This is a genomic window from Savagea serpentis (genome assembly GCF_015351395.1).
Lineage (GTDB): Bacteria > Bacillota > Bacilli > Bacillales_A > Planococcaceae > Savagea > Savagea serpentis.
The window spans coordinates 1-81,501 of sequence record NZ_JADKPV010000008.1 but is presented as its reverse complement, the minus strand read 5'-3'; the positions used below and the strand labels follow the sequence as shown (position 1 = coordinate 81,501).

The following is an 81,501-nucleotide window of genomic DNA, read 5'->3' as shown; positions in this document are numbered from 1 at the left end:
AAAAAATAAAAAGAGCATCTTGAAATTTCAAGACGCTCTTAAGCTCTTCCTTCATCTATAGGACTTTCACAATATCATATTTTCTTTCTTTTAAATCAATGACATTGCCATCCATTTTCACAATAGGACGATACATATTATCGTAATTTACATGCACAACTACCCCAATAGCTTTATTACTTAATACTGCTTGCGTTCCTACTGTAATAAGCCCAACAAGTTTTTGTAGCTGTTCAATAACTTGTAAATCATATTTTCCATACTGCTCATAACGCATGTACTCAATTGCTTCAACTTCACTTAAGTTAGAACGATATGGTCTTTTCTCCGTCAAAGCGCAAAACACATCCGCTACAGCTAAAATTTGAGCAATTTGATGAATTTCTTGATATTTTGACTGCAGAGGATATCCAGATCCATCCATCCGTTCATGATGTTGAACAATCGCTGTCTTGATTTCTGGTTTCAAAATAGGTGAATTTTGAATACTCGTATAACTGTGAATAACATGTTTGCGAATTTCAGCACGTTCTAATTCTGTTAAATCTCTTGTTTTATTTAATACAGTGAATGATATCTTCGCCATTCCTGCATCCATTAGTAGTGCAGCTAAACCAATTTGATTTTGTTCTGCTTTAGAATATTTTAGCTTTTTCGCTAATAATGTAGCAACAATACTTGTGCGTAAATGATGATGATACATATAATCTTCCACAATCATTTTTCTTCTCAAATCATAAATCGTATTGTCTGATTCTAAAAACATTTCAATGAGCGGTATGATAATTTGTCTCATATGAGGAACATTCACTTTACTCCCGGAACGTAAGCGATCATACTCTACTTTATATTTTTGATACGTATCTCGGTAAATAACTTGAAAGTCATCTTCATGCTCTTCATCTTCTTGAATTACCTCTTCTATGAAACGCTTCACTTCCATCTCTTGCGTTGGGCTTTTTTGTTTCCGTGTTGCTGGACGCACTTCTACAATCTCGTCTTCTTCAACTATACGAACGAGCACTTGTACAATATCAAATTGCTTTAATATATTAATTTGAACATCTGTTACAAGGGTACCCTTTTTGATGATTGGAAAATGAGTATTTGCAAAGACATCTTCTTCAATAATATCTCCAACTTCAAGCTCACTTACTACTTTTACTTCAGCCTCCATGATTCCACCTCAACTCTCATCACTCGGACTGATCATCCTCTTCATCTAACAAATCGTCTTCTTTCACTACTTTCGCTACAGTTGCAACAAATTCACCTTCATCGATTCGAATTAAGCGAACACCTTGTGTATTTCTTCCGAAAACTGAGATATCATTAATGTCCATCCGAATGATGATTCCATGCCCTGTAATAATCATAATATCTTCTGTGCCTTCTACAGATTTCATAGCGACTAGTTTACCGTTCCGTTCAGTAATTTGAGCGGTTTTAAGCCCTAAACCTCCACGAGTTTGGATTCGATACTCTTCAGCTGGAGTTCTCTTTCCATATCCTTTTTCAGTAACGATTAACACCTCATGTTTTTCGTTCAACAAATCCATCCCAATTACATAATCTTCTTCACGTAAACGAATCCCGATAACACCACCAGCAGTACGCCCCATCACCCGAATATCCGACTCTTTGAAACGGATGAGCATACCATCTCTCGTCCCGATGATGATGTCTTCATCATTCGATGTTAATTTCACACCGATTAATTCATCGTCACCTCTTAAAGTCAATGCGATAATACCATTCGTACGAATATTTCTATACTCTTGAATAGATGTACGTTTTACGATTCCTTGTTTTGTGGCGAAGAATAAATATTGCTCTTCATCAAATTCTGGAACCGGAATCATTGCCGTTACTTTCTCATCTTTTTCTACCTCGAGTAAATTGACAATTGGCAAACCTTTCGCTGTTCGGCTATATTCTGGAATTTCATATCCTTTTTTACGGAAAACGCGACCTTTAGACGTAAAGAATAGAATCGTATCATGTGTCGATGTATTCAATAAATGTTCAACAAAGTCATCTTCATTCGTTCCCATACCTTGAATACCACGCCCTCCACGACGTTGGCTACGATATGTGTTTGATGGTAAACGTTTAATATAACCATTGTGCGTTAAGGTAAGTACTAAATTTTCCTCAGGGATGAGATCTTCATCTTCGATCATCTCTAATCCACTCGTTGTAATTTCAGTACGGCGTTCATCTGCAAAGCGCTCTTTAATTTCTAAAAGCTCTTCTTTGATTAAGTTCAATAATGTTTCATCGTTAGCTAAAATAGCTTTTAGCTCTTCTATTAATCGGAGAAGCTCTTTATACTCTTCTTCAATTTTATCACGCTCTAGTCCAGTTAAACGTTGCAAACGCATATCTAAAATGGCTTGTGCTTGACGCTCAGACAATTCGAATGTTTCGATTAAGCCTGACTTTGCTTCCGCTGTTGTTTTTGAACCGCGAATTAAAGCGATAATTTCATCGATATGATCTAAAGCGATACGAAGTCCTTCTAATATGTGCGCGCGTGCTTCAGCGCGTTCTAATTCGTATTGTGTACGACGGCGAATGATAACTCGTTGATGATCTAAGTAATGTTGCAATATTTCACGCAACGATAATACTTTCGGTTCTTTATCGACTAAAGCAAGCATATTAATACCGAAACTCGATTGTAGAGCTGTTTGTTTATATAAATTGTTTAAAATGACATTCGCATTCGAATCTCGACGTACTTCAATGACAATACGCATACCTGTACGGTCAGATTCATCCGCTAAATGTGTAATGCCTTCAATTTTCTTTTCACGCACTAATTCTGCTATTTTCTCAATGAGACGCGCTTTATTCACTTGATACGGTAATTCTGTAACGATAATTGTCTCTTTTCCAGATTTCGCTTGTTCGATTTCTACTTTACCGCGAATCATAATCGAGCCACGACCTGTTTCGTAAGCACGACGAATACCGCTGCGACCTAAAATGATCCCGCCTGTTGGAAAGTCTGGTCCTGGCATAATTTCCATCAATTCTTCTGTCGTCAATTGTGGATTGTCCGCAACAGCGAGCACCGCATCAATCGCTTCTCCTAAGTGGTGAGGTGGAATATTCGTTGCCATCCCTACTGCGATACCGCTCGTTCCGTTAACGATTAAGTTCGGATAACGGCTCGGTAAAACAGTCGGTTCTTTTTCGTTACCGTCATAGTTTTCTTGGAAGTCAACCGTATTTTTATTAATATCTCTCAACAATTCCATCGAAATTTTAGACATTTTCGCTTCGGTATACCGCATAGCTGCTGCCGAGTCACCATCGACCGATCCGAAGTTCCCTTGTCCATTTACTAACATGTAGCGATAGTTAAAATCTTGCGCCATACGTACCATCGTTTCGTACACAGCAATATCTCCATGCGGGTGATACTTACCGATAACATCCCCGACGATACGGGCAGATTTTTTATGTGATTTATCCGCTGTAATCCCTAATTCATGCATCGCATATAAAATACGACGATGCACTGGCTTCAATCCGTCACGTACGTCTGGTAAAGCACGTGATACGATTACGCTCATCGCATAATCTAAAAATGAAGTCCTCATTTTCTTACTAATGTTAATTCTTTTTACACCACGGTTTGGCGTGTCAGCCATATACGTATACTCCTTTCGAAATCTTCACTTTATGCATCTAAGTTCATAACTTGTGAAGCATTCTCTTCAATGAATCGTCTGCGCGGTTCTACTTCATCACCCATCAACTGTTCAAACACTTCATTCGCTTCGACAACGTCATCGAGTTGAACTTGTAATAACACGCGATGTTCTGGATTCATCGTCGTATCCCAAAGTGTGTCAGCATTCATCTCACCGAGACCTTTAAAGCGTGACACTTCTGGTTTTGGCGTTGCAGAGAGTGACGCCAACGTCTCTTCTAATTCTTCTTCGTCTAAACAGTAATATTCTTTACGACCTTGTTTTACGCCGTATAACGGTGGCTGAGCAACATACACATATCCCGCTTCGATTAACGGACGCATGAAACGGAAGAAAAATGTTAATAAAAGCGTACTAATGTGAGCGCCATCGACATCAGCATCTGTCATAATGATAATTTTATGGTAACGAGCTTTCGATAAATCAAAGTCTTCACCGATTCCTGTGCCGAGTGCTGTGATCATCGCTCGAATTTCTAAGTTACCTAAAATACGATCAATTCGCGCTTTTTCTACGTTTAAAATTTTACCTCGCAATGGCAAAATTGCTTGGAAGTGACGATCTCGTCCACTTTTCGCTGAACCTCCTGCCGAGTCACCCTCAACGATGTAAAGCTCACTAATCGCTGGATCTCGTGAAGAACAGTCTGCTAGTTTCCCTGGCAAACTAGACACATCTAATGGGGATTTACGACGCGTCATTTCGCGTGCATTTTTAGCGGCGACACGTGCACGTGCTGCCATTAAGCTTTTATCAATGATTGTGCGTGCAACTGTCGGATTTTCTAATAAGAATCTTTGGAACCCTTCTGAGAACAATTGATTTGTAATCGTGCTCACTTCCGAGTTTCCAAGTTTCGTTTTCGTCTGTCCTTCAAATTGAGGGTCGGGATGTTTAACAGAAATGATCGCTGTTAATCCTTCACGAACGTCATCTCCTGTTAAATTAGCATCTGCTTCTTTTAATATATTGTTTTTCCGTGCATAGTCGTTAATCACTCGAGTTAACGCTGTTTTATAACCTGATTCATGCGTGCCCCCTTCATACGTATTAATATTGTTGGCAAAAGAGTATAAATTCTCAGCAAAACCGCTATTGTATTGCATCGCAATTTCAAGGGTTATGCCATCTTTTTCTCCTTCCACATAAATCGGCTCTTCATGTAATGGTTCTTTATTTTTATTTAAATGTTCAACATAAGAACGTATTCCACCTTCGTAGTGGAATGTTTCTGTCTTTTCTTGACCTTCACGTTCATCAGAAATCGTTATACGGAGACCACGATTTAAATACGCAAGTTCTTTTAACCGAAGCGCTAATACATCGTATTCATATTCTGTCGTTTCTTTAAAAATTTCTGGATCTGCCTTAAATCGAATAGAAGTACCTGTTTTTGTCGTTTCTCCTACCACTTCTAATTCTTTCGTGACGAGTCCACGTTCGAAACGAATTTCATGAACTTTCCCATCTCGACGAACTGTCGCAATCGTTTCTTCAGACAATGCGTTGACGACAGACGCACCGACTCCATGTAATCCACCCGATACTTTATAACCGCCACCGCCGAACTTTCCCCCAGCATGTAAAACAGTCATAATGACTTCAACGGCTGGACGACCCGTCGATTCTTGTGTACCTACTGGAATTCCTCGACCATTGTCGTCTACGCGAATCCAATTATCTTTTTCAATAAATACTTCGATATGATCACAATGTCCCGCTAACGCCTCATCTATACTATTGTCAACGATTTCCCATACAAGATGGTGTAATCCTCTTGAGCTTGTTGTTCCGATATACATTCCTGGACGCTTCCGTACAGCTTCTAATCCTTCGAGTACTTGGATTTGATTGGCATCATATGCTGTTTCTACACTTTTTTCTTCCATAGCCAACTCTTTCACCAGTCCTTCCTTAGTCTTTCAATTGAGTGACAGTTCCTTCTTTTACTTCAAACATCGTCGCATTGCGAATCGTATCATGCGATATGCCATCGACATTTGTGGTTGTAACGAATGTTTGAACTTGTCCTTGCGTAATATTTAATAAATGGGTTTGACGATCATCATCGAGTTCAGATAACACATCATCCAATAACAAAATTGGTGGCTCTCCCACTTCTTGTTTCACCAATTCTATCTCGGCCAACTTCAAGGAGAGCGCTGTTGTACGTTGCTGTCCTTGAGAACCAAACGTTTGAACGTCATAATCATTGACATAAAAACGCAAATCATCGCGATGAGGACCGATCAATGTCAAACCTCGCTCCAATTCTTTTTGTTTTAATTGTTCAATTTCACTTTGATAAATCGATGCAATTTCTTGCTCTGACATTGTCCGTTCAAACTGCTTTAATGTTCTATATTCAATTGTGAGTTGTTCTTTACCTTGAGAAATTCCTTCGTGAATTGGTCTCGCCCATTTTTGTAATAGTTCCATAAAATAAAAGCGACGCACGATAATTTTAGAAGCTGCTTGAATAAACTGATCCGTATAAACATTCAACATGACTTCATTTTCAGTTGTTAAATGTCTTTTTTTCAAAATGGCATTACGCTGCTTTAATAGCTTTTGATAAATAACAAGATCATGTAAATACGTTGGGGAAATTTGTCCAATTTCCATATCTAAAAAACGTCGTCTTACTTGCGGACTCCCTTTGACGATATTTAAATCTTCAGGTGCAAACATAACGACATTCAACTGTCCAATATAAGAACTTAATTTACGTTGCTCTAAATGATTTGCACGGGCTTTCTTGCCTTTTTTTGTGATTTCTAATTGGAGAGGGATAGCGCCATATTTTTTTATAACTTCTCCCTTTATTTTACCATATTCAGTTTCCCAACGAATTAAATCACGATCATTCGATGTGCGATGTGACTTTGTCATTGCTAAAACATAAATAGACTCCATCACATTGGTCTTACCTTGCGCATTTTCACCGATAAAAACATTCACCTGAGGAGAAAATTGCAAATCTAATGTTTTGTAATTTCGGTAATTTTCAAGCTGCAAACTTTTCATATACATGTATGATTAACCTAACTTTCGAGTAATCTGAAATTTACCTTCATTCGGAACGAGAATAATATCTTGATCATACAATTTTTTACCTCGTCTTTGCTCTTCTTCACCATTCACGTAAATAACATACTCTGATAAATACCATTTAGCCATTCCACCTGAACTGATAACATTCACCATCTTCAAAAATTGTCCTAATGTGACATATTCTGTGTTAATTTCTATTTTTTCCATTATTTTCAACTCTATTCTTATTGTTTATCTTTTACTATTTTACCGAAAAACGTAGATGAAGTAAAACAGTTGTTCGTATTTTCACAGTTTCGTGCATCTGATTAATTATACCCTTTTTAATTCCATTGTCGCAAAGTATTCCTTTTACAACTAAGAAAAGAAGCCGACGAAATTTTTCTTCTTAAAATTTCGAGAGCTTCTTTTTAACACTTAGACATTTCCTCAATTGTCGTCGCAACTTCTATTTATTATACCACGAAATGATAATTTTCGCTTTTGAACTTCATCAGACATATATAAAAAGTGTTGCCATTTTATTTAAATGACAACACTTTTTAAACGTTCTGAATTAGTATGTCCGAACAGGGAGAATTAATTGTAATACAGCTTCGCTATCCACCGCTTTTAAAATGAATGGACGCATGACGCCCGTGAAATGAATAACAATTTCTTCGCTTTCGATAGCACGTAAAGCATCCATCATATATTTTGCACTGAAAGAAATTTGAAGTGCCTCCCCTTTAATAGATGTAGCAGCTACAATTTCTTCTACTTTCCCTACTTCAGGTGAATTTGATGTTAATTCAACTGTCGATTGATCCGTCGTTACGAGACGTACAATATTGTTACGTTCATCTCGTGCTAACAAACTTGCTCGATCAATCGCTTGTAAAAATTCCTTACTCTTTAAAACGATTGATGTTTGATATTCTGTAGGGATAAGTCTCGTTGTATCTGGATATGTCCCTTCTAACAAACGCGAATAAAATAAAATACGTTCTGTTTTAAATAATACTTGTTGTTCTGTGAACAAAATATCCACAGACTCTTCTTTATCGATAATTTTATTCAACTCTTGTAAACTTTTACCAGGTATTACAGCTTGGAATTCTCCTTCTGGTAAATCGTCCAATGCTGTAATACGACGAGCAAGACGATGGCTATCCGTCGCGATACAATAAAGAGCATCTTCTTTTTTCACCCAGTTCACGCCAGTTAAAACGGGACGTGTTTCTTGAGTAGAAACGGCAAATCCTGTTTCTCGGATAATGGATTTTAATAATGGAGTAGCAATTGTAAATTGAATATCTTTTTCCATATTAGGTAAAATCGGATATTCATCTGCTTTAGAACCAATTAATTTAAATTCAGATCGTCCTGAACGAATAATGACATCTTGTTCATTGATGACTTCAAGTAATACAGTTTCAGTTGGTAATTTGCGTACAATATCGCTAAAGTAACGAGCTTGTACAACGATAGAACCTTTTTCAAATGTTTCAATGATTAATTCTCCATCTTCTTCTGTAGGGATAAATGAACAAATTGTAATATCTGAATCACTACCTGTCATTGTTACTCCTTGCTCGTCTAATTCAATTTTTATCCCCGTTAAAATAGGTAATGTCACTTTATGACTAATTGCTTTCATAACGTCACTTAACCCGTTTAATAAATGTGTACGATTAATTTCAAATTTCATAATGTCCTCCCGTTAATATATATTATTTGTTTAAAAGATAAGTAATAGTAGTAATAGGGGCTGTGGATAAGTGGATAAGTCCTTTGAACCCTTCTGTATCAACAGGTTGAGTATGTGGACAATATGTTGATAGTTTGTTTCTAATATCCACACTTATCAACAACTATACACCAAGCAAAGATCGGATTTGTTGCACGTCTCTTTGCAAATTTTGATCCTTTTCTAACATGGTTGAAATTTTTTCATGAGCGTGAATGACCGTTGAGTGATCACGTCCTCCAAATTCGGTACCGATTTTAGGAAGAGAGGAATCAGTTAATTCTCTCGATAAGAACATAGCGATTTGTCTCGGAAACGCGATGGAGCGTGTGCGTTTTTTAGAAGAAAAATCTTCAAGTCTAATATTGAAATGTTCTCCGACAATTTTTTTGATTTCTAAGATAGTAATAGCACGCGGTGTGGCATTCGGGATAATATCTTTTAAAGCTTCTTGTGCGACTTCAGGTGTAATTGATTTATCAACTAATGAAGCATAGGCCACAACACGTGTTAAAGCTCCTTCTAATTCACGAATATTGGAGTCAATTTGATTCGCAATGTAAAGCATCACATCATCTGAAACATTCGTCAAATTATCCGCATTTGCCTTCTTCTTTAAAATAGCAATCCGTGTTTCGAGATCAGGTGGAGCAATGTCGGTAATGAGTCCCCATTCGAATCTAGAGCGCAATCGGTCTTCCAATGTAGAAATTTCTTTAGGCGGACGATCGCTTGAAATGATGATTTGTTTCGCTTCTTCATGCAATGCATTAAATGTATGGAAAAACTCCTCTTGTGTCTGTTCTTTCCCTTCTAAAAATTGAATATCATCAATGAGTAAAACATCCACATTGCGATATTGGTTTCTAAAGTCATCCGCTCGATTGTCGCGAATGGAATTAATAAATTCATTTGTAAATTTTTCAGAAGAAACATAGGCTACTTTCAGTTCTGGATTTTGCTCGATGACATAGTGTCCGATTGCGTGCATTAAGTGAGTTTTGCCTAATCCTACTCCTCCATATATAAACAGAGGGTTATATGCCTTTGCCGGTGCTTCTGCAACGGCTAGTGACGCAGCGTGAGCGAATCGATTCCCTGAACCGATGACAAATGTATCGAATGTGTATTTCGGGTTGAGCATTTGAGCGTAATTAGGATTTACTTCTGAAACTTCTTGTTGCGACCGTGATGACCTTTTTAAATCTTCTGTAGGTAAAGAGTCTGGAACGACAAAATGTACGATTCGATCTGCTCCGGTCTTACTCGCTAAAATACCTGATATTAAGTGGATATAATTTTTTTCGAGCCATTCTTGAGCGAATGTACTCGGTACTTCTATAACGGCTGTTTCCTCATCAAAAACAATTAATTCCGTTTGTTTTAACCAAGTTTCGAAACTAGGTTTTGCAATCCGAGATTTAATCTCTTCGAGCACATCGTTCCATAATGAATCTAAATTATTCATAAGAGTGACATTCCTCCTTTTTTATCTTTTTTAAGTCAAAAAAACAGTTATCCACAAAATGAACACCTGTGGATAACTAAAATCAACAGATGTGAATTGAATAATCCACGAAAGAAAAACATTTGTGGATATTGTATTTCCCGAAACGTGGTTTTCAACAAACACGTAGATAAATCATAGCAAATAAACATTGTAATAACAAGGTATTATTCAAATTATCCAGAGAAAAGAAGGAGTTGTTGATAAAAGTTATCCACAGGTGTAGATTTGTTGGTAAGTTGTTGATAAGGGTGAAACGGAAAAGGGGTATGTATAAATATGCAAACAGCTTTTTTAGAAGTTGTGAATAAAAATGTGGATAAAGTGGAATGTCTATTTTAACATGAAAAATGGTTGAGTTGGCAACTGTTTTTTTAGGAATTTACCGAGGATTTAGATCCGTTAGAAGAATGTTTATGTAAGAGGTATTGTGGAAGTGGATTCTACTTAAGCCCTTGACATTAAAAGACATGCCCGTTATAATATTCAAGACTATTCATTCTAAGTTCAAACGAGATAGGATTATTGACACTGAAGAGGAGGTGTCTCGATATGAAACGTACATTCCAACCAAATAAACGTAAACGTAGCAAAGTTCACGGCTTCCGTGCACGTATGAGCACGAAAAACGGACGTAAGATTTTAGCAGCTCGTCGTCGCAAAGGAAGAAAAGTGCTTTCAGCATAAGGCCACTGTCATTCAGTGGTCTTTTTTTCTCGTTTATAATGAAGTAGATGCTGTGGAGAAGAAGGTGAAGTGCTTTGAGAAAGCAACAAAGGATTAAAAAGAATGAGGATTTTCAACAAGTGTTTAAACACGGAACGTCCTTCGCCAATCGACAATTCGTCGTTTACATTTATCCAAAAAAGAATCAAACAGAGTTACGCTTAGGACTATCAGTTAGTAAAAAGCTAGGAAATGCTGTAAAGCGTAATGAAATTAAACGATACGTGCGCCAGGCAATTTTTGAATTACAAAGCGAGTTAAAGGCCAATGTCGACTATGTTATTATCGCTCGAGCAGGAGCGACCGATTTAAATTTTCATGAGACGAAGAAGAGTTTGCAACATATTTTGCGTATCGCAAAATGTTTGCCGAAAGTCCGAAATGAAGTAAAATAAATGAATGGTCTTTATAGAAGGAATAGTTATCGAAATAGAAAGATGTTTGGAGGAAAGTTGATGAAGAAGAAGAAAATAGCTCTCATCCTCATGTTATCTGCACTTACAATCTTTTTAGCAGGTTGTGGTGATTTTAGAGAACCAATCTATTCAGATACAGAAGGATTTTGGAGCAAATTTATCGTTTGGCCTATCGTAGCTTTTATTACGATGTTAAAAGATGTGCTCGGTACATATGGATGGAGTATCGTTGCAGTTACGATTATCGTCCGTGTTATTTTATTACCATTAATTATTCAACAAGCGAATAGTTCAAAGGCGATGCGGGACATCCAACCGAAAATGAAAGCTTTACAAGAGAAGTACAAATCGAAAGATGCGGTAACGCAAGAGAAGTATCGTGAAGCGATCCAACAATTGTTTACAGAAAATCAAGTGAACCCAGTTGCAGGATGTTTGCCAGCGCTCGTTCAAATGCCAATTATCATTGGTTTGTACCACGCGATCAGTCGAATGAATGCGACACCTGAAATTGAACTCGGAACGTTTCTAGGTTTCCAATTGGCCGAGCAAAGCATAGTGCTAGCGATTTTAGCTGGGGTTGCACAGTTCGTTGTCTTAAAAACAGGACCTGCTATGGATAATCCACAAATGAAAACAATGCTCTATATTATGCCATTTATGATTGTTGGATTCGGTCTCTTTTTACCGGCTGCAATCTCACTTTATTGGATTATTGGTAATGTCATTATGTTAATTACAAATATTTTCTTATATAAACCGTTTGCGAAAGAGCCAGTTATTGTAGAAGAACAAAAAAAGAACAATCGAAAAAAAGGAGGCAAGCGTAAAAAATGAAACAAATTGCACAGACAGGAACGACCGTAGATTTGGCAATTCAAGAAGCATTAAAACAGTTAAAGACAACTCGTGAACATGTTGAGATTGAAGTGATTGAGCAAGGTCGCAAAGGTTTTCTTGGATTTGGTGCAAAAGAAGCGAAAGTTCTTGTGACGAAAAAAGAAACATCTCCCATCGTACAAGAGGAAGTGAAATCACCTGTCGAGCTAGAACAGGTAACGGTGTTTGAAAAAGATTTAGAAGAAGAGAAAGAAGAATATGAAGAATTAACAGTTCCAGAAGTTGAGGAGGAGGAAAAGAAAGAAAATCCACGAGTTGATGAATTCACTCCTTCTTCACTAGAAAAAGTTATCCCCAATAGAGAGCAGGAAGATGTTTTAATTGAAAATTCTGCTAAAGACTACATTGTGAACATTGCAAATGAATTAAATTGCTCAAATGTGGATATTACTGTGGATGGTGTGGGTAAGTATGTGGATATACAAATCGACACACCAGATGCAGCGAAGTTAATTGGAAAACGAGGTCAAAATTTAAATGCCTTGCAACAATTAACACAGCTGATCGTCAATCAGCAATCTACGCGTTTTAAAGTCGTACGTATGAACGTTGGAGATTATCGAGAACGTCGGGAACAATCACTCATTTATTTAGCGAATCGAATGGCTGATCAAGCCGTTTCGAAACAACGTAAAGTGAAATTGGAGCCGATGCCATCATATGAGCGCAAGATTGTTCATCATACATTAGCTGCTCGCATCGATGTTGATACGTATTCAGAAGGTAGCGATCCTTATCGTTATTTAGTGATTGAGCCGCTCCAATAAGCCAATTGAAAAGTTTGAGATTTCGTTTACAATTTGAAGAAGAGCGTTCGTCCGCTCTTCTTTTTTGTCCGATTAGGAAGAAGAATTGAACCGTGCAACGAAATTCTCGTTGCGTTATGATAATAGAAAGATTGAAGAAGGTAGAAGGTGATGACATGTCGTACGAAACAATCGCAGCAATTTCAACACCGATGGGAGAAGGTGCCATCGGAATCGTACGTTTAAGTGGAGAAGAAGCGGTCGATATCGCTTCACGCATTTTTCGCTCTCCGCACAATAAAAAATTAATGGAAGTGCCGAGTCATACGATTCATTACGGTCACTTGGTTGAACCATCGACGGATCAAATCGTAGAAGAAGTGATGGTGTCCGTCATGCGAGCTCCGAAAACATTTACGAAAGAAGACGTCGTCGAGATCAACTGTCATGGTGGTATCGTATCAGTTAATCGTGTATTGGAGCTTGTACTTTCGAATGGTGCACAACTTGCAGAACCAGGAGAGTTTACGAAGCGTGCCTTTTTAAACGGCCGAATCGATTTATCACAAGCGGAAGCGGTCATGGACGTCATTCGTGCTAAAACGGACGAAGCGATGGATATCGCGCTCGGTCAAATGGACGGTCGCCTCTCACGTTTAATTGGCGCTTTACGTCAAGGAATTTTAGATACGCTCGCTCAAGTGGAAGTAAATATCGATTATCCCGAATATGATGATGTCGAAGAAGTAACGATTCCCCTTTTACGTGAAAAAGCGACGTGGATCATGGAAGAAATTGAACAATTACTCGAAACATCAAAACAAGGGAAAATTATTCGTGAAGGACTTCAAACTGTTATTATCGGTCGTCCAAACGTTGGGAAGTCGTCGCTTTTAAACAGTCTCGTTCAAGAAAATAAGGCGATTGTGACAGACATCGCAGGGACGACTCGTGATATTATAGAAGAGTACGTGAACATTAAAGGTGTTCCGTTAAAATTAGTCGATACAGCAGGAATTCGTGAAACGAAAGATATCGTTGAGCGAATCGGTGTAGAACGTAGCCGCCAAGTATTAAAACAAGCAGATTTAATTTTGCTCGTTTTAAACGGTGCAGAGGTGTTAAGTGATGAAGACCGTCACTTATTTGAAGCGGTCGATGGATTCGAAACGATTGTCATCATTAATAAAACAGATTTACCTCAGGAGCTTGATTTACAAGAAGTTCGTACGTTAGCTAAAGATTCCCCGATTGTGACGACTTCACTCGTTCAAGATGAAGGAATTCATCAATTGGAAGATGCGATTCAAGAGCTGTTTTATAGCGGTTCATTAGAACAAGCAGATTTAACATATGTTTCGAACGTTCGTCACATCGTCTTATTGAAAGAAGCACATCGTACGATCGCTGAAGCGTTAGAGGCAGCAGAAATTGGAGTACCGATTGATATGGTACAAATCGATTTAACCCGAACGTGGGAGTTGCTTGGAGAAATTGTAGGCGATACGATGAAAGATAGTTTAATTAATGAGTTATTCTCGCAATTTTGTCTAGGGAAATAAATTTAAAATAGAGGAGATGAACGAACATGGGCCAGTTTGAAGCAGGCACTTATGATTGTATCGTCATCGGGGCAGGACATGCCGGAGCAGAAGCAGCACTAGCAGCAGCAAATAGAGGAGTGGATACACTTCTTTTAACGATGAATTTAGATATGATTGCTTTCATGCCGTGTAACCCATCACTTGGTGGACCAGCGAAAGGAATCGTCGTTCGAGAAATAGACGCATTAGGAGGCGCGATGGGGAAAATTATCGACCGCTCTCACATTCAAATGCGCATGTTAAATACAGGAAAAGGTCCAGCGGTACGAGCGTTACGTGCACAAGCGGACAAAGTGATATATCAATCTGAAATGAAAAAATTAATCGAAACGACAGATAACTTAACATTACGTCAAGCAGTCGTCGATGAGTTAATCGTTGAAGATGATGAAGTGAAAGGAATCGTTACCCATATCGGTGCCATTTATCGCGCGAAAACCGTCATCATTACGACAGGAACTTTTTTACGCGGCGAAATCGTCATCGGTGATTTGCGTTACTCCAGCGGACCGAACAACCAAATGCCTTCTGTAAAGTTAGCGGAAAGCTTAGAAAACTTAGGATTTGATGTTGTCCGCTTTAAAACAGGAACACCACCGCGTTTGAATAGTAAAACAATCGATTACAGCAAAACCGAAATTCAACCTGGTGACGATGTACCACGTGCGTTCAGTTATGAAACGACGGAGTACATCATGGATCAATTACCTTGTTGGTTGACGTATACGACTCCTTTAACGCATCAACTGATTAATGATAATTTACATTTAGCTCCTATGTATTCAGGAATGATTAAAGGGCGTGGACCGAGCTATTGTCCATCCATTGAAGATAAAATCGTCCGCTTTGCGGATAAAGGACGCCACCAAGTCTTTTTAGAGCCTGAAGGTCGCAATACGAATGAAGTATATGTACAAGGACTCTCGACGAGTTTGCCTGAACATGTTCAACGTCAATTAGTCGCAAGTGTACCTGGATTAGAAAATGCCGAAATTATGCGTGCGGGTTATGCGATTGAGTATGATGCGATTGTACCGACACAGCTGTGGCCAACATTGGAAACGAAAAAAATTAAAAACTTATATACAGCTGGCCAAATTAACGGAACGAGCGGTTACGAAGAAGCGGCGGCTCAAGGATTAATGGCGGGGATTAACGCAGCGAGTCGTGTCTTAGGGAAAGAAGAAGTCATTTTAGGGCGCGATGAAGCGTATATTGGCGTTTTAATTGATGATCTCGTTACAAAAGGAACGTTAGAACCGTATCGTCTTTTAACATCGCGTGCAGAATATCGTCTATTATTGCGCCACGATAATGCAGATATGCGTTTGACAGAGCTCGGATATGAGATCGGTTTAATTCGTCCACAACGTTATGCACAATTTACCGAGAAGAAACGTCAAATTCAAGAAGAGTTAGAACGTTTAGCGCAAGTGACGGTAAAGCCGACAGAAGAAGTGCAAGCTGTTTTAGCAGAAGCGAACAGTACACCGATTAAAGAACCGCTTAAAGCGATCGATTTATTGAAGCGGCCAGAAGTGATGTATGCGCATATTGAAAAAATTGCGCCTGCTGACACTCCAGTAGATGAACAAGTGGCCGAACAAATTGAAATCTTTACAAAATATGAAGGCTATATTAAAAAGTCCCTTCAACAGGTCGATAAAATGAAAAAGCTAGAGAATAAAATCATTCCAGAAAATATCGATTACGATGCAGTAGCGAATATTGCACATGAAGCTCGTGCTATTTTGAAAGAAGTGCGTCCGCGCTCGATTGCACAAGCATCACGTATTCCAGGAGTGAACCCAGCAGACATTTCCATTTTGCTCATTTATATTGAACAAGGAAGAATCGCAAAAGTATCGAATGAATGATGAGCGGAGCGTGAGGACTCGTTTCTCACGCTTTGCATATGTACATAAATTTGGGAGGCTATAACTTTTATGAATGAACAACAGTTTATCGAAGCGTTGCGCGCGAAAGGGATCGAATTGAGCGAGCGACAAATTGAACAGTTTCGCACTTATTTTACGGAGCTTGTCGAATGGAATGAAAAGATGAACTTAACGGCTATTACGGATGAGCCATCTGTTTATTTAAAGCATTTTTATGATTCGATTACAGCAGCGTTTTACGTTGATTTTTCGAAAGAGATGACCGTCTGTGATGTCGGAGCGGGAGCGGGGTTCCCGAGTATCCCACTCAAAATTTGTTATCCACACATTGAATTAACGATTGTGGATTCTTTAAATAAACGCATTACGTTTTTAAATCATTTAGCAAATGAACTTCAATTAGAAAACGTTCATTTCGTTCACGCGAGAGCGGAAGAGTTCGGAAAAAACAAAGCGTATCGTGAACAATTTGATTTAGTGACAGCACGCGCTGTAGCACGTCTATCTGTATTGTCTGAGCTATGTGTTCCTCTTGTGAAAAAGGGAGGACAATTCGTCGCGATGAAAGGTGCAGCAGGCCCTGAAGAGTTAATCGATGCGAAAAGTGCCTTGAACATACTCGGTGTAGAATTAGTAGAACAATTCGATTTTGAGTTACCTGAAGAAGATAGTGAGCGTACACTTTATGTTTTCGATAAAGTGAAAACGACGCCGAAAAAATATCCGAGAAAACCAGGCACGCCGAATAAATCTCCTTTATGATAAATTGATGAAAGCAGGTGTTGAGTCGCCATGAAAAATACTTTTGCCCGCTTGTTTGGCTCTTCAAGTAAAGAAGAGGAAGAGGTCAAAGAAGGTGTCGAACAAATTGCGATTGAATTAATCGATCCGAACCGTTATCAGCCGCGTACTGTTTTTTCACAAGAGAAGATTGAAGAGCTAGCTCTTACGATTCATACACACGGCGTCATCCAACCGATCGTCTTACGAAAAGTAGATGAGCGCTATGAAATTGTCGCTGGAGAGAGACGCTTTCGAGCGATGCAACATCTCGGGTGGAATGAAGTTCCGGCTCTCGTGCGGAAAATGGACGATCGTGAAGTGGCGTCAGTCGCTTTAATTGAAAATTTGCAACGGGAGCAGTTGACGGCGATTGAAGAAGCGCATGCATATGCTCAATTGTTGGAGCTTCACCAACTTACACAAGAAGCTTTAGCGCAACGTTTAGGAAAGAGTCAATCGACGATTGCGAACAAACTTCGCCTCTTGAAATTACCCGCAAGTATTCAAGAAGCTATTTTAAACAAGAAAATCACTGAGCGTCATGCCCGCGCCCTTTTGCGTGTCAAAGAGGAAGAACAACAGCTTCAATTGCTGACACAGTTGTTAGAAGAAGAGTGGAGCGTTAAACAACTTGAAGAGCATATTAAAGTATTAACAGCATTACACATGGAAGAAGAGAAACCAAAGAAAAAGAAACCACGTGTGAAAGTGATTAGTAAAGATGTAAGAATCGCTCTGAACACGATTAAACAATCGGTTCAACTCATTACAAAGAGCGGCATTAATGTTGAAACGGAAGAGATTGAAGAAGAGGATCATTATGTCGTTACGGTAAAAATACCGAAGAAAAAATAAAAGTGAAAGAAAAGAGTGGAAATTTTATTCCGCTCTTTTTTTACATTCTTTTAGAAACACGTCATAATTTGATACACTGAATAAAATAGTGGAGGAAATAAGGCGAGTTTGCACATGTGCGAGGCATCAGTAGCTGCAAATTAAAAGATGCGAAATATGACGAATGATTAGCGAAAGAAGGGATTCATTGTGGATAAAGGATTAGGAAAAGGATTAGAAGCTATCTTTGGAGAAGAGCTCGTCCGAGAAAACGAAACGGTGGAATGGATTCACGTCGAAATGATTGAAGCGAATCCGTATCAACCACGTCAACAATTCGATGATGAACAATTGCAAGAACTAGCTCAATCTATCGAACAGTCCGGTGTCATTCAACCGATCATCGTTCGAAAAAAAGGAAAAAAATACGAGTTAGTGGCGGGAGAACGACGACTTCGCGCTACTCAGTTAGCAGGTAAAGAAACGATACCAACAATTATTCGAGAAATTACAGATGAGCAATCGATGGAGTATGCTTTACTTGAAAACTTGCAACGTACGAATTTAAACCCGATTGAAGAAGCACAAGCGTATGAAAAATTATCCACAGCTTTACAATTAAAACAAAATGATTTAGCAAAAAGAGTCGGAAAAAGCCGTCCATATATTGCGAACATGTTGAGACTGTTGAAGCTCCCACAATCCGTTCAAAAAATGTTGATTGAAGGCCAACTGTCGAACGGTCATGGACGAGCATTACTCGGTTTAAAAGATGAGTCTCAAATAGAGCCACTTGCTGAAAGAGCAATTCAATATTTTTGGAATGTCCGTCAAGTGGAACAACAAGTCCAACAATTGAATGATAATGTTTCACATGAAACAAAAAAAGAGACACCACGAAATGTGTTTATCGAAAGTGAAGAGCAACAGTTAGAGCAGTATTTTGGTACGAAAGTTCAAATAAAACAGACGAAAAATAAAGGCAAAATTGAAATTGAATTTATGACAGATGATGATTTAGAACGTATACTACAATTGATGAAGCGAGAACAGTAAGGAGGATCTTATGGCTATAACAGAAGAACCTACAATTACAGAAGAATTAAAAGAAGATTACGAGCAAGTGGAACAAATTTTATTTAGTGCAGAAACATGGGAAGGATTGACGCGAATTTCCATTCGTGTATTGTTGATTGCGGTCTTATCCTATGTCGTAGTTCGCGTGGCAAAAATGATTATTCGGCGCATGTTTGCTATTAAATATAAGGGACCGATTCGACGTTCTGAAAGACGAGAGCGCACATTGCTATTGCTACTTGAAAACACAGTTTCTTATGTCGTATACTTCGCAGCCATTTTAGCGATTTTAGACGAGTTTGGTATAGGAGTAAAAGGTTTACTTGCAGGGGCTGGAGTACTCGGACTTGCTGTTGGTTTCGGAGCGCAAAACTTAGTGCGCGACGTCATCACCGGCTTCTTTATTTTGTTTGAAGATCAATTTTCTGTGGGAGACTATGTTCAGATTGGACAAGCGACAGGAACGGTAGAAGAAATTGGTCTGCGCACGACGAAAGTGGCAGCTTACGGGGGCGAAGTCCATATCATTCCAAACGGGATTATCTCCGAAGTTGTAAATTATTCTGTCCGCAATTCTTTAGCCATTTTAGATATCGGAATATCGTACGAAACAAATATTGCCGATGCAGAGCGAGTGCTCACGGATTATTTAGAGCGTATGACAGCAGAGGAATATCCAGAAATGGTTGCGCCAGCACAATTTGTCGGTGTGCAAAATTTAGCAGCTTCTGAAATCGTTTTACGCGTAACGGTCGAAACACAACCGATGATGCAGCATGGTTTAGCACGTCGTATGAGAGCGGAAATTAAAGAATTATTCGACCGTGAAGGAATTGAAATTCCGTATCAAAAAATGGTGATTTATCAGCAAAAGGAGAATGTAAATCATGAGTGAAAAGACATTTGAATTGAATGATGTAGTAGCGATGAAAAAACCGCATCCTTGTGGTACGAATGAATGGAAAATTATTCGAATGGGAGCCGATATTCGAATAAAGTGTCAAGGGTGCGATCATAGCGTCATGCTCCCACGAAATGAATTTCAGAAAAAAATGAAGAAAGTACTTCGCCAAGCGGAGTAAAGATAGACAAGAGTAGGGTTTATCCATATAATAGAAGAGTTGAAAAAGAACCGGAAAAAGAAGAAAGGTTGTGGAATAGCATGGCTTTAACAGCTGGAATCGTTGGTCTTCCAAACGTTGGAAAATCAACTTTATTTAATGCGATTACAAAAGCTGGAGCTGAAGCAGCGAACTACCCGTTCTGTACAATTGACCCGAACGTTGGAATCGTTGAAGTGCCAGACGAACGTTTAAATAAATTAACAGAGTTAGTAGATCCAAAAAAGACAGTGCCGACTGCATTTGAGTTTACAGACATTGCGGGGATTGTGGAAGGAGCGAGTAAAGGAGAAGGATTAGGTAATAAATTTCTCTCACATATTCGTGAAGTAGATGCAATTTGTCAAGTTGTTCGTTGTTTCGCAGATGAAAACATTACACATGTATCAGGTAAAGTAGATCCTTTATCAGATATTGAAGTGATTAACTTAGAACTCATTTTAGCGGACCTAGAAAGCGTATCGAAACGCCTAGAACGTGTGACGAAAATGGCAAAACAAAAAGATAAAGACGCAATGGCAGAAGAAATTCCATTAACGAAATTAAAAGAAGCATTTGAAGAAGGAAATCCAGCACGTTCGGTTGAACTTTCAAAAGAAGAATTTGAATTAATTCGTGGCATGCACTTATTAACGATCAAACCGATGCTTTACGTAGCGAACGTTTCGGAAGATGAAATTGCTGACGTTTCAAATAACGAATACGTCCAAAAAGTACGTGATTTTGCAAAAGAAGACGGCGCAGAAGTCATTGTCGTCTGTGCGAAAATTGAAGAAGAGATGGCTGAATTAGAAGATGACGAGAAAGAGATGTTTTTAGAAGAGCTCGGCATTGAAGAATCAGGATTGGATCAATTAATTCGTGCGACGTATGACCTTCTCGGGCTAGCGACTTACTTTACAGCGGGTGTACAAGAAGTGCGTGCGTGGACATTCCGTAAAGGAATGAAAGCACCACAATGTGCTGGAATTATTCATACGGACTTTGAAAAAGGGTTCATCCGTGCAGAAACGGTTGCTTACGATGATTTATTAGAAGCGGGCTCGATGACTGCAGCGAAAGAAGCAGGAAAAGTTCGCCTCGAAGGAAAAGAATATGAAGTGAAAGACGGCGACGTTATGCTGTTCCGCTTCAACGTATAATCCACATAATGTGCATAACATGTCGATAACTTTAGAAAAATACTAAAGTTATCGGCTTTTTTTCATGATTCATCCACATCGTCCACAGCAAACTGTTGATAAACATACAATTTAGGCTCTTTTGAGTCGTCTTCAATAAGGGCGTTTGGTGGATATTTTCGCAGTTTTACATACATTGCAAAATCCCCTGCTGCTCCTCCAATTAATAAAGCAGCTAATACATACAATACCCCGTTTTGCCAATAAAGCCCGAGGAGAGCGGGGATGATACCGGTCATCCAAAATGGGAGTAGCAGTGAAGCGCGCATTGCTCGGTTTGTGAGACGTTGATCCATTGTAGCGTAAGCGACTCCGAGTTCTAGATTTAAACCGAACTGCATCTTTTTCCAAGGGACACCCCCGAATAGTCGAAATCCTAGTAAATGAAAAAATTCATGTAAAACAATGAGTACAATATATCCGAGTATCGTCAGAAAAAACGCTGACCAAGAAACAGAGAAAATCCAAGTACTATACAAAAGATAATCACAGATGGTTAGTAAAATTAACGAACTGAGCGTAATCCATAAGCTTTGCTTTGCTACTTGAGATAAATTGAGTTCAATGACGGCGTCCGGTTGTCGCACATAAACTCCTCCTTAAAAATAAATAATGAAATCAATTGTCACATGAATAAAATCATGGTATAGTAAATTGATGTGAGTATACATATACTTACTCCTTGTCTACATCTATTGTAGACCAAAGTCCATGAGGAGGTGACAAATGATGAAAAAGTACGAAATTATGTACATTATTCGCCCAACAGTTGAAGATGAAGCACGTAAAGCTTTAATCGAGCGTTTTGATGCTGTTTTAACTGGTGAAGGTGCTGAAATCATCGAGTCGAAAGAATGGGGCAAACGCCGCTTAGCTTACGAAATCGATGACTTACGTGAAGGTTACTACCAGCTCGTGACAGCTAACGCTGACGGTGCTGCTATTGAAGAATTCACACGTCTTGCAAACATTAACGAAAATATCATCCGCCACATGGCAGTACGTATCGACGCTTAATTTTGCAAGTTTTCAATAAAATGAAAGGGGCTGTAATCTGATATGATCAACCGTGTTGTACTTGTCGGTCGTTTGACAAAGGATCCTGAATTGAAATATACCCAATCAGGGATTGCGGTAGTCCGTTTTACATTAGCGGTGAATCGCACATTTACAAATCAACAAGGTGAGCGTGAAGCAGACTTTATCAATTGTGTCGCATGGCGCAAACAAGCTGAAAATATCGCAAACTTTTTGAGAAAAGGCAGCTTGGCTGGAGTAGATGGGCGCATTCAAACGAGTAATTTTGACGGAAAAGATGGTCAACGCGTCTTTATGACGGAAGTTGTAGCAGATAGTGTTCAGTTTTTAGAACCACGTAGCGCGACGCAAAATCGTCCGGAATCTGGCGGTCAAGCACCGAACTATGGTGGAGGAGCTCCGAATAACTTCGGTGGTAACCAAAATTATGGTAACCAACATCAGCAAAGCAACTTTAATCAGAATCAACAGCCATCTTTCCAACAACCGAACGAACAAAATTATACGAATACAAATGATAATCCATTCGCATCGAACGATGGTCCAATCGAAGTTACTGACGACGATTTACCATTCTAGTTCAATGTTTGATATGGAGTGAAGGAAGGAGGAGTTTTGCATGGCACCACGTCGCGGAGGTCGTCGTCGTCGTAAAGTATGTTATTTCACTTCAAATAACATCACACACATCGACTATAAAGACACAGACTTACTTAAAAAGTTCATCTCAGAACGCGGTAAAATTTTACCACGTCGCGTAACTGGAACAAGCGCTAAATACCAACGTAAATTGACTACAGCAATTAAACGTGCACGTATTATGGCTTTACTTCCATTCGTTTCTGAAGAGCGTTAATAAGTATTTAAATAAAAGAGCTTTCCCTATGCGGAAAGCTCTTTTTTGTATATTGTGAGAAGCTAGCGAAACCTTTTGATTACAAAATGTGAAACGTGATACAATTGGAGAAGGTATTTTTTGAAAGTTTGGATTGAAGGAGTGTCGTTATGTCATTTACGATTCAGAAGTCAGTGTATTCCATTTTAACATTGTTGCTTGTCGGCATTGTCAGTTACGTCCCTTTATATGGAATGCTTGCACTTCTATTCATTCCTTTCCCTCTTATGCTTATACGTATGAGTAGTAAGAGAAGAGATGGAGTGATTTATTTATTCATATTATCTCTACTTACCATAGTGATCGCCCCGCTTCAATTAGGGATGACGTCTATTGCATTTATGGCAATGGGATATATGATTGGTGAAACTACTTTGTATAAAAAATCGAAGCTTGCTGTATGGAATGCAGCATCGATTACATTATTAGTTGCTCTCGTTGTGCAGTACGTATTATCTGTGCTTATTTTAAATGTAAATGCCATCGAATGGATTCAAGCTTTTTTACATACTCAGGAGCGTCGGGTCATTCAATTATTTACTCCGTTAGATGAAACTGGAGCGATGGAGCAAGCGATTCAATCAGTCTTTTTAATGTACAATTTCAGCTTGCCGACATATGCAATTGTCGGAATTGTGATTGTGGCATTTATTTCTTTAACTATTGCATATTTCTTCGGTAAAAGAGCTGTCGTCGGATTCACATTTCCGCGTTTTCAGCCATTTACATCCATGAAGTTACCGATGATTACCGTCGTATTGTATGGAATATTATTATTGACGTCTTTTTTACAATCGTCAGATCTCGGTTCTACATCTCATTTGATGATTTTAAATGCGATGAACATTTTCCGCATTTTATTTTTATTACAAGGGATTTCATTTATTGTTTATGCATTAAAAAAAGTACAATTGCCGATGATTTTAATTGTTTTATCCGGAATAGTTGCTGTATTTTTCAATTCTATTACGGTGATTATTGGAATATTAGACACAGGAATTCAATTGAGAGGTTGGGTTGATCGCAAAATCGGAAAATAAGAGGAGATGATACTATGAACTCGCAATTTCGAAAACGATTGATCCGCTATCCGCTCGCAGCACTGACTTTATTAGGGGTCATTGCAGCGATTGCGCTATTTACTTTCCATTTTTGGATTGGATTTATTTACACTGTCTTATTCGTCGTGTTGATAGGTGTAATTTGGCGAGTAGAGGAGCAAGATTATTTAGAGACGGAAGAGAAGATTCAATCGATTTCTTATCGAATGAAACGAGTCGGAGAAGAAGCTTTATTGCAAATGCCAATTGGAATTGTTTTATTAGATGAACAAAATGATGTCGAGTGGGCGAATAGTTATGCCAGCCAAATATTCGAGATGGAATCTTTAATTGGCAAATCGTTAGAACAAGAAGTGAAACCTTTATGGAATATCATTCAAAAAGAACAGGTCGAAGCGCGTCAAATATTAATTGGTGAGCGTTACTTCGATATCGAATATAGGCAAGAAGATCGTTTATTTTATATTTTTGATGTGACGCAATGTCGAGAAGTGGAATCGCGTTACGAAGCAGAGCAAACAGTTCTTGGCATTTTATTGATTGATAACTATGAAGAGCTAGCCCAACGTATGGATGATCAAACGAAAAGTCAGATGAATTCCCATGTCACATCATTGTTAAACGAATGGGCACAACAACATCATATTTTCATGAAACGCATTGCTTCAGATCGTTTCTTTTTAGTTTTAAATGAGCGAATTTTAACAGAATTAGAAGAATCGAAATTTACGATTTTAGATGATATTCGAGAGAAGACAAAAGAAGAATCTGCAGGATTGACGCTCAGTATTGGAATTGGTACGGGAGAGTCTACTTTAATAGAGTTAGGAGAATTAGCTCAATCGAGTTTAGACCTCGTCCTTGGACGCGGCGGAGACCAAGTGGCTATCAAAAATACAGATGGAAAGCTAAAGTTTTTCGGCGGGAAAACGAATCCAGTCGAAAAACGTACCCGAGTGCGTGCTAGAGTTATCTCGCATGCGTTACGCGATTTAATTCAAGGAAGTGATCAAGTATTCGTCATGGGTCATAAAATGCCGGATATGGACGCGATCGGAGCTGCAATCGGTGTTCGTAAAATGGCACGTATGAATAATATTAAAGGATACGTCGTCATCGATTTTAATCAATTAGATGCAAGTGTGCTCCGTCTTATGAAAGAGATAGAAAAGGATGAAGAGTTGTATGCTCATTTTATCGATCCTGATACGGCATTATCCATGATGACAGAGCGTTCTTTACTGACGATTGTCGATACGCACAAACCGAGTTTAGTCATTGATGAACGAGTGCTTCAAAAAGCAGATAAAATTGTACTCATTGATCATCACCGTCGCGGCGAAGATTTCATTGATGATGCGATGCTTGTCTACATGGAACCTTATGCATCGTCAACAGCTGAACTTGTGACAGAATTAATTGAATATCAACCGAAGCATGAGCGACTGACGATGTTAGAAGCGACTGCGATGCTGGCGGGTATTGTCGTCGATACGAAAAGCTTTACATTGCGGACCGGTTCGAGAACGTTTGAAGCAGCTTCTTATTTGCGAATGAACGGTGCTGACACGATTCTCGTTCAACGATTATTAAAAGAAGACATCGATACGTATGTGAAACGTGCTAAACTAATTGAGAAAGTACAAGTGACAGAAGAAGGCGTTGCGATTGTAGCAGGAGAGCCTGATGTCATTTATGGACCGGTGCTCATTGCTCAAACTGCAGACATTTTACTGTCCATGCTAGGTGTCGTAGCATCGTTTGTGATCGCAGCGCGAGAAGATGGTAAAATAGGAATTAGTGCACGATCTCTCGGAGATGTAAACGTTCAAGTCGTAATGGAGAAGCTCGGAGGAGGCGGCCATTTAACGAATGCCGCTTGCCAATTAGCAGTGGACTCTGTCGAAGAAGCAGAGCGTTTATTACGAGAAGCATTAATGGAAACTGACGAAGGAGGAAATGAATCATGAAAGTAATTTTTACACAGGATGTTAAAGGAAAAGGTAAAAAAGGTGAAGTGAAAGAGGTGTCACCAGGATATGCACAAAACTTTTTATTAAAAAATAATTTGGCAGTGGAAGCAACACCACAAAACTTAGCGCGTCTAGAAGGTCAAAAAAAGCGTGCACAAAAAGACGCGGCAGAAGAATTAAAAGAAGCGCAACAGTTGAAAGCGGTACTGGATGAGACGACTGTTGAAATGAAAGCGAAGTCTGGTGAAGGTGGCCGTTTATTCGGTTCTATCACGACGAAACAAATTGCAGAAGCATTGAAAAAACAAAAAGATATTAAAGTGGACCGTCGTAAAATGGAATTGCCTGATGCGATTCGTGCTTTAGGTTATACGAATGTGCCAATTAAATTACATCCAGAAGTAACAGCGACGATGAAAGTGCATGTTACAGAAGAATAGACAGAGGAGTGACGGTTCATGGATCCATTAGATCGTATTCCACCCCATAACAATGAAGCGGAACAATCGATACTCGGTGCGATTTTTTTGGAGCCGGAAACGTTAATTACAGCATCTGAAATCATTATGCCGGTTGACTTCTACAAAGTAGCCCATCAAAAAATATTCGAAACGATGTTAGTGTTAAACGATCGTGGAGAACCGATTGATCTCGTTACTTTAACTGAAGAATTAAAAGCGGCGAATGAGTTAGAAAACGTAGGCGGGCTCAGTTATTTAGGAGAGCTCGCCTCTACTGTTCCTACCGCGGCCAATATCGATTATTACGCGCGTATTGTGGAAGAGAAATCATTGCTTCGCAAGTTGATTCGTGTCGCGACGACGATTATCGACGATGGGTATACACGAGAAGACGAAGTAGAAGAAGTGCTCGCAGAAGCAGAACGTAAAATGATGGAAGTATCAAGTCGGAAAAATGCAGGAGATTTTAAACCGATTGCGGACGTTCTGGTTGACACGTTCGAAAATATTGAACGATTGCATAACCAAAAAGGTGATGTGACAGGAATTCCGACAGGATTTACTGATTTAGACCGTATTACAGCAGGATTTCAGCGCAATGATTTAATTATCGTAGCAGCTCGTCCTTCTGTCGGGAAAACAGCCTTTGCACTCAACGTTGCTCAAAACGTTGCGACAAAAACAGAAGAAAATGTGGCGATTTTCAGTTTGGAAATGGGAGCCGATCAACTCGTCATGCGTATGCTTTGTGCGGAAGGGAATATTGATGCACAAGCTTTACGTACAGGAGATTTAGAAGATGAAGATTGGAAAAAGCTTTCCCTCGCTATCGGGACGCTATCAAATGCTGGAATTTTCATCGACGATTCTCCTGGAGTGCGCGTCAACGAAATTCGTTCGAAATGTCGTCGGTTAAAACAAGAACATGGCCTCGGAATGATAGTCATCGACTATTTGCAACTCATTATGGGGAGCGGTCGTTCAGGTGAAAACAGACAACAAGAAGTTTCGGAGATTTCACGTTCTTTAAAGGCGTTAGCACGTGAATTAGAAGTGCCAGTCATCGCATTATCACAGTTATCACGTGGCGTCGAGCAACGGCAAGATAAGCGCCCGATGATGTCCGACCTTCGGGAGTCTGGGAGTATTGAGCAAGACGCAGACATCGTCAGCTTCTTATATCGTGAAGATTACTACGATAAAGAAACAGAGAATAAAAATTTAATTGAGATTATTATTGCAAAACAGCGTAACGGTCCTACAGGTACGGTGACGCTCGCTTTTGCGAAGGAATATAATAAGTTTTTGAATGTCGATTGGAGCCAACAACCTCCACCGAGTCAATTTTAAAAGCCTTTCGTCTATTAATAGGACGAAAGGCTTTTAATTTTATGGGAATTTAAGGGAGTAATACTACATTATCATTACAAATCGTTTACAAACGATGAAATGTTAAAAAAATATGATACTTTTATAAAGGTGTCATTTGAAGAACAATGATGGAGGGTATACAAACTATGAAAGAACAACGTCGTAATTGGAAGAAAACGATTCGCAATGGTGCATTAGTTGTTGCATTACTCGTAGCAGCACCAATTACTGCAAATTTAACAGCAGCATCAGAACAGGAAGAATTACAATCCATTCAACATATATATATTAACGATCAATACATCGGAAAAGTATCTGGTGAAAAATTTATTGAAGAAACGAAAGAGCAATTAATTAACGAAGCGAGTGAAAAAAACTCAGAATTACACTACGTCATCAAAGATGATGTGAAAATCGTTCCAGAAATGACTTTCACAGGAAAAGCGAACAATAAAGAATTAGCGGAAGACTTACGTGATGCTTTCACAGTAGAGGCACAAGCACATGTCGTGAAGCTAGATGATTACCGCGCAATGTTCGTAAAAGATGAAGCACAATTACAACGTGTTTTACATAAGATGAAATTGGATTATGTATCAGAAGAAGATTTGAAAAAGCTTGAGCAAGGTGAGGAGATTGAATTAAATGAGCAAAGCTTTACACTCGTTAATTTAAATTTTTCACATCAAATCGTGACAGAACCAGCAACGACAACTCCGACGCGTGTCGTTTCGGATGAAGAATTGTATGAGCAATTAAAAAATGGTGTCGCTCAACAAACATATGTCGTTCAAGATGAGACGACATGGGAAGCAGTCGCTGAAAAACATGATTTAACAGCGGCACATTTACAATCGATGAATCCATCGAAAGAAGTAACACAAGGAACAGAGCTTATTATCCAACGTCATTCACCGAAAGTAACAGTAGAACAAGTGTATGAAATGAAAGAAAAAGTAGACATTCCTTTTGAAAAAGTGAAAGAGAATGATGCGACAATTTTAAAAGGTGAAGAGAAAGTAGCTCAACAAGGTAAAAATGGGGTTCAAATGAATGTTAATCGTGTACGTAAATCGAATGGTGAACGTGTAGGAACGAGTATCGCTAACGAAGAAATCGTAACAGAACCTGTTCCAGAAATTACGAAAGTAGGAACGAAAGAAATTCCTTCACGTGGAACAGGAACTTTCGCTTGGCCAGCAGTAGGTGGCTACATTTCAAGCGGCATGGGTTATCGTTGGGGACGTATGCATGAAGGAATTGATATTGCACGTCCATCGAATCATTCAATTTTAGCAGCCGATAATGGAACCGTTAAAACAGCAACTGGACATCCGACATACGGTAATTATATTGTGATTACCCATAATAACGGATATGAAACATTGTATGGCCATTTATCATCGATTCAGGTTCGACTGGGACAAGTCGTTTCAAAAGGAACGAAAATTGGTGTGATGGGATCGACTGGACGCTCGACAGGTGTTCATTTACATTTTGAAGTACGAAAAAATGGAGCGCTCGTCAATCCATTATCTGTATTACGTTAAAAATTGAGAGAATGAGGTGATGATATCATCTTATTCTCTTTTTATTTCCCAGAAAATAAAAGGCGTTCTCGTGCGAAATATGTCAAAAAGTGATAAAGTGAAAAGATAGAACAGTTATCGAAGAAAGGAAATAATACAATGCAAGATAAAAAAATATTGGTCGTCGATGACGAAAAGCCAATCGCAGATATATTAGAGTTCAATTTAAAAAAAGAAGGGTTTCAAGTGTTTTGTGCATATGATGGTGAAGAGGCACTACAAAAAGTGGAAGAAGTTCAACCAGATATTATGTTGCTAGATATTATGTTACCTAAGCGAGATGGGATGGAAGTTTGTCGCGAAGTACGTAAAACGCATGATTTTCCAATCATTATGTTAACAGCGAAAGACTCTGAGATTGATAAAGTACTAGGTTTGGAACTTGGAGCGGACGATTATGTAACAAAGCCTTTTGGAACGCGCGAACTGATTGCCCGTGTAAAGGCGAATTTACGTCGTCAAATGAAAGCTGAAACAGAAGAAGTTGAGGAAGAAACGAATGAAATTGTAGTCGGTGCTTTAACAATTCAGCCAGATGCTTATACAGTAATGAAGCGTGGAGAAACAATCGAATTAACACATCGTGAATTTGAATTGCTTTATTATTTAGCGAAACAAATCGGCCAAGTATTGACGCGTGAACATTTATTGCAGACCGTGTGGGGATATGATTACTTTGGAGATGTGCGGACAGTGGACGTAACGATTCGTCGTTTGAGAGAAAAAATTGAAGATACACCAAGTCATCCGACGTGGATTGTGACACGTCGAGGAGTAGGTTATTACTTACGCGATCCAGAACAGGAGTAAAACATGCGCAAAGTGACATTTTTCCGCTCGATTCATGTGAAGTTTGTTTTAATTTACATTTTGCTCATTTTAATCGCTTTGCAAATTATCGGTTTATACTTTGCAAAAGAATTAGAACAGACGCTGAAACGTAATTTTACGACTTCAATTGAAGATCGAGTGAACTTAATTGAATTTAGTGTTCGGGAGGAAATGCTCCGAGAACGAACAGAAAACGACCCAACGTTAGAACAAAGCTTGCGGGTCGTTCTTTCGAGTTTTACGTCAGAAGATATGAATGAAATACGCGTTATTGATTCAAAATACCGGATTGTTGCAACGTCCGCTTTAGACAATCAATCCATCGTCGGTCAACGTTCGACTGATGACACATTGAAACGTTCGATTACGTCTGAAACACCTTCTAAAATTGTGCTTGATCCGACTCTTGGAAAACGTGTGCTCGTCCAAACCCGACAAATTGTTGTAGGGGATGAAGTGATCGGTTCTTTATATGTCGAGTCCAATATTGAAAAGGTATATAAACAAATCGATGAAATCAACCGGATTTTAGCAGTAGGGGCAGCTGTTTCATTATCGATTACACTCATTATTGGAATATTTATTGCGCGCACCATTACACGCCCGATTTCAGATATGCGAAAGCAAGCGCAAGCGATGGCAAAAGGTAATTTCTCCCGCAAAGTAAAAGTGTATGGAAATGATGAGATGGGACAATTAGCGATCGCTTTTAACCATTTAACTAACCAGTTACAAGAGTCTCAATCGACAACGGAAAGTGAACGGCGTAAATTAGCCTCTGTCTTATCGAATATGACCGATGGTGTCATTGCGACAGACCGTAAAGGCCGAGTCAGTTTAATTAATGATTCAGCTTTGGATATGTTGCGCACGACTCGAGAGCTCGTATTGAACCGTCCGATTACAAGTGTGCTCAGTTTAGAAAAAGAATACACATTTGAAGATTTAATCGATTTGAAAGAGTCATTATCTCTCGATTTCAGTACGGAAGAAGAACCGTACATTTTGCGTGCAGCGTTTTCAGTCACGCAAAGAGAAACGGGTTATGTTACAGGATTGATTGCGGTCATGCATGACAATACTGAACAAGAAAAAATTGATATGGAGCGTCGAGAATTCGTTTCGAATGTCTCTCATGAGTTACGTACGCCGTTGACGACAATGCGTAGCTATTTAGACGCGCTTGCAGAAGGCGCATGGCAAAATGAAGAAATCGCTCCGAAATTTTTACATGTGACGCAAACGGAGACGGAACGAATGATTCGTCTCGTCAATGATCTTTTAAAATTGTCTCGCATGGATAGTGAAGAATACGAATTGAATCGAGAGTTTGTTGATTTTAATAAGTTTTTCAGTGCGATTATCGAGCGTTTTGAATTTTCAAAGTCTCAAAGTGTTCAGTTCCAACGTCAGTTTGCAGATGAATCACTATTTGTAGAAATTGATCCAGATAAAATGACACAAGTGATTGATAATATTATTTCTAATGCTTTAAAATACTCACCAGATGGGGGTACAGTTCGTTTCGGCATTGAAAAAGCCGAGGATGATATACTCGTATCGATAGCAGATGAAGGAATGGGGATTCCGCAAGATATGGTAAAACGTATCTTTGACCGCTTTTACCGAGCAGATCGTGCACGTTCGCGCGCGATGGGTGGAACGGGTCTTGGTTTAGCGATTGCGAAAGAAATGATTCAAGCGCATGGTGGTACGATCTGGGCAGAAAGCGAAGAAGGCAAAGGGACGACAATATTTTTCACATTACCTTTGGAGCAACATGAGGACGGTGAATGGGATTGAAATATATTGAGACAATTAAATCGGTCTTACTGTTCGTTTTAGTTATGATCAGCGTAGCACTTACTTTTACAATTTGGACATATACACCGAACCATGAAACGCTTGATTCTGCGAAGACGATTGATATTTCCATTGCTGAGAAGAAAAAAGTGGAACAATTAATTACGCCGTATAAAGCCATTTATCGCAATGACGTATTGCGTGGAACTCATGAAGAAGTGCGCCTAAACGAATTGTTTGAAGAGATGAAAGATTGGTCGATTCGAGATTTAACGTTAGAGCGTGAACAGTTTACGAAAGAGCGAGTCGATGAATTAATGAATGCAGACCAATCGCTTTTATTATATTATTTTGGTGAAGTTCCTTTCCGTATTTTTGAAAATGTTATTCCTGTTCAAGATGGAAATATACCAGAAGGCACGTTTGATCGGCTTGTCGTGACGAGACTAGCCGATCAAATAGAAATGCACTTCATTAATCGGAAACATGAATATTATTACACTTCTACAGTGAGCGTGCCTCAATTAAAACGAACAGAAGACTTCTTTTTAACATGGGCAAATGAGCTAGACGTATATGAAAAAGTATTAGGAAATACGATTGCGTATTTAGCGATTCCACAAAATAAACTTACAATCAATCAAAATATGTATTATCAAGAAGAAATTACACCGACACGCTTCCGCGATGCTTTATTTTCTGATCCGAATGCGGTACGCCGAAGTCAAATTGGAACCGTTCAGGAAGAATATGCGGACAATCATGCTTTGATGACCATCGATATGCAGACGAAACAATTAAATTATGTATATCCTTCTGCGGAAAGTAATGAAATTTCGATTCCGTCCGAATTGTTGTATCAATCAATCGATTTCATTAATGAGCATGGAGGATGGACGGATGATTATCGTTACGTGTACATGAATCCCATTACGCGCTATACTCGTTTTAAATTATTCGTTGAAGGTTTACCTGTTCATAGTGAAACGAAAGTATCGACAGAAATTGTGCAACAGTATGGAGACGGCCGTGTATTCCGTTATACCCGTCCTTACTATACATTTGATGCGACATTGTTAATCGAACGGAACTTAATTACTTTGCCATCAGGAGTGGAAGTGATTGAACATATGAAACGTAATCCTTCTGTAAATTTAGAAACGATCGAGGATGTGATTGTCGGATATATTATGCAACCAGACTTTGATAATCGTCTCTTTAAGTTAATTCCTGCTTGGTTTTACAGTGTAAATGGTGTTTGGCATCACTATGATTTAGAAGAGACAGGAGTGGCACGTTATGGATTGGGGTAAAACGAAAACTATTTTTATTATCGTCTTTTCCATCGTGAATATCTTTTTGTATTCTTTGTATGTCAATCAACAAGATCAAGTGAAAAATGTCGAAGTGCTTGGCTCGGTTTCTGTCGCAGAAACATTAAAACTTGATAATATTACGTATGATGCCTTGCCTCAAGGGGAGTTTGATTCTTCCTATATATCTGCCAACATCGTGAAGTTCACGGAAGAGATTACCTCACAATTAAAAGGCCAAACGCCAACGATTCAAGAGGACACGACATTGCGTTCTTCATTGGAAAAGCCATATGCTATTTTTAATGCAGCAGGAAAACTTCACCAAGTAGAAGAGTTTTTGGAGAAGTATGTATATTGGGGAGAACAATATACCGTTTGGGAAGTAGATGAGGAGAATCATACCATTCTATTATTTCAACAAGTGTTTGATGAACCGATTTATTACAGCCCGAGTGCCCAATTAAAATTGTATTACAATCGAGATGGTGAAGTGTACCGTTATGAACAACGCATGCTCGATGCATTCGTTAGTTTTAATCGTAAAAAAGATTTAGTGACGCCTTTTGAAGCGATTAGTTCTTTATCGACGAGAGGTCAACTTCGTCCAAACTCCACAATAAAACAAGTGAAATTAGGCTATTCGACGCTTGTTCAGTTTACGGAAAATCAAGTGTTTGCGCCGACTTGGCAAGTTGAAGTAGAGCTCGAAGATGGAGTGATTGAAAATTATTTCGTCAATGCCATTGAAGGAAAAGTTGTCGACTTAAAGCAAGAAAAATTAATAGAGGAGTGACGAAATGCAGTTTAGTGTGTTAGCGAGTGGGAGTACTGGAAATTCGCTCTATGTCGAACATGAAGGCAAAGGTTATTTAATCGATGCTGGACTTAGCGCCAAACGAATGACAGAACAACTCACCGCAATCGGTCGCTCTATTGAAGATGTAGAAGCGGTCTTTGTGACGCATGAACATAGCGACCATATTAAAGGAGTCGGTGTGCTCGCACGTAAACATAAATTACCGATTTATGCGAATGAAAAGACGTGGGCTGCGATGAGTAAATCAATCGGGCAAGTCCCGTCAGATTTACAATACAATTTCAAAATGGAAAGCGTCGAATCATTCGGAGGGCTTCAAATTGAATCATTTGGCGTCTCCCATGACGCCGCAGACCCGATGTTTTATGCGATGCATGCGAATGATCGGAAACTCGCTATCATTACGGATACAGGTTATGTGAGCGACCGTATGAAAGGCATTATTCAAGCAGCGGACGCATTCGTCTTTGAATCGAATCATGATGTCGGTATGTTGCAAATGTGTCGCTACCCGTGGTCAGTGAAACATCGAATTTTAAGCGATGTCGGCCACGTATCAAATGAAGATGCAGCAGTGGCGATGAGCGATGTCATCGGAGATAAAGAAACGAAAATCTTTTTAGCGCATTTAAGTAAAGATAATAATATGAAAGAATTAGCTCGCATGACCGTATCTCAAATATTGCAGTCTTTTGATGTCCCCGTCGATCATCAAGTACAATTATTTGATACGGATCCGGATATTCCGACAAAATTAATGAATGTATAAAGAGTTATCCACAGTACATCGTTTTGTAATGAAAATTTACAAAACGATGTTTTTTTGTTGGAAAGAAAGTAAATGTGGATAACTCAAGCGAATTGTGGATAATTAATAAGATGAATTATCAGATGATTTAAAATCGTTGTACAGCTTGATATGTCTTGCTTGAATCGATAAAATGGAAAAGGAATAAAGAAAGTAATTTTCAAAAAATGAAAAAGTTATCCACAATATTAAAGACATTTACAAAACCCATACATATAGTGGCGAACATACATTCATCCACAATATGTAGATAACTTGTGGATAAGTGGAGGAAAAAACATTATGCAAATGACAATCATCTCAGTCGGAAAGTTAAAAGAAAAGTATTTGAAGTTAGGAATCGCTGAATTTGAAAAAAGACTGCAGGCATATACGAAGATGAAAATGATTGAAGTACCCGATGAAAAAGCGCCAGAACAATTGAGTGAAAGTGAAATGGAATTAGTGAAGAAAAAAGAAGGAGAGCGCATTTTAGCGAAAATCGGTGCACAAGAATACGTCATCGCGCTCGACTTGCAAGGAAAGATGTGGACGAGCGAACAACTCTCTTCTGAAATCGAATCACTCATGACGTATGGCAATAGTAAAATTACGTTTATTATCGGAGGATCCCTCGGCATACACGAAGACGTATTAAAGCGAGCAGACGCAAAGCTCAGCTTCTCCAAAATGACATTCCCTCACCAACTCATGCGCCTCATTTTAGTCGAACAAATCTACCGCGCGTTCCGCATCATGAACGGAGAACCGTATCATAAATAATAATGATCAGCACGTGGTATGTTATGATTAACTTCGTAAAAAAGGAGTGTATTAAATGAAGAATTGTCAATTTATGATTTTAGCAATCGTCATGAGTGTATTACTCGGCGCTTGTTCGTCTTCGAACGGCACGAAAGTTGGAAGTAGCGGAAAGACGGAGCAATACGTTGAATATTATGGCACGTACGAGAAAGTATCAGAAGGAGAGTTAGAAGGGAACTATTTTGAAGATTACGAAGCGGTTCCGTTAGAAGATTATACGGGATCAAAGACGATTACATTAAAGAGCAATGGTACATATGAGTCTTATAACCGTCATTACTATAGCGATACGGGAGAGTTGTATCGTGAAGTGACGCGAAAATATCAATATCAATTTAAAGACAATCAAATTTTACGTGAACGAAACCTTGACGAAACGAATTATAAAGCGTTCAAAAAATTGTATTACAATGACAATGGCGATTTTGCAAAGTCAGAACGTGATCAATATGACGAATATGATTTAGTGAAAGAAGAAGAGGATTATGCTTTGTTCGATGTCACGACTTTTGAAGTGAATGATGAAGAAAGTGTTGAGCATGATGGTCCTGATAATCATTTAGAATATGACTTTATTAACGTAGAAGGCCAATTGATTTCAGTCAATTATTATAAAGATGACGATCAAACGAAGGTTTCTATTTATAAAAAAATCGATTAACTCTTAGTATTTGTTAATGAAATGTAAAAGGTTCAATTATTATTTTAGACTTTTGAGAAATAAGAATGAAATTGTTTAAATAAGCATATCTCGCGATAAAACGATGTAAAAAAAGGTTGAGATTATTTTTACCATACTATTCTAAAACATATTGCCATAATTGATTGTGAAAAGTTGATCATTCTCGTAACTTCTTTGTATGAAATATGTTAAACTATTGGATAGGTTATACAATTCCAGAAGAACCCGTGAGCGAATAGGAATGTGCATTTTTTTCGGATTCTTTTGAGTATCGATAAAAAAGTAAGGAAGGTAAAGATGACTAATCAACAGATGAATACAGACGTTATTTTAATCGGCGCTGGTGTCATGAGTGCTACATTAGGAACTCTTTTAAAGCAACTCGCACCAGAATGGAACATCACAGTATTTGAGAAGCTAGACGCTGCAGGAGAAGAAAGTTCACATGAATTAAATAACGCTGGGACAGGGCACGCTGCATTATGTGAGTTGAACTACACGAAGGAATTAGAAGATGGTTCAATCGATATGAGCAAAGCTATTTCAGTGAACGAACAATTCCAAGTGTCTCGTCAATTTTGGTCTTACTTAGTTGAACAAGGTCTTATCAAAAATCCAGAAGATTTTATTATGCCACTTCCTCACGTTAGCTATGTTCAAGGGGAAGACAATGTCCGTTTCTTGAAAAATCGTTATGAAACGATGATTCAAAATCCACTCTTTAAAGGGATGGAATTTTCGGATGACCTTGAAAAATTAAAAGAATGGCTTCCATTGATGATGGAAAACCGTACAGCAAGTGAACCGCTCGCTGCGACAAAAATTGATATCGGAACAGATGTTAACTTTGGGTCACTGACACGTATGATGTTCGATAATCTTGAGCAGCAAGGTGTAGACGTTGAATATAATCACGTCGTTGAAGATATTACACGCCGTCCAGACGGTCGTTGGGACTTAAAGATTTTAGATACGAAAAACAATATTCGTAAATTCCAATCAGCGAAATTCCTCTTTATCGGTGGTGGCGGCGGAAGCTTACCATTACTTCAGAAGACAGGTATTCCGGAAAGTAAACAAATCGGAGGCTTCCCAATTAGCGGAATCTTCATGGTTTGTAACAATCCAGAAATCGTTGAAAAGCATAATGCAAAAGTGTACGGAAAAGCAGCGGTTGGTGCGCCTCCGATGTCCGTTCCACACTTAGACACACGCTATATCGATAAAGAAAAGTCATTATTATTCGGACCGTTCGCAGGTTTCTCACCGAAGTTCTTAAAAACAGGATCGAATATGGACTTATTCGGCTCTGTTAAACCGAACAACTTAGTAACGATGCTTGCATGTGGTGCTAAAAATATGGGCTTGACGAAATATTTAGTCGAACAATTAGCGCAATCGAAAGAACAACGTATGGAAGAATTACGTTCATTCATTCCAGATGCGAAAGAAGAAGATTGGGAATTAATCGTTGCGGGTCAACGTGTCCAAGTCATTAAAGATACACCTGAAGAAAAAGGTAAGCTCCAATTCGGTACGGAAGTTGTGACGGATGAAGCAGGAACAGTTGCGGCATTACTCGGTGCTTCACCAGGTGCTTCAACAGCCGTTCACGTCATGCTTGATGTGATGAACCGTTGCTTCCCAGAAGAAATGCAAGAGTGGGAACCGAAAATTAAAGAAATGATTCCATCCTATGGTGTCGCACTTTCTGAAAACCCAGAGTTATTTAAAGAAGTGCATGAAGCGACATCAAAATCATTAAAATTAACGAAATAAAACGAAAGGCTGTCTCCTAAAAGAGACGGTCTTTTTTTCCCTAGGAGGTTAAAGAGATGAAGTGGACATCGAGTTACCGTATGTTACCCCGGATGTTTTATCAAGATGTGTTACCGAGTGTAGCGAAGGACCCTTCTTTCGTGTTGTGGAATGAGTCGCTCGCTGAACAATTACAACTAACCGATTGGCACGATGAAACAGGCCTTTTAAAGTTGAGTGGTGCGCAGTTAGATGATTGCTGGGAACCTCTTGCACAAGCGTATATGGGCCATCAGTTCGGTCATTTAACGATGCTTGGCGATGGTCGTGCAATCTTGTTAGGAGAGCTTGAAACAGAACGCGGTGTTGTGGATCTTCAGTTAAAAGGAAGCGGTCAAACTCCTTTTTCAAGACGGGGCGATGGACGAGCAGGACTCGGTCCGATGTTGCGTGAATATGTGATGAGCGAAGCCCTTTTCTATTTAAACATTTCCACAACACGTAGTTTAGCAGTCATTGAAACGGGAGAGACAGTGTGGCGCGAACGCCCTCATCGAGGAGCACTCGTCGTCAGAGTAGCAAGTAGCCATTTGCGAGTCGGAACGTTCCAATATGCTTATCATTACGGAACGAGTGAAGACGTGAAAGCTTTAGCAGATTATGCGATTCAAAAACATTATCCACATGTGGATAACGCTGAAAACCGTTACATTTCACTATTTCGTGAAGTGATGAAACGACAAGCGGCGCTCATTGCGAAATGGCAAGCAGTCGGATTTATTCATGGTGTAATGAACACAGACAATATGACGATTAGCGGAGAGACGATCGATTACGGACCATGTGCTTTTATGAATCAATACGATCTGGATACTGTATTTAGTTCGATTGATGTGCAAGGAAGATACGCATACGGTCGCCAACCTCAAATCGGTGGATGGAATTTAGCGAGATTCGTCGAAACCTTATTGCCTTTGTTTGGAGAAGGAGAAGAAGGGCTTGAAATCGCACAACGTGAATTAAATGCGTACGGTTCTTTATTTGAACATTATTGGCTAGAAGAGATGCGAAAGAAACTCGCCTTGCACGAAGGAGAAGAAGCATTACTCGATGAATTATTTGTCTGTATGCGCCGTGAACAGCGCGATTGGACGGAAACATTCCGTGATTTAACAGTGGAAAACGAAGAATGTTTACAATTAGAGTGTTCTAAAGAGATGAAAGATTGGTACGTGAAATGGAAACAGACGACAGAGGGAAGAGAACAGGAGCTTCAAAAAATGCAAGAAGTGAATCCTGCTTTTATTCCGCGCAATCATCTCGTCGATCAAGCGATTGAACGGATGGAATTGACGAACGACCGCACGTTGTTAGAACGCTTGCTTCGATTCAGTCGAGAACCTTTCGCATATACAGAAGAGCAATTGGCATACCGATTACCAGAAGAAGAAAAAACGAGAATGCATCAAACTTTTTGTGGGACGTAAAAAAACGACTAGTTTCTAGTCGTTTTTCTTTTGGACGATAAATCCAAGATGACGGCCGCATTGACGGTTCTGCCGATAAGAAAAAGCATTTGACGTATCGAATGTGCAACGCTCGTCGAAGTGGAGATGATGTGCTGGAATGCCAGATTGGATAAGCTGTTGTTGAACGACTCCACGCGTATCGATATGCCACTTTTTCGTTTCTTCTTTAAAATGAATAAATGGTAAAGCATCATCGAGTTTTGCGAATTTCTCGTATACATCGCGGTCAACTTCGAAATTGTGTTGCTGGATGGAAGGGCCGACGAATACGTGAAAGTCTTCTATACTACGTCGTTCATTATTTTGAATCGTTGCAAATGTTGTGCCGACGATGTTTTGAAGTGTACCTTGCCAACCTGAGTGAATGGCACCAATGATATGATCTCGTTCGTTGTAAAAGAGGAGTGGAATGCAATCGGCGACAAAGGTGGAAAGAACGATATCGAATTCAGTCGTATAAAGTGCATCCGTACTTGGAATTCCTTCTTCATAACAAAAAGCGCCACGACCTGCATCTTCGTATGTCACTTTATGAACATTCGCACTGTGCGTTTGTTGGGCACAAACGAATTGTTCAAGCGGATATTGAATCGCTTCAGCTAATGTTTGCCGATTTTTTATAATATCCACATGTGGATGACCCGTATGAAGTGCCATTGAAAAATGACTCGGCTTTGTGTCATCTTTCATCGTCCATCCTGCTATAATAGAGTCTCTCTTTTTCCATTCAATCATAAGCTCACCTCGAATAGTATATTTGAAAAGTAAATATAAAATCTGTACCAATACAGAAAGTATAACAAAAAAATCGCAAACGACGAAATCGTTTGCGAACGAATATTAATGTGTGAAGTTATCGAAATATCCTTGAATGTAGACGATTGGTGTCCCTTTATCTCCACTGCCGGAAGTAAGGTCAGAGAGAGAACCGATTAAATCAGTTAAACGACGAGGTGTCGTTCCTTGAGCTTCAATCGCACCTGTTAAATCTTCGTCTTTATTTTGAATAAATTCGTGTAAAGCTTCATTTAAAGCATCGCCTTCTAAATGAGCGAAGTTGTTATCGGCTAAATATTTAAGCTTCACTTCATTCGGTTTTCCTTCAAGACCTGCTGTGAAAGCAGGAGAAACGACTGGATCAGCGAGCTCCCAAATTTTCCCCGCAGGGTCTTTAAATGCTCCATCTCCATAAACCATCACTTCGACTTGTTTGCCAGTCGCTTCTTTCAACATCTTTTGAATGTTGTCGACGACTGGTTGGCAGTCGCGTGGGAATAATTTCAAACCATCATCTGTCGATTTGTTCGATCCGAGTAAGCCGAACTGTTCGTTATAGCCACTGCCGTCAACAGACTGTGCTAAAATATCATCCAATGTGTGTACGAGTTCAGCACCATTATCTTCTAAAATGCGCTTCGTACGGAAACGTGTATGAATATCACATGTGAGCACATGCTTCGTATATTTTAAAATTGTTTTTGGTTTTTGAGAGAAAATAATTTCACATTCTGTGCCGTATTCTTCAACGAGCGAACGATAATATTCGATGTAGTCGACGCCAGTGAATGTATGTTTTTGATATCCGAATAATTCACGGAATTCTGCTTCTGTTAAAACGTCTGTCCACGGGTTTACGCCTTTTGCATCTAATTGGTCTAAACTAATCAAATGGTTACCGACTTCATCCGCGGGATAGCTAAGCATGATGACAACTTTTTTAGAACCTTTTGCCACGCCTCGTAAAATGTTCGAAAAGCGGTTACGGCTTAAAATTGGGAAAATAACTCCGATTGTTTCATCTTTAAATTTTGCGTGCACATCTTGTGCAATTTGATCAATTGTTGCGTAATTACCTTGAGCACGAGCGACGATGGATTCCGTAATTGAAACGATGTCGCGATCGCGAATTTCAAACCCTTCCACTTCTGCAGCTTTTAAAACACTGTCGACGACGATTTGTTCAATGTCGTCACCTTCATGAATAATTGGGCAACGGAGACCTCTTGAGACTGTTCCTACTACTCGTTCCATTATAAAATCGCTCCTTCAAATTGAATAAATGACAATTTTGTACACTTGTACTATACCGTACTTTCATGCTATAAGTAAAATTAATATATTCTATAAGTGGTATAAGGAGTGCTTATGATTATTAAGTTAGATCTATATCGTATTTTTTATGAAGTGGGGAAATACGCTAGTTTCTCTAAAGCAGCAGAAGCTCTTTATTTAACGCAACCTGCTGTCAGTCAATCGATTCGTCAATTAGAAGAGCAATTGGAAGTTCGTTTATTTAATCGAACGACAAAAGGAGTTCATTTAACGAAAGAAGGCGAGTTACTGTATGAATATGCGCAATCTGCCATTCACTTATTAGAAGCCGGAGAGCGCAAATTAGACGAATTAAAAGGTGTTGCCTATGGAGAGTTAGCGATTGGTGTAGGGGATGCGATTTCTCGTTATTATTTAATGCCGTATTTAGCGCAGTTTCATCGTTTGTATCCGAATATTAAATTTCGTTTAGAAAATGGTACGACAAATGAATTGAGACAATTGTTAAAGCAAGGAGATTTAGATATTGCCCTTTGCAATTTGCCGATTGAAGATGAACAGTTGGCGATTGTTCCGACGTTTGATGTGCAAGATGTATTCGTATACGGTGAAAAATATCAAAAACTTTTAGAAGGTGTCGTCACGTATGAACAACTAGCGAAACTCCCTTTAATTATGTTGGAAAGGAAATCAAATTCACGCCAATATGTCGAATCGTATTTAAAATTGAAAGGCGTCGATATTGAGCCGGAGTTTGAATTAGGTTCTCATGATTTGCTTTTGCAATTTGCAAAGACGAATTTTGGAGTGGCAGCAGTGACGAGAGAATTTGCGACGGAATATTTCCGAGAAGGAAGTTTACGAGAAGTACAATTAGAAGAACCGATTCCCCAAAGGCAAATCGGGATTTGTTATTTAAATACGGTTGCATTATCTCCAGCAGCGGAACGATTTTACAATATTGTAATACATCCAGTGAGTTAGAACGCCAAAAAAGAAGGGAAAGGAGTATACTAGAAAGAAAGGAATGTGTTTAAAATGAAAAATTTTCATACAGGAGAAGCAACATTTATTTCACATGTACATTTGAATGTAAGCGATTTAACGAAAATGGTTCAATTTTATGAAAATGTAATCGGATTACACGTTTTAGAACAATCTGCCAACACTGCCATGTTAGGGGTAGGAGAAGAAGCATTTTTAACATTACATGCTCCGGAAGCTGTGAAACCGAAACAACATAGGGAAACAGGTTTATATCACTTTGCGATATTAGTGCCGACTGCTCGTGATTTAGGAGTAGTATTGCGCCATTTCATTAACCTTAAAATTCCACTAGGAGCAGCCGATCACATCGTGAGCGAAGCGCTCTATTTATCAGATCCAGAAGGAAACGGGATTGAAATTTATGCAGATATCGATTCGGATATGTGGACGTGGGAAAGTGGCTATGTGACGATGTCGACATTGAAGTTAGACCATGCTCAACTATTGCAGTTAAGTGAAGGAGAAGCGTGGAATGGTTTACCAGAAGGTACGAAAATGGGACACCTCCATTTACATGTTTCACAATTAGAAGATGCGCGTCAATTTTATGAAACGCTCGGTTTTCAAGTCGTTGCTGAGTTACCTACCGCATTATTCATGTCGACAGAAGGTTATCATCATCATATTGCAGTGAATGTATGGAACGGTACGAATATTCCAACTCCTGCATCAGAAACAATCGGATTGCGTGGAGCTGTTATGCAATTTAAAAATAATGAAGCTTTAGAAGAGGCTGTACAGCGTCTAAGAGAAGCTGATTTTTCTGTTTCTACCGCACAGAATGGATATGAAGTGAAAGATCCTTCAGGCAATATGTATTGGTTGAAAGGATAAGAAATAAAACAAAATGGTTGGAGGAAGATATAGATGTCTAGAAAAAGGCTACCGAAGTTACCGCCAATTGAAGAAATTCGAGAAGGAACGTATTTATGGAGTGCAGACGATAAGACGAAAAAAAACGCCAACATTACGAAATATATGAATTGGTTAGGCGAAGAAAAACAACTGAATTTTAAAAGTTATGAGCAATTATGGCAATGGTCTGTCGAAGAGATGGAAGATTTTTGGCAGTCTATTTACGAGTACTTTCCATTTGACCACGAGGAAGCATATGAGTCCGTCATGTCGACGAAGCAAATGCCGAAGACGAAATGGTTTGAAGGAGCGCATGCGAACTATGCGGAACATATTTTAAAAGATGCTGATCTTTCACGAATCGCGATTTATTCGAAGTCGGAAACGAGAACAGATGTCGTCAAAACGTGGAGAGAGTTGACGAATGACGTTTTAAAATTAGCGACGTATTTACGCGAACATGGCATTCGTAAAGGAGATCGTGTCGCAGGCTATTTGCCCAATATTTATGAAGCGGTCGTTTCACTTTTAGCGACAGCGAGTGTCGGAGCCATTTGGACGAGTGTATCTCCTGACTTTGGATTAGAAAGTGCAATGGCGCGCTTCGGACAAGTGAAACCGAAGTTAATTATCGCTGTTGGAGGTTACACATATAAAGGCATTCAGTACGATCGCCGTGAAGAAGTGCGTCAAATGAAAGCTCAGCTCCCATCAGTCGAAGGAATTATTTTCGTCCCATATGTTTTTGCAGCGCCGAAAAATGATTACATTCATTTATGGCCAGAAATTATGAATACGTCTCCGATTGCGCTCGAAGATTTCCAATTTGAACAGATGAAATTTAACGATCAACTTTGGATTTTGTATTCTTCAGGTACGACAGGAAAGCCGAAAGGGATGGTACATACACACGGTGGTATTTTATTGGAAATGTACAAGGCAAATGCTTTCCATCTCGATTTAACGTATCGTGATACGATGTTTTTCTATACGACGACAGGTTGGATGATGTTCAATTTATTGACGAGCAGTTTGTTAATGAAAGGTGCAATCGTTTTATATGATGGTCATGCGGCGTATCCAGATGAGATGAAGATTTGGGATATGGTTCAACAGACGAAGACGACGGTGTTCGGTTCAAGTCCCGCTTACATTCAATTAATGCGTAAACAAAATCAAAAGCCGAATGAAACATATGATTTTGGAAAGCTAAAGACGATTGTATTAAGCGGTTCACCTGCGAGTCCAGAAGTGTACCATTGGCTTTATGACAATGTGAAGCGTGATATGTGGGTGACGTCACAAAGTGGTGGAACAGATATTTGTTCAGCATTTGTAGGAGCTATTCCGACTGAGCCTGTACGCGCAGGCGAAATTCAAGTGCGTGCACTCGGTGCTGCAGTATTTGCGTACGATGAAATGGGTAGACGTATTTATGACGAAGTAGGAGAACTCGTCGTTTTAAATCCGATGCCGTCGATGCCGCTTTATTTATGGGACGATTCAACAGGAGCTCGTTATGAAGCGAGTTATTTCTCTGTTTATCCAAAAGTATGGAGACATGGAGATTTTATTGAAATTATTAAAGAAACAGGATCTATCATTATGCATGGACGTTCAGACTCTACGTTAAATCGTGGAGGTGTTCGAATCGGTACGAGTGAGATTTATCATGCGGTAGAAGCGAATCCTCTCATCGAAGATAGTCTCGTCGTTCACGTCGATATCGGAGACGTGAAGTCATACATGCCACTTTTCATTAAATTGAAAGGTGGAGCACAATGGACAGATGCGGCTACTGACATTTTGAAAGAGCGTATTCAAGAACAGTATACGGCGCGTCATGTGCCAGATATGGTGTACGTCGTGAACGATATCCCGTATACATTAACGGATAAAAAGATGGAAGTCCCCGTGCGTCGGATTTTGTCAGGAGAAGCTATAGAAGAGGTTGCAAACCGTGAAGCGATGCGTAATCCAGATGCATTAGTGCCATATGTTGAATTTTATGAGACAGTCATTAAACCGATGAAGGGATAAAGCGATGTGTGAGAAATGTAAACGACGATTGCAGATGTTAGTAATAGTTTTTACATTAGGATCTTTATTGTTTTTTGGTACATCATTGTTGGAGTGAAAGGAAGGGAGCGGTATTACGATAAGTAATGCCGCATCATACATATGAAAAAAAGAGCATTGACAATCGCTGGTTCTGCTGCACGAGGTGGAGCGGGTATTCAAGCGGATTTAAAAACATTTCAAGAATTAGACGTATATGGGGTGGCGGCGATTACTGCATTCGTAGCGAAGCACCCTGAAACGAATCAAGGTATTTTCCCACAGTCTGTCGAAGCGATTGAAGCACAAATTTATACGATGTTGACGGATATCGGTTGTGACGCATTAAAGACAGGGATGTTATTTACAGAAGAGATTATTGAAGCGGTCGCGTGGCAAATTAATCAAAGTGGCGTCTCATCTATCGTCATTGATCCTGTTATGATTGGTAAAATGGGGTCAAAATTGTTAAAAGACAATGCGATAGAAGCTTTGAAAGCAAATTTATTCCCACAAGCGACAATTATGACACCAAATATGTATGAAGCGGCCTATTTATTAGGTGAGTCACTCGATGCTTTGCAAGAAGAAACAGATTTAATTGACGCAGCTCGTCGACTTCATGCATACGGTTCACAATACGTTTTAGTAAAAGGAGGCCGTCTAGACGGTCCAGCGGTTGATATTTTATACGATGGTCAGTCGTTGTACCGCTATGTCGCTCCTCGTATTGATACGGTTCATACGAATGGAGCAGGGTGCACGTATTCGGCAGCGATTACAGCGGAACTTGCGAAAGGAAAACCGATGAAGGAAGCAGTATTGACAGCGAAACAGTTCATTACAGCAGGTATCGTTCACGCGGTTCCTTATTTAAATGGTCCCGGACCGACCGATCATGCGGCATATCGCAAATTTGGAGAACAAACAGTATACATGGAAGAAATTTTATAAGGAAAAGCCGAATGATGTTTAGGTCATTCGGCTTTTTCGATATGCATCATCGCTTCTGCTTCCATTCCACTCACCGAATAACCTGCTCCTTTTGCGCAAAAAATAGAGCTCGATGTAAAATGGGGATCAGCATTCGCATCGTAATGACTTGCTTCTACTACTTCTTGTTCATTGTGACAATAGTCGAAGTGAGTGACATTGAACCGCAAAGAACCGAGGCCTTTCGTAAACGAATAAAATTGCTCAGGATAACGTAAAAAACAGGCGACGGGAACGACAGCTTTGATAATGAGAGAGGTACCTCTTTGTATAGGTGCTTCACACGTTCCATGCAGTTGTTGAATGTCTGTCATTAATTTTCCGATATGTTGTTCGGGGATTGTGAACTGGATTGTGTACATCGGCTCGAGTAAGCGAACTTTCGCCTTTTCAAGACCTTGACGAACGGCTCGCCACGTCGCTTGTCGAAAATCTCCAGGTGAAGAATGCTCATTGTGTCCACGCCCTGCGATACATGTGATGGAGACATCCGCTAACGGAGCGCCTGTTAAAATACTATGGATCGGCTTTTTTAAAAGTGCATTTCGAATTTCTGTTCGATTTCCACTCGTCATATCATTCGGATGGGTTTCATCACGTACCTCGATACCAGAATTCAAAGGTGCTTGTTTGATGCGTACATGCACTTCTGCATAATGACGGAGTGGCTCGAAATGTCCGTATCCGACTGTACTTCCTTCGATGGTTTCTCGATATAAGACGATGGGTTCACCGAAAGAAATAGAGATTTGAAATCGTTCACGCACGGTTTGTTGTAATGTTTCAAGTTGAATCGGTCCGAGAATATGAATGTACAGTTCGGCGCTCTCTCGTTCCCATAATACTTGTAAAGAATCATCTTCCTCATCTAATCGACGAAAGACTTTCACGAGTTCGTGTTGTGAAGTGGTTTCGGGACCGATGACGCGCGCTCTCAATGTCGGAATAAATGTCGCTTCAACTTGTTTGCGTCCTCCTTGTAAACAGTCATAAACGGATGTGTCACGAGCTCCGAGCAACGCAACGAGTTCTCCTGCTTCCGCTCGTTGAACCGGTTGAAATCCAGCACCTCGATATGACCGCAATTGAGTAATCTTAACTCGTTCATCTCCGATAATCACTTCATCGCGTACTGCTAATGAGCCGGATTGTAATTTAATAAACGTGTTTTTTTGCCCTTGTTCGTCATAACGTATTTTATAGACGAATCCTGTCGCTTCGCCTTCTTCGTCGTAGGAAGTGGGGGAATTTGTGTGAAAAAAGTCGAAGAAGGGAAGAATGCCCTCGTCATGAAGGGCAGATCCTGAACCATAAAATAGTGTACTTTGATGTTGAATGGATTGCCGAACCGCATCATGTAAAGACAGGGTATCGTTAAAAAACGCTTCGATTAACGCTTCATTCGCTTCTACCAATTGCTCCACGATGTCGTCGTTGAAAGCTTGTTCATATGAGATGAGTGGTCGTTGTAATCGGCTGCTTGCTTCAGTACAGACCGTTTCAAAGTCCGCGTGTAGTTGATCCATTTTATTAAAGAAAATAAATGTCGGAATATGGTATTGTTGTAATAGTTCCCAAATGCTTTCGGTATGGCCTTGAACACCATCAGGAGCACTAATGATTAAAATCGCATAATCGAGCATTTGAATGGAACGTTCCATTTCGGGTGAAAAATCGAGATGTCCCGGTGTGTCAATTAAATAGTACTTTGCATCTCGATAAGTGAAAGTCGTCTCATCTGAAAATACTGTAATGCCACGTTCTCTTTCGACGGAATGATAGTCGAGGAACGCCGTTTTTTCATCGACGCGACCTTTCATTTTAATCGATTCGGTCGCAACGAGCAATTGTTCAGAGAAAGTCGTTTTACCAGCATCGACGTGTGCTAAAATACCGATTGTTTTTTTCATAAAAAGTCACCTTTTTTACTTTAGTATACGTGAAACAATATAAAACGAAAATGTTTCATATGAAACATCACTGGGGAGAGAGCTTATGCAGGAAGGGTATACATTACAAGATCGAGCTTTTTGGTTTTTAGTATTTGGATTAGGATTAGCGAGTATGTTCACTTTTTCGGCAATGTACGCAACGCAACCATTAATGCCAAAATTTACAGAACAGTTTAATGTTTCGGTGTCACTTAGCAGTATGACGATGTCTATTATGACAATCGGACTTATTTGCGGGCTTGTCGTTGTAGGGGTCTTGTCCGATCGGAACGGGCGCTCACAATTTGTGAAATGGTCTTTATTATTATCAGCCATTCCGTTTTTTATCATTCCTTTTTTGCCCTCTTTTTCACTTATTTTATTGTTGCGTTTCATTCAAGGATTCACGATGGCAGGGGTACCAGCTGTCGGATTAGCTTATTTGAATGAAGAAATTCATCCGAAATATCAAGGGCTTGCGACAGCGCTGTACATATCGTGTAATGGACTCGGTGGGATGATTGGACGTATTTTTACAGGTATACTCGCTGAGCGTTACAGTTGGGAGCTCGCTTTTTTCATTATCGGAAGTACGGGAATTGTCATTTTAGTTCTGTTAATCATGACATTGCCCAAGTCGAATTATTTTACACCGAGTGTCGTCTCTCTTCGAAAAGATATCGATGGTTTTTTCTACCATTTACGTAATCCGAAATTGTTAATGGTCTTCGGTTTAGGGTTTATTTTGCAGTTGTCCTTTACTGGTGTTTGGACGTATTTACCCTTTTATTTATCAGAAGTACCATTTTCATTATCTCTCGATAAAATATCACTCATTTATGCAGCGTACAGTTTTGGTATTATCGGAGCGCCTATTGCGGGGTATTTAGCAGCGCGATTTACTGTAAAGCGTGTGCGAGCTATCGCTTTATTCGTTTTAATCGGTGGTGTACTGTTAACATTGAGTCATTCTTTACTTATTGTCATTATTGGGATGTGCATCGTCTGTGGAGGATTTTTCACTGCGCATTCCCTTACAGCTACGACAGTGAGTCAGGAGGCAACTCATCATAAAGGGAGTGCTTCAAGCTTATATTTAATTTCGTATTATATTGGAGTAGCAGGAGGGAGTACTTTGCTCAGTCCTGTATGGGAGTATGCAGGATGGTTAGGAATTGTTATGAGCGCTTCTTTTATCCCTTTACTATACTATGCGTTTCTCCGCCTTTATCAAAGAAAACAAGGGATATAAACAATCACGCATGAAATGTAAACTACTTCATGCGTGATTGTTATTTACTCGTATTTAAACTAGCTAATTGCATTCCTTAAATAATAGAATCATTATAAAAAATTAGGAAACAAAAATTGCATTTCAAACTGGTCTTGTAATAGAAAGCTTGCAAAGTAATTCCCTTGAACGATGCTATTTTTTAAAGTTTTTACAAAATTCGCTTGTTCTTCTGTTTGTATATGATCGATAATCATTGGAATTTCGAGATTTTGTGTTAATTGATTAATGGTTTGGATTGCGAATTTATGTGTAGGCGTCAATTTTTTAACGAAACTAGAATCCAACTTTAAATAGGAAATCGGTAAAGAACTAACGGCTCCAAAAGATACATGACTTGAGCCAAATCCGCCAATTGTAATATTGAATTGTGCATCTCGTAGTTGTTGAATCGTCGTATGCAGTTCATCAGAATTGATTGAAATCTCTCCGTGAATTTCTAAGTTCAAAGAGCTTGCTTCAAGTTGAATATCTTCGATTAAAGCGATCGCATTTTTAGCGAAAAAAGGTTGTTCAAAAAGGCGGGTAGAAATTTTAAGATGCATTTGAATATTGTTGTGACCTATTTCTTGCCATTGCTTTAATTGAATCGCTGCCTTACGTAAAAACCACATGCTAAATGGTAAAATTAACCCAGCATCTTCTGCAATAGGAATAAATGCGTCTGGTAGAATGGAGCCGCGTTTTGGATGGTTCCAAATCGGAATTGCTTCCACCGCCATCATCTCATTTGTTTCGGAAGAGAAAAGCGGTTGAAATAACAATGTGAATTGTTCAATTTTTAAAGAACGCCTCAAATCCATTTCTAACAATGTCTTTTCAATCATTTCGTCACGCAATTGCTCTGTGAAAAATTGATAATTATTTTTACCCGATTTTTTAGCTAAATACATCGCAGAATCAGCATTGCGCAATAACGCTTCATATTCTTTACCATCTTCAGGAAAGACACTGATCCCGATGCTCGGTGTAACAAAAATATCATAATTGTCAATGGTAAAATTACTCGAGATTTCTTGCACGATGCGGTCTCCAATAGCACAAATATTTTCTTCATTTGTCGTAGAAATGACGAGCACATATTCATCTCCACTTAGACGAGCGACAATATCGTTTTGTCTCACACATTTTTTTAAACGTTCTCCGACTGCAATTAAAAGTTGATCTCCAATTAAATGTCCCATCGAGTCGTTGACGCTTTTAAAGCGGTCTAGGTCGATGAACATAATGGCAAATCCGTTATTTAATGACGGGCGGTATTGATTAATACGCTCATTAACTAGTTTTTCTAACAATTGGCGGTTTGGTAAAGAAGTTAGACTATCATAGTAAGCCATATAAGCAATTGTCTCTTCAGCTTGTTTTCTTTCCGTAATATCAATTCCTGTTCCGACGACTTCTGTAACAATCCCGTCGACTATAATTGGCGATAAATAAATTAAAATTGTATAGTTTAAATAAGTAAGCTCGAATTGGACTTGATGGCCGAATGAAGCGCGCAATAAGTTACGCAAAATGGTAAAACGTTCTTTTTCGCTGTAAATTTTCATAAAGTGGAGAGGATTTAAATCAGTTAAAGAAAGGTCTAGTTCTTTTAATAACTGTCCTTCTAGCATTGTAAATTGCAGATTGACTCGATTTTTCACTTCATACTTAAAAATAATATTTTGCAAATGACGTACGGTACGTTGAAAGTCATTATGTGAAGAATTTTTTTGTTCTGTAATATCGGTTTGAATGAAAAGAAATTTGGAAGGAGTATCATTAATATTTAAAAATGGAATGACAGTCGTATGTACCCTAAATATTGTCCCATTAGCATCTTGATTACAAATCTCACCTGTCCACTGCTGTCCACTTTTTACAGTCTCCCACATGTCCTCGAAAAAGCTTGGAGGATGGAAGTTTGAATCTAAAAAGTATTGTTTTTGATGTAATAAAGTATGTTTTGAATATCCGGAAATTTCACAAAAATGGTTATTTACATACGTAATGTTCCCATCTTGATCGACAACTGAAATAATAGAGGATAAATGTAAAGCCTCTTCGACTTGTTTTAAATAGTGATTTTCTCGTTTGTTTTTTTCAAATAATAATTGTTCTTTTGTAATGTCCGAGCCAAGCCATAATACTTTAAAGTCACCCGTTAATTCATTTCTTAGAACAATGCGTATGGCGTACATATAAAAAATTTCTCCAGTTTTTTTCTTTCCTTGAATTAAAGTGCTTTCAGGCTCGTCCAATGGCTTTTTCCATTTTGTAAAATGATCGAACGGGACTTCATGACAATAATTATTTAGTAGTTGTTCACGCTCATATCCCGTCATTTTTAAAAATGTTTCATTGATATCTACAAGAGTACCGTCGCTACAAACGACGATGAGATAAAATTGATCAGTGATTAATTTCAATAATTGCTCAGAGTGTTTTAATTTTGGTAACAACGGATTCACATCCTTTATATTGGATTTCACATACGATATTTAGATACAATATATCACTTTTATTTAAAATTAACAACTTTAATACTAATTATATTATATGTTTTAATTAATACCAAAGAACTATATAGGGGTGATGAAATGAAGAGAGAAAAAACGGAGAAAAGTTGGATGTTATATGACTGGGCCAATTCTGCCTATTCGGTCGTCATTACAACGGCTATTTTCCCTATTTATTATAAAAGCGTCGCTACTGCTCAAGGAGTAAATACAGTGAATTCTACAGCCTATTTAGCTTATACGGTATCTATTGCAACTTTAATATTAGCTATATTAGGACCTCTTCTAGGAGCGGTTGCGAATTATGAAGGAATGAAAAAGAAATTATTTTTCACTTTTTTCGCAATCGGTTCTGTGGCAACGTTTAGCTTAGCTTTTGTCCCTTCAGATAATTGGTTGCTATTGCTTATTCTATATGTGTTTACTGCCGTAGGATTTCATGGGGCAAATATTTTTTACGATTCATTTTTAGTTGATGTTACAACATATGAGCGGATGGATTATATATCGGCTAAAGGATTTGGACTTGGATACATCGGAAGTACGATTCCTTTTTTAGCGAGTATTGTCATTATTATTTCAGCTCAAATGGAATGGATCAGTCTTGCAGTAAGCACTGCTAGCAAGCTTGCATTCATTATTACGGCAGTCTGGTGGATAACCTTCACTATCCCGATGTTACGACATGTGACCCAACAATCAGGTTTACCGAAGCCGCCTAAAGTCATTCAAGCAAGTTTGCACACGACTTGGCACACATTGAAACAAATTCCACAGTATCGTCACGTATTTATTTTTTTAATTGCCTACTTTTTCTATATAGATGGAGTAGGAACAATTATTGCAATGTCAACAGCCTACGGTACGGATTTGAATATTTCAGCGACAACACTACTCATCGTGCTTTTTGTGACACAACTTGTGGCGGCGCCGTTTTCTATTTTATATGGAAGGTTAGCGAAGAAGTATGGACCAAAACGTATGTTATATGTAGGAATTAGTGTATATATTATCGTTTGTATTTATGCTTTCTTCTTAAAGACAGCAATAGATTTTTGGATTTTAGCGATGTTAGTCGCAACGAGCCAAGGAGGAATCCAATCACTAAGTCGTTCTTACTTCGCTCAAATCATTCCGAAAGAAAAAGCGAGTGAGTTTTTCGGATTTTACAATATTTTTGGTAAGTTTGCATCCATTATGGGACCGCTCCTCGTCGCGACGACTGCTCAACTAACAGGTTCCACAGCCTATGGAGTCTTCAGTTTAATTATTTTATTCATTATCGGAGGCGTTCTTTTAAAGTTCGTTCCGAATGTGTCAAATGCGTGAAGTAAATAAAAATTCTCTTTTCCACGGAAAATGATATATAATAGGAGATAATAGTAAATCACCATTTATTTGAAGGGGAGTGGAATGACTGATGGATAAGTTGAACATTGAATCTTTACTTTCCGTCATGAGTCAATTATTTTCGGAGGAAGTGTCCATTGGATTAACCGATCACGAAAAGTATTTGTACTATCAACCGAGCAAGCGTGTCGATTTAAAAATTAAACCTGGACAGCCTTTAAAACCTGGGACTTTAGGATATAGAGCTGTCAATGAAAATCAAAAAGTATCGGATTTCATCCAAAGAGATATGTTTGGAGTACCATACTTTGGACAAGCGGTTCCATTTGAGGACGGTCATTTTAAAGGTTGTGTTATGGCAATTTATCCTTCGTACACAGAGGGGAAATCAGTCGTCACATTAAAAACATCAGATGGATGGATTCCTGTCCCATTTGAAGACGTTCAATATATTGAAGTGAAAGATCGTAAGACGTTTGTCGTTTCAGAGAAAGTATCTGGAACACATAAAAACTCATTGCAAAACTTTGAGTTTATTTTACCGAGAACAAACTTCATTCGTTGTCACCGTTCATTTATCGTCAATGTTGAACACATTGTAGAGATATTCCCAGATACTCATTCTACTTTTGTTTTAGCGATGCGTGACGGTGCAAAAATTCCTGTAAGTCAATCATATTCAAGTTATTTCCGCAAATTATTAGGCTTCTAATTATGATATAATGAGATTCAAAGAATGAACCTCTGCGAATCTCATTTCTTCTTCATCATCACATTCCACAGCAATCTCACATTTAATTCCCATTCTGTATCAATACAGCTGATTAAAAATAAGTTCTGTATAATAACAATGAAATAGGCCTTTCAATCAAAAAACCTGTCGCTCAGACTAAATTTTTTCTTCCTTTATGCTATAAAAACGTTTTCAAGTCAACAATTGTCGCGAAAAAGGTAATATATTGTATCATATTATGTACATAGTAAATATTACGAATTTGTGAAAAAAGGGAGCAGTGATCGTATGGAAAACAAAATGGAAAGAATTCGTTTGAAGTCGTTGCAGGATTTAGTCGTTACGCCACAAGAGGCTGCATCATGGATTCAAGACGGTATGACATTGGGGTTAAGTGGTTTCACGCGTGCAGGAGATGCGAAAGCGGTTCCACATGCATTAGTGGATCGTACGCGCAATATTGACGGATTTAAAGTAAACGTTTTCACAGGTGCTTCACTCGGCTTTGAAACAGATGAAAAGCTAGCGGAAGCAGGTATCGTAAACAAACGTTTACCATTCCAAGTGGACCGTACGATGCGTGGTAAAATCAATGAAGGAGACTTATTGTTCGTCGACCAGCATTTATCGCATACAGCTGAAGTTGTACGTCAAGGAGTACTTCCGAAAATTGATTTTGCGATTGTTGAAGCATTAGCAATTACAGAAGATGGTATGATCATTCCAACGACATCTGTCGGGAACTCATCGATTTTCGTGGAACATGCGAAAAATGTAATTGTGGAAATCAACACGGCACAGCCAGATTTTGAAGGGATGCATGATATTTACGATATCGGCATGTACGGGGAGCGCGTTCCTGTACAAATGACGAAACCGAGCGATCGTCTAGGAACAGTTGGAATTCCAGTGGATCCAGCGAAAATTAAAGGTATCGTCTTCAACCATCATTTAGACTCACCATCGCCAAATGAAGGACCAGATGCAGAGACTGAAACGATGGCAGCAAATTTACTCGACTTTTTACGCAATGAAGTACGTGAAGGGCGCTTAACGAATGAATTAGCACCACTTCAAGCAGGAATTGGTTCACAAGCGAATGCTGTACTTTATGGCTTATTAGATTCAGAATTCGAGAATTTAGAAGTATATTCTGAAGTATTACAAGATGCGATGTTCGATTTAATTGACGCTGGCAAAGTAAACTTCGCATCATGTGCGTCGATTACAATTTCAGAAGAAAAAATGAAAACAGTATTCGAAAATCCAGAACCATATAAAGATAAAATTGTTCTACGCCCCCAAGAAATTTCAAACTTACCAGAAGTGATTCGTCGTATGGGACTTATCGCGATCAACACAGCGTTAGAATTTGATATTTACGGTAACGTAAATTCAACGCATGTAACAGGTACGAAAATGATGAACGGTATTGGTGGTTCGGGTGACTTCGCACGAAACTCACGCATTGCGATTTTCGTAACGAAATCAGTAGCAAAGGGCGGCGACATTTCATCAGTCGTTCCATTTGTCTCACATGTTGATCACACAGAGCACGATGTAGACGTACTCGTAACAGAGCACGGATATGCAGATTTACGTGGGCTCGCACCACGTGAACGTGCACCGAAAATCATTCAAAACTGTGCGCACCCAATGTATCGCGAGCAGTTAATGGAATACTTCAATGAAGCGTGCGAACGTGGCGGCCAAACACCACATATTTTAGAAAAAGCATTTTCATGGCACACACGCTTGAACGAAACTGGTACAATGTTAGAGCCTGAACTCGTGAGATGAAAACAAGGCAACAAAAGAAATAAATAAAACAGTTCCAAATAGAAAACAGCTTTCCAACGGGAGTGGGAAAGCTGTTTTCGTATGCTTATTGATCATTAATGAGCGGGTGTGTAATTGAGTTGCTTAAACAATGTTTGCAGTTCTTGTTCTGTCAATTCACGCCAATCGCCATATTTTAAATCTCCGAGTTCAATATTGACGATTCGCGTACGTTTTAATTTTACGACATCGTAGCCAAGTGCTTCCGTCATACGACGAATTTGGCGGTTCATTCCTTGTGTCAGTGTAATATTGAATGTTTTCGCTCCGAGTCTTGTCACTTTACAAGGCTTTGTCATTGTTCCAAGAATCGGTACGCCACTTTCCATCGTATCGATAAATTGCTGATCGAAAGGGCGATCGACCGTTACGATATATTCTTTTTCATGCCCATGTTCTTCGCGTAAAATTTCATTGACGATATCCCCATCATTCGTCATAAGCAACAATCCTTCTGAATCTTTATCGAGTCGCCCGATATGGAAGATGCGCGTCGGATAGTTCATATAATCGACGACATTCCCTTCAATATGACGTTCAGTTGTGCTCGTAATGCCTACTGGTTTATTCAACATTAAGTAAACACGTTTCGGTTTTGTTGAAATTAATTCTCCGTCCGCTCGCACTTCATCATCTTCCGAAACACGACTCCCTAATTGTGCGAGTTCCCCATTGATTGTAATACGTCCTGCTTCAATCCATTTATCCGCTCCACGACGTGAAGTGATTCCTGCCTCACTTAAAAATTTATTAATTCTCATCGTTTCACCTAACCTCTTCATAATAAGAATAGTATACCATCATTGAAAAAAGATGCGCATTCCTTTAAATAAACATTTTGGTAATAAAAGTATTTAGAAGGAAGGTTTTATATGAAGAACATTGATATGTAAGGGTTTACAAAGGATAAACTTCACATTAAAAGCCAAAATATTGATGAAATGTTGTATACTAGAATAGGAAAATGAACAGATAGGGTGATCAATATGGAAATGAAACCAATGCATGATTCGAGAACAGTATCCACACGACTCGTTTTGCCATTAGATATAAATCATCAACAAACGATATTCGGAGGTCGTGTACTTGCGTATATCGATGAGATTGCGGCGATTACCGCAATGAAACATGCTCAAACTGCTGTCGTTACGGCATCGATTGATTCAGTCGACTTTATCGAACCAGCTGTCGTAGGCGATGTGCTTGAATTAGAAGCAATCGTTTGTTCAACAGGACGTACTTCAATGGAAGTATTCGTCAATGTGCACGCTGAAAATTTATTGACAGGTGAGCGGAAAGCGATGACGCAATCGTTTTTAACACTTGTGGCGATGGATGAACATAAAAAGCCGACACCAGTAGCGGGTGTTTATCCAGAAACAGAATTTGAGAAGCATTTATTTGAAACGGCGACAAAACGTCGAGAAGATCGAAAGCGAAAGCAATTAGTGGCACATTAAATAAAAAACGCAGTAGAAATGATAAGTCATTTCACTGCGTTTTTTTTATTTATGGTTAGCCATTGTACGTGCGATTCCTGCGATATTACCGAGGATGATGAATGCGAATAGTGAGAACATGATGTATAAAAACCACATAAAACGTTCACTCCTTTTTCATAATTACGTATGTTCTTCAATTATAGCATCGAACAATAGGTATCGCAATAACTCCTATACAGAAATTGCTAGTTCCTCAAACTTATGAAAAAGGTGTGAAAACCTAATTGCGAATAAAGTATTGCGAAAAGTCAAAAATTTGTTTACGCTAAGTCAGATTGTATAGGGAGATGAGTTTGTGGACTATGTCATTTATTTTTTATTAGGTTTAGCGGGGCATTTAATCGGAACGCTCGTTGGAGGCGGAGGACTCATTAGTTTGCCGACGATGTTACTCATGGGGGTTCCGATTCATTCTGCTATAGGAGCGAATAAAGTAGGCTCTGTATTTAGCAGTTTGGCAAATGTCGTACAAATTGTGAGTCAAAAAGAAATTACGACAAAATATATAAAGAAAGTATTCATCTTAGGATTAATTGGAGGAGGAATCGGAGGCGCATTAGCTGTCATATCGACCGAGGAAGTTATGACGATGATTGCGCTGATTTTAATGATTTTCGCTTTTATGATGTCCTTTATGAAAGGGAATACATTCGGAACTAAAGTTGAACCGACATTAGATGCGAAAACCTCTGCGCAAATTATGGGAATTGGTGTTTATGATGGCATGTTTGGTCCAGGCAGTAGTACGTTATCGATTTACATGTATGCACGTCAACAACTAACATACTTTGCGTCAGTCGCTTTTACACGTACGTCATTGCTCGCTTGGTGTATCGGTTCGCTCGTTTTTTATATTTCTTCGGGAAAAATGATTTGGCCGATTGCTTTTGCGGTGAGTGGAGGAGCGGTTATCGGTGGTTATTTAGGATTGAAGCTGACGAAAGTCATTAAACCAGAACTTGCTAACTTGCTGTTGCGCACAGTGACGGTTATTTTATTGTTCCAGCTCACGATGAAAGTGCTAACGTAAAATAATATCAGCTATGAAAAACCCCTTATGAAATTCGTTTCATAAGGGGTTCAATATACTGTATTATGAGTTTTGCTTTTTGAGTAAGTCGCGAATTTCACGTAATAATTCTTCTTGTGGATCGACTTCTGGTTCTGGCTCTGGAGCTACTTCTTCTTTTTTCTTCAATTTCATCATGACGCGTAAAGCCATGAAGATTGAGAATGCAATAATTAAGAAGTCGATAATCGACTGGATGAAAGCACCGTATTTAATCGCAGCATCCCCTTTACCGAACATTAACCCTGAAAAATCGACGCCACCTAGTAATATTCCGATGAGGGGTGTAATAATATTTTCGACGAGAGAAGTGACGATTGCACCAAATGCTCCCCCGATGACAACCCCGACAGCGAGGTCAATAATATTGCCTTTAAACGCAAATTCTTTAAAATCATTCCACATAATTTTGATAGCTCCTTTAAAAAGTCAATAATACAAAATTGTATACCCCTGTTCATTCAGTTGCAAACGAAATTCATAAAATCATTGAAATTTAAAAGAATTCAAGAGAAATGTAAGAGAACTAATAGAAAAGAAGTTTCTTATTTTTTCATCGTTTCAAAGAGTGAGTAGTGTGGGAGATAGTGAATCGCTTGACCTTCATAAATGATCAAAAAGTCATCCGTTTCAAAGAAATGAATCGGATTGTTAAACATATCTTGTACGATGACATGCTCGGATGAAGTGTAGGCTTCTTGGATTTGATCGATGACAGCTTGCTCATCCGACATTTGTTCGAAATTGGCATCGTATTGAGTGATGTACGCTTGCTGTAACGGAACCGAAAAATTAGCTTCTTCTACAGCGAGTTTCATCATTGGAGATGTGACATTACCTCGCTCACGTAAGGCATTCAAAATTCCTTCGTCCAAATAGCGGAACGGTTCGTACGTGTCGCTAATCGTATATACGCCTTGCACATCTCGGTCAGCCCATTGTGTATCTATAATGATTGCGTCATCTTGTTCAGTGCCATTCGTAATTTTAATTGCTTCTCCTGGTGTTTTACCGATTACTTTTAAAGCGCCTTGTTCTAAATCAGCTCCACCGCAAGCTGTTAAAAGAAAAATAAACGCTAAAATTGGGAAGAATCGTTTCATGATGATGTTCCTTTCTGTGAGAGAAAGACACCTCTCGGCTTGAGAGGTGTCCAATCTTAATTAAAATAATTTGATGTTATAAGCATCTAAAATATATTGTGGGATGATGAAGCGCGCTGTCATTAAAGGGTCGACAACTTGGCTAATTTCCGCTTGCCCCGCAGCGCTCATCAATACCGTCGCATCCGCTAATGAGAGTGATGCGCATCGTGCTAAAAAGTGGACAGCTTGCTTTGTGCTTAGCTGTACAGCTTCATCCAATGTTTCAGCAGAGACGATAAAGGCGAGGCCATTCTCATTTTCAATGATCGGATGTTCAATCGATTGTTCTTTAATAACTTCTAATGTGACCGTCGCTTTTCCTGGAACTTCAACGCCAGAGCCACCGATTTCACCGTCGCCCATCGCCGCATGGAAGTCGCCTAATGCAAAGAGAGCACCTTCTGTGAAGACAGGGAAGTAAATGGTAGCACCTTCTTTAATAAGTTTCGTATCCATATTCCCTCCGTGCTGGTGTGGCGTTCCACAAGAGATTGGTTCGCCTTCAGGAGCGACTCCGATCACGCCAATCATCGGGTTGAGTGGGATGCGTAATTGATTGTCAAAGATGACTTCATTGTTTTCAATCGGTAATACTTTGAGTGACATTTCATCGAGTTCATCTCCGAGCATCCCGAGTCCTTTCCCTGTTGCGAGCACTCCTTGTGAGCCGATTTCAAGACGATCAATCGTCACTTTTAAGACATCTCCAGGCATCGCTGAATTTACATAAATAGGACCTGTCGCTGGGTTAATGCGGTTCCAGTCGAGTGCATCCATTTGAGTGTCACTCGATTGAATTTGGTTTTCGAAGCAGTCGTACGTTTCAATTTCAACAGTAGCGCCACTATCTACAGTCAAAATCGGTTCATTGTCTTTACTAAACGCATAAATGGCATTGTTCGTACAAGCTAACTTGTGCATATTTTGTTTCCCCTTTCGAAGTGAATGATACTTCTAGTGTACCAACGAAAAGCTACAATTGCGAATGTTCATACTGTTTTTCGACGTGTTTTTGATAAAGACGATAAACAGTTGTCGCAGTGAGTAAAAGAGCACTACTTGCGAACAATCCCCCAATAATATCGCTAGGATAATGGACGCCTAAATAAATACGACTGATCGCAATCGCACTCGTCATAAACAAAGCGAAAGTGAAAAGGAGTATGCCACTTTTTATTGTGTGAAGATATTGCCACAATAAATAAGCGATTAAAAAATAAAAGCTAAGAGCCATCATCGTATGGCCACTCGGAAAGCTAAATCCGCCAATTTCAGTCAGACGATGAATGAGTGGGCGTTCTCTTACATAACTATGTTTTAGTAAAGCGTTGAGTAACGCATTTCCAATCATTGTCGTGACGAATAGGATGAGTTGTGGTGTTTGGTGATAGCGATATAGCGCGAGCGTCATCACAACAGAAAATAAGACGACTGTCCATGCGTCGCCAATCGTCGTGAACGTGAGCATCACATTCGTGAGCCAAGGTTGTTCCCATCCTTGTATGAACTGAATGATCATATGATCGAATGGCAAAATACGTTCAGATTGTACATATCCGCCGAGTTGAAGGAAAGCAAAAGTAAAAAAGAGAATAAAAATCATCGGTGTCATTAAAAAGAATGTTAGTTGTCGCATCGTATTTCCTTTCTTGTGTGAGCAAAATGGTCAATGTATGGTGAAAGCGCGTGTACAATGGAGATAAATACATATAAACAGGTGATAGATATGTCAGCAATTATGAAACAAATTAAATCAATTCCAGCGTGGCGAGAGATTTTGGAGCAATCGAAGCAGTCACCCCAAATTATTTTCAAATTTAGTGCAACTTGTGTTGTCAGCCCGCCCGCACATAAGCAAATGTCGGCGTTTATGAAAAAAAGTGATGTACCCGTCCACCTCGTCATCGTGCAAACGGATCGTGCCGTTAGCGATGCGATTGAAGCGGATTTAGGCGTGCGTCATGAATCTCCTCAAGTGCTCATTTTAAGCGGTGGTCGTGCTGTTTGGCAAGCGACACATTACAAAATTAAAGAGCGCGATATACGAAAAGCAATCAAACTATACGCGTAATAAAAAGACAAGTGTCCTGAGGGAAGGACGACTTGTCTTTTTTAAACAAATTGTTTTCTCATGCGAGAACTGGAGATGCCCAACGCTTCTCGGTATTTTTGAACGGTACGTCGTGAAATTTTAATTTCATATTGCGAAGAAAGATGCGCAACAATTTGTTGATCTGAGAGTGGCGCTTCTGGATTTTCTTGTTCGATACAACGTTGGATTAAATGTTGTACTTTGGTGCGCGATACGGTTCCGGTCGCAGTGTGAAGTTTCGGTTGGAACAATTGTTTGAATGGATAAAGGCCATGTGGTGTTTCAAGCCATTTATTCATCGTCACTCGACTGATTGTAGATTCATGAACATTTAACTGTTCAGCGACCTCACGCATTGTGAGTGGTTGCAGCTCTGTTTCTCCTTGTAAGAAAAAAGGGCGTTGTCTTTCAACGATATGGGTCATAAAGCGATGCAATGTTTCATAGCGCTTTTCTAAGCTGCGTTTCAGCCAAAAATAACGCAATTGTTGATCGCGCACAAATTGTTTCGCTTCCTGATCATATTGGTGCCAATGTTCTGGTTGGTGAAATGTAATCGTCGGCGCATAGGTCGGGTGTATGGAGAAAAATAGCGCCTCACCATCTCGTTCAATGATTACATCAGGAATGAGCGTATCAACTTTTTCATACGTGTCGATTTGACAAGGATAAGGTTGTAATGTGCGAATCGCTTGAATCGCTTCCAACACATCTTCTAGAGTAACTTCGCATTTTGTCGCGATATATTTTAATTGTTGTTTCGCAAGATCTTGTAAATGATATTGAATAATTTGAAGAACGAGTTTTTTATTAGAAAATTCTGCTTCTTTCGCTTGGAAATATAAACATTGTTCAACAGACATCGCTCCAATACCAGGAGGACCTACTTGTTGTAGTAGCGTAACTCCTTTTTCAATAAGTGGACGTTGAAGTGGAACAGCTTCTAAATCTAAGTATCCGTTCGATTGAATGTAAGGAAGTAGTGCGAGCACGAGTTGTTGCTCTTGACGGTTGTGAAATTGAAGTCTGACGAGTTGTGTTAGTTCATCGTAGCTAATGCTATGATCCCCAAATTGTTCTGATGACGGCTCTACCCACTGAGGTTCATTTAACTCAGCCGATTTTGGACGATGAGAGCGTGTTCGCTTAAATTGAATTGTAATTAAAGGAGAACGTTCATTTTCCTCTGCGAGTAAATCATCCATTTCATCAATAGAATAATGAAGCATGTCGATCGCTTGACGAAGTTGTGGTGTCATCGTTAATTGCATTTGCTGTTTCGCTTGTAAAGAAAGTTGCATAAAAAATCCCCTTTCGTCCGTAAGCGTTTACATCTCTCCGAATAAATTCCCCTCTACTTCTTAATTTATCACGAAATGAAAAAAACTCCTACCCTTTCTGAGTAGGAGTGTGAAAATATTAAGATTGACAAAGGACTGTTAATTCAGTAGGGAAGCTAGAAAGTACTTCACATTCCCCGTTTTCGTTAATGTAGACTGTATCTTCAATTCGAATGCCACCCCATTCAGGGATATAGATACCTGGTTCAATTGTAAAGACGTATCCAGATTGTGCGATTTCTTCATTGTTGCCGTGTACGGAAGGCTCTTCGTGAAGGCCGATGCCTAAACCGTGACCGACACGGTTATTAAAGTATTCATTGTATCCTGCATCCGCGATGACTTGACGCGCTGCGCTATCGAATGATTTTAAAGGTGCATTAGCGCGCACTGCTTTTATGCCTGCTTCATTGGAAGCTTTCACGATATTGTAGCGTTCACGTTGCTCTTCAGAAGCTTCGCCAATGATGAATGTACGCGTAATGTCAGAACAGTATCCGTCTTTAATAACACCGAAGTCGATCAACAAGAAGTCTCCTTTTTGCATCGTACGCTCTCCTGGTGAACCGTGTGGAAGCGCGGCTTTCTCTCCAGTTAAAACAATTGTGGAGAATGAAGGGCCATCCGCTCCAAATTTACGCATGAGCATTTCGAATTCGCTCACGAGTTCAAGTTCTGTCATACCGATATATACTTTTTTCAAGCCTTCTTCTAAAACTTGTTCGATAATGCGTAGAGCTTCGCGAAGTTTTTCGATTTCTTCTGCACTTTTACGTTTACGTTCATCGTTGATAAATGGTTGGATATTTTCAACTGCGACTCCTTTGAATGTCTCTATTAAAAGCAAGTAACGTTCATAATTGACAGCGCGTGCCTCAATACCGATTGTTCCAGAAAGTGTAGGCATATGTGTTTTGACGACTTCAAATGGCAGTTGGTCATCTGAAATCGGTACGATATTGTCGAGTTGACTAGCAAGTGCTGCTGCATCTTTATCTAGAGCAGGCACGAAAAAGTAAGCTTCATCTTTTTCGACATCGATAAAATAAGCCATAAAGCGTTCGTGTGGGTCTGATAAAAAGCCTGTGTAATAAAAAATATTTTCAGGATCGTGAATCATTGCAACACGAATGTCGTTTTGTTTTAAATATTCAATTAATTTAGCGCGACGTGTTTCATAAATCGTCATGTAGATTCCTCCTCCATTAGTATATAAAACTAGTATGCCATAGCCTAATTAAAAATGATATGGTCATTCTTCGGATTTCGAAATAATTAAAAGGTCCGCATTTTAAAAAGTATAAACTTTCGATATGATAGAGAATGAAAAGGGGGAAGGTAGATGTTTGGAATCGCAACAATGGCAATAACAGCTCCTTTATTTTTTCTGATTATTTTGAGAATAGATGCTTTACGCAGTATGTTTTACAGTTTGTTGCTCGTTTCGCTATCAGCTTATTTCATTTGGGGAATGGAAAGTCGAGCAGTCGCTGCTTCTAGTGTGCAAGGAATGTACAAGGCTACATATATTGTCGTTATTTTATTCGGAGCGACGATTTTAGTCCATTTACTACAACAGACGAAAGCGATTGAGACGATTCAGCAAAGTTTTCAATCCGTTTCACAAGACCCACGCATTTATATCGTTTTAATCGCGTTTTTATTCGGTTCATTAATTGAAGGAATCGCAGGTTTTGGAACACCGGTTATCATTATTGGCCCTTTGCTCGTTGCGCTTGGCTTCAAGCCGTTGAGCGCCGCTGCTTTAACTTTAATTGCGAATCGGACGAGTTCTCAATTTGGAGCGGTCGGAACGCCGATATTTGTCGGATATAGCAATGTGACGGAAGCGAGTACGTCTTATTTTCAGCAATTATCGTTTGAAATCATTATACTAGACGCCTTACCGACGTTACTTACACCGTTAGCATTAATTTATATGTACAATCGCTTTTTCGCATCTGAACATAAAGCGATGCGCCCTTACATCATTTGGTCGCTATTCATCGGACTTAGTTATATGTTATTTTCTCTCTTATATGTTCAATTTTTAGGGTTAGAGTTCGTTTCAATTTTGACACCTTTGACGATGATTGCGATTGCGGTATTTACGATTAAACGAGGAATTTTTTTACCGAAATCAAAATGTAAAGCGCCGCTAATTTATAGTCGTCGTCAATTAATAGGAGCGTGGTCACCATATATTGTGATCGTTTTATTGTTAGGGGTGACGAGGTTACTACCGCCTGTGCAAGAAATAATTCAGTCATTATTACGCATTGAACATCGTTCCATTCTTGGGGTGGAAGCAATCGATGGCAATCTCTCTATTTTCTATTCACCAGGCATTATTTTAATGCTTGCTAGTTTGATTGGGTTACTTATTCAAAGGCAACCGCTAAGACTATATCAGGCGGCCATTCAACAATCGTTTAGAAAAGTAGGGAAGGCTGCATTAACTTTGTACTGTACGTTAATACTCGTACAAATTTTTACTAATTCCTTTATAAATAATAATAATTTACCGAGCATGCCTCAATATGTGGCGGATGTCATGATTGGACAGTTTGGTGGAGTTTGGTTATTCGTTGCCCCTTTTCTCGGACTACTCGGGACGTTCATTACTGGAGGAGCGACCATTTCAACATTGACATTCGCTTCGATACAAGAAAGTGTAGCGATTGACCTTAGCTTGCCAACGAAGCTTATTCTCGCCCTTCAAATGACAGGGGCCACGACAGGCACGATGGTTTCCATTAATAATGTCGTGACGGCTTCCGCTGTGCTCGGATTGTTAGGGAAGGAAGGACAAGTATTATTGAAAACGATCATTCCTGCAGTGCTTTATTTAGTATTCACGACTGTTTGTGCGTATTTAATATTATTTATTTTTAAGTAATATATGACAGTTGTCATGTCGTTATGATGACAACTATGTCTAGGATGATTTCTTTCGCTTCGATAAGATAAAGGTAATCAGAAATGAAAGAAGGGAATCGACGATGAGTAAAGAACAAACGAAAGCTTTGCATAAAGCCGTTCAACCTTATGCTAAATCAGAACGTTCAAAAAGCATTGCACAATTGATTAATACACTCGTCCCATATTTTGCTTTATGGGCACTCGCTTATTATGCTTATACGGTTTCACCATGGCTCATGGTACCCGTCGCATTAGTAGTCGCAGGATTTACCGTACGTCTCTTTATTATTTTTCACGATTGTACACATGGATCATTTTTCAAAAACAAAAAAGCGAACGATATCGTAGGAACAATTACAGGGATTTTGACGACATTTCCATACGAAATGTGGAAGCGTGAGCATTCGATCCACCACGCATCGAGTTCAAATTTAGATAAGCGCGGTGTTGGAGACATTTGGGTAATGACAGTACAAGAGTATGAAGAAGCTTCAAAATGGCAACGTTTTGCTTATCGTGCGTATCGTAACCCACTCGTCATGTTCGGTTTCGGTCCTTTATATTTAATTTTAGTATCGAATCGTTTCAATCGTAAAGATAGCCGTAAAAAAGAACGAATCAATACGTATATTACAAATATCGCATTAGTAGGCATCTATGCTGGAATGAGTTTATTAATTGGATGGCAAGCATTTTTCCTCATTCAAGGAACGATTATGTTTGTAGCAGGAATGCTCGGCATTTGGTTATTCTTTATTCAGCATACATTTGAGGATTCTTATTTTGAAGAACAAGCAGAATGGGATTATGTGAAAGCAGCAGTAGACGGTAGTTCTTATTATGAACTTCCGAAAGTGTTGCAGTGGATTACAGGAAATATCGGATTCCATCACGTCCATCACTTAGCACCACGAATTCCAAACTATCATTTAGAACAAGCGCATGAAGAAGTAGAACCATTACAATATGCGACAAAAATCACATTAAAAACGAGTTTTGAATCACTGCGTTATAAATTGTATGATCCTGAGTCATATTCTTTCATTACGTTTAAAGCAGCGCATGAAAAAATTAAACGCGGTGCTGTAAAACGTAAAGTAAGCTTAAATTCGTAAGAGAAAGAAGGTCATGTTATTTTGCTGACCTTCTTTTTTTCATTCAAAACGTTGCGTGCTACAATGGAAGAAAAGGGGGAAGCCACTTTGAAAGCGACAAATCGCTGGTTTTATATCGTTCCACATAGTCCATGGATGAGTCTTTACATATGGATTATTTTTTGTATTTTACCTTTCTTTTTCATATTTCGCGCGTCAACTCGTCTCGAAATAGGTATTGGAATTGCGCTCGTTCTCTTATTCTTTCTCTTTCATTTTTTTGCCGTGCATGCAAAGCCTGGGCTTGTGTATATGTGGATTAGCTTTGAAATGGTTGTGCACCTTTTGCTCACATTAATATATGGTTACGTCTATTTAGCGATTTTTATCGCTTTCTTCATTGGGAATATTCGTCATCCCGTCGGTTTTTACATTATGTATGGTTTGCATCTCGGGTTTACAATCATTGCGGTCGTTGCAGGATTTTTTATCGATTTAGACTTATTTTTACCTCAAATTCCATATATTATTATTACGATTATAGGTGCGATTTTATTGCCATTTAATTTATATAATCGCAATAAACAAGAGAACTTAGAGGGCCAATTAGAAGATGCGAAAGAGACGATTTCAGCGCTTCATATTATTGCTGAAAGGGAACGAATTGCGAGAGATCTTCACGATACATTAGGGCAAAAATTGTCGCTCATCGGTTTGAAAAGTGATTTAGCGTATCGGTTAGTGCCGAAAGATATTGAAAAGGCGCAAAATGAAATTAAGGATATTCGTGAAACTGCGAGGATTGCTTTAAAAGAGGTACGTGAATTAGTCGCAGGAATGCGTGCCATTACATTAAATGAAGAATTGCCTCGCATCCGTCAAATTTTAACCGCAGCCGAGATGGAATGTATTATTGAGGGCGATACGGTTATTAAAAAATTGCCTGCTATCGTGGAAAATGTGTTAAGTATGTGTTTAAAAGAAGCGGTAAATAATGTAGTAAAGCATAGTGAAGCTTCTCGTTGCACAATCACTTTTATTCAAGAGCCGAATGAATTAGTCGCGATTGTAGAAGATGATGGCATCGGTTTACCTCCTTCCATCGCTCGAGGAACAGGATTGAAAGGAATGCGTGAACGGTTAAATTTCGTAAATGGGACCTTGCAAGTCGTATCGGAAGAAGGAACTCGTTTAACGATTACCGTACCGAATGTCATTACACATCAGGTAGAGGAGGAGATTGTATGATTCGAATTGTCATTGCGGAAGATCAAGGGATGATGCTTGGCGCTTTAGGGTCACTCATTAATATGGAAGATGATATGGAAGTCGTCGGAATGGCTAAAAATGGGGAAGAAGCTGTGCGCCTTGTCCGAGAACAGCAACCCGATATTTGTATTATGGACATTGAAATGCCAGTGATGACAGGTTTAGATGCAGCTGAACAGTTGAAAGAAGAAGACTGCAAAGTGATTATTTTAACGACATTTGCGCGAGCTGGGTATTTTGAACGGGCACGTAAAGCGGGGGTGCGTGGTTATTTATTAAAAGATAGTCCAATTGAAGAACTCGTTGATGCGATTCGTTCCATCATAGATGGTCGACGTATTTATGCACCAGAACTCGTCGATATCGCATATGATGAAATTGTTGAAAACCCACTCACCGATCGAGAAAGCGAGGTGCTTCGGCTCGTCGCAGAAGGCAAAACGACAAAAGAAATTGCAGGCGAATTATACCTCGCACCCGGAACGGTTCGAAACTATATTTCCACAATTTTTGAAAAGTTGGACGTCGGGAATCGGATTGAAGCAATCGCTCGTTTCAAAGAAAAAGGCTGGTTCCGTTAAAGTTAAGAAAAAATTCATAAGTTTGCTACCAAAATGATAAGACTCGCCTTTTATACTGGAATGTATAAGAGGTGATTTTTTTGAAAAAAATAGTTTTAGTCTTGATATTAGTAACATTGATTGTCTTTTATCAATGGGATACGATTAAAAATTGGAATGCGGAAGAAGCGCTCTACATAGAACAAAATGAAGGAGCGATTGCAAAAATAAATAGCTCAAAAGCTTATCCAATCGCGAGTCTAACGAAAGTAATGACGAGCTATATCGTCTTTGATTATATCGAACGAGATCGTTTAACTTGGGATACTTCCTTTACAATCGAACAACCATTGTTTAAAGATGCAAGTGGATTAGCGATGATTGGTTTACAAGTGGGACAAAGTTATACGGTTCGAGAATTGTATGAAAGTATGATGATCACTTCAGCGAATGATAGCGCGATGGCCTTAGCGCTTTTGTTAAACGGGTCGGAGCAACAATTTGTTGAAAATATGAATCATTATGCGAACCAAATGGATTTAAAGAAAACGAATTTTGTCAATGCGACTGGGCTTGATCAAGCGGGTGCAGTAAATGAATCCTCTGCGGAAGATTTAGCAAGGTTAGTCCAACTTCATTTACGTTATTATCCCGGAGTACTTGAAACGACAAAGAAAACGCATTATGTGACACGAAGCGGGGAAAAATATTGGTCAACAAATCATTTATTACCTGGAATGCCTGAAGCGAGACCGGGCGTAGATGGATTTAAAACCGGCTATACCCATCGTGCAAATGATACGTATATTGTGACCGGAATTCATAATGGGGAACGCTACGTAGCGGTAATGCTTAATGTCCCGCGCAAAGAAAAACAGACAGAGAAGTTTAGTAAAATGAATGGGTACATGAGCGAATATTTAAAATGATTGTCATATCATAGAGAAATTGTTAGAAGAAAATGAAAGCAAAATAGCGTACAATAGAAACGATTAGAATTAAAGGTGGATCACGATGAAAAATAAATTGTTTCTATTAGTAGCTTTACTACTTATCAATGGTGTTTTAATTTGGCAAATGGTGGATCGCTCTAAAGCTACTCCATCATCTGAGCCAGTGTCAATTGTTGAGGAAGAGATTGTAGAAGAAGAGCTTCCAGCGCCGACGATTCAAACTGCCATTCCTTTACAACAACCTGAACACCCGTACGAAAAATCATCAGAACTTGTGTATGATATGGAAACGAAAGAAATTTTGTATGCAAACAATATCGATACACCGTTAGGATTAGCGAGCGTAACGAAAACAATGACGCTCTATATTTTAATGGAAAAGATAGAAGCCGGAGAAATAACGCTCGATGATACCGTTGTCCTTTCTCCTCATTTTTTCCAAAAGTATCAAATTAGTGGCCTCGCAAGTGCAGGTTTAAAAAGTGGGGAAACGTATCGTATTGAAGATTTATTGAAAGCTGTCACGACAGTGTCCGCAAACGACGCGGCTGTCGCATTAGCTGAAGCACTTGGGGGAACAGAAGAAAACTTCGTTCGTATGATGAATGAGCGTGCACATCGACTCGAAATGAAAAATACGACGTACGATAATGCGACGGGGTTGACGATGCCAGATGAATACAACCGAGCGAGTGCCCGAGATTTAGCTACTTTAGCGGAGGCTCTCATTACAAATTATCCGCAAATTTTACAATACACATCGTTGACAGGGCATATGATGCCGAACGGCTACTATGCAAAAACGACGAACTTAGCACTCGAAGGACAACCGGCTTATTTACCATATATCGACGGCTTAAAAACAGGCTATACGATTGAAGCGGGCCAAAACTTTATCGGAACAGGTGAGATTGAAGGAACTCGCTTTCTCGTCGTCTTGCAAAATGCTGCACCAGGAGATCCGAATGCAAAAGTAGCGAAATTCCATCGTACTGGCGAACTCGTTGAACAATATGTTAAGCCACATATTGCGAAAAAGAATGAGGAAAAGTAATTTTTCAAAAAGATTTGACAAATAAAAAAGCGTCACCTATAATTGAGTCACATTAAATTCGAAAGAACGAGATACTTCCAAACTTTATATTTTACTTATCAAGAGCGACCGAGGGATAGGCCCGATGACGTCCAGCAACCCCTAATTTATTTAGGAAGGTGCCAACTCCTACAGAATATTTATTCTGAAAGATAAGCGAAGGCAAATTGACTATTTGACCGCTTCTTTCAGTAAATGAAAGAAGCGGTTTTTGATTTGGAAAATAATTTCGGACGATTCGAAAAAGAAAGAGGAGAACAAGATGAAGAAATTATTTCGTATGAGCTTACTACTCGTTATTTCAGCTTTATTGTTAGCAGCATGTGGCGGGGATAAGAAAGAAGAGAGTAAAGCGTTAAGTGAAGATAAAGTGTTAGTCGGTGTGACAGGTGGACCACACGAACAAATTTTTGAAGTCGTGAAAGAAGTAGCGGCGAAAGATGGTTTAGAAGTAGAGTTAAAAGTATTCTCAGATTATATTATGCCAAACAAAGCATTAGCGGAAGGTCAACTTGATGTGAATAGCTATCAACATAAACCTTTCATGGATAAATTTAACGAAGATCACGGAACAGATCTCGTTGCGGCAGTTCCTACCATTTTAAGTGCAATCGGTGTATATTCAAACGAAATTGACGATATTGCAGACGTTCCAGAAAACGCGAAAATTGGTATTCCGAACGATCCTTCAAACGGATCACGTGCACTCGTGTTATTTGAAGAGGCAGGACTCATTAAATTAGACGATGCAAAGCGTGATAACGCAACGCCGTTAGACGTCGTTGAAAATGAGAAAAATGTGTCATTCGTTGAATTGGACGCGGCACAATTACCATTGATGTTAGACGAAGTGAACTTAGCAGTCATTAACGGTAACTTCGCTGCATCACACGGATTAAATCCATCGACAGATTCGATTTATACAGAATCAATAGATTCACCATATGTGAACTACATCGTCGTACGTAAAGAGAACGAAAATGATGCCGTAATTGAAAAATTACGCAAAGCATATCATTCAGATGAAGTGAAACAATTTATTGAAGAAGAGTTTAAAGGTTCTTATTTACCAAAATGGTAGGATGTAAATGAAGAACGATTTCAATCTACTTATCCAGAGAGACTGAGGGACAGGCCCGATGACTTCCGGCAACCTACTTTCGAAAGAAAGCAAGGTGCTAATTCCTGCAAATCAAATGATTTGAAAGATAAGTTTTTTTAATAAGATCACTGGAGTAGAACGCAATCATTCTTCATTTTTCATAAATAAATGAAAATGAAGGAGAATGACAATGAGAGTATTACAATATGTTGGGTTAGTATTTTTTGCACTGTTGTTAACGGCTTGTGGAGATAAAGCGAGTGAGCCATTGAGTGAAGAAAAAGTGGTCGTCGGTGTAACCGCAGGACCACAAGAACAAATTTTCAACGTCGTGAAAGAAGTGGCAGCTGAAGACGGTTTAGAAGTGGAACTGAAAGTGTTCTCGGATTATATTATGCCGAATACAGCACTAGCAGAAGGTCAACTTGATTTAAATAACTATCAACATCAACCGTTTATGAATAAATTCAATGAAGATCACGGAACGGATTTAGTAGCTGTCATCCCGACGGTACTGAGTGTGATGGGTGTTTATTCTGAAAAAATTTCAGATATTCAAGATACTCCGTCGGGCGCTAAAATCGGAATTCCGAATGATCCAACGAACGGGGCGCGTGCGCTCATGTTACTTGAAGAAGCGGGACTCATTACGCTCGATGAAAAAAAGCGTGACACCGCTACACCTTTAGATGTCATTGACAATGAGCGCTCACTACAATTCGTTGAACTAGAAGCATCTCAACTACCGCTCATGTTGAAAGAAGTGGACGTTGCGGTGATTAATGGAAACTACGCAGCATCACATGGCTTAACGTTAACGGAAGATGCGATCTATGCAGAATCGACAAACTCACAATATGTGAACTACGTTGTCGTTCGTAAAGAAAACGAGCACGATCCAGTCATTGAAAAAATTAAACGAGCGTATCACTCTGAGCGAGTGAAGCAATTTATTGAAGAAGAATTTCAAGGTTCATATTTACCAGCTTGGTAAGAAGGGAGAAGGCGTCATGATTCAATTACGCAATGTCGTCAAAACATTCGACACGAAACAAGGTGTCGTCGAAGCAGTAAAAGATGTGAATCTCCATGTAAAAAAAGGCGAGATCCACGGAGTAATCGGTTATAGTGGTGCGGGAAAAAGTACGTTAATTCGTTGCGTAAATTTATTAGAGCGTCCGACATCTGGAGAAGTCATCATTAATGGAATCGAATTGACTTCTTTAAAACTTCCCCAATTACGCGAAGTCCGACAAAATATCGGCATGATTTTCCAAAGCTTCAACTTATTAAAAACAGCGACAGTGTTTGAAAACATTACGATTCCACTGCGATTATTAAATATTTCCAATGAAGAAGCGAATGAGCGTGCAGAACGTTATTTAGAAATTGTCGGTCTGTCTGAACGTAAAAATGCTTATCCGAGTCAGTTATCAGGAGGGCAAAAGCAACGTGTAGCGATCGCTCGTGCTTTATCGCAAGAGCCTGAAGTATTATTGAGTGACGAGTCGACGAGCGCGCTCGATCCTGAAACGACGGATTCCATTTTAGATTTATTGTTGAAAATTAATAAAGAATTAGGCATTACCATTTTGCTCATTACACATGAAATGAACGTCATCCAAAAAATTTGTGATCATGTGTACGTGATGGAGCGAGGGCAAGTGATTGAAGAGGGCACGACGATTGAGTTATTTACGAAACCGAAAAATCCGACGACCCAAAAGTTTTTAAATGCGGTTTCTCAACGTCAGCTTGCGCCAGCTTTAATCGAACAATTAACATTAGAAGGTTATATTTTGCGCTTAACATTTGTTGGAGATGCGACAGGAGATCCGTTAATCGCTTCATTAACAGAGAAGTTTCATGTAAAACCGAATATTTTATCAGCGAATATTATTGAACTGAAAAATGGCATCGTCGGCAACTTAGTCATTCATTTAGAAGGACAACGTGATGAAAAAATTGTCCAATATTTAACAGCAAACGGCGTATACGTAGAGGAGGTCTTGTAAGATGGGAGAATTTACAGCGAAATGGGGCCCACTCATGTGGCAAGCCCTCATCGAAACGTTCCAAATGACATTAATTTCACTCGTATTTTCTGTCATCATTGGGATGGCTTTAGGCGTATTGCTCGTCTTAACGAGACCGAATGCGTTATTTGCGAATAAATTTGTTTACAACGTCTTAAATATTTTAGTAAATATCGTGCGCTCTGTACCGTTTATCATTTTGCTTTTCTTCATCATTCCATTTACGAAAGCAATCGTCGGTACGATCATCGGTGTAAAAGGGGTAATCGTACCACTTGTCGTTTATACATCACCGTATATCGCACGCTTGATGGAGTCGGCTCTTCTTGAAGTCGATCCAGGAGTAATCGAAGCCTATACAGCGATGGGTGTAAAGCGTCGTAAAATCGTATGGAATGTTTTAATTCGTGAAGCACGTCCTGCGATTATTTTAGGACTGACGATTGCGACAGTCAGCTTAATCGGGGCTACAGCGATGGCTGGTTTAGTCGGAGCGGGAGGACTTGGAGACTTGGCATACCGTTACGGTCACATTCAATATGAAGTCGAAGTGATGTATGCGACGGTATTCATTTTAATCATTCTCGTTCAAGGAATTCAGTCACTCGGAAACTATTTTGCATCAAAATTAAAACGAGATTAAGGAAAGGTGAGAAACGATGGGTAAACGAGTAGAAGACGCATTTTTTAAAAAGGTGACGGCCGCAAAAACAGATTTTCCAGTAGGGGTGGAAGCTCTTTATGAAGCTGCGCAAAAGAAGTTCGAAAAAAATCCATTCGGCTACATTTATTCAGGAGCGAGTGGAGAAGAAACGTTGCGTAATAACCGTCGTGCTTTTGAGCGTTGGGCAATCGTTCCTCGTTTCTTAACCGACGTATCTGAAGTGGATACATCGGTTACGTTGTTCGATAAAACGTATGCCACACCGATTTTGTTTGCGCCTGTCGGCATGCAGAAATTGGCGCATGAAGAAGCGGAACTAGCAACGAGTCGCGCTGCAGCGAAATTTGGAATTCCGTTTATTCAAAGTACGGTATCGAGCTATTCGATTGAGTCTATACGGGAAGCGACAACCGATAGTCCGAAGTGGTTCCAATTGTATTGGTCGACAGTGGATGAAGAATTACCGAAAAGTATGGTTCAACGTGCTGAGCGAGCTGGCTATGAAGCGATTGTGTTAACGATTGATACGGTGCGCATCGGTTGGCGTGAAACGGATTTACGCAATCAGTTCTCACCATTAAAAGGCGGTCTCGGTAAAGCGAATTACGTGGAAGATCCTGTATTTCAACGCAGTTTGCGAGATGATTCAGAGGAAGCGTTAATCGATGCGCTCGTTCAACATGTTCATCACCCGACACTCGGTTGGGAACAGATTGAAAAGCTTCAAAGTTGGACAGATTTACCGATTGTTTTAAAAGGGATTTTGCATCCAGAAGATGCGAAAGAAGCAGTCGCACGTGGTATAGACGGGATCGTCGTATCCAATCATGGTGGTCGTCAATTAGACGGCGTCATTGCGAGTTTAGATGCATTGCCTGCTGTTGCAGAGGCAGTGGCCGGACGTATACCTGTTTTGTTCGATAGCGGGGTTCGTAGTGGTGTCGACGTTGTGAAAGCGTTGGCGTTAGGAGCGGATGCCGTATGTGTCGGTCGACCGTATATTTACGCATTAGGGATTGATGGAGAACGTGGCGTTACAACATGGGTTGAACATTTACTAGAAGAAGTGACGGCGTCCATTGCGCTAGCGGGGGCAAATAGTGTCAAACAAGTTCGTAAACTCACTTTAGTAGAAAATAAATAAAAGCAGTCAGGCATTTGCGTGCCTGACTGCTTTTTATGTCTCATTAATTTGTTGATTTTTTGGCGAACATTAATTGTAATTCGTTCCCTGCTCTCGTTTTTTGAAGTTGTTTTACGAGAAGTAACCCGAGTATCGCTCCACTTAAACTAGAGAAGAAAAATCCTGGGACGAAGAAGAATGCGCCGAACTCTGAACCCATTAATAATTTCGCATACGGTACGGCAAATAAAGAAGCGATGAGTCCTGTTCCGATAATCTCACCCGTTACAGCAGCCCAGCTTTTTTTGAACTTTTTATAGAGGACCCCTGCTAAAAATGCGCCAATCATACCGCCTGGAAATGCAAGCAAGGAGCCAGTGCCGATAATGACGCGGATGAGCGCTGCAAGAAAGGCGATTAATACGCCTGGTCCAGTGCCGAGCATCATTGCAGCAATTACGTTAATCGCATGTTGGACAGGAAAGGCGCGTGCTGGTCCGAGAGGAAATGAGACAAATGTCGATCCGACGACAGCAATCGCCGCAAATAAAGAAATTAAAATCATTTTACGAATTTTATCGTTTTGCATCATTGATCACTTCTTTCATAGTAGAGACGAGTTTTTCTGTCGCCTCTTTTGGATTTGGTACGCTAGCGATTGCTGAAATAATTGAAATTCCATCCGCTCCCGCTTCGATCGCTGGTGTGAAATTGTCCGCTTGTAATCCACCGATTGCAACGATAGGGAATTGTGGAAAATGTTCTCTCGTTTCTTGAATCGCTGTAGTACCCGCGACAGGATTCGTATCTAATTTTGTCGTCGTCGCGTATACAGGTCCCATTCCGATATAGTCGGCTCCCGCTTCAATCGCTGCTTTCGACTCTTGTAAAGTGTGACTTGAAACGCCGATTATTTTATCCTGACCGAGCTTTTGGCGAACGATTCCCGCATCGAGGTCGTCTTGTCCGACGTGTACACCGTCCGCTCCAATTTCAATCGCTAAATCGACATCATCATTGACGATAAATGGAACATTCGCTTGCTTGCATAAACGGAAGCAGTCACGTGCAAATTGTTTTTTTGCTTCGCCTATTAATGCGCCACTTCCTTTTTCGCGGAATTGAAACATCGTAATCCCACCATCGATCGCTTGCTTTAAGACGTCAAGTGGCTCATGGTGTCCACAATTATTACTACCCATAATAAAATAGATACGAAGCGCTTCTTTTATATTCATTCGACATGAATCTCCTTTTCCATACGGTCTTGTACGTAACGGTAGGCGCTATGGTTTGTCGGACCATGACCGCTACCCAATTGTAAGTCTTCTTCAATCGCTGCTTGAATAAACGACTTTCCAACGATTAAGGCATCTTTCAGTGACATCCCTTTCGCTAAAGATGCGGTAACTGCCGCAGAAGACGTGCATCCTGTGCCGTGCGTATTGTCCGTATCGATACGTTTTGATGTCATTGAGAATGACGTGCCGTCTTGTAAAAATACGAAGTCTTTCGCGAACTCAGGGTCTTTACTATGCCCACCTTTCATCCATACACCTTTTGCACCTAAAGCTAAAATACGCTTCGCCGCTTCTGCGATATGATCTTCCGTCACAATTTCCATATCAGCAAGTACTTCCGCTTCGGGAATATTCGGTGTAATGATTGTAGCGAGTGGAACAAGTTCATTTTTTAACGCATCAACTGCTTCTTGTTGGAGTAAAGAAGCGCCACCTTTTGCAATCATGACCGGGTCGATGACGATATTTTGAATATTGTATTGTTGGAACTTTTCTGCGACGATTCGAATGATTTCAGCCGAAAATAACATTCCTGTTTTAACAGCATCAGGTCGCAAATCAGTCATGACCGCATCGATTTGACTTTCAATCATATCGAGATCAATCGGTTGCACACCGTGTACGCCTAATGTATTTTGAGCCGTGATTGCTGTAATAGCAGAGGTACCGAACGTTCCGAGTTCTTGGAACGTTTTTAAATCTGCTTGAATTCCAGCGCCTCCACCACTATCTGAACCTGCGATTGTCATTGCGATTTTCACCATTTATAATTCCTCCATTTGTAAGTAATTTAAGCATTCTACTTGAAATTGACCGATTCCAGTAGCGGTTTGACGGGCACGCTCTGCTACTTTTTTGTAAAAATGTACCCCTTGTTGAATCGTATCGGCATCTTGTTTCACTGTTGCAAAGGCCGCAACGATTGTTGTGAGCACGCATCCTGCACCTGTAATTTGTTTCATCCATGGATCGCCACCTGTTATTTCAAATGTATGTTGATGACTGATGACGAGATCGGTTGCTCCAGTGACGACGACAATTGCATCATATTTTTCAGCTACGAATCGAGCCATCTCTCGTACATTTGCCTCTCCACTTCCAGCGTCTACTCCTCTTGCTTCCCATCGTTCTCCTGCAATCGCAGCAAGCTCTCCAGCATTGAGCCGAAAAGCGGTCGGATTGACGGCTTGTAATAAGCGTCGACACACGTTTAATCGAGAAGGAATGGCACCGATGCCTACTGGATCAATGATGATAGGAATACCTCGTCGATTCGCTTCTTGCCCCGCCCGTGTCATTGCAAGTTCGGAATGTTGTTGGAGTGTCCCAAAATTTAATACGAGTGCATCTGCAAAGCTTGTCACTTCCTTCACTTCGTCGGCTAAATCCGCCATGATAGGAGAAGCACCTAGAGCGAGTAAAGCGTTCGCTTGAAAATTTGCCGTTACATAATTCGTAATACAGTGGATGACTGGTTTGTTTTTTCGTATGTGTTGTAATGCGGTCATAAGCAATCTCCCTTTCATAAAAAAATCCTTCTCATTCTAAGTAGAAGAAGGAGAAGGATTTAACACCATGTGAAAAATACCCACTTTCCTCCGATGGTATCAACCATATCAGGTTCAAAGAGTACGTCTCAGCCCGCGGGCGCCCCTAGTGGTAAACTCGTATGCGTTTGTACACTTACTATACCATAGAGTGAAAAGAAGAAACAAAGATTTTGACAGAACAAAAAATCCTTGTTATGATATACCTTGAATTCAAGATAAAAGAATTCGAGATAATAAAAGAGAGGAGAGAAGGATATGAAAATGGAAGGGATTCATCACATTACAGCGATTGTCGGCCATCCTGAACAAACGTCTCGTTTTTATGGAGGTGTGCTAGGGTTACGACTCGTTAAAACGACGGTGAACTTTGATGATCCGACGACGTATCATTTGTACTTCGGCGATAGTGAAGGAAGTCCGGGCTCGATTATGACGTTCTTTAATTGGATGAATGACTATAAAGGAATTCGCGGCAACGGACAAGTAGGCATTACATACTTTTTAATACCGCAAGGGAGCTTCGCATTTTGGCAAGAGCGATTACAGTCAAAACAAATTCAAACGAAAGTCGTTGAAAGTTTCGATGAAAAGCAACTTCATTTTGAAGATGAACATGGATTACAACTCGCTTTAATTGAACGAGATGTGCCCTTGACGAATGATTGGGAAACGAGTGAAATACCTGCTAAGTATGCGATTCAAAAATTTGGCGGTGCACTTTTATATACGGGTTCCATCGAAGCGACGAAGCAATTGCTGGAGAAGGATTTCGGTTATGTTTCACGTGGAACATCTGAAAGAGAACGTTTCAGTTTAACGGACAATCAAGATGAAACGATTGATCTTTGTTCTTCCATTGAAGAAAGGGGAAGTTTTGGGATTGGTACTGTCCATCATATTGCTTGGCGAACAAAAGACGCTGAAGAACAGCTCCAATGGCAACAGAAGTTACAAGCAAAATATAATGTGACACCTGTTCAAGATCGCGATTACTTTGAGTCCATTTACTTCCGTGAAGGTGGTGGCATCATTTGCGAAATTGCCACAGATGAGCCAGGGTTTTTCATTGATGAGACGGATGGACAGTTGGGATTGACTTTGCAATTACCGCAACAATATGAGGCGAATCGTGCAGTGATTGAATCACATATCGTTCCATTTCAACGTCCGAGTGGTAACCGCTCTTCTCAATAAATCGCAACACTTTTTATTATTTTGAAACGAACGTAGAAAACATTCAAAGGAGAATATAAACATGACAAACGTAGCAATTATTTATTACAGTTCAACAGGAACAAACTATAAAATGGCGAAATGGGCAGTAGAAGGTGCAAAACAAGCCGGTGCATCAGATGTTCGCTTATTGAAATTACCAGAAACAGCACCAGAGGGAGCCATTGATTCAAACCCAGCATGGCGTGCTTATGTTGATGCAACGAAAGACATTCCGACAGTAACATTGGAAGATTTAGAATGGGCAGATGCAATCATTTGGAGCGTGCCGACACGTTTCGGTAACGTACCGAGCCAATTCCAAAACTTTATCGATACGACTGGCGGACTATGGTTCCAAGGAAAATTAGCAAATAAAGTAGTAAGTGCGATGGCGAGTGCAGGAAACGCAAATGGTGGTCAAGAAGTGACGGTTCATTCGATTTATACGACGATGTACCACTGGGGTGCAATCGTAACAGCACCAGGTTTTGTAGATCAATCTGCATATGCTGCAGGTGGAAACCCATACGGTACGAGCGCAACAGTATCACAAGAAGGTGAAATTGTAGAGCAAGTAGAAGAAGCAGTGAAAGCACAAGCACGACGTACGACAGAAGTGGCGAAAGCAACCGCGAGTCTCCGCGCATAATAGAAAGAGGTTGAGACAAAACCTCTGAAAATCCTTAAAACGCATGAAATCAAAAGTTAAACCCTTGATTTCATGCGTTTTCTATTTTAGTAATTTTTGTTTTTCTATTCCATTTTGACTTATGTCCCAGCCTCT

76 protein-coding genes and 3 riboswitches are annotated in these 81,501 nt (G+C 39.5%); of the genes, 53 read left to right on the top strand and 23 right to left on the bottom strand.

Annotated features, from left to right (window positions below; all coding sequences use genetic code 11):
- Window positions 1–55 precede the first annotated feature (55 nt).
- From IRY55_RS12305 to dnaA, 7 genes are all read right to left on the bottom strand, one after another.
- Window positions 56–1,177, bottom strand: a complete 1,122-nt coding sequence (locus IRY55_RS12305; RefSeq protein WP_194563628.1) for an HD-GYP domain-containing protein — start codon at window positions 1,175–1,177, stop codon at window positions 56–58.
- Window positions 1,178–1,196: 19 nt separating this feature from the next.
- On the bottom strand, window positions 1,197–3,662 hold the full coding sequence (gene gyrA / locus IRY55_RS12300; protein WP_194563627.1) for a DNA gyrase subunit A: 2,466 nt from the start codon (window positions 3,660–3,662) through the stop codon (window positions 1,197–1,199).
- Window positions 3,663–3,691: 29 nt separating this feature from the next.
- Window positions 3,692–5,614 carry a DNA topoisomerase (ATP-hydrolyzing) subunit B gene (gene gyrB / locus IRY55_RS12295; RefSeq protein ID WP_194563630.1) on the bottom strand — a complete coding sequence of 641 codons (1,923 nt, stop codon included), beginning with the start codon at window positions 5,612–5,614 and terminating at the stop codon, window positions 3,692–3,694.
- 25 nt (window positions 5,615–5,639) lie between these two features.
- Window positions 5,640–6,758: a DNA replication/repair protein RecF gene (recF, locus tag IRY55_RS12290; RefSeq protein WP_194563626.1), complete on the bottom strand. Its 1,119-nt coding sequence runs from the start codon at window positions 6,756–6,758 to the stop codon at window positions 5,640–5,642.
- A gap of 6 nt (window positions 6,759–6,764) precedes the next feature.
- Window positions 6,765–6,986, bottom strand: a complete 222-nt coding sequence (yaaA, locus tag IRY55_RS12285) for a S4 domain-containing protein YaaA (protein ID WP_194563625.1) — start codon at window positions 6,984–6,986, stop codon at window positions 6,765–6,767.
- Window positions 6,987–7,335: 349 nt separating this feature from the next.
- A complete protein-coding gene (gene dnaN, locus IRY55_RS12280) occupies window positions 7,336–8,469 on the bottom strand; it encodes a DNA polymerase III subunit beta (RefSeq protein WP_194563624.1) in 1,134 nt (377 codons plus the stop codon).
- A 163-nt stretch (window positions 8,470–8,632) separates the two neighbouring features.
- On the bottom strand, window positions 8,633–9,976 hold the full coding sequence (gene dnaA / locus IRY55_RS12275) for a chromosomal replication initiator protein DnaA (RefSeq protein ID WP_194563623.1): 1,344 nt from the start codon (window positions 9,974–9,976) through the stop codon (window positions 8,633–8,635).
- A 591-nt stretch (window positions 9,977–10,567) separates the two neighbouring features.
- Between dnaA and rpmH the strand changes: the two genes are divergently transcribed.
- The 12 genes from rpmH (at window position 10,568) to ychF (ending at window position 21,262) form a co-directional block, all read left to right on the top strand.
- Entirely contained in the window at window positions 10,568–10,702 is a 135-nt protein-coding gene (rpmH, locus tag IRY55_RS12270) for a 50S ribosomal protein L34 (protein ID WP_194563622.1), read from the top strand.
- A 74-nt stretch (window positions 10,703–10,776) separates the two neighbouring features.
- On the top strand, window positions 10,777–11,136 hold the full coding sequence (gene rnpA, locus IRY55_RS12265; RefSeq protein ID WP_194563621.1) for a ribonuclease P protein component: 360 nt from the start codon (window positions 10,777–10,779) through the stop codon (window positions 11,134–11,136).
- Window positions 11,137–11,196: 60 nt separating this feature from the next.
- On the top strand, window positions 11,197–11,994 hold the full coding sequence (gene yidC, locus IRY55_RS12260) for a membrane protein insertase YidC (protein WP_235961138.1): 798 nt from the start codon (window positions 11,197–11,199) through the stop codon (window positions 11,992–11,994).
- Complete coding sequence (jag, locus tag IRY55_RS12255) at window positions 11,991–12,824, top strand: RNA-binding cell elongation regulator Jag/EloR (protein WP_194563619.1); 834 nt, start codon at window positions 11,991–11,993, stop codon at window positions 12,822–12,824. Before yidC ends, jag begins: the two co-directional genes overlap by 4 nt.
- Before the next feature lie 155 nt (window positions 12,825–12,979).
- On the top strand, window positions 12,980–14,365 hold the full coding sequence (gene mnmE, locus IRY55_RS12250) for a tRNA uridine-5-carboxymethylaminomethyl(34) synthesis GTPase MnmE (RefSeq protein WP_194563618.1): 1,386 nt from the start codon (window positions 12,980–12,982) through the stop codon (window positions 14,363–14,365).
- 26 nt (window positions 14,366–14,391) lie between these two features.
- Entirely contained in the window at window positions 14,392–16,284 is a 1,893-nt protein-coding gene (gene mnmG / locus IRY55_RS12245; protein WP_194563617.1) for a tRNA uridine-5-carboxymethylaminomethyl(34) synthesis enzyme MnmG, read from the top strand.
- Between the two features lie 69 nt (window positions 16,285–16,353).
- The gene (gene rsmG / locus IRY55_RS12240; protein WP_194563616.1) at window positions 16,354–17,067 is read left to right on the top strand and encodes a 16S rRNA (guanine(527)-N(7))-methyltransferase RsmG; all 714 of its coding nucleotides are present in this window, start codon (window positions 16,354–16,356) and stop codon (window positions 17,065–17,067) included.
- Window positions 17,068–17,097: 30 nt separating this feature from the next.
- Entirely contained in the window at window positions 17,098–17,943 is an 846-nt protein-coding gene (gene noc, locus IRY55_RS12235; RefSeq protein WP_194563615.1) for a nucleoid occlusion protein, read from the top strand.
- A 189-nt stretch (window positions 17,944–18,132) separates the two neighbouring features.
- Window positions 18,133–18,978, top strand: a complete 846-nt coding sequence (locus tag IRY55_RS12230; RefSeq protein ID WP_194563614.1) for a ParB/RepB/Spo0J family partition protein — start codon at window positions 18,133–18,135, stop codon at window positions 18,976–18,978.
- A 10-nt stretch (window positions 18,979–18,988) separates the two neighbouring features.
- Window positions 18,989–19,894 carry a mechanosensitive ion channel family protein gene (locus IRY55_RS12225; RefSeq protein ID WP_194563613.1) on the top strand — a complete coding sequence of 302 codons (906 nt, stop codon included), beginning with the start codon at window positions 18,989–18,991 and terminating at the stop codon, window positions 19,892–19,894.
- A complete protein-coding gene (locus IRY55_RS12220) occupies window positions 19,887–20,081 on the top strand; it encodes a DUF951 domain-containing protein (protein ID WP_194563612.1) in 195 nt (64 codons plus the stop codon). Before IRY55_RS12225 ends, IRY55_RS12220 begins: the two co-directional genes overlap by 8 nt.
- 80 nt (window positions 20,082–20,161) lie before the next feature.
- Window positions 20,162–21,262, top strand: coding sequence for a redox-regulated ATPase YchF (gene ychF, locus IRY55_RS12215; protein ID WP_194563611.1), 1,101 nt, complete (start codon window positions 20,162–20,164; stop codon window positions 21,260–21,262).
- Window positions 21,263–21,324: 62 nt separating this feature from the next.
- Here ychF and IRY55_RS12210 read toward each other — a convergent pair whose 3' ends face one another.
- A complete protein-coding gene (locus IRY55_RS12210; RefSeq protein WP_194563610.1) occupies window positions 21,325–21,888 on the bottom strand; it encodes a DUF3267 domain-containing protein in 564 nt (187 codons plus the stop codon).
- Between the two features lie 142 nt (window positions 21,889–22,030).
- Here IRY55_RS12210 and rpsF point away from each other — a divergent pair, with 142 nt between their 5' ends.
- The 17 genes from rpsF to IRY55_RS12125 all read left to right on the top strand — a co-directional run bounded on the left by rpsF (window position 22,031) and on the right by IRY55_RS12125 (window position 39,995).
- Window positions 22,031–22,318, top strand: a complete 288-nt coding sequence (gene rpsF / locus IRY55_RS12205; RefSeq protein ID WP_194563629.1) for a 30S ribosomal protein S6 — start codon at window positions 22,031–22,033, stop codon at window positions 22,316–22,318.
- A gap of 42 nt (window positions 22,319–22,360) precedes the next feature.
- On the top strand, window positions 22,361–22,918 hold the full coding sequence (gene ssb / locus IRY55_RS12200) for a single-stranded DNA-binding protein (RefSeq protein ID WP_194563609.1): 558 nt from the start codon (window positions 22,361–22,363) through the stop codon (window positions 22,916–22,918).
- A 40-nt stretch (window positions 22,919–22,958) separates the two neighbouring features.
- Window positions 22,959–23,195 (top strand): 30S ribosomal protein S18, encoded by a 237-nt coding sequence (gene rpsR / locus IRY55_RS12195; protein WP_194563608.1) that lies wholly within the window; start codon window positions 22,959–22,961, stop codon window positions 23,193–23,195.
- 149 nt (window positions 23,196–23,344) lie between these two features.
- Window positions 23,345–24,274, top strand: a complete 930-nt coding sequence (locus tag IRY55_RS12190) for a DUF2232 domain-containing protein (RefSeq protein WP_194563607.1) — start codon at window positions 23,345–23,347, stop codon at window positions 24,272–24,274.
- Between the two features lie 14 nt (window positions 24,275–24,288).
- Window positions 24,289–26,265 carry a DHH family phosphoesterase gene (locus IRY55_RS12185; RefSeq protein WP_194563606.1) on the top strand — a complete coding sequence of 659 codons (1,977 nt, stop codon included), beginning with the start codon at window positions 24,289–24,291 and terminating at the stop codon, window positions 26,263–26,265.
- Window positions 26,262–26,708 (top strand): 50S ribosomal protein L9, encoded by a 447-nt coding sequence (gene rplI / locus IRY55_RS12180; RefSeq protein WP_194563605.1) that lies wholly within the window; start codon window positions 26,262–26,264, stop codon window positions 26,706–26,708. The genes IRY55_RS12185 and rplI overlap by 4 nt, the downstream gene beginning before the upstream one ends.
- 18 nt (window positions 26,709–26,726) lie before the next feature.
- A complete protein-coding gene (gene dnaB / locus IRY55_RS12175) occupies window positions 26,727–28,079 on the top strand; it encodes a replicative DNA helicase (RefSeq protein ID WP_194563604.1) in 1,353 nt (450 codons plus the stop codon).
- A 167-nt stretch (window positions 28,080–28,246) separates the two neighbouring features.
- Entirely contained in the window at window positions 28,247–29,650 is a 1,404-nt protein-coding gene (locus IRY55_RS12170; protein ID WP_194563603.1) for a M23 family metallopeptidase, read from the top strand.
- Between the two features lie 138 nt (window positions 29,651–29,788).
- Window positions 29,789–30,499, top strand: coding sequence for a response regulator YycF (gene yycF / locus IRY55_RS12165; RefSeq protein WP_194563602.1), 711 nt, complete (start codon window positions 29,789–29,791; stop codon window positions 30,497–30,499).
- Between the two features lie 3 nt (window positions 30,500–30,502).
- Window positions 30,503–32,323, top strand: a complete 1,821-nt coding sequence (gene walK / locus IRY55_RS12160; RefSeq protein WP_194563601.1) for a cell wall metabolism sensor histidine kinase WalK — start codon at window positions 30,503–30,505, stop codon at window positions 32,321–32,323.
- The gene (locus IRY55_RS12155; protein WP_194563600.1) at window positions 32,314–33,636 is read left to right on the top strand and encodes a YycH family regulatory protein; all 1,323 of its coding nucleotides are present in this window, start codon (window positions 32,314–32,316) and stop codon (window positions 33,634–33,636) included. Before walK ends, IRY55_RS12155 begins: the two co-directional genes overlap by 10 nt.
- Window positions 33,623–34,432: a two-component system regulatory protein YycI gene (locus IRY55_RS12150; protein WP_194563599.1), complete on the top strand. Its 810-nt coding sequence runs from the start codon at window positions 33,623–33,625 to the stop codon at window positions 34,430–34,432. Before IRY55_RS12155 ends, IRY55_RS12150 begins: the two co-directional genes overlap by 14 nt.
- A 4-nt stretch (window positions 34,433–34,436) precedes the next feature.
- Window positions 34,437–35,225 carry an MBL fold metallo-hydrolase gene (locus IRY55_RS12145; RefSeq protein ID WP_194563598.1) on the top strand — a complete coding sequence of 263 codons (789 nt, stop codon included), beginning with the start codon at window positions 34,437–34,439 and terminating at the stop codon, window positions 35,223–35,225.
- A 321-nt stretch (window positions 35,226–35,546) separates the two neighbouring features.
- Window positions 35,547–36,026, top strand: a complete 480-nt coding sequence (gene rlmH, locus IRY55_RS12140) for a 23S rRNA (pseudouridine(1915)-N(3))-methyltransferase RlmH (RefSeq protein WP_194563597.1) — start codon at window positions 35,547–35,549, stop codon at window positions 36,024–36,026.
- Window positions 36,027–36,081: 55 nt separating this feature from the next.
- Window positions 36,082–36,729: a hypothetical protein gene (locus tag IRY55_RS12135; RefSeq protein WP_194563596.1), complete on the top strand. Its 648-nt coding sequence runs from the start codon at window positions 36,082–36,084 to the stop codon at window positions 36,727–36,729.
- A 291-nt stretch (window positions 36,730–37,020) separates the two neighbouring features.
- Complete coding sequence (mqo, locus tag IRY55_RS12130) at window positions 37,021–38,529, top strand: malate dehydrogenase (quinone) (RefSeq protein ID WP_328799658.1); 1,509 nt, start codon at window positions 37,021–37,023, stop codon at window positions 38,527–38,529.
- A 56-nt stretch (window positions 38,530–38,585) separates the two neighbouring features.
- Complete coding sequence (locus tag IRY55_RS12125) at window positions 38,586–39,995, top strand: protein adenylyltransferase SelO (protein WP_194563594.1); 1,410 nt, start codon at window positions 38,586–38,588, stop codon at window positions 39,993–39,995.
- Window positions 39,996–40,010: 15 nt separating this feature from the next.
- On the opposite strand, the gene pgeF is transcribed toward IRY55_RS12125, so the two are convergent.
- Both pgeF and IRY55_RS12115 read right to left on the bottom strand, forming a co-directional pair.
- The gene (pgeF, locus tag IRY55_RS12120) at window positions 40,011–40,772 is read right to left on the bottom strand and encodes a peptidoglycan editing factor PgeF (protein WP_194563593.1); all 762 of its coding nucleotides are present in this window, start codon (window positions 40,770–40,772) and stop codon (window positions 40,011–40,013) included.
- A gap of 105 nt (window positions 40,773–40,877) precedes the next feature.
- On the bottom strand, window positions 40,878–42,068 hold the full coding sequence (locus tag IRY55_RS12115) for a coenzyme F420-0:L-glutamate ligase (RefSeq protein ID WP_194563592.1): 1,191 nt from the start codon (window positions 42,066–42,068) through the stop codon (window positions 40,878–40,880).
- A 114-nt stretch (window positions 42,069–42,182) separates the two neighbouring features.
- Between IRY55_RS12115 and IRY55_RS12110 the strand changes: the two genes are divergently transcribed.
- From IRY55_RS12110 to thiD (IRY55_RS12095), 4 genes are all read left to right on the top strand, one after another.
- Window positions 42,183–43,073 carry a LysR family transcriptional regulator gene (locus IRY55_RS12110; protein WP_194563591.1) on the top strand — a complete coding sequence of 297 codons (891 nt, stop codon included), beginning with the start codon at window positions 42,183–42,185 and terminating at the stop codon, window positions 43,071–43,073.
- A gap of 54 nt (window positions 43,074–43,127) precedes the next feature.
- Window positions 43,128–43,970 (top strand): VOC family protein, encoded by an 843-nt coding sequence (locus IRY55_RS12105; RefSeq protein ID WP_194563590.1) that lies wholly within the window; start codon window positions 43,128–43,130, stop codon window positions 43,968–43,970.
- Between the two features lie 33 nt (window positions 43,971–44,003).
- Window positions 44,004–46,031 (top strand): acetoacetate--CoA ligase, encoded by a 2,028-nt coding sequence (locus IRY55_RS12100; protein WP_194563589.1) that lies wholly within the window; start codon window positions 44,004–44,006, stop codon window positions 46,029–46,031.
- A gap of 141 nt (window positions 46,032–46,172) precedes the next feature.
- Window positions 46,173–47,003: a bifunctional hydroxymethylpyrimidine kinase/phosphomethylpyrimidine kinase gene (gene thiD / locus IRY55_RS12095; protein WP_194563588.1), complete on the top strand. Its 831-nt coding sequence runs from the start codon at window positions 46,173–46,175 to the stop codon at window positions 47,001–47,003.
- Between the two features lie 23 nt (window positions 47,004–47,026).
- On the opposite strand, the gene IRY55_RS12090 is transcribed toward thiD (IRY55_RS12095), so the two are convergent.
- Entirely contained in the window at window positions 47,027–48,952 is a 1,926-nt protein-coding gene (locus tag IRY55_RS12090) for an elongation factor G (protein WP_194563587.1), read from the bottom strand.
- 85 nt (window positions 48,953–49,037) lie between these two features.
- Here IRY55_RS12090 and IRY55_RS12085 point away from each other — a divergent pair, with 85 nt between their 5' ends.
- Entirely contained in the window at window positions 49,038–50,225 is a 1,188-nt protein-coding gene (locus IRY55_RS12085; RefSeq protein ID WP_194563586.1) for an MFS transporter, read from the top strand.
- A 92-nt stretch (window positions 50,226–50,317) separates the two neighbouring features.
- Here the strand turns inward: IRY55_RS12085 and IRY55_RS12080 are convergent, their stop codons facing one another.
- Window positions 50,318–52,708: a bifunctional diguanylate cyclase/phosphodiesterase gene (locus IRY55_RS12080; protein WP_194563585.1), complete on the bottom strand. Its 2,391-nt coding sequence runs from the start codon at window positions 52,706–52,708 to the stop codon at window positions 50,318–50,320.
- Between the two features lie 138 nt (window positions 52,709–52,846).
- Here IRY55_RS12080 and IRY55_RS12075 point away from each other — a divergent pair, with 138 nt between their 5' ends.
- The 3 genes from IRY55_RS12075 to IRY55_RS12065 all read left to right on the top strand — a co-directional run bounded on the left by IRY55_RS12075 (window position 52,847) and on the right by IRY55_RS12065 (window position 56,648).
- Window positions 52,847–54,094 (top strand): MFS transporter, encoded by a 1,248-nt coding sequence (locus IRY55_RS12075; protein ID WP_194563584.1) that lies wholly within the window; start codon window positions 52,847–52,849, stop codon window positions 54,092–54,094.
- A gap of 91 nt (window positions 54,095–54,185) precedes the next feature.
- Window positions 54,186–54,827, top strand: coding sequence for a LytTR family DNA-binding domain-containing protein (locus IRY55_RS12070; protein ID WP_194563583.1), 642 nt, complete (start codon window positions 54,186–54,188; stop codon window positions 54,825–54,827).
- A 309-nt stretch (window positions 54,828–55,136) separates the two neighbouring features.
- Window positions 55,137–56,648: a succinate CoA transferase gene (locus tag IRY55_RS12065; protein ID WP_194563582.1), complete on the top strand. Its 1,512-nt coding sequence runs from the start codon at window positions 55,137–55,139 to the stop codon at window positions 56,646–56,648.
- Between the two features lie 95 nt (window positions 56,649–56,743).
- On the opposite strand, the gene IRY55_RS12060 is transcribed toward IRY55_RS12065, so the two are convergent.
- A complete protein-coding gene (locus IRY55_RS12060) occupies window positions 56,744–57,448 on the bottom strand; it encodes a pseudouridine synthase (protein WP_194563581.1) in 705 nt (234 codons plus the stop codon).
- 225 nt (window positions 57,449–57,673) lie between these two features.
- Here IRY55_RS12060 and IRY55_RS12055 point away from each other — a divergent pair, with 225 nt between their 5' ends.
- Both IRY55_RS12055 and IRY55_RS12050 read left to right on the top strand, forming a co-directional pair.
- Complete coding sequence (locus IRY55_RS12055) at window positions 57,674–58,147, top strand: acyl-CoA thioesterase (RefSeq protein ID WP_194563580.1); 474 nt, start codon at window positions 57,674–57,676, stop codon at window positions 58,145–58,147.
- Between the two features lie 337 nt (window positions 58,148–58,484).
- The gene (locus IRY55_RS12050; RefSeq protein ID WP_194563579.1) at window positions 58,485–59,219 is read left to right on the top strand and encodes a sulfite exporter TauE/SafE family protein; all 735 of its coding nucleotides are present in this window, start codon (window positions 58,485–58,487) and stop codon (window positions 59,217–59,219) included.
- A 63-nt stretch (window positions 59,220–59,282) separates the two neighbouring features.
- Here IRY55_RS12050 and mscL read toward each other — a convergent pair whose 3' ends face one another.
- From mscL to IRY55_RS12030, 4 genes are all read right to left on the bottom strand, one after another.
- A complete protein-coding gene (mscL, locus tag IRY55_RS12045; RefSeq protein WP_194563578.1) occupies window positions 59,283–59,663 on the bottom strand; it encodes a large conductance mechanosensitive channel protein MscL in 381 nt (126 codons plus the stop codon).
- Window positions 59,664–59,803: 140 nt separating this feature from the next.
- Window positions 59,804–60,361, bottom strand: coding sequence for a hypothetical protein (locus IRY55_RS12040; protein ID WP_194563577.1), 558 nt, complete (start codon window positions 60,359–60,361; stop codon window positions 59,804–59,806).
- A 60-nt stretch (window positions 60,362–60,421) separates the two neighbouring features.
- Entirely contained in the window at window positions 60,422–61,324 is a 903-nt protein-coding gene (locus IRY55_RS12035; protein WP_194563576.1) for an acetamidase/formamidase family protein, read from the bottom strand.
- Between the two features lie 52 nt (window positions 61,325–61,376).
- Window positions 61,377–62,039: a phosphatase PAP2 family protein gene (locus IRY55_RS12030; protein ID WP_194563575.1), complete on the bottom strand. Its 663-nt coding sequence runs from the start codon at window positions 62,037–62,039 to the stop codon at window positions 61,377–61,379.
- 90 nt (window positions 62,040–62,129) lie between these two features.
- Here IRY55_RS12030 and ytxJ point away from each other — a divergent pair, with 90 nt between their 5' ends.
- A complete protein-coding gene (gene ytxJ, locus IRY55_RS12025; RefSeq protein ID WP_235961137.1) occupies window positions 62,130–62,474 on the top strand; it encodes a bacillithiol system redox-active protein YtxJ in 345 nt (114 codons plus the stop codon).
- A 41-nt stretch (window positions 62,475–62,515) separates the two neighbouring features.
- Here the strand turns inward: ytxJ and rpoN are convergent, their stop codons facing one another.
- Window positions 62,516–63,796: an RNA polymerase factor sigma-54 gene (rpoN, locus tag IRY55_RS12020; RefSeq protein WP_194563573.1), complete on the bottom strand. Its 1,281-nt coding sequence runs from the start codon at window positions 63,794–63,796 to the stop codon at window positions 62,516–62,518.
- A gap of 118 nt (window positions 63,797–63,914) precedes the next feature.
- Window positions 63,915–65,024 carry a M24 family metallopeptidase gene (locus IRY55_RS12015; protein ID WP_194563572.1) on the bottom strand — a complete coding sequence of 370 codons (1,110 nt, stop codon included), beginning with the start codon at window positions 65,022–65,024 and terminating at the stop codon, window positions 63,915–63,917.
- 153 nt (window positions 65,025–65,177) lie between these two features.
- Here IRY55_RS12015 and IRY55_RS12010 point away from each other — a divergent pair, with 153 nt between their 5' ends.
- The 11 genes from IRY55_RS12010 to IRY55_RS11960 all read left to right on the top strand — a co-directional run bounded on the left by IRY55_RS12010 (window position 65,178) and on the right by IRY55_RS11960 (window position 76,672).
- Window positions 65,178–66,734, top strand: a complete 1,557-nt coding sequence (locus IRY55_RS12010; RefSeq protein WP_194563571.1) for an L-lactate permease — start codon at window positions 65,178–65,180, stop codon at window positions 66,732–66,734.
- Between the two features lie 103 nt (window positions 66,735–66,837).
- Window positions 66,838–67,872, top strand: coding sequence for a fatty acid desaturase (locus tag IRY55_RS12005; RefSeq protein ID WP_194563570.1), 1,035 nt, complete (start codon window positions 66,838–66,840; stop codon window positions 67,870–67,872).
- 87 nt (window positions 67,873–67,959) lie between these two features.
- Window positions 67,960–69,099, top strand: coding sequence for a sensor histidine kinase (locus IRY55_RS12000; protein WP_456238890.1), 1,140 nt, complete (start codon window positions 67,960–67,962; stop codon window positions 69,097–69,099).
- Complete coding sequence (locus IRY55_RS11995; protein ID WP_194563568.1) at window positions 69,096–69,701, top strand: response regulator transcription factor; 606 nt, start codon at window positions 69,096–69,098, stop codon at window positions 69,699–69,701. The genes IRY55_RS12000 and IRY55_RS11995 overlap by 4 nt, the downstream gene beginning before the upstream one ends.
- Window positions 69,702–69,781: 80 nt before the next feature.
- Complete coding sequence (locus tag IRY55_RS11990) at window positions 69,782–70,609, top strand: D-alanyl-D-alanine carboxypeptidase family protein (RefSeq protein ID WP_194563567.1); 828 nt, start codon at window positions 69,782–69,784, stop codon at window positions 70,607–70,609.
- 85 nt (window positions 70,610–70,694) lie between these two features.
- Entirely contained in the window at window positions 70,695–71,687 is a 993-nt protein-coding gene (locus IRY55_RS11985; RefSeq protein WP_194563566.1) for a D-alanyl-D-alanine carboxypeptidase family protein, read from the top strand.
- A 92-nt stretch (window positions 71,688–71,779) separates the two neighbouring features.
- Window positions 71,780–71,885, top strand: a riboswitch (SAM riboswitch).
- Window positions 71,886–71,988: 103 nt separating this feature from the next.
- Window positions 71,989–72,807, top strand: coding sequence for a MetQ/NlpA family ABC transporter substrate-binding protein (locus tag IRY55_RS11980; RefSeq protein WP_194563565.1), 819 nt, complete (start codon window positions 71,989–71,991; stop codon window positions 72,805–72,807).
- A 26-nt stretch (window positions 72,808–72,833) separates the two neighbouring features.
- Window positions 72,834–72,941: riboswitch (SAM riboswitch) on the top strand.
- A gap of 77 nt (window positions 72,942–73,018) precedes the next feature.
- Window positions 73,019–73,822, top strand: a complete 804-nt coding sequence (locus IRY55_RS11975) for a MetQ/NlpA family ABC transporter substrate-binding protein (protein WP_194563564.1) — start codon at window positions 73,019–73,021, stop codon at window positions 73,820–73,822.
- A gap of 16 nt (window positions 73,823–73,838) precedes the next feature.
- Window positions 73,839–74,843: a methionine ABC transporter ATP-binding protein gene (locus IRY55_RS11970; protein WP_194563563.1), complete on the top strand. Its 1,005-nt coding sequence runs from the start codon at window positions 73,839–73,841 to the stop codon at window positions 74,841–74,843.
- A gap of 1 nt (window position 74,844) precedes the next feature.
- The gene (locus tag IRY55_RS11965; RefSeq protein WP_194563562.1) at window positions 74,845–75,507 is read left to right on the top strand and encodes a methionine ABC transporter permease; all 663 of its coding nucleotides are present in this window, start codon (window positions 74,845–74,847) and stop codon (window positions 75,505–75,507) included.
- A gap of 16 nt (window positions 75,508–75,523) precedes the next feature.
- Entirely contained in the window at window positions 75,524–76,672 is a 1,149-nt protein-coding gene (locus IRY55_RS11960) for an alpha-hydroxy-acid oxidizing protein (protein ID WP_194563561.1), read from the top strand.
- Between the two features lie 43 nt (window positions 76,673–76,715).
- Here IRY55_RS11960 and thiW read toward each other — a convergent pair whose 3' ends face one another.
- From thiW to thiM, 4 genes are read right to left on the bottom strand one after another with little or no spacing between them, the layout of a single operon-like run.
- Entirely contained in the window at window positions 76,716–77,240 is a 525-nt protein-coding gene (thiW, locus tag IRY55_RS11955) for an energy coupling factor transporter S component ThiW (RefSeq protein WP_194563560.1), read from the bottom strand.
- Complete coding sequence (gene thiE / locus IRY55_RS11950; RefSeq protein WP_194563559.1) at window positions 77,227–77,889, bottom strand: thiamine phosphate synthase; 663 nt, start codon at window positions 77,887–77,889, stop codon at window positions 77,227–77,229. The genes thiW and thiE overlap by 14 nt, the downstream gene beginning before the upstream one ends.
- Window positions 77,886–78,716, bottom strand: coding sequence for a bifunctional hydroxymethylpyrimidine kinase/phosphomethylpyrimidine kinase (thiD, locus tag IRY55_RS11945; RefSeq protein ID WP_194563558.1), 831 nt, complete (start codon window positions 78,714–78,716; stop codon window positions 77,886–77,888). Before thiD (IRY55_RS11945) ends, thiE begins: the two co-directional genes overlap by 4 nt.
- On the bottom strand, window positions 78,717–79,460 hold the full coding sequence (gene thiM, locus IRY55_RS11940; protein ID WP_194563557.1) for a hydroxyethylthiazole kinase: 744 nt from the start codon (window positions 79,458–79,460) through the stop codon (window positions 78,717–78,719).
- Between the two features lie 68 nt (window positions 79,461–79,528).
- A riboswitch (TPP riboswitch) is annotated at window positions 79,529–79,617 on the bottom strand.
- Between the two features lie 140 nt (window positions 79,618–79,757).
- Here thiM and IRY55_RS11935 point away from each other — a divergent pair.
- Together IRY55_RS11935 and wrbA are read left to right on the top strand one after the other, a co-directional pair.
- Window positions 79,758–80,696 carry a VOC family protein gene (locus IRY55_RS11935; protein WP_194563556.1) on the top strand — a complete coding sequence of 313 codons (939 nt, stop codon included), beginning with the start codon at window positions 79,758–79,760 and terminating at the stop codon, window positions 80,694–80,696.
- Window positions 80,697–80,757: 61 nt separating this feature from the next.
- Window positions 80,758–81,366: an NAD(P)H:quinone oxidoreductase gene (gene wrbA / locus IRY55_RS11930; RefSeq protein WP_194563555.1), complete on the top strand. Its 609-nt coding sequence runs from the start codon at window positions 80,758–80,760 to the stop codon at window positions 81,364–81,366.
- The last annotated feature ends 135 nt before the right edge of the window (window positions 81,367–81,501 follow it).

Coding starts and splice junctions, on each gene's coding strand:
- IRY55_RS12305 (WP_194563628.1), bottom strand. CDS start 1,177: ATGGAGGCTGAAGTAAAAGTAGTAAGTGAGCTTGAAGTTGGAGATATT.
- gyrA (WP_194563627.1), bottom strand. CDS start 3,662: ATGGCTGACACGCCAAACCGTGGTGTAAAAAGAATTAACATTAGTAAG.
- gyrB (WP_194563630.1), bottom strand. CDS start 5,614: ATGGAAGAAAAAAGTGTAGAAACAGCATATGATGCCAATCAAATCCAA.
- recF (WP_194563626.1), bottom strand. CDS start 6,758: ATGTATATGAAAAGTTTGCAGCTTGAAAATTACCGAAATTACAAAACA.
- yaaA (WP_194563625.1), bottom strand. CDS start 6,986: ATGGAAAAAATAGAAATTAACACAGAATATGTCACATTAGGACAATTT.
- dnaN (WP_194563624.1), bottom strand. CDS start 8,469: ATGAAATTTGAAATTAATCGTACACATTTATTAAACGGGTTAAGTGAC.
- dnaA (WP_194563623.1), bottom strand. CDS start 9,976: ATGAATAATTTAGATTCATTATGGAACGATGTGCTCGAAGAGATTAAA.
- rpmH (WP_194563622.1), top strand. CDS start 10,568: ATGAAACGTACATTCCAACCAAATAAACGTAAACGTAGCAAAGTTCAC.
- yidC (WP_235961138.1), top strand. CDS start 11,197: ATGAAGAAGAAGAAAATAGCTCTCATCCTCATGTTATCTGCACTTACA.
- jag (WP_194563619.1), top strand. CDS start 11,991: ATGAAACAAATTGCACAGACAGGAACGACCGTAGATTTGGCAATTCAA.
- mnmE (WP_194563618.1), top strand. CDS start 12,980: ATGTCGTACGAAACAATCGCAGCAATTTCAACACCGATGGGAGAAGGT.
- mnmG (WP_194563617.1), top strand. CDS start 14,392: ATGGGCCAGTTTGAAGCAGGCACTTATGATTGTATCGTCATCGGGGCA.
- rsmG (WP_194563616.1), top strand. CDS start 16,354: ATGAATGAACAACAGTTTATCGAAGCGTTGCGCGCGAAAGGGATCGAA.
- noc (WP_194563615.1), top strand. CDS start 17,098: ATGAAAAATACTTTTGCCCGCTTGTTTGGCTCTTCAAGTAAAGAAGAG.
- IRY55_RS12225 (WP_194563613.1), top strand. CDS start 18,989: ATGGCTATAACAGAAGAACCTACAATTACAGAAGAATTAAAAGAAGAT.
- IRY55_RS12220 (WP_194563612.1), top strand. CDS start 19,887: ATGAGTGAAAAGACATTTGAATTGAATGATGTAGTAGCGATGAAAAAA.
- ychF (WP_194563611.1), top strand. CDS start 20,162: ATGGCTTTAACAGCTGGAATCGTTGGTCTTCCAAACGTTGGAAAATCA.
- rpsF (WP_194563629.1), top strand. CDS start 22,031: ATGAAAAAGTACGAAATTATGTACATTATTCGCCCAACAGTTGAAGAT.
- ssb (WP_194563609.1), top strand. CDS start 22,361: ATGATCAACCGTGTTGTACTTGTCGGTCGTTTGACAAAGGATCCTGAA.
- rpsR (WP_194563608.1), top strand. CDS start 22,959: ATGGCACCACGTCGCGGAGGTCGTCGTCGTCGTAAAGTATGTTATTTC.
- IRY55_RS12190 (WP_194563607.1), top strand. CDS start 23,345: ATGTCATTTACGATTCAGAAGTCAGTGTATTCCATTTTAACATTGTTG.
- IRY55_RS12185 (WP_194563606.1), top strand. CDS start 24,289: ATGAACTCGCAATTTCGAAAACGATTGATCCGCTATCCGCTCGCAGCA.
- rplI (WP_194563605.1), top strand. CDS start 26,262: ATGAAAGTAATTTTTACACAGGATGTTAAAGGAAAAGGTAAAAAAGGT.
- dnaB (WP_194563604.1), top strand. CDS start 26,727: ATGGATCCATTAGATCGTATTCCACCCCATAACAATGAAGCGGAACAA.
- IRY55_RS12170 (WP_194563603.1), top strand. CDS start 28,247: ATGAAAGAACAACGTCGTAATTGGAAGAAAACGATTCGCAATGGTGCA.
- yycF (WP_194563602.1), top strand. CDS start 29,789: ATGCAAGATAAAAAAATATTGGTCGTCGATGACGAAAAGCCAATCGCA.
- walK (WP_194563601.1), top strand. CDS start 30,503: ATGCGCAAAGTGACATTTTTCCGCTCGATTCATGTGAAGTTTGTTTTA.
- IRY55_RS12155 (WP_194563600.1), top strand. CDS start 32,314: ATGGGATTGAAATATATTGAGACAATTAAATCGGTCTTACTGTTCGTT.
- IRY55_RS12150 (WP_194563599.1), top strand. CDS start 33,623: ATGGATTGGGGTAAAACGAAAACTATTTTTATTATCGTCTTTTCCATC.
- IRY55_RS12145 (WP_194563598.1), top strand. CDS start 34,437: ATGCAGTTTAGTGTGTTAGCGAGTGGGAGTACTGGAAATTCGCTCTAT.
- rlmH (WP_194563597.1), top strand. CDS start 35,547: ATGCAAATGACAATCATCTCAGTCGGAAAGTTAAAAGAAAAGTATTTG.
- IRY55_RS12135 (WP_194563596.1), top strand. CDS start 36,082: ATGAAGAATTGTCAATTTATGATTTTAGCAATCGTCATGAGTGTATTA.
- IRY55_RS12125 (WP_194563594.1), top strand. CDS start 38,586: ATGAAGTGGACATCGAGTTACCGTATGTTACCCCGGATGTTTTATCAA.
- pgeF (WP_194563593.1), bottom strand. CDS start 40,772: ATGATTGAATGGAAAAAGAGAGACTCTATTATAGCAGGATGGACGATG.
- IRY55_RS12115 (WP_194563592.1), bottom strand. CDS start 42,068: ATGGAACGAGTAGTAGGAACAGTCTCAAGAGGTCTCCGTTGCCCAATT.
- IRY55_RS12110 (WP_194563591.1), top strand. CDS start 42,183: ATGATTATTAAGTTAGATCTATATCGTATTTTTTATGAAGTGGGGAAA.
- IRY55_RS12105 (WP_194563590.1), top strand. CDS start 43,128: ATGAAAAATTTTCATACAGGAGAAGCAACATTTATTTCACATGTACAT.
- IRY55_RS12100 (WP_194563589.1), top strand. CDS start 44,004: ATGTCTAGAAAAAGGCTACCGAAGTTACCGCCAATTGAAGAAATTCGA.
- thiD (WP_194563588.1), top strand. CDS start 46,173: ATGAAAAAAAGAGCATTGACAATCGCTGGTTCTGCTGCACGAGGTGGA.
- IRY55_RS12090 (WP_194563587.1), bottom strand. CDS start 48,952: ATGAAAAAAACAATCGGTATTTTAGCACACGTCGATGCTGGTAAAACG.
- IRY55_RS12085 (WP_194563586.1), top strand. CDS start 49,038: ATGCAGGAAGGGTATACATTACAAGATCGAGCTTTTTGGTTTTTAGTA.
- IRY55_RS12075 (WP_194563584.1), top strand. CDS start 52,847: ATGAAGAGAGAAAAAACGGAGAAAAGTTGGATGTTATATGACTGGGCC.
- IRY55_RS12070 (WP_194563583.1), top strand. CDS start 54,186: ATGGATAAGTTGAACATTGAATCTTTACTTTCCGTCATGAGTCAATTA.
- IRY55_RS12065 (WP_194563582.1), top strand. CDS start 55,137: ATGGAAAACAAAATGGAAAGAATTCGTTTGAAGTCGTTGCAGGATTTA.
- IRY55_RS12060 (WP_194563581.1), bottom strand. CDS start 57,448: ATGAGAATTAATAAATTTTTAAGTGAGGCAGGAATCACTTCACGTCGT.
- IRY55_RS12055 (WP_194563580.1), top strand. CDS start 57,674: ATGGAAATGAAACCAATGCATGATTCGAGAACAGTATCCACACGACTC.
- mscL (WP_194563578.1), bottom strand. CDS start 59,663: ATGTGGAATGATTTTAAAGAATTTGCGTTTAAAGGCAATATTATTGAC.
- IRY55_RS12040 (WP_194563577.1), bottom strand. CDS start 60,361: ATGAAACGATTCTTCCCAATTTTAGCGTTTATTTTTCTTTTAACAGCT.
- IRY55_RS12035 (WP_194563576.1), bottom strand. CDS start 61,324: ATGCACAAGTTAGCTTGTACGAACAATGCCATTTATGCGTTTAGTAAA.
- IRY55_RS12030 (WP_194563575.1), bottom strand. CDS start 62,039: ATGCGACAACTAACATTCTTTTTAATGACACCGATGATTTTTATTCTC.
- ytxJ (WP_235961137.1), top strand. CDS start 62,130: ATGTCAGCAATTATGAAACAAATTAAATCAATTCCAGCGTGGCGAGAG.
- rpoN (WP_194563573.1), bottom strand. CDS start 63,796: ATGCAACTTTCTTTACAAGCGAAACAGCAAATGCAATTAACGATGACA.
- IRY55_RS12015 (WP_194563572.1), bottom strand. CDS start 65,024: ATGACGATTTATGAAACACGTCGCGCTAAATTAATTGAATATTTAAAA.
- IRY55_RS12010 (WP_194563571.1), top strand. CDS start 65,178: ATGTTTGGAATCGCAACAATGGCAATAACAGCTCCTTTATTTTTTCTG.
- IRY55_RS12005 (WP_194563570.1), top strand. CDS start 66,838: ATGAGTAAAGAACAAACGAAAGCTTTGCATAAAGCCGTTCAACCTTAT.
- IRY55_RS11995 (WP_194563568.1), top strand. CDS start 69,096: ATGATTCGAATTGTCATTGCGGAAGATCAAGGGATGATGCTTGGCGCT.
- IRY55_RS11985 (WP_194563566.1), top strand. CDS start 70,695: ATGAAAAATAAATTGTTTCTATTAGTAGCTTTACTACTTATCAATGGT.
- IRY55_RS11980 (WP_194563565.1), top strand. CDS start 71,989: ATGAAGAAATTATTTCGTATGAGCTTACTACTCGTTATTTCAGCTTTA.
- IRY55_RS11975 (WP_194563564.1), top strand. CDS start 73,019: ATGAGAGTATTACAATATGTTGGGTTAGTATTTTTTGCACTGTTGTTA.
- IRY55_RS11970 (WP_194563563.1), top strand. CDS start 73,839: ATGATTCAATTACGCAATGTCGTCAAAACATTCGACACGAAACAAGGT.
- IRY55_RS11965 (WP_194563562.1), top strand. CDS start 74,845: ATGGGAGAATTTACAGCGAAATGGGGCCCACTCATGTGGCAAGCCCTC.
- IRY55_RS11960 (WP_194563561.1), top strand. CDS start 75,524: ATGGGTAAACGAGTAGAAGACGCATTTTTTAAAAAGGTGACGGCCGCA.
- thiW (WP_194563560.1), bottom strand. CDS start 77,240: ATGCAAAACGATAAAATTCGTAAAATGATTTTAATTTCTTTATTTGCG.
- thiE (WP_194563559.1), bottom strand. CDS start 77,889: ATGAATATAAAAGAAGCGCTTCGTATCTATTTTATTATGGGTAGTAAT.
- thiD (WP_194563558.1), bottom strand. CDS start 78,716: ATGGTGAAAATCGCAATGACAATCGCAGGTTCAGATAGTGGTGGAGGC.
- thiM (WP_194563557.1), bottom strand. CDS start 79,460: ATGACCGCATTACAACACATACGAAAAAACAAACCAGTCATCCACTGT.
- IRY55_RS11935 (WP_194563556.1), top strand. CDS start 79,758: ATGAAAATGGAAGGGATTCATCACATTACAGCGATTGTCGGCCATCCT.
- wrbA (WP_194563555.1), top strand. CDS start 80,758: ATGACAAACGTAGCAATTATTTATTACAGTTCAACAGGAACAAACTAT.